The sequence below is a fragment of the Aquisalinus luteolus genome (assembly GCF_009712425.2).
Lineage (GTDB): Bacteria > Pseudomonadota > Alphaproteobacteria > Caulobacterales > Parvularculaceae > Aquisalinus > Aquisalinus luteolus.
The window spans coordinates 1-115,343 of sequence record NZ_VCJR02000005.1; the positions used below are offsets into that span (position 1 = coordinate 1).

Sequence of the window (115,343 nt, forward strand, 5' to 3'; positions counted from 1 at the left end):
TTCCAAAGAGCACGGGTAGGCTCTTGGTCGTGATCAATCGGCGATACGATTGGCTGGCGGGAAAGGGGGTCAACGCCCCTGCTCCGCCAAGGCCGGGAGGGTCCACGGGAGGCGCGCAGCGGGCCTCCCTGGCAAGATAGCCTGTACTACAGGCTACATCTTGCGATCTGCAGGAACCTGCATTTCGTACTACAGTCCACACCCATGGCTCACGCCGGGCACATCCGATCCACGGCCCTGCGCACGGTCGAGACAGACACGCCGTAGCCTCGCGCCACATCCTCAAATCCCAGCCCCTGAAACAGGATCGCCCGCCGAGCATTGATGCGCTGCGCGTCGTCCAGCAATGGAGGACGCCCCAGCCTGACGCCCCGCCGACGGGCAGCCTCCATGCCTTCGCGGGTGCGTTCGCTGATCAGGCCGCGCTCCAGTTCGGCCATAAGCCCGATAAACTGCCAGAAGGCCCGGCCCAGGGCGCTGGTGGTATCAATGGCTTCGGTGAGGCTGATGAACTCGATCCCGGTGTTTTTGAAGTGATCCAGCGTGTCGATCAGGTGCTTGGTGCTGCGGCAGAGCCGGTCGGTCTTCCACACGACCAGAACGCTCCCCGGATCGAGCGCCGCATACGCCTGCATGTAGCCAGGCCGCTCCGCCGGGTTCACACCGCCGCTGACACCCTCATCATGGAAGATCCGGTCACAGCCCGCCGCTTTCAGCGCATCGAGCTGCAGATCAAGCTTCTGATCCGGGGTGGAAATGCGGGCATAGCCGACCAGCCTGCGCCCGTCCTGCGCTGTTAAACCCGCCATCATCCGTGCCTCCCAGAGGTTTCAAAAACGATCCTTTTTGAAACGGGCGCATATCGGGCCTCTCCGGGCTGGTGTGGGCAAGCTAAGCGACTGAAATTACACATATCATAATAAAGCAGCAATGAATATATCTCACTCTTTCAAAAAGGATCGCTTTTGACAAGTAATGATATTGCGAATACGCGCAATAAACTTGCTTTTGTTGGAGCTTTCTGCTACTTTTCACGCAATATTATCGACGAATGTATTTTTGTGATGCGTGATTTTAGAAATTTCAGAACCGGATTGGCCGCCCCTGCAGCGGCATTTGCCCTGGCGGTAACGCCCATGGCGGCAGGTGGTGCGCAGGCTCAAGATGCGCAGCTATACCCCGTTGCCGCAGCCTCCCTTAGCCCTGCCGCACAGGAGTCGGTCAGCAGCGTTCAAATTCTCGAGGATGCGGATCACGCCGCTAATATGTGGGTGGTCGATAACCCAAGCCGGTTGGCAGTCTCGGTCGCCATCGGGCGCGACACGCTAGTTGCCGCAGATAAAGTTGAGGAGGTACTCCGTCGAGACTTCGCCCAACATGGCGTTACCAACATCAAATTCTTCTACGAAATGGGTGGTTCTGGTGACTCGACGGTCTTTTATCACATCGACGGGAATGCATGGGGGCCATATTCACTCGCTCGTGCGCGAGATTTTGTATCCGAATCCGCCAGCCAGTTTAAAATCAATTCACAGATGGCGATGTTACGCTAGCTAGCTTAGCTGAATGCATTGGCTCCCAACTCAACTGCACTTTGCGCGTCAGCATTTTGACGCTGCGCGTCAATTTTTTCTGATATTACATCATCTCGATAGCCACGAACGCCCAGTTGCTGATCCCCCACCTGTAACGCCGCAGGGTCAGTCGCGGATCGCAAATCGTTGAGTGCTTCATCCCGTTCCGCCCCAGGACGGCTCGTATCAGCGGCTATTTCCGCCTTCGATTCAATGTCACGCTGCTTGAAGCGGCTTAATGCCCATTTCGCATATTCCGATTTCTCAGGATCATCGGCGTATTCCGGCTTAATCTGCCCGGTCTCCTTATCAATCATCTTGTCGATAAGGGCTTCCTCTATGCGCTGCCTGTAGTCCTCAAGGCTTTCCCCGGGCTGACGTTCAGGATACTCGTCTTCACCCAGAACTTTGAGAGCGATAGTTTCCCGCCAAGCATCACCGTACATTGCTTCAAACTTGTCTTCATAACCATCTGCGATGCCGCCGTAGTAGTTTGCCAGGTTTTGCGCCCGCGATAACAATTCAGCCCGATCTAATGCCTCCTTATCACGCTTCTGACGGTCCGATGCGACTTCTTCCGCGAGGCGCGCCGCTCCCGCACCGCGAGCCTGACGTCCACGATCTGCGTCTGCAGAATTCATGCTGCGTGAATATTCGACATCTTCGCGCTCCTGGCGACTCTCAAAAGATTCTGTTTGCTTAGTTTGTTCCGGAGTTTGGAACGGATCGTAGATACCCTCAGACTGGCCCGCTTTGCGCTCAGCCTTACTGAAACCATCCCACGCGTGATCGCGCTGTAATGCTGCTATATGCCCCTTTATCATGGGTCCCACACCCTATTCTATATTTGCGATCTTGCGCCGCTTGTTATTAATCTAAATATAGTGTAAACAAAAACCGTAAATATTATGTAAATACATAAATATTTAACTAAATTTGAAACGCATTTTATCTATCTGAATGCGAATCACCTGTCAGGCAGGCTGAGCCAGGCTTGCAGCGTCCATTCGAACAAATGAAGGGGCACAGTTTCGGGTGGATTGTTTATCCAGGTCGAAATTTTTCCAGCATTTATATCAGTTGGCTGATCTTTTTTTACCGTTCTCAGGAGTTCACGTTGGTAGACGCCGGTACGATCACGCTCTCTGATTAAAGCGTCTCGATCCTCTGCCGTGAACGGTTTCCGCAAGGGTGGTGGCGCGCGCCCAGAATTGTCGATGGTGATATTGGCGTCTGGCAATGAAGCAAATGTATCCATCACGGCAGTCCAAATTTCCCGGCGAACGGTTTCATTGCGCCCTGAAGTCCAACGGCTAAGGGTGTTAGCCCTGAGCTGACGTGGTTTATCTTTCATATGTGCCAGCAATGACGTCCAGCCCACGCCTGTTCGGGCAGACTCGGATAGCAAGCGCTCTATATGGGTTTCGCTCAGCACGATATCAGGCGAGGCCTGCTGCCAGGTCGAGAGTACATATTCAAGGTGCTCGGGTTTCGCCGTCTCCGTGCCGCCGGAAATCCATCGTTGAATGATCGCGGAATTCAGGCCTGCGGGCACATCTTCGCGCTGCCGAAGGAGCCGCATCGGGCCTATGCCGGTTTCCTCCTTCATTTTCTTAAGCTTGGCTCGGTGCGCTTCCGTCAGAGTGATGCGGGTTTCTCGCCGAGTAGGTCGATCCTGTGTGACTTCGGTTGGCATGGCCGCGTAAGCAGCCAGTACAAAGTCTATGTGATCTTGCGATGCAGATTTTATCTTACCGCGCATCCAGTAATCGAGGAGCGAGGATGAAAAACCATCCGGCACGTTATCCGCATAGCGTAGGAGGAGTGTTGAGGCGATGCCGGTGCGTTCTTTCTCATCTTCAATCTTTTTCAGAATGGCGGGCGTAAGGCGCACCCGGCCCTCCGGCGTGGCGTGGCGTTTCCTGGTGCGCGTGCTTTCCGCATTGTCCGGCAGCGCGCGTATAGTTTGCAGAAACGCTTCGAATGTCTTTCGCTTCGCGCTGATCCGTCGTCCGCTCAGCCATGATCGTACTGTGGAATGGCTCGGCGTAGGCGGGCCGCCGTTCATGCGCTCCAGCATCTCGGAATAAGCCAGGCCGACTCGCTTGCGATGGTAGCGGATTTCGTCTCGATGATCTTCGGTAACGGCGACGAATACGGATGACTCATCCTTGGCTTCCCGTGCAGTACCATCTAGCCCTTCTGGCAACGGTCTCTCGGGATTCCGCAAGAGATCCATCGTGAAATGTAGATGGTCCACGCGGGCCGATTTTATTTTCCCGTTGGTCCACCCCTTGATGAGACCGGCGTTCAAGCCCTCGGGGCAATCTGGACGGCTCAGTATCGAAGCGATAATACCGCGCTGCGCCTTAGCTTGAGCCCGGTTCAATTCTTGCCGGATTTTCGTCGTGATCGGTATACGCTTCATCCCCCTATTGGGCAGAGGCAAGCGCCGGCATGTCAAAGATTATCCATCAGTTTTGCAAAGTATACTGAGGATGACTCTTACTATCGAGCTTCCGCTACCGCCGACAATCTTGTTGGCGAGTTTATCGCTCTATCTCTTTCGCACGCTTTCGAAATTTGCATCTCAGCGGGAAATGAAACCCGACATTTCATCCCATCGCCTGCAAGGGACACAGTCAACAGGATACATAGATCTAACAGCGTTGTATTGCTCTATTATTTTGTCACGCACAATATCCTCACGGTTCGTGAAGGCATAACAAGCATTAGCTAATGCCAGGGCTTCCAAATGGAGAAAACTATTTTTATTTTGAGAATAGATTGCGTCATTATCGATGAGCAACACAGCAGCCGTTGAACGCGCCAAACAAGATCTCCCATAGTCAGTGACTAAGTCGCCCGCCGTCTCGTCTGTGTTGCCAGTATTTTTTAGGATTAGATTGTAGCGCAGGAATGCAGAAGCGATATACAATTTTGCCAAATCCTCTATGTCATTCCTGTTTCTCACTTCTGAAAAGTAGTTGATATCGTCCGCAAAAAATATTGCCGTCTTGGACAGGCTATAATCCGAGCAACCTCCAAGTAGATGTCTTGAGCGAAATAAAAAATCCCCCATCCGCCGCCGCTCTGCCGTTTCAACTTGCAAAAACTCAAACTTAGACGAATGATCGCTCAAGTCTCGGCTACGAACCTTTGCGGTTATGGTGGATCGAGACAAATTCTCAGCCTTCAAAAGTAGACCTAATTCATATTCCCAAATATTATCCGAAAACTGTCGAGTATCTTCCCTACACTGAAAGGATTTTCGCTCTAACCAATAATCGCGCAAAGCCAGAACGTACGCTTCCTGCCGATCTAACCGATCTTGGACTTCCGCGAATGGTTGCGGATCAAATTCCGACCTCATACTCCCTAAAATCCCACCAGAGTTTAGTCCATTTAGCAGCGTTTGCGCCCGCTCCAAACGGACCCAATTTCCGCTTTCGGATGTTAGGTCAGAGACATTCTTTAGACGATAATCCGCAATTAAGAACGCTCCATATTCACCACCCCACTTTGATAACATTTCGCGAGCGTATCTATAAGCATCTCTTTCCTCAGGGCTTCCTATCTCGAACTCAGAGATTTCTTCTTTATACTCGGATAAGACTTCCTCCGCCACTTCTTCAAGCGAATACCTACATTTAAAATCTTCACGATCAAATTCACTTGCTACACAACTCCATTTTCGAGATATTACTTGAAAAGGCCAGCATTTCCCAGTTGTGCTGCAGTGGCTTTCGAAATATGAAGTAATGGCTTGATTTGTTTGTGGCGAACCGTATTTCCATTCTACTTCTTGATAGCGCTCAAGGAATCTTTCCTCATAGTATCGCTCCTCAAATTTAGCACCATATCGATCATACAGAATTCGCCCATACATAAGGGCTACTGCCCATTCTTTATTTACGTAACTATAATAAAAAACAGAGTATACGAGACGTGAGAATATTCGGTCTTCTAGCTCTCTAGAATTTTCGAGCAACTTCTCTGCAATTTCAAAAGCCTCATCCCTACGGTCGGGGGCATTGTTGAGTAAAAGCTCTACCTTCACGCTGCGAAACATATTGCTTTGAAAGTGATCTCCCTTGAGTTCGGCTTCCTCAATGAATGCGTGAAGTTGCGGCAAGAAGTCTTCAAGATCAATTGCCCCGCTTCCACGAATGGAGGATAGCTTACACCATGACGTAGCCAGTTTTGCCTGAAGACTAGAACAGTCCTGAGTATATTTCGTGAAACGTTCAGATAGGGAGTTATCGAGAGTTTCAAGATGAAATCTATCGCCCCAAGCTAGCATATATATTTCACGAGTATATTGATCTGGAATGAGTGTCAGCAGCCGCCAAAGCGTGTCGACGTTGGGCATATCATTCGTGGAGTACTCAAACTTGAGCACCCACTCATTCTCCAAGAGCTCCTTAATTCCATTCGATTCGGTTAAATTATCTAGCTCTCGCAATTTCGTGATTACCGACGAAGCTGCGACTAAATCATTCTCTGCGACGTGAACTATCAAAAGCCTGAATAAGGGCACGATTTGATCAGGAGAAGAAATAACAGCGGCTTCCGCATGTTCTTTTGCCTCTTCGATATCCCAAAATATATAGGCCAACCCCAACTGACTCAGAGCCAATCCTTTTAAATTATCACCTAAACTAGAGTCAGCTATTTTCGGTTGAATTATCGCTTGCTGGCTGGGTGGGATTGCGGGGGAAATGTCGACTAGAAATCGCCCAAACTCTTCCGCTGCAACGGCTCTTTGCAAACCATCAACGCGAGTACCCACGTGAAGCGATAGAGCTATGCCAACTAACAAGATCATGCTCGCTAGCGCTGCAATGCCAACCAAAGAAAATCGCTTCCAGCGACCTTCGAAGTCGATGAACACCGTTGATAAATCTGCAGTTGATGGGAATACCCTCACCGAGGGAAGTATGTTCACGACTTTGTCAACAATTGTATCGGCAAGGCTTGCCTCATCAACTTCGATTCCCGACTGTGGGATATAGCGGTGGCGCTGCCCGTCGCGCGAGTTATCGGAATCAAGCACAAGGTCGGCGAAATCTTGTTTCCAAGATTTCCACTGTTCGAACGAAGCTATATTCGACTGCGGATAATTACTGTCAGTTTGGTCGGACGAAGCCAAATGTTTTACGAGATCGTCGTATAATTCTTTGGCGAAACTTTCATGATAAAAGATTAGCCATGCCAGGAACACGGCTGTCCGTGTAACTCTCGCATCACCGCTACCATCAGACCTTACGCCACTTAATATGGTTCTCATGCCGGCTACGGGATTGCTGTGAAATGCCTTGCTCTTGAGAGTGGTGTGTAATTTACCATCAAATATTGCGGCAAAACTGTGTAGCTGACTCGGAACATGAGCGTAGAGATTACTCCGTCGCTTCTTATCTACTTTTGCAGCCTTATTAAGGAACTTCTTAAATTGTGGCGCAAAGTTCGATAGTACTATCACTTCGGCGACCGAAAGCACCTGGTTAAGCTGTTCTTCTTCCATCCTGCTTCTCCGTAGAAGTAGGAAAATCTTAGAACAAGAAGCTATTAAACGATAGAGGGGTCAGGACTGAGCGGCATTAACCTGCCTTCGAAACCTATAAACTCTTCATCATAAACTGTGCCATCAGAATCCCGGCAGATATGGGCAGGGCCATGGCGTCGTTCATTTTTGCCCATGCGGTAATACGTCTCCCAGACAACTACATTTGTCTGCAGGTCTATTTCGAAAGATGCAGGGCCGTATTTTTCATCGCGGTGTTGGACACCGTTCACCCAATACTGCTCTTGTCGAAACTGACCATCATATCCGTATATTATTGCAGGATCATCGGCAGTGCGGTGGAAATCACCTGCCTGATGCCAAGCTTGAAACAGGACATCTCCTGTCGTCAGATCTCTTCCAATTAATGATGGCCGATCAAAATAGCTATGAAGTTGTCCGTCCTCATCCAGGGTTTCCTCCCACTGGCATGGCCCGACGCCCATCATGGTAATATGTTCATCAGGATACTTCCCAGTACTCAACCTTGTCCTGTATTCAAAAACACCCTGTAACGATTTTTCAACTATACTCCCACTCATAAACTAAATTTATCATATTATGAGCTCTCACAGCAAAGATATTCCATAGACCTCTGTTATTAAAGCATATTTTGACGACAAAAAATTGCCAACACTACCAACAAATTGCCAACGGGACTTAACAAAACAGGTCGTGTCCACTGCTCTCGTCCACATTTGATCAACCGAGCAGACATGCTCTTAGAATCGAGAGAGCGATTATGAAATGCACTATCCCCGATAACACTGTCGTCCAGGCTGGGCGCTACCACGACCTTATGAGCCGTGAATTTCTCTTCTGGGTCGCATATAGACTTGCGCTCGATTGTGTAACTCGAACCGGCGGCATGGCGGCTTTTTCTTTCACGGTTTATCACCCGCACGTAACACTGCTGAATGAGTGGGGAAATCCGCTCTCAATTGCCGATGACTGGGTCGAGCGCGCGTTCGATTGGGATGGATCATGGCTCACCCATATCAAACGGTTTGTTTTTGACCCGCCCAAAGTGCCGCCATACCGAAAACTCTATGATCGACTTCTGATCATCGATCTCCACTACAAGATCATTGGATCTCCGATTGAACGGAGACCTATTCCGGAGCCTTTCAGGAGATAGCTTAAAATATCTCTATCGACAGCAAAAGTCTCCGGCGATTTTCGCCCTCTAGTTCAAACCTCGGAACGCCGCATCAATTCTGATGCGGCGTTTTAGCCATAGAGGAACGGCTCAATGACCAAACAAAAGTATGGAGCAGACCACGATCCCAATTTCACGCGTCAGCTTCGCAATCATTCTCAGGGCGAGGACGCAATAAACAATCACTTCGGAAATAAGTGGGATGCAAGACATGGCGATGACCTTACGCGAGCCGAAGAAGAAACGAAACAAGCTGACGCTGACCTTCGGGAAACTGAGCGTCAGCTAGCGAGAGCACAGAAAACACTTGAGGGGACGGACCGATATACGCGGAAAGGACACTCGCCTGAAGTCGCCGACGGTAGCGATACCGATACAGCTTTCAAGAATTGGTCGATATTCGACCGTATAATTGTGCTAGTTGCCCTGGTTGCAAGTATTATTCTGCTGGCATTGGGATCGACCAATGTAGCGACGGTTATTCTGGCTTCGGGAATTCCCGTATTCGTCGATCAGCCGATATTAGCGTGGCTGTTAGCAGGTCTTGTTCCAGCCGCAGCAATTGCGCTCAAGAGCGCATACCATCTCTTCGATCTTGATGGCAGCCGACGAGTCTTTTCGCTCGCAACTTTTGGGATCGCAGGAGTGATGGTCTTAATCTGGATTGTCCTGTTCTCTCTGAGCTTCGAAGGAGCAACGCCAGATATCGACTATTCAAACTTTGCTGCGGATAACGGCACTCACGACAACGGTATCACCGCGCTGCGCAACATAGTTCAGATCCTTGCCGAAGTCCTGATCGGTGCGGCTCTGTTCCTGGTGATCGACAAAATCATCGCGAGCTATCGTAGCAATTACCGCACTCCGAAGGAGGAATATCTAGAGGCGGAGCAGGCCGTTGTACTCTGGGAAGCGCGGCTCTCCGCTGCCCGTTCTGTTGCAAACGGGAAGAAGGGTGAATTCTCCCGTCTTAAAGCATCGCGAGCGGAATATGTGGGTGAGGCTCTTGCTGATTGGCTTTCCCAGCAATCCAGTAAGCGGTCTTGAACCATGAGGAGATTTTGTATGAATGTATTTAGGAATGCACTTGCTGCCACGGTTTCGATCCTAGCTTTCACGATCTGTCCCGCCAGAGCCGATAGTCTGGCGATAGGTCTGTCTTCAAGCGGATCCGAAGAACTGAAGAAATCGGAAGTTAGTGATACGATTCGACTACTTGCCGAGACAGTACGACCAGGTGAAACAGGCTTCGTCTACAACGCTACCACCGGCGAACTTCTCTGCACATTCGAAGTGCCTGACAATAAGGGCTATGCGGCACCCAAAGCCAAACTTAACAGGAATGCCGCCTGCGTGCGTTCGCTTCTTCTGTTTGCGGAGAACGCAATTGGTTCCCTAGATGCCGGAACAATCGACCTGCCCGAATTCTTGCGGCTCTTGGCACGAAACGCGAGCGGCGCCCCCGTTGAAACAATCGTAATTTTTGGTTCACCTATTTTCAGCGATCCTTTGTCGCCGAGCCTTTCGATGGCTGGCGGCCGCGTCCCGTCAGACGGTCATATCAGCACGCTTCGCCCAAACTCTTCTTATAGTCTCTCTGGATTTGGAAAGACTCTGGATGGTGTGGCTATTCATTTTTCGAGTGAGGGCTATTCCTGGATAGTCAATGATGAGCACGAATATCTTACCCGACGATTCTGGTCGCTCAGCGCCAACGCGCTCGGGGCCGAGTTGGTGACCTTCCACTCCGACCGTGATCAAGTTATCCAGCGGGTGGAAAGTAACGTTCGTCAACCAGCTGAACGATATGCGGTTTCCGATTCGGACAAGCTGGAAATGATCCAAGTTCGAATTGATAACGGTCCATACATACCGATCTATGATCGGGAATTGAGCCGTGAAAATCTATCCGCGACTGCCTTAGCGGATGCCAGAAAAGTAGAGTTGGGGATTAGGTGGGACTGCCCGTCGTGCGATATTGATCTTTACGCACGAGCCTTTGGTGGGGCCGATATTCTATTTTTCGGCCAAACGCGAACTCGCGAAGGCATCTTCCACAAAGACTTCGTTCAGGGCCGGGATTTGATGAACGGTCTAGAAACGATCAGCTTCAGTGCACCAATCGACCTAAATGATTTACTGATAGCGGCGAACTTCTACGCGGGTGATGCTCCGCAGGGAATCTCGGGAGAAATTCGACTTGCTGTAGATGGTCAGACGTATGCAGGAGAATTCGAAATTTTAGCCAAACAGGGAAACCGGGGCGCTGAATTAACTGAACTCCTGAAAGCCGGCCAGTCACCGAATGATGGTTGGGTGGTTATTGATCCGGTCACCATCGTTACCGAATAATAGATCGCCCAGCCAAAGGTTTAGCCCTGCCTGAATTGGCAGGGCTTTAAAAAAAAACCTCCAGCATCCGACACTTCGGCCTCCGACACTGATCAATACGGAAACAATGACGGGGTGAACGATGTCCAAGAAAGCCGATAAAACGAAAATCAGCGTACCCGCACAGATTCTAGGGCTCCCGCCTCTTTACTGGCTGACGAAGGAAACGGCCCCCCTGATCCATAGTGAAGACTGGTTCCTGGTCCCTTTGTTTGTCTGGTTTATGACAGCTGCATTGACGTTGGAGTTCACAGGAACGCTTTGTAAGTTCACTCCACGAATATTACGGCAACGCAACGCCAAACGGCCGCAAGGTCATAAAGGAACCGCTAGTTGGGCAACGCTGTCCGAAGTTCGCCGTGCATCCAATCGGAAGCGCGGCTTTTTTGCAGGCGCGATCGGTAACTTCGCCGCCTTTTTCGAAATTGAGACATCAGGGATGGTGTTGGCTCCCGCCGGCGGAGCGAAAACCATCGGCTTTGTAATCCCAGCGTTGCTTAATAACCCGATGAGCATGCTGGTCACGGATCTGAAGGGAAGCCTCGCCTGCGTGACGGCACGGCATCGTCGGAAAAAGCTCGGTCACAGAACCTATTTCCTTAATCCCGGCGGATTGTTCACTAATACTCTCGGACCAACCACTCGCTTCAATCCCTTGCATGTTTTGATCAAGGATTGGGCCAATCCAGAGCGTCACAAATTCCTAATGACGGATGTGCGCGGTTTAGCGAAACAGCTTCTTCCTGAACCACCAAATGCAGGCGAGAACACGTTCTTCAGAGATGGGTCGCGGGCGTTGCTGGAATTCACGATGGCCTACCTTGTAACGTCCTACGGCAAAGTGACTCTCAGCGAGATGCTCTCGCTTCTGAGAGATGTCGAACGGCTTGAGGGTGCTCTTCACACTGGTAGATTTAGCGACGCGCTTAGTGGCGATTTAGCGTCCTCTGCTGCGGATATTCTCGGTAAATTAGGTGACGGTGATCGGCGTCAATTCGAATCGTTCCGTGAGGGTGCACTTCAGGTGCTTCGACCGTTCTCCCCAAGCGGAGTTCTGGCGGCAGCCACTGAGGAAAGCGATTTTGATTTTGCTGAGATGAAAACCGGCAAAGTGACGGTTTATCTGATCTGTGATCCAACGCAGCAAGAAGTATTTGAAAGTTGGATTGGTCTTGTTTCCAAGGGTGCAATAACGGAGCTTATCAGGAGTGAAAGCCGCAATCCCGTGCTGCTTTTACTTGATGAGGCAACCAACTTCAAAATCGAATCTCTGCCTAAACTGCTCACATCTGTGCGCGAGTTCGGCATACGGGTCTTTGTGGTACTGCAGGAACTAGAACAATGGGCGCACGTTTATGGACGCGAGTCCCTGGAGACTTTGCTTTCGCAGACAGAACTGAAAATCATCCATGGTTCACGCTCCCAGAAAACCTGTGAACTTGTCTCCAAAATGCTCGGTAATAGGTCTGTGCGTGCGGAATCATTCAATACCGGCAAGCATATTTTCGACCAGGTAACCCGTTCGGTCTCGGAAATTGGCGTACCGCTGAAAACACCTGAACAAATTTCGCAAATGAAAGAAGCTATTGTTTTCTACAAAAATCTGCCGCCCATCTTAGTCGATAAAGTGGGATATCACGAAATTAGTCCGTGGCGTCGATGGGCCGATGCCAATCCGTATTTTGGGCAGAAGCGTTTCAGAGGGAAAGTTAGGCTACGGCTTTAGATCAGCCCCCCACAATCTGATGGCAGCAAAGTTTCATCATTTCAGCTTTTAGCAACTCCAATTCTCCGGTGCGGTGGCTGAGCTGATTGTAGCGTTCTAGAACGAGGAAACCGGTAGTGTCTTCGGTTTGCTCGATGCTCGCGCGATAGGCGGTATCCAAGATGATGGCAAAGAGTGCATCGATAAGTAATGCCTGGCTTGCCCCTTCGTCTTCAAGACGCTGGGTGAATTCGGTCAACGCTCTCGAAATATCCTCAGGGCTGAAGGTCTGGTCTGCGACCAGATTCAGAACTGAATTATCATTCTTTGCATGTCTAAATGGTACATCTTCACTCATTACACTGAGTATACCAGATATCTCCTCTCGTTCTCAAATTTATCAACTCAGCGGGAGCTAAACCAATGTCACTCAAGCGAGAATTGGAATCTATCGATCTGCCAGCATTTCGTTCAATCGCCGGCAACGCAAAGGCGTTCCGCTCGATTGCACATGTTGAGCTATGGGCAAAGAATGCTCGTCAGCAAGTTGCCGAACATATTCGCGATAATCGGGAAGCCTGGTTGAATCAAGAAAGGGAACGTATTGCGCTGGCACGCCACCAAGAAGCGCCACAGCTCAATCCGCCCAATATGGCACGTCCAACAATCGAGCAAGAGGCCCAGCGCGCTGTAAGTCTCAAAGCTGAAGGATATATGGCTGAAGTGGCACGTCTGCGCCAGGCCCAGATTGAAGAGATAACTCGCACTCCTAACTTTGATCCGCAACGCACGCCGGTCGATCGGTCGCAGGCTGATAGACAGAATCGAGAGCCGGCTCATCCTCTCAAGAAGGACACACACAGACTTATTGACCGGGGATGCAGGACGCTTGCGAAAGTAGAGCGTCATTTTGGCAAAATGCGTCAAACGTGGATCGAGCAGGCCCAGGCGCGTGGCTCTGAAGATGCGGTGGGCGATGTCTATCGCAATTACCGAGCGCGAAAAGACTTGGTGCGACAAGCCATGCACCGGATCAATGATCGAAGCTTCAAAGCGCACGGTATCGATCGCGCCGTCCCAGAAAACAATGTGAAAAGTGGGCCAGAAATGGCGTGATGATCTTAGGGGTTTCGCTGTGACGGCATGGCTCAAACATGACATCTAGGAATAAATTCCTTGATTATTCAGTCGTTATTCTGTATACAGATGTCTTTGATTGGCGGCTTCGCGCGAGATCGGATTTTCGGTTTCTGGGCGAGCCGCCTTTTTCGTTGGCACTGATACAAAGGAGAAAAGCCATGAGCAACAATACCACCCCAAGCAATCCACCCGTCGAGACGCTGCGCGACGGCAGTCTGAAAGCGACCATCTGGCGCAACGAAGGCGAGAGCGGGCCGTATTTTACGACTACCTTCGCCAAGACCTACGAGACGCAAAACGGTAAGCTGCGCGACACTACCGGCTTTACGGGGCCGGAATTGCTGCGCGTCGCGGAGCTGGCCAGAGCGGCCTATGCGCATACCATCACCCTGCGACGTGATCCCGAACCGCAGGGCGAACAATCTCGCGAGGAGCCGGAGCCACGCCGTAGCGGCGGCGGTACTTCGCAATATGCGCGGCGGCGGTCTCCTGACGGCCTGAGCGACCATTTTCCCAACTACGACTGATCGAAGAGAGAGAAAGCCATGCAGCCACCCGAACCCGCCGATTTCCTGTATCTGTTCGAGGATGACGAGGATATCACCGAGAAACAGGCACTTGATTATCTGCAGAGCCTGATGACGGTGCTGCAGGGCTTTGTCGATCTCGGTTTCAGTATCGATTCTGTCCACAATTGTTTGCCGCACAACATCCTCGAAAGTACCAGAAACCCTGCAAATGCAGTAAAATCGAAAGGTGCTCGAACACCGTTCGAGACTGCGGCGCTCGTTGCCGCAGAAAGCGAGGAATGATGCTGTCAGTTCAACAAAAATCGCATTCGCAGAAGGCGCTGATCTATTGCCGGGTCAGTCACGTGAAGCAGCGAACTCAAGGTCATGGCCTCGACAGTCAGGAACATCGTTGCCGTCTTTATGCGGAGCAACAAGGCTATGAAGTCGAGGCTGTCTTTCCTGATGATCGGTCAGGGGGTGGAGATTTCATGAACCGGCCTGGCATGGTCGCTCTGCTGCACCACCTTCAAACTCATCCGCAACATGATTATGTCGTCATTTTCGATGACCTGAAGCGCTTCGCGCGCGATACGATCTTCCATTTCATGCTGCGCCATCGGCTTGCCGAATTCGGCGCTACCGTGGAATGTCTGAATTTCAAATTCGAGGATACGCCAGAGGGCGAATTCGTCGAGACAGTCTTTGCCGCTCAGGGGCAATTGGAGCGCAAACAGAACCGTCGTCAAACCATTCAGAAAATGTCAGCTCGGGTTGAAAACGGCTATTGGGTCTTTCAACCGCCCGTCGGTTACCGGATGGCGACCAGGGTCGCCGGGCATGGCAAACTGCTCGTCCCCGATGAGCCCCTGGCCTCCGTCATCAGGGATGGCCTGAAAGGCTTTGCCAGCGGGCGCTTCGAGACTCAGGCCGAAGTCAAAAGGCATTTCGAAACCTTCGCAGGCTTTCCGCGCAACAAATACGGCACGGTCTCGAATCAGAGGGTTGCCGATATCCTGCGCCATCCCGTCTATGCCGGAATGGTCCAGGCGCAGACATGGAATATCTCCCTGCGCAAGGGCCACCATGAACCCCTGATCGACTATGAGACCTTCATGGCGATCCAGCGCCGCCTGAGCGAAGGCGCGAAGGTGCCGGCGCGTCGTGACCTCAATGAGGACTTTCCGCTGCGCGGCTTCGTCCTGTGCGACGATTGCAATAAACCGCTGACAGCCAACTGGTCGAAGAGCAAGACCGGCGACCGACATGCCTATTATCTTTGCTATAATAAGAATTGCGTCAGTAGCCGAAAGTCGATCCGTCGCGACAAGCTCGAAGGCGACTTCGAGACTATCCTTCACAGCCTGCTGCCGCGTCAGAAGCACGGCCTTGCCATCGGCACCATTTTCAAGACCATGTGGGAGTATCAGCTTCACCGCTCTGCTGAGGCCGTTGCGGCGATCAAGTCCGAGATTACCGGTCTGGAGCGCCAGATCGAGACGCTGGTGGACAGGATTGTCGAATGCTCCAGCGCGACAGCGGCGGCGGCCTATGAGAAACGGCTCGCCGCGATGGAGTCGCGCAAGGTCGAACTGGGCGATAAGGCGCGCAAAACAGGCCAGCCATCACGCCCCTACGAAGAGTTGTTCCAACTCGCTGTCAACTTCCTCTCAAACCCTTGGAAACTGTGGGATTCAGAGCGTTTGGCCGACAAGAGAATGGTCCTGAAACTGACGTTTTCGGAGCGCCTGGCATACCACCGGGAAAAAGGGTTTTCGAACCCAAAAACTTCTTTACCGTTCAAGGTGTTACAGGAGATTTGCATGCACGGGAAAGAAATGGCGCACCCGAGAGGATTCGAACCTCTGGCCTCTGCCTTCGGAGGGCAGCGCTCTATCCAGCTGAGCTACGGGTGCGGTCGGTCGCGCTCGGAACGGACCGTGGCTAGGCTATAGGGGAAACTGGCGGGCCGGGCAACATGCGTTTGCGCTTGCTTCGAGCAATAGAAAAGGCGGCACCTTTGGTACCACCTCACAGTATTCACTTCTTGAGATTAACGCCTATTCGTCGCCATTGGCCGGGTTGTTGACCGTTATGTTGACGATCTTGCCGGGGGTCTGCCTGTCTGCCTCGACGAGGACGCGGACAAATTCGGCGGTCGTCTCGAGGCTGGCCTGGTGGCTAGAGGCGCTGATGCCGGCAAGCTGTGCAGCACCTTCATCGGCGAAGACCTGTTGCAGGTTCAACCCGTTGGCAGACAGGTCGCCGAGATAGGATTTCTGGCTGACAGTGGTGGTTGCCGTGACCAGGCTCTCCTGCAGCATTTCTGCCTGCACGAGGAAGACACTGAGCGAGGTGACGAAATTGCCCCGCGGCATGCCGTAATCTGAAATCTCGTACCGGTTGATAAAGGCAGAGCCGCCCTCTTCGATACCGGCGCTGGTGAACGGATAGCGGTAGTTGAACGAGGTCACCGTGCGCTGGTCGATATCGCCGCCGAACACGGCTGTCATCGACACGCCGACACAGCCGGCGGCAACGCCGTTCTTGCACGCTGTCGGCATAAGCACGAAGGACATGCCGCTCGGCGCCTCTGCGATGATCACCTTCTGGCCCTGCGGCGCGGTGCGCCCCTGCCATTTCAGGCCGAGTTCCTGCAGGATCGGGACGATGTTCTCGACATCGTAATCATACATCAGCTTGCCCGCATCGCTGATGATCTCGGTCGCATCAGGCTTTGCTGCCAGGCTGTTGCCCTGCGCCGCTGCACCGCCGATACCGACGCCAGCCACCAGTGCGGCAATGGCAATTCCTGCGCTCAGTTTCTTCATGATAGACCCCTTCCCACGGATATCTATGCCAGCTTCGAACTGGCCAACTCAACTGCCGGAAGGCCCCGGCAACCCCATCTCTCAACGCTACTTCAAAAAGCCTAGCCGGTAAATGCGGGTCTGGCGAGTCCGCAAAGATGTGTTGCGACGAGCATGGGTGCGGCGAGATTTTCACTGACAAATAACCAATTCCGTGCTTATAGGCGCCCTACAGGCGCATGCTGATGGAGCTGCGCCGCACATTCAAACGCGAAGCACCTTGACCATGACAGACAATGACAAGCCCCGCCGGGGCAAACCCTCCCATTCATCTGGCCGCTCCTTTTCCGGTAAACCGGAAGGCCGTTCCTTCGATCGCAGGGATCGGGATGGGCGTCCTGACGACCGCAAAGGTCCGCCACGCAAGGGCCCTCCGAAAGGGCCGAGACCGCCGCGCCGCGAGGAGCGCCGTCCGGAGGAGACCGCCGAGGAAGGTGCCCGCCGCCTCGCCAGGGCGGCCGAAGAGAAATACGAATTCCTCGAAAGCAAGATGCCGGGCCTCGCCGCCCGCCGCGCCGCGCTCGATATTCTCGGCATCATGCGCCGTGGCCGCTCGCTGGACGAAGCGCTGGCGCAGGGCCGCTCCTTCAATGTATTGCAGGGACCGGACCGGGCGTTCGCGCGCAACATGATATCGACATACTGGCGCCGCCGTGGCTCGCTCGATGCGATCATCGGCGCCTATCTGGACTGGCCATTGCCGGGCAAGAGCGTCGAGGTGATGGATATCCTGCGCATCGCGGCAACACAGCTGGTGCTGCTCGATACGCCGGCCCATGCCGCCGTTGCCACCGCAACCGAGCTGGCAAACCAGAAGCAGGAAACGCGCGGCTATGCCAAGCTGGTCAACGCGATCTGTCGGCGCATCGCCGAAAAGGGCAAGGACCAGCTCAATGCCCTGCCGCTGCGCACCGACACACCGGGCTGGCTGTGGCGCGCGCTGGAGCGGGCTTATGGCCCGGCGCAGGTGACCGCGATTGCCGAGGCGCACCGCACAGAGGCACCGCTGGATATCAGCCTGAAACCGGATGCCGAGGCGACCGCGCTGACGGTGCTGGATGGCTCCATATCCCACCTGCCCAACCATGTCCGTCTGTCCGCTGCCCATGACGTCACCGCGCTGCCGGGCTTCGAGGCCGGCGACTGGTGGGTGCAGGATATTGCTGCCAGCCTGCCAGTGCGCCTGATGGGTGATGTAACGGGCAAACGTGTGCTTGACCTGTGCGCCGCGCCGGGCGGGAAAACGCTGCAGCTCGCCGCTGCCGGGGCGAGTGTCACGGCACTCGATATCTCAGGCAACCGGCTGAAACGGCTGATGGAAAACCTGGAACGGACCGACCTTGCTGCCGAAACGGTGAAAGCGGACATGCTGGCCTGGGAACCGACCGAAGAATCCGGCGGTGCGTTCGACGCCATCCTGCTCGATGCCCCCTGCACGGCGACCGGCACTGTGCGGCGCAACCCTGATGTCGCCTGGGCGAAGTCCGAGCAGGATGTGAAGGACCTGACCAACCTGCAGACCTTCATGATCGACAGGGCGCTTGGCTTCCTGAAACCCGGCGGCCTGCTCGTCTATTGTGTCTGCTCGCTGCTGCGGGCCGAGGGCGAGGACCAGGTCAAGGCCGCGCTGGCGCGCCATGACGGGCTTTCTGTCGAACCACTGGCGGCAGACGCCCTTCCCGGCCTGGAAAAGGCTATCGCTAAGGACGGCACCATTCGCACCCTGCCCTCGATGCTGGCGACCACCGGCGGCATGGATGGTTTTTATGCTGCCGCTTTGCGCAAGCCGGAATGACCTCCGGGCCGACATCACGCAATCTTAAGCAAGAATTAACCTTCAATCGGCTCAAGCGCCTGTAATCGATAGGTTTTTCCGATCACCACACCATCCGGTTTGTCTTGAAAAGCGCTTCGGGATTGACGATATTGATGGGGAAACTCTTGGAGAGGAAATATGAACGATTTCAATCAGTATTCCAGCACGACGCGGACCGGCGAGGGCCTTGCCGTCGATGAAGGCCTGCGCAGCTACATGCTCGGCGTCTACAATTATATGGGCCTCGGCCTTGCCGGCACAGCGCTGATCGCGATGCTGTTCGTGGCCAATCCGACTCTCAGCGAAGTCATTGGCGGATTGAGCTTCATCCCGTTCATCGCACTTATCGGTGTCGGTTGGTTCGGCAGCCGGATGATCTTCACCTCCGGCTCTCGCGCTGTCGCCCACGGTATCTACTGGCTGTATGTCGCACTGTGGGCCGTGCTGATTGGCCCGATGGTCGCTGCCTATGTCAGTGCGGGCCTTGCCGAGATGGTCTATCAGGCCTTCTTCATCACAGCAGCCATGTTCGGCGCGACAAGCCTTTTCGGCTATACTACCAAGCGTGACATGTCCGGCTGGGGCGGTGTTTTGATGATGATCGGTATCGGCCTGCTGATTGCCATCGTGATCAATTTCTTCTTTGCCTCGACGCTGATGAGCCTGCTGATCTCCTTCGCTGTTGTCATCTTCACGGCTGTCGTCACGGCGTTTGAGACGCAGATGATCAAGAACCTCTATCGTGAGGGTGCCGGCGAGGCCAATGCGCGCGCCTCGATCTTCGGTGCTTTCGCGCTTTACGGGTCTTTCGTGACCATGTTCATCCATATCCTGAACATTCTCGGGATCATGCGCGAATAGCAACAAGCGATTGATATTCCTTTGAAAAAGCCTCCTTCGGGAGGCTTTTTTGTTGCCACCAACATCGTCCCGGGAAAGATTTCCCTTGTGGATCGGCCCGCATAGCGGAAAAGTGAGGGCCTTACACGGGCTTGCGAGTTTCCGTGGGCCGGGCAGGGCATCTAGTGTTTCGCGTATGATATTTTTCGAGTCGTCTTTTCCCGCGATGACAGGCGGCGATGCAGGGGCATTGCCTGCCTATGATCATTATTGTGCGCAATTACTGGGCTATGGGCCAAAGCTGCGCGACCTGTTTGCTGCGGCCGATGCGGCGCCAGACTGCGCGCTGCTAAACGCCAACGCAGCCTGCCTGCACCTGGCCTTCGAAGGTCGGGAAGGCTGGGATCATGCGGCGCCCTATCTGGTCAAGGCGGGCAAGGCGCTTGTCCACGCGAGCGACCATGAACGCCGGTTCTGTGACGCCGTCGCCGCCTGGTCGCGGCGCGATTTCCCCGGGGCGCTGTCGCGGTTCGAGGCGCTGGCAATGGAATGGCCCGCCGATCTCGTCGCCATCAAATGGGGCCAGTACCACGCATTCAATCTGGGTGATCAGGCGGCGCTGTTGCGCCTTGGTCAGCTTGCGATAGAGCACCATGCCGGCAAGCCATATATTCACGGCCTGCTCGCCTTTGCGCTGGAGCAGTCTCACGATCTGCGCGGGGCAGAGCGCGAGGCCCGCCACGCCGTGGAAGTCGCCATCGACGATGCGTGGGCGCATCATGCCCTTGCCCATGTCATGGAAACGGAGGGGCGGGTACAGGACGGGGTAAAATGGATGGCCCATTGCGCCCATATCTGGGACGCAAAAGGCACCTTCATCCGCGAACACAATTGGTGGCATACGGCGCTTTTCCATCTGGCGCTTGGCAACGAGGCGCAGGTTTTCGAGATTTTCGATGACCACCTCTGGGGCGAATGGCCGGAATTTCCGCAAGAGCAGATTGGTGCGGCATCGATGCTGTGGCGGCTGGAGCTGCAGGGGTTTGATGCGGGTGAGCGCTGGCAGCCCGTGGCCGATCAGGCCCGCACGCGCAAGGGCGATCACCTGTTCCCCTTCCACGACCTGCATTACCTGTTCGCTCTGGCGCGCTGCGGCCGTGACGGGGAAATAGAGGAATTCATCCGTTCACTGGAAAATCGTGCTTCGCAGTGTTGCGAAAGTACGAGCGCGGCGTGGCAACGCGCTGCCCTGCCGGCGGCACAAGGCATTGTTGCCTTCGCCAGGGGAGACAAGGAACTCGCGGCAGAATATCTGGCAACGGCAATGCCCTATCTAGAGAAAATTGGCGGCAGCCATGCCCAGCGAGCGATATTCACGCAAACCCTCGAAGCTGCACGCAGTCGCACAGGCGCACTAAAAGGCAGCAATAGCGCCGGATGACAGGTTTTTCTTGAGGGTCTGTGCCTGATCAGGGCTGTTTTGATTGCGCCGGCGTGTGCAGGCGAACCACATTGCTCTGCCCACGTCCTTCTATCTGGTCGAGCGCCGATGCCAGATATTCCGATGACATCGGCATTTCAAGAAGATCATCGAGACTAAGGACCTCTTCGCGCTTGATGCGTTCGCGCGCAGCACCCAGCTCGCTTTCTTCTTCCATACCAATGAGGACCAGCGCGGAAATATCCAGCTTTTGCGTGTCGTTCAGACCATTGTAGACGCCATCCAGATCTGCACGGTCTACCCTGGTGCTATGCATTTCCAGATTGTCGTGGATATCGTCCGTATCGTTGGACCCATCATTCTGCGAAGTTGATGCCTCTACCGCATGCCATTTGCGCAGGTAAACGATGAGTTCACCGATGATATCGGGGCTGATTTCGAGACTAGCAGACATTCTTGCAACATTTCTTTTTCTATGTACCGGATACAGTCAGTCAACACGGCAAGAATGGGGAAGTTCGGTCACAGCGGCGTCATAATTTAAAGCCGGTTAAGTTTGCTGCCCTGAGTGATGTGTCTCAGTTGGCCAGTTTCAGCTTCTGGCGATCGAAGTAGCGCAATACCTGTTCCAGTTCGTGCCCGCGCTTGAGGATCTGGCCCGTCATCGAAATGATGGAATAGGCACCCTGTTTTCGAGCAAGCTTCGGTGTCTTTTCGATCCGGTAGAGCGGCGCTTCGGACGTTCGGCGGAAAATGGAAAAGACCGCCGCGTCGCGCAGGCTGTCGATGGCATAATCGCGCCAGTCTCCGGATGCGACGAAAAACCCGTAGACATTGAGGATCTTGCTGAGCTCGCCGCGATTGAAGGCAACCATGGCCGGTTGCCGGTGAGACTGCTGCTGCGCTGGTTCAAATGGCGTCATTGTGAAAAACGTATGACAGCTTTTCGCGGCTGACAAGCCTCGGCGACCATATGCCAATGAATACACCAAGGGCGCGAAATCGCCGCATTTTGCCCATTTCGATGCCCGAATGCGCAGCGATAACTGGTCGTCCAGGCGGGAGTGAGCGTCGCCGGAATACGCCCCCCAGCCCCTCCGCTGACGTATCGCGTCTTCCGCCTGGACCTTCCCCCTTCGCTCGCCCCTTCTGCATTATTGGCTGTGAGATCTGGCGAGCTGTGCTAGCCCTCAGCTCATGACCAGCCTGTTTGCCACCCTCATTCCGCTTTACGGCGTCATTGCTGCTGGCTGGCTGGCCGGTCGGCTGGGCGTAATGGGCCAGAACGCGGCGCAGGTGCTCTCACGCTTCGTGTTCCTGTTTGCCATGCCGGTTGCGGTGTTCGGATTCTTTGCCGCTGCCCCACCGCCGGATGCGCAGGTGCTGCCGATGATGGCAGCCTATTTCCTCGCTGCCGGGATCATGATGCTGGCGACGGGCCTTGCTGCGCGCAAGCGTTATGGCCTGACCGTGCCAGAGACCGGCGCCCACGCTTTCGTGTCCACCTGCGGTAATGCAATCTTCCTCGGGCTGCCGATCGCGCTCAGTATCGATGGGTGGGGCCAGCCCTTCCTGATGCTGATGCTGCTAGAGGGCACTTTCGTTTACGGCGCATCGGTGCTTCTTTTTCAGTGGCCGGAAAATGACGGATCCGGCACCAAAGTCAGCCGCTTGTTGTTTCAGGCCCTTGGCCGAACCATTCGCACACCGATCGTTCTGGCAACGCTGACCGGGCTTGCCATCTCGCTGATGCAAATCAGCCTGCCGTCAATGATCGCGGACTTTGCGCGCTTCTTCGGCGCGGCGGCCGCACCGACAGGCCTGTTCGTTGTCGGACTATACATCGCCGCCCTGCCCAAGGCGGAACTCGGCAAATATGTGGACATGATCGTGATGACCGGCACGGCGAAACTGATGCTGTTGCCGGGCCTGACCTTCCTGTTCGCGGGGCTGCTCACCGGCTGGAACATGACGCTGGTCGCGACGGCGACGTTTTTCACCAGCCTGCCGCCTGCCGTTTCCGCCGTCGTGCAGGCCAGTCACTTCGGCGTCTATGAGCGCCGCTGCGCCGCCGCTCTCGTCACGTTGACCCCGCTCAGCCTGGTCTCCGTCACGGTGCTGTTGCTGATCCTCGCCAGCTAGAACAGCTCAAGACCCAATTCACGGAACAGCGCCTCGTCGCGGCTTTCACCTGGATTATCCGTGGTCAGAAGGCGCTCGCCCACGAAGATCGAATTGGCCCCTGCTGCAAAGCACAGCGCCTGCGTCTCGTCGCTCATCGCCTCGCGCCCAGCCGACAGCCGCACCATGGAGGTCGGCATCATGATGCGGGCGACGGCGATGACGCGGGCGAACTCGATGCCGGATATCTGTTTCTCGCCGTCCAGCACTTCATCGCCCAGCGGCGTCCCGCGCACCGGCACCAGCGCGTTGATTGGCACGCTTTCCGGGTGCGGCGTCATGCGAGCAAGCGCTATCAGCAGACCGGCGCGGTCCTCAGCCTGCTCGCCCATGCCGATGATGCCGCCGCAGCAGACCTTCATGCCGGACTGGCGCACCCGCTCCAACGTCTCGATCCGATCCTCGAATGTCCGTGTGGAGATGACCCGGCCATAATCCTTCGGTGAGGTATCGATATTATGGTTGTAATAATCGAGCCCGGCATCGGACAGTGCCTGCGCCTGACCATCCGAGAGCATGCCGAGGGTCATGCAGGTCTCCAGCCCCATCGCCTTCACGCGGGAGACCATCTCGGTCAGCGCATCCATGTCGCGGTCCTTTGGCTCGCGCCATGCCGCGCCCATGCAGAAGCGCGACGCCCCACCCGCCTTGGCTGCCTCGGCCTCGGCGACAACTGCCTCGACCGCCATCAGCCTGGACGCGGTCAGGCCGGTCTTGAACTTGGCCGACTGGTTGCAATAGCCGCAATCCTCCGGACAGCCGCCGGTCTTGATCGAGCAGAGCTGCGAGGCCTGCACCGCGTTGGCGCGATGATACTGGCGATGGACCGTCTGTGCCCGGAACAGCAGTTCCGTGAACGGCAGGGCGAAAAGCGCGTCGACCTCCTCTCGCGTCCAGTCATGGCGGCTCGCATCCGTATGGGTCTCTGCAACGCTATCGAGCATTCATGTCTCCTTGCTGTTTCGGTCGGATGTGTCGGGGTCCCGGTCGAGGTCTCGCTCCCGTGACGGGGCGGTCTCGAACATGCGCAGGAAGCCGAACACCTGGTGTTTCGGTCTGGTCTCGAATGACTGTTTTTCGATTGTATCGTCAATGAAAAAGGCGGCAACCATGGCCGCCATGATCGCAATTGCGACGCACACCCAGACCAGTGCACGGAAGCTTTCGGCCATGGCGAACTTGTAGGTTTCCGCCTGCTCGCCATAGAGATAGTCACCAGCGCCATAGTCGATCACCTCGGCGATCATGCCGCCTGAGCGCTCATAGGCAAAGGAGGCAATGACGCCGAAACCGACGATGGCGAAAAGGGTTGCTGCTCGGGCCAGCGCATTGTTGATGCCGGAGGCAGCACCATGGCTGTCTTCCGGCGTGGCATTGAAGATCGCCGTCGTCATGGCCGGGGCGACCAGCGCCATGCCGACGCCGAAGATCAGCATCGACATGAATGCCCCGAAAATGGAATCCGACCACGGAAAAACGCCCATCGAACAGAAGGCGAGCGCACAGGTCAGCGACCCGGCAGCCAGCATGAGGCGCACTCCGACGCGTTTCATCAGGTAACCGGAGATTGTGGTGATCGCGACCATGGGCACGGCGAAGCCGAGGAAGGCGATGCCGGACTGGTCGACGGAATAGCCCCAGGCATCGTTGAGCACGATGGGATAGAAGACGAAGATGCCGCCAAGGGCACCATAGATGAGCATGGTCACGACATTGACCGCGTTGAACATGTTGGATTCGAACAGCTGGGGCGGTGCCATTGGCGTCTTTGCATTGCGCTCGACACGGATCAACACACCGATGGCAATGATGCCGACGAGGATGGCAAGACCCCAGCCACTGGTCAGGAAGCCCATCGGCTCGACATTGCCGGTCTCCGACAGGGTGATGAGGCCGAAGGCGATACCGCCGCAACCGATGATCGCAAGCACTGCGCCGGTCCAGTCGATCCGATCCGGCTGGCGCGGCGGCGGGCGCGATGTCGTCAGAAACAGGGTGATGGCAAGCGCGGCAAGGCCGAAGGGGATGTTCATGAAGAATATCCAGCGCCACGACACCTGTTCGGCGAGGATGCCGCCGATGGGCGGGCCGAGGCCGGTCATCAGCGCTGACGCCGCCGACCAGATGCCGATGGCCGAGCCGCGATGTTCCCGGTCGAAGGCATTGGCGATGAGGGTCAGCGACATCGGCGTCAACAGGGCAGCGCCGATGCCCTGCGCCGCGCGCGCGGCGATAAGGATCTCCTCCGTCGGGGCAATACCACAGGCAAGTGAGCCGAGGGAAAAGACCCCAACGCCCCACGCAAAGACGGCGCGGCGACCATAGAAATCGCCCAGCGAACCACCAATCAGCATCAGCGAAGCCAGGAACATCATGTAGATCGAAGCGATCCAGAGCATGTCGCCGAGACTGGCCCCCAGCCCCTCCTGGATCGGGTCGAGCGCCAGCGTCACCGCCGTGCCGTTGATGAATGCCATGGAGGAGCCGAGGATCGACGCGGCGAGCACGGCCATGCGCTCGCGCGGCTGATAGTCCAGCCACGGCTGTTCCGGATTGGGGATGCCCTGCCCGCCCACGCTCTGCTCTGTGTCAGCCATACGAATACCTGCCGACACCCTAGCCTGTATCGGTACAATTGCGAGGACTAGCATTGCGTTGAATCACAAAAAAGCCCTGCATGAAGACCATCGGAGAGCCTGCGCAAGTATCGGCTACAACGCCCCTTCCGAACCTTTATCGGCTTTAAAGTGTCTGTAGCGCGATAGCGTAATCAACCGATGGAGTACCCGCATGTCCACTTTTGGCATTTACCTGATCGGCTATATCATTTTCGTCGCCGGTGTCGTCTGGGGCCTCAGCCTGCTCGGCGTGCCGCCCGTCTGGCTTGGCGTCGTTGGCATCACCCTTGCCGGGCTTGGCATCCTGACCGGCGTAGGCAAGACGCGGAAACGCGACACCAATACGGAATAGCGTAAAAACCGGACGTTTTTTTCAAAGGGCTGGCTTTCGTGCCAGCCCTTTGTTTTTTCTAAGTTTTTCCAACCTTAAAGAAATATCGAACGGTCATGCCATACTAAAAATGGCAACCGAGTACCTTGAAATCCAAGTTTACTTTATTTTATAAAGTACACGGGTTTTTGAAGCGCCGATGGGGCCACCCCAAAAAGGAGAAATCATATGTCAAAGTCACAATCACTCTTCACACGTCTCGCCTGCACCGCTGTGGCCGGTTTCTTGGCTCTGGGCGCTGCTGGTGCCGCAACCGCGGCCGATGTCTCGATCACCCTGACTGGCGTGAAGGAAGGCGGCACGCTGTATGTCGGGTTGCAGACAGAAGACCAGTTCATGAGCATGGAAACGGTCGGTGGCGAGAGCATGACCGTCAATGCCGATGGCGATGTCACCATTTCGCTGGCAGGCATCGAGCCCGGCACTTATGCCTTTTCGATCTGGCATGATATCAACGGCAACGGCGAGTTTGACATGGCTCCGCAAGGCTGGCCCGAAGATGGCTGGAGTGCATACAACGTCACCATGATCATGGGTGCACCAAGCTTTTCGCAAGTGTCCTTCAAGGTAGATGACGCCGGCTTCGAAACAACCGAGCCGATGATCTATCCGGAATTCTTCACGAATATGCCGTAGGCTAAGGGTCCTACCGCCCCCTCCGCCCCTTGCGGAGAACCTCCCCCGTTTTGACGGGGGAGGAATGACATCGCACCTAATCCGAAACACGCGCCCTTTCTTCTCCTGCAAGCGGGGCAAGTTCCCTCGCAGAAGGCGATAGGGGCACGACGATATCGCCGCGAGCAAATTGCCCGAAGCGTTGGGAAGATTGAGGGGGCCCGTGGAAGCGCTACCGGCTCCATAAGCAAAAGTATAAATGTAGGTAGCCTCACGCTCCGCCTTTTTGCCCAGGGGGCAGTGAACAGGCAGCTCAGCCACGATCCTCATCGCGACTTGTTTTCGATAATAAAACAACGAAACCATTCGGGGAAAAGGTTTCTGCCCTGATCACTTCCTGCGCACTCGGCCATATTGATCAAGTATCCTCACCCGCCGCCCGGGCATGCCGATATATTCATCGGTCTGACGCCGCCCGGCACGGTCCTCCACCGTGACACTGAACCGGTAACCTTTTCGATCCATATAAAATCTTGCCGATGCCTCAACGTACATCTCTGGAAGGGCATTGTGCTTTTTGCAAAGCCGGGCGAAGCCGTCCTTATACAAAGCGATCTGCTTTCTCAGCCTCGGCGACAATTTGGCACGATTAGCCCGACCCGTCAGAAAATCGACAGTTATCGCATGGCCCATCTGGCGCGGCAGCTCCCGATAAATGTCGATCATGTACGCTCCAACAAGAAGGCTGCAGCCGCATGACAGGGAGTCCGCCGCGTTATGCGCGATTGATCTGAGCACGCCGAACTTGGCGGGCTTTACCGGTTGCGTAACCCGGTCCCTAGATATCCAGGGCAGCCGAAAGCGCATTGTCCTGGATGAATTCGCGGCGCGGCTCGACAAGGTCACCCATCAGGCGGGAGAACACGCCATCGGCGATGTCACCATCCTCGATCTGGACCTGCAACAGCGTGCGGGCGTTGGAATCGAGTGTCGTCTCCCACAGCTGGTCAGGGTTCATCTCGCCGAGACCCTTGTAGCGCTGCATCTTGATGCCCTTCTGGCCTGCGGCGCGGATCGCTTCCAGCATCATGCCCGGCCCCCAGACAGGGCGTTGGTCATCGCCCTGGCGCCAGACGGACGGCCGGTCGAAGATTTCGCGGATCGATTCCGTCGCCTCGTTCAGACGGCGGGCATCGCCGCTCGACAGAAGCTCCGCATGCAACGTGTGAACCTCCATAACGCCGCGCAGCTCGCGCTCGACCGATAAGCCGCCGGAGCCATCGAGATGGGCGACCCAGCCCTGCTCCACCTCGTCGGAGACGATGTCGAGACGGGCAGCCACCTTGTCGGCGATCGCCTGGCCTTCCTCACCGTCGGGGATAGCCCTGCCCATGGCGCCGGCAAGCGCCGCCTGAACCAGCACCTCGCGCGAGAACCGCGCCGGGAAATTCGCCAGCTTGTCCATGAAGGAGCGTGCTTTGGCGATGGTATCGGCAAGGTCCGCGCCGATGATCTTTTCCCCGGAGGCCAGCTCAAGCTGGGCGCCGTCGATACCATCAGCATAGAGATAGTCTTCCAGCGCCTTTTCATCGAGGAGGTATTGTTCAGACTTGCCGCGCGAAACCTTGAACAGCGGCGGCTGGGCGATATAGAGATAGCCGCGTTTGACGATTTCCGGCATCTGACGGAAGAAGAAGGTCAACAAGAGCGTGCGGATATGGGCGCCGTCGACGTCGGCGTCGGTCATGATGATGATCTTGTGATAGCGCAGCTTGTCGATGTTGAAATCGTCCCGCCCGATGCCGGTACCGAGCGCGGTGATCAGCGTACCGATCTCCTGGCTGGACAGCATGCGGTCGAAGCGCGCGCGTTCCACGTTCAGGATCTTGCCGCGCAGGGGCAGGATCGCCTGGTTTTCCCGCGCCCTCGCCTGCTTGGCGGAGCCGCCGGCGGAGTCACCCTCCACGATGAACAGTTCGGCCAGCGCCGGATCGCGTTCCTGGCAGTCGGCAAGCTTGCCTGGCAGGGACGCCATGTCGAGCGCGCCCTTGCGGCGGGTCAGTTCGCGGGCCTTGCGCGCAGCCTCGCGGGCAGCAGCCGCCTCGACCACTTTCTGGACCAGCTTCTTGGCCTCTGCCGGGTGTTCCTCAAACCAGAAGCCAAGATTCTCGCCGACGACATTCTCCACCACAGGGCGCACTTCGGAGGAGACCAGCTTGTCTTTCGTCTGTGAACTGAACTTCGGGTCCGGCACCTTGACGGAGAGGACGCAGGTCAACCCCTCGCGCGCATCGTCACCGGTCAGCGAGACTTTCTCTTTCTTCAGCAGGCCGGAGCTTTGTGCGTAATTGTTGACGATGCGCGTCAATGCCGCTCGGAAACCGGCAAGGTGGGTGCCGCCATCGCGCTGAGGGATATTGTTGGTGAAGCACAGCACTTTCTCGTGGTAGCTGTCATTCCACCACAGCGCGACCTCGACAGAGATGCCGTCGCGGTCAGCCGAAAACGCGACCGGGTCGGAGACGAGCGCGGACTTGGACGAGTCCAGATAGCGGACATATTCGACGAGCCCGCCTTCATAGAGCATTTTCACTTCCTTGCCTTCGACATGGCGGTCATCCTTGATGATGATCGTCACGCCGGAGTTGAGGAAGGCCAGTTCGCGCAGGCGACGTTCCAGCGTCTCGAAATCGAATTCGGTGATCGCGAAAATCTCTGCAGACGGATGGAAGGTAACCTCCGTGCCGGTACGGCCAGCCGCCTCGCCGACGACTTTCAGGTCTTCCTGTGCGTCGCCGAAATTGAACATCATCTCGTGCAGCTTGCCGCCGCGCCGGATGCGCAGGCGCAGCCAGTCGGACAGCGCGTTGACGACGGAAACACCGACGCCGTGCAGGCCGCCGGAAACCTTGTAGGAATTCTGGTCGAACTTACCGCCTGCGTGCAGCTGGGTCATGATGACCTGCGCGGCGGACATGCCTTCTTCCTCGTGCCACTCAACCGGGATGCCGCGGCCGTTGTCGCGGACGGTACAGGAGCCATCCTCGTTGAGGATCACCTCGACCGTATCGCAATAGCCAGCGAGCGCCTCGTCGATCGCATTGTCGACAACCTCGTAGACCATGTGATGCAAGCCGGAGCCGTCATCGGTGTCGCCGATATACATGCCGGGGCGCTTGCGCACGGCGTCGAGCCCCTTGAGAACCTTGATCGATTCCGCACCATATTCGCTCTTCTCGGCGGCCAGTTCGCTGAGAGTTTCAGGCGCCGTTTCAGGGGTATTATCTGAAGTATTCCGGGCGGTGTTTTCTGTCGGCTCGTCGGCCATGAAAATCCTTGAAAATATGAGGTTTCTGAGTCGGTCCAAACTAGCGGATTTGGCCGCCCACGTCCAATCGCAAACACCTGTTTTTCAAAGGCTTTTTTTGCAGCTAGCCAGCTTCCGTCACCGTGCCGCCGCGGACCGTGAAAGACTGGGCACGAGTGCCCCATGCGGCGAACAGATCGGGGTCCGTTCCGGTCATGAAAACCTGCAGGCCGGTCTCCTCCAGAATGTCGAAAAGCGCGGCCCTTCGGTCAGGGTCGAGATGGGCGGCGATCTCGTCGAGCAGCAGGACGAGCGGGGCGCCAGCGGTGATGTCTGACGCCTCCTGCTGCAGCGATCTGGCATTGGCGAGGACCAGCCCGATCAGCAGCGCCTTCTGCTCGCCGGTCGAGCACAGCCGCGCCGCCTGACCCTTGGCCTTGTGGGTGACGAGAAGGTCCGTGCGGTGCGGCCCTACAAGGGCGCGCCCGGCATCGGCATCGCGCGGACGCATGGCGCGCAGTTTTGCCTCGAACGCCTCTTCGACCTCGCCGGCCTTTTGCGACTGCAATTGCTCCTCCAGCCGGCCATCGAGGGCGACACCGGCAGCGGGGAAGACAGCCTCATCGATCAGCCGCGCCCCGGCAGCGAGGCGGCGGGCCATGTCGAGACGGGCAGCTGCCATGGCGACACCGGCCTCGGCCATTTGGGTCTCCAGCACCCCGAGCAGGGTTTCATCGACCCGCGGCCAGTTCTCCAGCAGTTTCGTGCGCTGGCGCATGGCTTTCTCGTACGTTGCGGCGGCGCGGCCGTGAGACGGGTCGTGGGACATGGTCATGCGATCGAGGAACCGGCGGCGCTCGGACGCGCCTTCCATGAACAGCCGGTCCTGCGCCGGGGTCAGCCAGACGAAGCGCAGGTAGTCGAGCAGCGCCGTCGGCCCGCTGGCGGGAGCGCCGTCGATGCGGGTGATGCGCTTGTCGCTGTGAGCGGAGATGCCGGTGCCGAGCCGCGTCTCCTCCCCATAATGATCTTCGAGAACGGCGCTGACCGACCAGCCGCCACTTGCCGGATCATCAGGGGCGCCCTGCCGGGCCAGCTCGTCCATCTTCGCGCCACGCATGCCGCGCCCGGCAGAGACCATGGACAGGGCCTCCAGCAGGTTAGTTTTCCCGGCGCCATTGGGCCCGGTCAGCACGACGGGCCGGCCATCGAGTGCGAGGTCGAGTCCGGCATAGGAGCGGAAATCGGTCAGGGTTATCCGCCTGATGCGGAAGGTCATCTGGCCCGTCAGACCCGAAGCGGCATCAGCACGTAGAGCGCGTCGGTATCTTCCTCATCATGGATGATGGTCGGTGAGGACGGGTCGGCGAACTTGAACGTCACCGTCTCGCCATCGATCTGGTGGGAAACGTCAATGAGGTATTTCGCGTTGAACCCGATCTCCAGCCCCTCGGCGTCGAAATCGACATTGAGCTCTTCCAGGGCGCTGCCGGCCTCCGGATTGTTGACCATCAGCTTCAGCCGGTCTGACTCCAGCACCATCTTGACCGAGCGCGTCTTGTCGGCGGACACGGTGGAGACACGGTCGACGGCCTTGGCGAAATCCTTGTTGTCGAGTTTCAGGATGCGGTCATTGCCGGACGGGATGACGCGCTGATAGTCCGGGAACGTCCCGTCGATCAGCTTCGAGGTCAGCGTCAGCGTCGAGAACGTGAAGCGCACTTTGGATTCCGAGACCATGACCTGCACGGTATCCTCGGCATCATCAAGCAGGCGGCGCAGCTCGGTAACCGCCTTGCGGGGGATGATCACGCCCGGCATGGAGGCCGCGCCATCTGGCAGGTCGGCGTTGAGACGCGCGAGGCGGTGACCGTCGGTCGCGACCGCGCGCAGGCACGGGCCGTCATCATCCTCATGGGCGTGGAAATAGACACCGTTGAGGTAATAGCGCGTTTCTTCCTGCGACATGGCAAAACGCGTCTTGTCGATCAGGCGACGCAGGCTGGGCGCGGGCATGGTGAAGGTCGTGCCGTCCTGGGCCGCAGTCAGCATCGGGAAATCCTGGTCCGGCAGCACGGCGAGGGAAAACTCCGACTTGCCGGCGGACAGTTTCAGGCGGCCATTGTCGCCATCCGTATCGAGACGAACCTGCGCGCCTTCCGGCAGGCGGCGGACGATCTCGTACAGCGTCAGCGCGGAGGCGGTGATAGCGCCCTGCGTCTCGACATCTGCGGTGACCTGTTCTGCAATCTCGATATCGAGGTCGGTGGCAGTCAGCGACAGCATGGAGCCTTCGGCCTGCATCAGCACGTTGGAAAGGATCGGGATCGTATTGCGGCGTTCAACGACGCTTTGCACGTGGCCAAGGGCCTTCAGGAATACGGACCGTTCGATGGTGACCTTCATTGAGCGTGCCTTTTCGTCAGCAATATCAGCGGATACGCGAAAACCGGGACCCGAACCAATCAGCGGATTCGGCCCGTCCTCACAAGTCAGGGGAGCCGACTATAAGCGAAAGGCCGGGGCCATGACCAGCCCCGGCCCTGATTTTCATGGCAATATACGTGCGTTTCAGTCGCCGAACTCATCCATCAGGCGGGAGATGCGCTCGCCGAATTCCGGGCTGGTCTCGGCCAGCACCTCGCCCCGGTCGAGCGAGGACAGGACGGTGGTGTGGTCGCGGTTGAGGCAGGCACCGATTTCCTTCAGCGGGGCGTCGGTCAGCTTGCGGGCCAGCAGGCAGAAGGCGTGGCGGCCCTTGACGATGGTCTGCGGGCGGCGGCGGCTCTTCAGGTCGGCGACCGACAGGCCGAAAGCGTCGGCAACGGCGCTCATCAGGTCGTCGAGGGTGAACTCCTTCTTGCGGAAGCGCTGCATCTCCTGCAGCACCGACAGCACATAGGCGTCGCTCATCGGTTCCGCGTCGGACGAGCGCTGGCAGGTTTCGGCTCGCAGTCGGATGGAGCGATAGGCCCCTTCGATCTCGCGGATCGAGGCATCGCAGCGGCGCGCGATCATCTGCAGGTAACGCTCCTCGACGCAGACACGGTTGTTCGTGCAGTCATAATCGGCCATCTGGCGCAGGATCTTCAGGCGCAAGCCGAAATCGGGTTTGTCCATCTGCACGGCGAGGCCGCCGCCGAGACGATCCGTCAGGCGATGGTTGAGGCCGGTTTCGGCGAGAGCCGACGGCGCCATGGAACCGGCGACGATGACCGTGCCGCCCTTGGCGACGAGGCGGTCGATCAGGGTCAGCAGCTCTTCCTGGGTGGCCTTCCGCCCACGGAGCATGTGGACGTCATCGACCATCAAGAGATCGATCTGGTCGAGATAGGCGCGCAGCTCCGGCAGGTTTTTCGACATGACGGCGGTGACATAGCCGTTCAGCAGGTTGTCATAGGTAAGGTACAGCACCTTGTCGCCGGGACGACGGTTCAGCCATTCAAGGCCGATCGAGTTCAGGAGATGCGTTTTCCCGCGGCCCGGTCCGCCATGATAATAAACAACGCCCGTCGTCTCGTTTTCCAGAACGGAATTGGCAGCGGCCTGTGCAAGGCGGTTGCAGTCGCTGACGCAGAAACGCTCGAAGGACAGGGTGGCGTTGAGCGGCGCCGCGATGTTGAGGCCGGGATCGGCTTCCGGTGCCTGTTGCGGTGCCGCTTCTTCCTTCTGGACCGCACGCAATTGGGCGACCGGGCGACGCGCGTCATTGGCGGCAGCCATCTCGCGCGCTGCAATGCCCTTGTTGGCAACGAGCTTCATGCCGCCTGACGGCTTGCGGCGCACCGGCACGGACGCAACGATGCCACCATTGCCACCACGGACCTGGAAGGACTGGACCGGCCCGCACTTCTCCCGCCAGATATCGACCATATCCTCGGAGAAGCGCTCGCAGATCTGCTTCGCGGTGAACTGCGACGGCGCGGAAATGATGACGCGCTCCTCTTCATAGTCATCCAGCACCAGCATCTTGAACCAGCTTTCATAGGTCGCGACGCCATAACGGCCACGCAGCGCCTGCTTGTAATCCTCGAATTTCCGTTCACAGGACTGGCGATCATGAAATTTACGGTCTGGCGTATCGTTCAACATGGTTCAGCCTTTCGCGCGCATCTTCTCTGTACGGACGACAAAGCCGATCCGTCACGCGCTTGTTTTCGCGTTAATGGTTAAATGGTTAAATCAGATTGGAAGAGAGATAGAGTCGCTATAAGCCGGAGGACAGGCAACGAACTGGCAGGTAGCTCGTCTTGAGACCGGAAACCGTAATGCCATTGGCTGAAGAGGTTTTTCCGTTGCGTATCCCAAGAGTCGTTCTCATTATCCTACCCGCTTCTCTTAAATAAATCCCACACAGACCGAGTACGGATTATACACCGCTTCGATCGCCCCGCGCGAACTCTCTACCGAATTTTTGGCCGAAATTGGCCCGACTTCTGGCTCCTGCTTCGCCGCCGAGAGCACCACCCTGAAGGGAATTCACTCGTCCGCATTCGCCATAATGTCTGGCAATAAAAGCGCATTGACCGCGCATGATCAAGCCCGGATTTCACGCATTTGGTGTCATTTTATGACAAAAAAGTTGCGGCTGCTTATTGACTCATTGAATCTAAAAAACTTTTTCAGACGAAAAAATTTCAATGAATTTTTTTGCAGTACCGGCCTTGCATATTTTGAGCAAATGGCTGGCTTTGAGCAAATAACATGGCATCCAGTGCGTCTTGCACTGCGTGCGCCAGATCATACCACGAGCACAGGGTTGATTTAAAATGAAAAAACCTGCCGCCTCGAAAAAGGCGACAGGTTCTGTGTACTGATCGTTGCTGCGTTGGCGAACGGATTCTTACGCAGACAGGGCCTTGATGCGGCCGGACAGGCGAGAGATTTTTCTCGCTGCCATGTTCTTGTGGAAGATGCCTTTGGTCACGGCGCGCTGCAGTTCCGGCTGGGCGGCCTGCAGGGCTTCGTTAGCCTTGGCCTGATCACCGGAAGCAATCGCCTCTTCAACGCGACGCAGGAAGGTGCGCACGCGCGAACGGCGCGACTTCTGCACAGCCGTGCGACGGGCGATCTTGCGGACCATTTTCTTGGCAGATGAGGTATTTGCCATTTTCGTCAATCTCTTGGTCAAAAGTGAATTAGAACGCGGCTTATAGAAGGCCGGGGATGGCCAGTCAACACAATAAAATCGTAAAATTCAAGCGCCCCAAAAGCCCCATGGGTCAAGGCTGTCCCTCACCTCTGACAGGCCCCGCAATAGAAAGTCGAGCGGCCGGACTGGACCAGCCGCCTGATGTCCCCGCCACAGGCGCTGCAGGGCTGCCCCTCGCGATCATAGACCCGGAATGTATGCTGGAAATAGCCCAGCGCGCCGTCAGGCCCGGCATGATCGCGCAGGGAGGAGCCGCCCGCCTCTATCGCTTCCGTCAGGACCTGCCTGATCTCGCCCGCCAGGCGCTCGGCCCGCTGACCTGCGACCGTGCCCGCCTTGCGCCGGGGCGATATGCCGGCCCGGTACAGCGCCTCGCAGACATAGATATTGCCTAGCCCCGCCACCACGCGCTGGTCGAGCAGCGCCTGCTTGATCGGGGCAGCCTTGCCTTTCAGCCTTTCAGCCAGAACCGGCCCGGAAAATTCATTGCCCAGCGGCTCAGGCCCCATGCCGGCAAAATGGCGGGAGGTCTCTATCTCGTCGCCCGGGATCAGGTCCATGAAACCAAACCGGCGGGCGTCATTATAGGTCACCCGGTAAGGGCCCGCCGGGCCCGCCAGCTGGAAGACGACGTGGTCGTGTTCCTCCAGCGCGGGCAGCTGGTGATGAAAGCGCCCGGGATCGACGGTCTCGTCGCCGCCCTCGATCCGGAACCGGCCCGACATGCCCAGATGCATGACCAGCGTCTCGCCGCTCGTGAGATGCGCCAGCAGGTATTTTGCCCGCCGGTCGAGGCTTGCCACCCGCCAGCCGGTCAGGCGGCGGGAGAAACGGTCAGGAAAGGCAAAGCGCAGGTCGGCCCGCCGGTTGGTGGCCGCGACAATCGTCGCCCCTTCCATGACCGGGGAAAGGCCGCGCCGGACGGTTTCGACTTCTGGCAGTTCGGGCATCGCTTCGCCGTGCTTGCTGATTGCTGTGTGATGGACATTCAGGGCCAGGTGATGGCCATCTGCACGGATACGCTGCGCAGGACGAAACGCTATGCCATCCTTTCGCCGAAAGCGAGTCTCCACGTCAGGTCAGGCAATCGCATCAATCTGGATAGATTTTCAGTAGCGTTCCAGCAGAGGACCGGGCCGGGCGGAAGGGTTGAGCCCCGCCGTGCGTTCGGCGCTGAAGGTGAATGTCCCGGTCAGGCGGCATTTCACGCCAGCCTTGCGGCTGTTGGGGATCATGCCGGAGATGGCCTTCACTTCAGCCTCGACACCGACCGGCACCTCGCCGTCATAGATGATGACGGCCTGACCGCAATCGCTGACCTCACCCTTGGTGCGCAGCGGCTCTATGCTGACGGTCTCCGGATCAAGCACATAGCCATAAGGCGCCGTCAGCGCCATGACGCGCGAACAGCTGGAGCGCTTGCCGGTCATAGAGGTCATTTCGGTGCGGCATTCACGGACATCGGAAAGAGTGGTCGCCTCGACAGGCTCTGCCGCATAGGCAGGCGTGGCCAGCACCGCGACAAACAGCCCGGCTGGCACGACTGACAGCATGTTTCTGGTCAGGGACATGGTGTTTTCTCTACTCCAAACTCTTTTGCAGCCCTCTTTCACGCCGAGAGCAAGCGTAACCCGCTTAATACTATTTATTTAGTTAAATATCAGCAACGAACGGTCGGAAAAATGCGACGAACGGCAAGGGCCTTTGGCCGGCCCGTGCGCCCGAAGCAGCCTTGGGACGGGGTCGGACAGGGCCGCCGAACAGTCTGGCCAATGACAAAAAACCCCGGCCCAAGGCCGGGGTTTCTGTTTTCTTGTCAGGAAGGCCCCGACTTACTGGCCGTCTTTTTCCTTCAGGGCAGCGCCCAGGATGTCGCCAAGGGAGGCACCGGAGTCGGCAGAACCGAACTGCTCGACGGCCTCTTTCTCTTCGGCCATTTCGCGGGCCTTGATCGACAGCGTCAGGCGGCGCGACTTCATGTCGACAGCGATGATGCGGGCATCAACCTTGTCGCCGACAGCGAAGCGTTCCGGACGCTGATCGTTGCGATCGCGGGACAGGTCGGATTTGCGGATGAACGATTTCGGACCGTTCTCGCCGCCAACCTGGACCTCGATACCGCCATTCTCGATCGCGGTAACCTCGCAGGTCACGTCGGCACCCTTGCGCAGGTCGCCAACGCTTTCCATCGGATCGCCATCAAGCTGCTTGATGCCGAGCGCGATGCGCTCCTTGTCCGGATCGACGTCGAGGATCTTGGCCTTGACCACGTCACCCTTCTTGTACTCCTTGATGGCGTCGTCGCCGGAGCGGTTCCAGTCGAGATCCGACAGGTGGACCATGCCGTCCATGTCTTCCTCGATACCGATGAACAGACCGAACTCGGTGATGTTCTTGATCTCGCCTTCGACGACGGAGCCGATCGGGTGCTTCTCGGCGAAGTTTTCCCACGGATTGTCGGCGCACTGTTTCAGGCCGAGCGAGATACGACGCTTGTCTTCGTCGACTTCCAGCACCATGACCTCGACCTCCTGGGTGGTCGACACGATCTTGTTCGGGTGGACGTTCTTCTTGACCCAGGACATTTCGGAAACGTGGACAAGGCCCTCGATACCGTCTTCCAGCTCGACGAAAGCACCATAGTCGGTGATGTTCGTGACCTTGCCGGTGAACTTGGCACCCAGCGGGTATTTCGCGGCAACGCCTTCCCATGGATCGGGCGCCAGCTGCTTCATGCCGAGCGAGATGCGGTGGCTTTCCGGGTTGATCTTGATGATCTTGACCTGGATCGTGTCGTTGACGTTGATCACCTCGGACGGGTGGTTGACGCGCGACCAGCTCATGTCGGTGACGTGCAGCAGGCCATCGACGCCCGGTGCCAGCTCGACGAACGCACCGTAATCGGTGATGTTCTTGACGATACCTTCGCGGACATCGCCTTCGTCCAGTTCCTTGACGACTTCTTCGCGATGTTCTGCACGATCCTCTTCGAGGATGGCACGGCGGGACACGACGATGTTGCCGCGGCGCTTGTCCATCTTCAGGATACGGAAGGGCTGGGTGATGTTCATCAGCGGGGAGGCATCGCGCACGGGGCGGATGTCGACCTGCGAACCCGGCAGGAAGGCTACGGCGCCGCCGAGGTCGACGGTGAAGCCGCCCTTAACGCGGTTGAAGATGACGCCATCGACGCGCTCTTCATCCTCGAAGCTCTTCTCGAGGTTCGTCCAGGCTTCTTCGCGGCGGGCTTTCTCGCGCGAGATGACAGCTTCGCCATTGGCGTTCTCGACGCGCTCGACGAATACTTCGACCTTGTCACCAACCTTGATGGTGTTGGTCTTGCCGGGAACGGAAAATTCTCTCAGGGGGACGCGGCCTTCGGTTTTCAGGCCCACATCGACGATGGCCATGTCTTTTTCGATGGCCGTGACAGTGCCGGTTACGACAGTGTCTTCAAAGTTCTGCCGATCGACGATCGACGCTTCGAACATTTCCGCGAAATCATCCACGGACGGGTTAAGTGTTTCAGACAAGTTGTCTACTCCAGTTTCAATAGCTTTCCTGCCAACCGGTTTTGTCCGGCGGTCTTCCCGTTTTACCTGGCCTTTTGGGGAGTCAGGGCGGGCGTCTTAGAAGCTTTTCAAGGTGACGGCACGAGCGGACCAACCCAAACACAAAGAAGCATCAGAAGGTTTTGAGGGTCAGCTTACTGAAAAGTTGCCGTCACGCGCCTCCTGTTGCCCGGTCGATCACGCGGCGCACCGCCGCGAATGCGCCGTCTATATCCAAATCAGTGGTATCAATCAAGTGTGCATCCTGTGCGGCTTTCATCGGTGCAGCCTCGCGCGAGGCATCGCGCCGATCGCGCCGCTTGATGTCGTCGAGCACGCTTTCAAGCACGATTGACGGGTCCTGAAGGCTGAGTTCCTTCCAGCGGCGCTTTGCCCTTTCCTCTGCCGAGGCATCGATGAATAGCTTCACCGTCGCATCGGGACAGATGACCGTGCCGATATCGCGCCCGTCCAGCACCGTGCCGGCACGCCCCGCCGGCGGGTTGAAGGCGAAATCGCGCTGGAACTGCAACAGCGCCGCGCGCACCGCCGGGACAGACGCCACATGGGACGCGGCGCGGCCAACCTCCGGCGTGCGGATATCCGCGCCATCGATCAGGTCAAGCGTGAAGATCTCCGCGACTTTCGCCGCCTCCTCCGCATTGCGCGGATCGAGCCCGCGGGCAAGCACAAGCCAGCCGACCCCGCGATAGAGCCGGCCGGTGTCGAGATATTCAAGGTCATAGAAATGCGCGATGCGGCGCGACACTGTGCCCTTGCCCGACGCGGCGGGCCCGTCGACAGCAATCACTATCGGCTTCTTGACTATCTCTTCGGGCGTTGCGTCCATCATGGGTCAAAATCTTTAGGCACAACTGGCGAGGGGGTAAAGAGGCAGGACGGCAATCCTCCCCGCCTCTTTCATCGGCTCTGCCCCTAGTCGCTGAAACAGCGCTGGCGGGTGCCGTATTGGGTTTCCTCGACATCGTAGCAGCGCAATTCGGATTGCTTTTGATATTCCGGCTGCCAGTTCATCAGCTCGTCATAGGCAGCGTCGATCTCCGCGCGGCGGGCGGCTTCGCGGCGATTGGCCTCGTCCCACTCGGCCTGCTGGCGGGCCTTCTCGCGCATGACCTGGTTGTAGTTGCGCTCCCACGTCTTGCGGGCCAGCGGCAGCACTTCTGGGGGGATTGCCGCGCACAGGGCCTGATCGGGCGCGCCCCAGCGGTCGAAGACGCGGGCAAGGCCGACGAAGTCCGATTCAGGCTGGGTGAAGCTGTTCCAGTCATGGGCGATATTGCGCGAATACCAGATCGCCGCCTGGCAATTGCCGCCCTGGACGTAAGCCTCGGAGAAGGTCTGGTTGCGCCACATCCACCGCTCGACGAAGGCGACCCAGTCATTCTGGTTCCAGATATTGGGCTGGGTGTTGCGGAACTCTTCCTCGGCGCCATAGGCCTCGAACAGTTTCGGGTCCTGCTTGGCGATCCAGTCGCCCAGCTCCTGCGGCATGGGCGGGCATTCCTGTCCGGCTGCCTGTGTCTTCTCGAATTTCAGCGCCCAGCTGATGCCGGCATCCGGCACGGGATCGACGATGAAGCTCAACCGGTCGCGGTTGATGCCGCCGAAAACATAGGAATAGGCGATCTGGCAGCCATCGAGCGTGCCGAAACGCTGATAGTCATTGCGAGCCAGCAGCCGCTCGCGCTTGGACTTGCGCAGATATTCGGTCTCGCGGGCCTGCTTCTCGGCGGCGGCTTGCGCCGCAGCGGCAGCCTCGGCTTCCCGTGCAGCGATCTGCACCGGGTCTTCTAGGGCGGCATAATTGTTGTCGTCATAGAACTGCATGAAAGACGGGATCAGCTCGGCCGGCGCGACACCGCATCGCGTCGCCCCTTCATCGGGTTTGTTGCGCACCTGATTGATCAGGTAGTAGGCGAGCATGCCCCATTCGCGGTATCTGGCGATCTGGGCGTCGGTCATCGGCGGCGCTTCGCTGCGGTAATTTTCTCCGCGGTAAAACATCGTCTGTCCGGCGCGAAAACAGATATCGATCGGCAGGTCCGTTTCGGTCAGACCAAGCTCATCGAGATAGACACCCTCACCGGCAGAGCCAAAGCAATCGCCAACGACCGCCATGGCGTTGCGTACGGCGCTCGCGGGCGGCGGGTTCCTGAAATAGGCCGTGGAGACGCCATTTTCCGGCACGTCGAACTGGCTGAGCTCATTCGCGATGTCATAATTCAGCGGCAGTCCGCATTCACGCTCACCATTGAAGCACGCAGCAAAACTATCGCGGGACACGTATTCCATTTCGTTCAGGAACTGGTCGCCGGTGACGTGCCACTTCAGGATCATCGTCGCCATCGAATTATCGGGGATGAACCAGTATTTCGTGCCATCACTTCGATACGTCAGATTGTAAAAGTTCTCGGAGATCATGCATTGCTTGTTCTGCTCATAGGGCGTCCAGTCGCGCTGGACGGTTTGCGCATGGGCGCCCGGAGCGTGCATGCTGGCAAACAGAATGATCAGGCTGAAAATGGATAGATAAATACGCGACATGATTAATTCCCCCTTGAAGGGGTCCTGATCTACCCGTTTCGCCGACGCTTGCCTACCCCGTAACGGCACTACCAGACAGTGGCAGGAAAATTGCAATCAGGGTAGCGCACGCCCCAAAGGCGGGCATTTGCTGATTGATCAACGCCTTTCGGGAGAAACAGGCCGTGCGCAGCGCCAAGGATCGTGTGTTCTTTCTGGATTCCACGCGCAGCGTGCTGATGATGATGGTCGTCATCGTCCATTCCGGTGCTGTCTTTGATGTCGAGGGCTACTGGCTCGTCACGGCCGACAATCCCCGCGTCTGGATCACCACGCTGATCGAGTTCATCGCCCTGTTCGATGTGGAAGGGTTCTTCGTTGTCTCCGGCATCTTCACCGTGATGACAGCACGCCGCCATGGCACGGAAGCCCTTGCAGAAAGACGGCTGAAGCGGCTGGTCGTGCCGCTCGTCACCACCGCGATCGTGCTGAACGTGCCTTTCTCGCTGTTCATGCGACAGCAGGGGCTGTGCGACGAACCGGTGATATCCCTTACCTATCTGACCGGCGGATGGGTGCTTCACCTGTGGTTCCTGGTCAATCTCGTTTTCTACACGATGATCATGCGGGCGAGCCTTCCGGTGCTTCTGCCGCTCGCCGAGAAGCTGGAGCCATGGCTGCGCCTGACCCAGATGAAGACCCCGAAAGGCACGCGCCTCATCATCCTGCTCAGCGCGGTCAGCCTGGCACAGCTCGCCCTTGTCGGGATCAGCCATTTCACGCCGGTGATGTATGCGGAGCTTTTTTTCGGCAGCAGCCCTTACAGCTTCCTGCATCACTTCATGTTCTTCCTTCTAGGCGTGACGCTCGGCAGCTTTCCGTCTCTTTGGAAGAGTTTCACACGGGCGAGCGCGCCGCTCTATGCGACTGCCATTGTGCTTGTCTGCCTCGATGTCGTGATCACCGCACCATTCTATCTCGATATCCTGGTGGAGAACCTGATGGTGGTATTCGTCACCTTCAGCCTGATCCAGTGCCTTTTCGCCATGTTCAACAAGTTCCTCGACCGGCCATCGCCCGTCTGGCAACACCTGTCGGGCGCATCCTATTCGATCTACCTGCTGCATCACCCGCTCGTGGTGCTGCTCGCCTTCGTGATTTTCCGGACGAGCTGGCCGGCGGAGGTTGAATTCGCCTTTGTTCTGGGCGGCGCTTTTACCATCTCGTGGCTGGTTCACGTGTTGCTGATCAGCCGTTCGCCTCTACTGTCTTTCCTGTTCAACGGGAAATCGATGAAACGGGGCGATGGCTCAAAGACTGTAGCGGGCACTCAGGACAAACCCGCCTAGCCGCGCCATTCCCTGAAATGCTTGGACAGTTTCAGGCCCTGTCCCTGATAGTTGGAGCCGAGGTCGGCCCCGTAGACTTTCTGCGGCGTACCGGCGAGGCGTTCATACACGAGGCGCGCGACGAGCTGGCCGTCCTCCAGCACAAAGGGCGCATCATGCCCGCGCACTTCCAGAACGCCGCGGGACGGCACGGCGCAGCCAAAGCCCGGATCGAAGAAGCCTGCATAATGCACGCGAAACTCGCCCAGCAACGGGTCGATGGCGACCATTTCGGCGGCGAGGTCCGGCGGCACGCTGAGGGCTTCCTTGGAAGCCAGGATATAGAATTCGTCCGGATCGAGAATGATGCTGCCGGAGCGGTGCGCGGTGATCGGCGACCAGAATTCCGCCGGGTCGAGCGTGCCCGGCCTGTCGACATCGATCAGCCCGGCATGGCGGCGGGCGCGATAGCCGATGATCTCGCCTTCCTTGCCCGACAGCTGCACGGTCAGGTTCAGCCCGCCTGAAACGACCGCGCCGCCGTCAGCGAGCGGGTTCTCCTCGTGGCGCTGCTTCAACGCGGCATCGTCGAGCCATGCCTCGCCCCGCTTCAGGCGCAACTGGTTGAGGGTAGAGCCGGTGCGCACGACGATAGAGAATGTCCGTGGGCTGATTTCGGCATAAAGCGGCCCATCATAACCGGGGGGCACCGTCTCGAATGCCGTGCCGCCATCGGTGACGAGGCGCACGAACACGTCGATCCGGCCGGTCGAGCTTTTTGGGTTGGCGGCGGCGGCGACATCCTCCGGCAGCGACAAGCGCTCGCGCAGGGGCACGAGATAGACGCAGCCGCGCTCCAGCACCGCGCCATCGCCCAGCGGCAGCTCATGCATCCTCAGATCGCCCTTAAGGCGCTCCTCCACCGTACGGCCCTTGCCAGGCAGGAAGGAGGCGCGGATGCGATAGGCGGTCTCGCCCAGCGTCAGGTCGATGGAGGAAGGCTGGACCTGTTTCTCGCCTGCGGCACCGGCGAGGCGGATGGCGCCATCTTGTATCGCCTGCTCGATCGCCTCCGCCGTGAATACGCCCTGATCCTTACCCATCCTGATCCTCTGCCATCCCCATTGACTTCTATCCGCCGCCCGCCTATCCGCCTGTCATCGACGCAGGGTTTGGGCCGGCCGGCTTGCGGCTGCATCGATGACCGGTGACCGCACCGGTGCCGAACTGCTAAAAGGCCGGAGTCGGGTGGCTTTCACAACATATAAAGCTCCCCTTCGACAGGAGTCGACCATGAGTAACGACAAGAAACCTTCCACCAGCAACGCAAACTGGCGCCCGCGCACGCAGGCGATCCGCTCCGGCATTAACCGGGCCTTTCAGGAAACGAGCGAAGGCCTGTTCCTGACCTCCTCCTTTTCCTACGATTCAGCAGAGCAAGCGCAGGCGCGCTTTGCGGGCGAGGACAAGGGCTTCATCTATTCGCGCTATTCCAACCCGACGACGGAAGCGTTCGAGACGCGTCTTGCGACGCTGGAAGGTGCCAGCTGGTGCCGCGGCACGGCTTCCGGCATGGCGGCGGTGACCTCGACTATGCTGGGGCTGCTCTCGGCTGGCGATCACATCGTTTCCTCGCGGGCGCTGTTCGGCTCCTGCCGCTATGTCGTCGGCGAGCTCGCGCCCAAGCTCGGCATCGAGACGACTTTCGTTGACGGCGCCGATCTCGATGCGTGGGAGAAAGCAGCAAAGCCGGAAACGAAAATCTTCTTTCTGGAGAGCCCATCCAACCCGGGGCTACAGGTCGTCGATATCGAGGCCGTTGCGAAGATCGCCCACGCCAAAGGCGCAATCCTCGTCGTCGACAATGTCTTCGCCTCGCCGGTCTTCCAGAAGCCGCTGGCGCTCGGGGCTGACATCGTCGTCTATTCCGCGACCAAGCATATGGACGGTCAGGGCCGCGTGCTCGGCGGCGCGATCCTCGGCAACGATGAAGCATTGCTGACCGAAAGCCTGCAGCCCTTCCTGCGCAATACCGGCCCGGCGATCAGCCCGTTCAATGCCTGGGTGCTGCTGAAGTCGCTGGAGACGCTCGACCTGCGCGTCAACGCCGCCGCCGACAGCGCACTGGAACTGGCAACGCGGCTGGAGGGCCTTGAAGGCTCGCCGCTCGCGCGGGTCTATTACCCCTTCCTCGACAGCCATCCGGGCTGCGAGATCGCCCGGCGCCAGATGAAAAAGGGCGGCACACTGATCACCATGGAGTTCGAGGGCAGTGCCGATGTTGCTCAGGCCAAGGCCTTCGCCTTCCTCAACGCACTGAAGCTGGTCGACGTGTCTAACAATCTGGGCGATGCGAAATCCATCGCCACCCATCCGCGCACGACGACCCATCACCGGATCGGCGAGGAAGCACGACTGGAACAGGGCGTCACGCCCGGCCTCGTGCGCATTTCCGTTGGTCTCGAGGATGTGGAGGATCTGTGGGAGGATTTCACACAGGCGTTCGATAGTATATAGTACCGCATTGATGTGACCGGCCCGCCTTCAGGATTGATGGGGAATTCTGGCGGGCACGGCACCCTTTGCGTTTTAAGGGTTTGAAAATGTACGAAAAAACCACACGGGGCATTCGGGTTGTGGTGGAACCTGATTTTCTGGCTGAACAGTCGGAGCCCTATGATGATCATTATGTCTGGGCCTATACCGTCCGGATCGACAATAATTCCGACGAGGTCGTGCGCCTGAAGAACCGCCGCTGGCGGATTACGGATTCGCGCGGCCGTACCGAAGTCGTCTCCGGCGAGGGCGTTGTTGGCGAGCAGCCCGTGCTGCAGCCGGGCGAAGGCTTTGAATATACTTCCGGCGCGCCGCTGACGACGCCGTCGGGCCTGATGGTCGGTGAGTATTCCATGGAAACCGCCGAAGGCGTGATGTTCGACGTGGCGATCCCGGCCTTCTCCCTCGACAGCCCCCACGAAATTATCCAGCTCAATTAAGCGCTTGCAGCCCGGCAGAGCATTACCGGCCCTTGACCGGTCCTGCCGGGCAGGCCAAGCATTTCCGCCATGATCAATTTCAGGCCCGTCATTCTGGTCATCGGCGCGCTGACCGCCGCCCTTGGCGGGCTGATGCTCCTGCCATTGCTGGCGGACCTGACGGCGAGCGATCCTTATCTGCGCCAAGACTGGAGCGCGTTTGCCGCCTCCTCCCTCCTGTGCATGTTCTTCGGTCTCGGCCTCTATGCCACCGCGAGCGGCGGCTCTTTCGAGACGATGACCGTGCGCCAGGGCTTTCTGATCACCACGCTGAGCTGGGTCGTGCTGGTGCTGTTCGCTTCAGTGCCGTTCATGCTCGGCCTCTACAAGATGAGCTTCACCGATGCTTTCTTCGAGGCTATGTCCGGCCTGACGACGACTGGCGCCACGGTGATCATCGGGCTGGACGACGCGCCGCCGGGGCTTTTGCTATGGCGGTCAATGCTGCAATGGCTGGGCGGCATCGGGATCGTCATCATGGCCATCGCCATCCTGCCGATGCTGTCGGTCGGCGGGATGCAGCTGTTCCGGCTGGAATCCTCCGACAAGAATTCAGACAAGATCCTGCCCGGCGCCTCGCAGATCGCAACGGCGATTACCGGGCTTTATGTGTTCTTCACCGCGCTTTGCGCGATGCTCTACTGGTCCATGGGCATGACCGCCTTCGATGCGCTCAACCATGCGATGACGACCATCGCTACCGGCGGGTTCTCAACCAAGGACGCCTCCTTCGGCTATTTCCTCGATTCCGGCGATTTCGGCCCGGTCGATATCGTCGCTGCGGTGTTCATGATCGTCGGCTCCCTGCCCTTCGGCATCTATCTCCTCGCGCTGCGCGGGCGCATGGATGCGCTGTTTACGGACTCTCAGGTGCGCTTCTTCCTGATGGTCGCCTCGGCCTGCATTGTCGTGATCCTCTTACGGCTGTTCTATCTCTACGAGATCGACCTGTTCACCGCCTTTCGCCTGTCGGCCTTCAACGTCATCTCGATCATGACCGGCACCGGCTATGCCTCGACAGATTACGGGCTATGGGGCGCTTTTGCATACGGGTTCTTTTTCTGCATCATGTTCGTCGGCGGCTGCGCCGGGTCGACCAGTTGCGGGCTGAAGATCTTCCGTCTGCAGGTCGCGCTCGCGGCGCTCACCATCTATGGCAAGCGCCTTGTCTTCCCCAATGGCGTCTTCATCGCGCACTATAATGGCCGGCCGCTGACAGATGATGTGTTCATTTCCGTCCTGTCGTTTTTCTTTGTCTATTTCGCCGGGTTCGCGACGGTGGCTGTGATCCTGTCGCTGTTCGGGCTCGACCCGGTCACGGCGCTGTCGGCCGCGGGCTCGGCCATCGCCAATGTCGGGCCGGGCCTCGGTGATATTGTCGGCCCGTCAGGCAATTTCGAGAGCCTGCCGACCGGGGCGAAATGGGTGCTTTCCGCCGGGATGCTGCTCGGCCGGCTGGAATTCTTTACTGTCTTGGTGCTGTTCGCGCCGAGCTTCTGGCGGAGGTAGATGGGAGTTGGGAGTTTTTAGTTAGTAGTTTTCAGTAAGATTAATCACCCTACAAACTAATAACTACTAACTCCTGACTAAGCGGCGAAGCCGGAACCAGTCTCCCGCTTCTCGAAGCAATAGAGCCGCGACGTCTCCACCGCCGCCTGACGATGAAAGACGATCGCCTGATAGGCCGGGTCTTTCACCATCTCGATGAAGGCGTCCTTTGAAGGATATTCGGCGATGAAGCCCGCATGCCATGTCTCGTCCGCCGGGCCAATCAGCGGGACTTGCGGCTTGCCGTTCCAGATGATCTGGCCGCCGACCCGGGTGAAGATCGGCTCCGACTCTCGCCCATAGGCCTTGTAGGCCTCGACGCCGGTTGCCTCGCGACCATCTTCATAGTCAGCCCTGGCGCGGAAACGCAGCAGGTTCAGCATCTGCACCGGTCCGGCAATGTCCATTTTAGCAAACTGGCGGAATGCGTCGCGGTCAGGGTCGATGTAACGGGTCATGGCGGCCTCCTTTTCCAAAGAGGCTAGCGAACACTAAGTGGTGAGCAAAGCATTACGCACAGTAACCGCTAGAGGGCTTACTCCTCGTTCTCGCGTTCGCGATACTGGTGAACCGCAAGCCAGACAACGTAGGAAATCCAACAGACAAGAGTAGGCAGAAGGAGAAATGCCCATCCGGTCAGCACTGCCAACGCTATCAAGAGGAATAAACAGGGCACGAACACCCGATTAGCCCATTTGACGTATGGTTTTTGCAACCACTCGTCCTGCAACTCTGTGATGGACTTTCTTCGTCTGGCCACTGATCTTCCCGGTCTCTGAAACCAAGGAAAACCGAAGGCTAGTCGCCTTCGGCCTCCTCCACCTCGAACACATATTCCTCGCGGCAGAAGTCGCAATTGACGACGATCTTGCCGTCCTCGACCATGTCTTCGAGGTCAGCGCGGTCATAGCGCGACAGCACATTCTCGACCTTCTCGCGCGAGCAGCCGCATTCGAAATGCACGGATGACCCATCAAAGACGCGCACGCCGTTTTCGTGATAGAGCCGGAACAACAGTTCCTCGGCCTGCAGGGTCGGGTCGAGCAATTCGTCCGCATTCGTCGTGTTGAGCAGTGCCTCGGCGTTGTCCCAGTCTTCCTGGTCATCCTCGCGCATCAGCTCTGCCGCGCCACGATCGCGCCCGCCGCCTTCGCCCGGCATGAACTGCACCATGATGCCGCCGGCGCGCCATTGGGGCTTTTTCCCCGGCACCTCGATACGCCCGACGGCGAGCTTGATCGCGGTCGGGATCTGTTCGGACTGCTTGAAATAGTTGATCGTCGCCGTCGCGATATCCGGCCCCTCCAGCGGGGTGACGCCCTGATAGCGCTCCATGTCCGGGCCCTGGTCGATGGTCATGACCATGTGGCCCTTGGCGAGCAGGTAATGCAGCTCTGCCCCCCGGGCCTTCGCAACCACGTCTTCCTTGCCCTCGGCGATCTTCGCCGTGGCACGCAGGGCACCGCCAGCGCTGTAATCGGCAACGAGCATGGAGACGGGGCCATCGCCCTGCATCTGCAGGATCAGCTTGCCCTCGAATTTCAGCGAGGAGCCGACCATGGCGACGAGCGCTGCGGCCTGACCCGTCAGCTGCGACAGTGGCTCGGGATAATCATGGCGCGAGAGGATCTCGTCGACACTGGCGCCGAGGCGCACGAGCTTGCCGCGCACGGAGGTCTCGCCCACCTGGAACGGCAAGATAAAGTCATCGGCGGCATGCGCCGTGGTTTCCTGGAATTCGGTCATGTCTATGATTTCAGTTTGTAGCCTGACTTGAAGAGCAGGTAGGTAAGCACGCAGGTCGCGACATTCAACACCATGACAACGATCGCACCGGTGACGGGGGAGGCGTCCGACACGCCGATGAAGCCATAGCGGAAGCCGTCGATCAGGTAGAACACCGGGTTGACGTGGGAAAATGCCAAGAGCCAGTCGGGCAGCCAGGGCGAGCGCATGGAATAGAACGTGCCCGACAGGAAGGTCAGCGGCGTGATCACGAAGTTCTGGATCAGGGCGAGCTGGTCGAATTTCTCCGCCCACATGCCGCCAATGGCGCCGAGCGCGCCAAGGAAGATCGCTGCCTGCACCGAGAAATAGAGGATCGGCCAGATGTTCACGACCTGCATCGGCTCGCCCAGCAGGGAGAAACCGAAGACCGTCAGCGCCGTGACGAAGCCCACAAGAAGACCGCGTGTCGCCGCGCCCGCCACGAAGGCGACCGTCAGCTCGGCGGCCGACAGGGGCGGCATCAGCACATCGACGAGCGAGCCCTGCACCTTGGCAATGATCAGCGAGGACGACGAATTCTGGAACGCGTTCGACAGGATCGCCATCATGATCAGGCCCGGCGGCAGGAACTGGGTGACGGCAAGCGTCACGCCCTCCATCTCGATGCCGTTGCCGCGCGCGCCCCATGCGCCCATGAACACCAGCAGGAACAGGAGCGTCGAAATGATCGGCGCGAAGACGGTCTGGAACGCGACCTTGATGAAACGGTGCACTTCCTTCTTGTAGAGCGTCCACAGGCCGAGCCAGTTCACATGGCCGAAGCGGCGCTCGCCAAAGGCGCTTTTCTGGACCGTTTGCGCGTCGACAATCGTTTCGGAATCTACTGCCATGATCGGGATTTTCCTCTTGCGTGGGAATGAAACTGGTGTGGCCCCTGCCGCAGCCAAGGTCAAGCCGGGCAGTTTCTCCCCAACTGGGGAAAAAATTGCCCGAATCAGGATGTTGTGGTTAAAACTTTCTTAACCCTGCATATTGTAATTTTTTCTCGTCCAGATACTATATCTATGCGCTTCTACGGAGCGGGTTACCGGCCAACACTATATATGGTGTGCGTTCAGGGCCGGATGTTAACGAATTCATTTATAGGCGGATGGAGCATCAATATGGCTTGGACAGACGAACGCGTAGACCTCCTGAAGAAATTGTGGGCAGAGGGGCTGTCAGCCAGTCAGATTGCCTCGAAGATGGGTGGCGTGACCCGCAACGCCGTGATCGGCAAGGTACACAGGCTCGGCCTGTCGGGCCGCGCAACGCCGGCAAAGCCGCAACGTGGCCGCATCAACGAGGGTACACGCGCCGCAGCGCCGCGTAGCTTTGCCGCGCCCAAGAAGACATTCGAGGCAGACGAGAACGAGCCGGAATTCCTCGAGCCGCTGGTGCTCGATGGCGGCGACATGGCGACGGTCTCGACCCTGAACAAAAACATGTGCAAATGGCCGGTCGGCGATCCGACCAGCGAGGAATTCCATTTTTGTGGCCAGTCTGCCCAGTCCGGAAAACCCTATTGCGCCTACCACGCCCACATGGCGTTCCAGCCGTCGCACACGACCCGCAAGGAACGCCCGCGTCCGCAACAGCGCATTCTCGCCCAACGCAAGGTTGGGTGAGGCCCAGACCGGATGAAGGCAAGACCGGATGAAGGCACGGCCGGGTAAAGCCTGCCTGACGTCAAGACAGACAGATCTGAGAACCGCTCCGCCATCGGAGCGGTTTTTTTATGGATATGCGGTGCCTGACGGATAGCGCAGGCTTGCCGGGATACCGGTAACATGCAATGCTTTGCGCAATCAGATAAAATCAAGCGAGGACACGTCATGGCCCACAGTCGAACCCTAAAAACGTCAATCAGGGCAATATTTGTGGCCCTGCCCTTGCTGCTCATTTCACCGTTTCCCACCGCGAACGCCATGGAGGAGGCATCAGCCATAATCTCCAAGGGTTTCATTTACGATGACGCGCCCTATCCGGAGGCTCATGCCTCTACCATTGTCGAGACAGCGGACGGCACCATTGCCGCGTCATGGTTCGGCGGCACGAAGGAGCGCAACCCCGATGTGGCGATCTGGTTCGCGACGCATGAAGATGGCGCCTGGCAGACACCGGTGAAAGTCGCTGACGGTGAGCAGGCTGACGGCACATTCGTGCCTACCTGGAACCCGGTGCTGTTCCAGCCCGCCGATGGTCCGCTGACCCTCTATTACAAGGCCGGCCCCACCCCGCGTGACTGGTGGGGCATGCAGACAGTCTCCCATGATGGCGGACAGACGTGGGAAACCCCGGTGCGCCTGCCGGACGGGATTCTCGGCCCGATCAAGAACAAGCCGGTACAGCTTGGCGATGGCACGATCATCTCTCCCTCCAGCGTCGAAAATGCCACCTATGAAGGCTGGTTCATGCATTTCGAGCGCAGCGGAGACAATGGCGATACGTGGACAAGTACCGGCCCGATAGAAAGCCCCGAAGGGATCGACGCCATCCAGCCGAGCATTCTGGTTCATCCGGACGAGACATTGCAGGCACTCGGCCGCACCCGGCAGGGCGTTGTCGCATGAGCTGGTCAAGGGACGCCGGCAAGACATGGTCCCCCGTCGCGGCGACCACACTGCCCAACCCGAATTCGGGCACCGATGCGGTGACGCTGCAGGATGGCCGACATCTCATCGTCTATAATCCGACGGCGCATAATCCGGATACGCCGGGCAAGGGCTATCGCTATCCGCTGGCTGTTGCGGTGTCCAATGACGGACTATCCTGGGCCCGGGTCCTGACGCTGGAAACAGAACCGCTGCCAAGCGGATACGCCTATCCAGCGGTCATTCAGGCCACGGATGGACTGGTGCATGTCACCTATACCCATGACAGGAAGCGGATCACCCATGTGGTGATAGACCCGGAAGAGCTGGAATAAGCCTCGCGAGCCTAGTTCACATGCTCCAGCGCATAGCCGGCCGAACGTACAGTGCGGATCGGGTTGGCATGGCCGTGGCGCGACAGCGCCTTGCGCAGGCGGCCGATATGAACGTCGACCGTGCGTGCCTCGACAAAGACGTCAGAGCCCCAGACTGCATTCAGTAATTGCTCGCGTGAAAAGACGCGTCCGGGGTGCTGCATCAGGTGGTCCAGCAGGCGGAATTCCGTCGGCCCCAGATGGATCTCCTGCTCACCGCGGCTGACCCGGTGGGCAGAGCGGTCGATGACGATATCGCCGAAGGTCAGCGCTTCTTCCACAAGGCCCGGGCGGATTCGGCGCAGGATGGCGCGGATGCGGGCGACCAGCTCGTTCATCGAGAACGGCTTGGTCATGTAATCATCGGCGCCGGTATCGAGCCCGCGAATGCGGTCGGCCTCTTCGGCGCGGGCTGTCAGCATCAGGATCGGGATATTGCGCGTCTCGTTGCGCGAGCGCAGGCGGCGGCAGACCTCGATCCCGGAAATCTTCGGCAGCATCCAGTCGAGGATGATGATGTCGGGCGCGCGTTCCTCGACCTTCAGCAGCGCTTCCTCGCCGTCACCGGCTAGGGTCGTGTCGAAACCTTCCTTGCCCAGATTGTAGTCGAGCAGGGTGGCGAGGGCTTCTTCGTCTTCGACGATCAGGACACTGGTATTGGCCATGGCTCAGTTTCCTTTCGAGGCCGCCGCTATTCGGGCTTGGCCATTTCCTTCGGCACGGAGGTCACGCTGGTCACGTCGCGCTTGGGGCGGACGGTTTTCAGCTGTTCGCCGGTCTGGTCATAGAATACGCACTCGGCGACATTTGTAGCATGATCGCCGATGCGTTCGAAATTCTTCGCGACGAAGACAATATGGGTGCAGGCGTTCACGAGGGTCGGATCGCGCATCATCACTGTCAGGATTTCGCGGAAGATGGAATTGTAGAGCTCGTCAAGCTCGCCATCGCCGCCCCAGACGGCAATCGCGCCTTCCGGGTTCTTCTCCATGATGGAGTTCAGGACGTCCGTGACCTGACGCAGGGCGATGCGGCCCATGCGCACCACCGTGCCGACGGAGGACGCTGCGTCTTCCTGACTGACGACCTTGGTGCGTTTGGAAACGTTCTTGGCGAGATCGCCGATCCGCTCCAGCTCGTTGGAAATCTTCAGCGCTGTCATCACCTGACGCAGGTCGCGCCCGGCAAGGCGGCGGCCTTCGAGGATTTCCTGTACCAGAGCCTCGATCGCAGCTTCGCGTTCATCGACCTGACGGTCGATGTCGATGACCTGGTCGGCCAGCGACAGGTCGCGCTTTTCGAAGGCGGTGATGGCATCGGACAACTGCTGCTCGACCATGCCGCCCATGGCGGTCACGCTGAGAGACAGTTTTTCGAGCTGGTTGCCCCCGGATCTGATCAGGCTCAAGGCCATTGCGGCACTCCATTACGAGAAGCGCTGTATGAACGAGTTTTGTGACAGAATTTTATAAGCAGACACATTAATTTAGCCTGCTTTGATAGCATTTGTCGCTTGCGGCGCGCAAGCGCTGTCACAAAACTGTTATATTTTAAAATAGATAAATAATATCAGGAGCTTGACTCCATAACGGCAATTTTACGGGCCGGCCTGAAAAAACAGGTGAAAGAGGAGCCATGGCCGATGCTGGATTCGATCTGGAGCCCGCCATTGTGGCGATTGACGATGTGCTTGACGATCGCAAGCCCGAGCCCGGTGCCGCCTCGAGAACGACTTTCCTCGACATCGACGCGATAAAATCGCTCGGTCAGTCGCGGCAGGTCGGACCGGTCGATGCCGCGGCCATCGTCGCGCACCTGGATGTAGATGAGGTCGGCCACCTTCAACCCGGCCCGTGCGCTGATCTGGGCTGCCGTGTCGCCGGTGCGGATCGCATCCGGGCCCGGCGCTTCCGGCTCGCCGCGCCCCACGCGGATCGTCACCGTCGGATTGCGGCCTGCATATTTCAGCGCATTGTCCGTCAGGTTCTGGATGATCTGGACCAGTTCATCGCGGTCGCCCTTGATAGCCCGGCCATCGCCATCAAGATCGGTCTCGACCCGGACACGGCCTTCATACTCGCTGGCAACCGGTGCCAGGCTCGCCTTCACATCTTCGGCGATGGCCACCGGATCGATGGTGTCACGGGGGGGCATGTGCTCGTTCAGCTCGATCGTGGACAGGCTCATCAGATCGCGCACCAGACGCAGCATGCGTTCCGCCTGGGCCTGCATGATGCCGAGGAAGCGCTCCCTTGCCTCCGGATCGTCCTTGGCATGGCCGCGCAATGTCTCGATAAAGCCGAGCATGGACGCCAGCGGGGTGCGCAGTTCATGACTGGCATTGGCAATGAAGTCCGTGCGCATCTTTTGCAGGCGCCGTTCGGTCGACAGATCGGAGATGAAGACGAGAAGCCCATCTTCGCTCGCCTGATTGCCGCTTCCAGGCTGCTGGCGCGCGGCCAGCGGGGTCACGAACAGCCGGCAATGGCGCTCGACCGAGCCACCGATCGTGAAATCGGCGATCTGCGGCTGGCCGGAATTCATCGCCGCTTCCAGCGAATTGCCGACGACCGGCGCGCGAAAAATCTCGGTCAGGAACTTGCCCTCCGGCTCGGTCTTGAAGAATTCCTTCGTGGCGGGGTTGGCGAGCTCGATCTTGCCCTCGGCCTGCAGCAGGATCACAGGCTCGGGCAGCGCATTCAGCACGGTGCGCAAGCGCTGGAACAGGATCAACTGCTCCTGCACCATGCGGCGAGCAGGCTTCGACCAGTTGATGCGGGCAAGAAAATAGCGCGCGGCCAGACCGGCGATGATGACGATCCAGATCAGCGCTGCCTGAAAGAACGGCGTATCGGTAATCGCCGCGAAAATTCCGCAGGCACCGCCGGACAGCCCCGCCGCCCAGAAAAAGTCCGTCAGGCGCACACGGCGGGCAATCTGCCTGATTTCTTCGTCGAGACCGGTTGTCATTGTCGCCCAGTTGTCATTGTGGCCCTGTTGTTATTGTGGCAGTGCCCGCTTCATAATAGTGTCACGAGGAAATCCCTCATACTCCCTTGCCGGTTTCCCCTAGATTATCTACACCCATGCTGCAAGGCGAACGCTAACACGATCAGCCATTTATCCCATCACGGAGCGTTTTAATGACAGGCTACAAGCAGACCAAACGATGCAAGATCCTCGCAACACTCGGCCCCGCCAGTGACGCGCCGGAACGCATCCGCTCTCTCGCGCTGACAGGCGTCGATGCCTTCCGCCTCAACTTTTCCCATGGCGAGCATGAAGAGCACCTGCAGCGCCTGAAGAATGTTCGCGCCGCAGAAGAGGCGACGGGCAAGTACCTGACCGTCGTCGCCGACATGCAGGGCCCTAAAATCCGCGTCGGCAAGCTGAACGGTGGCGAGCAAGACCTGAAATACGGCAAGGAATTCAAGCTGGTCTGCGATCGCGAAGTCGATGAGGACGGCGTGATCCCGATCCCGCACCCGGAGCTGTTCGAGGCGCTGCAGAAGGGCGACGCGATCATGCTCGACGATGGCCTCCTGCGCCTGACGATTACCGAGATCGACGGCCTGGAAGGCAAGGCCAAGGTCGATGTGCCGGGCAAGCTGACCAATCGCAAGGGCATCAACATTCCCGGCCGGTACCTGCCTATCGATGCGCTGACCGAAAAAGACAAAAAGGACCTCGCCTTCGCCCTGGAAGTCGGTGTCGACTACATCGCGCTGTCTTTCGTGCAGAAAGCCAAGGACGTGATCGAGGCGCGCAAGCTGATCGGTGACAAGGCCGGCATCATCTCCAAGATCGAGAAACCCGCCGCGCTGGAAGAACTGGAAGAGATCATCGAGCACTCTGACGCTGTCATGGTCGCCCGCGGTGACCTCGGCGTCGAACTGCCGCTGGAACAGGTGCCGGTCGCCCAGCGCCGCATCATCAACCTCGCGCGCAAGGCAGGCAAGCCGGTCATCGTCGCGACGCAGATGCTGCAATCCATGGTAGACTCGCCGATGCCGACCCGCGCCGAAGCATCCGACACGGCATCCGCCGTCTATCTGGGTGCAGACGCAGTCATGCTGTCGGCGGAAAGCGCCGTCGGCCGCCACCCGGAAACGGTTGTTGCGATCATGTCGCGCATCATCCAGGCGGTCGAAGGCGACGAGACCTATTGGGAAGACATCAACCTGAAGACGGCTTCTGCCGCGCCTGAATCCGCCAATGCCATCGCAACGTCGATCCGTCACACGGTCGGCCTGCTCGGGTCAAAGGCCGTGCTCGCCGGCACATCGGTGGGCTCGACCGCCTTTGCCGTTGCCCGCGAGCGCCCGCGCACGCACATTCTCGGCATCACTCCCTTCGCTGAAACTGCGCGTCGGATCAGCCTCGCCTGGGGTATCCAGGCCGTGGTGACACCGGACTACAAGACCTTCGAAGAGTTCGACGAGGCGGCAGCCCGGATCTCGAAAGAGATGGGCATTGCCGACAAGGGTGATACGATCCTGCTGACTGCCGGCATCCCGATGGGCCGCCATGGCGGCACAAACACGATGAAGGTCATCGCGATAGATTAGGACGACATTACATGCGCCGGTCCCGTTTGCTTCGCAGCTTTCTGTTTCCAGTACTCGGAGCTATCACCGCGACCGGTGCCTTGATGCCTGTCATTGCAGCGACGTTGTCAGTCTCCGATGACGGTCGTTACCTCGTCACGCCGGACGGGGAGCCTTTCTTCTGGCTCGGCGACACGGCGTGGGAGCTGTTCCACCGCCTCACCCATGACGAAGCGATCGCCTATCTCGACGACCGGGCCGCGCGGGGCTTCACCATTATCCAGGCTGTAGCGCTGGCCGAAAAGGACGGGCTGAACGCGCCGACGCCGGCTGGCTACCTGCCACTGGAAAATAATGATCCGGCCACGCCGCTCATCGTCGATGGCCCGGACAATGATTACTGGGACCATGTCGACCGCGTCATCGATGCTGCCAATGAGCGTGGATTGATCGTCGCCCTGTTGCCGACATGGGGTGACAAGTGGAACCTGGCATGGGGCCCCGGCCCTGTCGTCTTCACACCGGAGAATGCGCGGATCTATGGCGAATGGATCGGCACCCGGTATCGCGACAAGGAAGTTATCTGGGTCCTCGGCGGCGACCGCAATCCGGAAACGGAGGAGCATCTGGCGATCACCGATGCCATGGCTGACGGCATTGAGGCGGCGGCCGGCAAGGATGCGCTGATCACCTTTCACCCACAGGGCGGCACAGGCTCGGCGCAGTGGTTTCATGACCGCGACTGGCTCGATTTCAACATGCGCCAAAACGGTCACCAGACGGATTATCGCCACTATACCGGCACGATCGCCGACCGGAACCGCGAACCGGCCAAGCCGCTGGTCGAGGGCGAACCGCTCTATGAGGGCATCCCGATCCAGTTCGATGCAGAGGCCAATGGCTATGCCATGGCCCTCGATGTGCGCCGCCCGCTATACTGGAACCTGTTCAATGGCGCTGCAGGGCATACCTATGGCCACAATTCGATCTGGCAGATGTTTGACGAGCGCTACCCGCCAACCCTCGATCCACTGATGAGCTGGCGCGAGGCGCTGGAAGCGACCGGCGGCGACGACATGCGCCACGCCAAGTCACTGCTGACCTCCCGCCCCGGCTGGGAAAAGCGTGTTGCCGCGCCGGAAATCCTGATCGAGCGCAATGGCGGCAAGTCGGTGCCCGGTGGCGCTGCCCAGCGCATCGTCGCGACCCGTGCTGCGGACGGGTCATGGGCCATGGTCTATGTGGCGGTCAGTCGGCCTGTCTCTATCATCGCCGATGCCGTGGGAGGCGACACCATGAATGCGTGGCTGTTCGATCCACGCACCGGCGCGGCCCAAAGCCTCGGCCAGCTGGCAACCAGTGAGGAATTCCTTTTCACGCCACCCAATGGCGGCGAGCAGGTGGACTGGGTGCTTGTGCTGGATACAGCCGGGGCGGCTTTCCCTGCCCCCGGCCAAGACAGATAATCGAAAAGACTAGGCGCTGTTCAGCGCGTCCCAGAAGCGGGTCATGAAACCACGCTTTTGCGACGGCGCAGGCGTTTCGGCATCGAAGCTGGCCGATGAAGCAACAGCTGAGGCTGCAGTCGCGGGCGCTTCACCGCCACCGGCTTGACGCACCAGGTAATGCTGCAGCGAGGTCAGGGCCTGTGCTTCTTCAAGGGTGAAATCCGGCCCCAGCAACCGCTTGCAGCTTTCCTGCAGAACCGCGAAAGACGCCTTGATATCTTCCGGCGAAGCGTCGCCCTCGTTTATCTTCGCGCCGTTGTCGCCGACGGACAGCCATTGCTGGACCATCTGGGCCAGTTCGCGATCGCTGATATTGTCGACCTCGACATCATGCGATGCGGCCAGTACGCGGCGCATATGCCCGCAGAAACTTTCCAGCACGGCCATATTGGCGAAAATCTTCGACCGCAGTGTCCGTACTGCCTTGATTTCAAGTGACTTCATGATGCCATACCCCTGTAGCAACACCCCAACTTCGAGGTAGTCTGCAACAAAGAAAAGCCTGTGACAAATGGAACGTTGCGGTGCGGGCCAATAGACATGGCAGAAGGGTTGGGATAAGCAGTCCATCTCATGAAAATGCTAGCGTTCCTTGCCAATCCCGACCGCTTCCGGCGGCTGACCGGACCGGCCCTGCCCGTTACCGGGCTGCTGGCGACCGGGCTGGTACTTGTCGGCGCGGTCTGGGCGCTGGGCTTCTCGCCGGACGATCAGGTGCAGGGCGAGGCGGTGAAGATCATGTATGTGCATGTGCCCGCCGCATGGATGGCGATGGCCGCCTATGCCTTCATCGCGGTCGCGAGCCTGATCGGTTATGTCTGGCGTCATTCTCTCGCCGATGTCGCCGCGCGGGAGGCCGCCCTGCCGGGCTTTGTCTTTACCCTGCTGGCACTCGTCACCGGATCGATCTGGGGACGAATCACCTGGGGCGTCTGGTGGGACTGGGATGCGCGCATGACGTCGATGCTTGCGCTCCTGTTCATCTATGCCGGTTACATGGCGCTTTGGCGGGCGATCGAGAATGAGGGCCAGGCCGCCCGTGCCGCGGCGCTGCTCGCCATGGTCGGGGCGATCAACCTGCCGATCATCAAGTTCTCCGTCGATTTCTGGGAGACGCTGCACCAGAAGGCGAGCGTGATCCGCGCCGATGGCCCGTCCATGCCAGCGAGCATGCTCTGGCCTCTGGCAATCATGGCGCTCGGTTATACCGCCTTTTTCGCCTTTCACGTGATGCTCCGCATGCATACGGTCATCCTCGAGAAACGCCGCGAGGCCCGGGCGAGACCGGCGCGGGCAGCGAGCACGGCGACGATCTCCCATCCAGCATCGGATGGAAGCCCCTCAGGGGAGCACGCCTGATGGACGGATCGCTGATGGGAGAGGACTTCACGCTGGCGATAACTGCCTGCTGGGTGATCTCCGCCCTGTGTCTCGGCGCTATCGCCGCATGGGCCGTCGCCCGCTATCGCAAGGTTTCGGGGAACGACCATGACTGAAGAACAACCGAAAAAGCGCATGCCGCGTCGTCGCCGCCAGCAGCGGCTGATGCTGGCCGCACTGATCGTACCGGCCCTGACCGGTGCCATCGGCCTTGCCGTCATCGCCATCGGCCAGAGCCAGGTCTATTTCTATCCACCGCGCGACCTGCCTTCCCCGTCAGAGCTGGACGGTCGCACCGTGCGCCTCGGCGGCATGGTCGTCGAAGGCTCCATCGAACAGGGGCTGGAAACCGACACCAGCTTCCGGGTCACCGATTATGTCGAGACCGTCACCGTCGTGACCAATGACATGCTGCCTGGCCTGTTCGGCGACAATCAGGGCGTCGTCGTGCAGGGCACGCTGGCCGCGGACGGCACCTTCATCGCCGCGCGCGTCATGGCCAAGCATGACGAGAACTATATGCCGGCTGAAGTCGCCGATGCCCTTGAAGAAAGCGGCAGGCTGGAAGAGTATAAGAAAAAAGGACTGGTCGAGCAGGACCGGTAGAGGGGTTTCGAGTACCACCCATGTTCAGTGATTATTTCAAGGCGTGGTCCAACGCCGTCCTGGCCACGCAGGTCGTTACCGCCCGCCTGCCGATCCTCTATATGCTGGCCGTCGATCCGACACCGAGTCGGCAGAAAGAAGCGCAGCTGATGTTCGCGGAAAAGCAGGAGGCTCTGTTCGAGGGCCTTGTTGCGGCGCAACATATCGCTTGCCAAAACATGGCGGACATGATGTTTAGCCGCCAGCCGGGGCCTTCCGCCTTTACCGACTACATGAACGCCCTGACGAGCCCGGCCGAGCGCATCCTGAAGGCGAATGCAAAACGGCTCGGCAAATAGATCTGCCCTCTCGCTTGCCTGATCGCGACCGGACGGACCACTCCTTCGATCCATTCCATCAGGCCGCTCCGGACCCGTCCGGGGACCAATCCGAGGACACATATTGTGAGCGCCGAGCCCCACACCACATTTTCCGGCGGTGATGCCAGTACCGGCAACGGTACGACACCGCGCGCCGGTTTCCGCGAATTCGTCGTCTCCATGGCCTTCCTCATTTCGCTGATCGCGATGGGTATCGATGCGATGCTGCCGGCACTCGGGCTGATTTCAGAAGACCTGTCCATCATGGGCGAGAACCATGCCCAGTTCGTCGTTGCCATCCTCTTTGCCGGCATGGCGTTCGGCCAGATCCTGTTCGGCCCGCTGTCGGAGAGCACGGGCCGGAAATATGCCGTCTATATCGGCCTTGCCGTTTTCGTCACCGGCAGCCTGATCGCCATGGTGACCCCGAATTTCACCGTGCTGCTCATCGCTCGCTTCATGCAGGGCTTTGGCGGCGCAGCGGGCCAGATCATCGCGATGGCAATGGTGCGCGACCGCTATAATGGCCGCGACATGGCGCGCGTCCTGTCCCTCGTGATGGGCGTGTTCATCCTTGTGCCTGCCGTCGCGCCGACCATCGGGCAATCCATCCTGTTTATCGGCGACTGGCGTGCCATCTTCTTCTTTCTCGCGCTTCAGGGCCTCGCCTGCCTCGCCCTGCTTCACTTCCGCATCGAAGAGACGCTGCCCGTGGAGCGTCGCAAGCCCTATCGCGTCTCCATGGTCCTCAGTGGGCTGAAGGCGGTCGTTACAACGCCGGTCACCATCGGCTACACGATCTGCGCGGGCTGCATTTTTGGCGGCATTATCGCCTACGTCTCATCAGCCCATCAGATTTTCCAGGAAATGTATGATACGGGCACGCTTTTCCCGCTGTTTTTCGGCATGATCGCCCTGTCTATCGGCGTTGCCTCCTTCACCAATTCCACGCTGGTCCGAAAGTTTGGCATGCGGCGGCTGGTGGCGACAGGCATCAGCGGCATCTTCACGCTGACGGGTCTTTTCCTGATGTGGCAGCTGTTTGTCGACGCGACACCGCCGCTGGCGCTGTTCGTTGTCTTCGCCATGTCGACTTTCTTCTGCTTCGGCATGCTGTTCGGCAATCTCAACGCCATGGCGATGGAGCCGATGGGCCATATCGCGGGCATTGCCGCCGCAGCAATGAGCTGCATCTCGACCACCATGTCGGTGACCATCGGCACGCTGATCGGCCAGTCCTTCAACGGCACGGTGCTGCCGCTGACGGCGGGGCTGTTCGGGCTGTCAATCCTCGCCGCCTGCGTGATGTTCACCACGGAAAAACTGCGTGGGCCGGAACCCGTCCCCCAGCCTGGAGAATAAGGGCCGCAAGTCGGTGAATAAGAACTACCGCTTGGCTATGCCGCCATCGACGAAATACTCAGACCCCGTCACATAGGATGCATCATCGGATAAGAGGAAGCAGCAGACAGCGGCGACTTCCTCTGCCGTACCGAAACGGCCGAGCGGGACCTGTTTCTTGATCTGCTCGGCGAATTGTTCCTGTTCCTCTTCCGACATGCCTGTATTGGCAACGAAATTGGTATCGATCGGACCCGGCGCCACCGAATTCACGCGAATGCCGCGTTCCGACAGTTCCGCCGCCCATGACCGCGCGATTGCTGCAAGAGATGCCTTTGCCGCGGCATAGACAGCCCCGCCCGGCTGGCCGAGATAAGCGGCGACTGACGAGGTGAGCAGCACTGCGCCCTTGTCGCTGATCATCGGCTTCAGCTGCGCCATCTGCAGCACGGGGCCGCGCACATTGGTATTGTGTAATTTGTCGTAAAATTCTTGGTCGACTTCTTCGGCGGGACGGAATTTTCCGTACCCGGCATTCAGGAAGGCCCCATCGATGCCGCCAATCTGGTCCTGGATCTTCTTGGCCAGGTCGACCGCGGCCTGCGGGTCGGTCGCGTCGTTTTTCAGGACGAGAGACCCGGAGGGCAGTTTTTCACCTGCGTCCTTCAGGTGGTCGTCGCTGTGGCCGGTAACGGCAACCTCGCCTCCCTCTTCGACGATGCGCAAGGCGGTCGCGAGACCGATGCCGCTGGTGCCGCCGGTGATGAGGATTTTCTTGCCGTCAAAACGTGCCATGGGGTTACTCCTTGCTGTTGGCTTATAGGGCGGGCGCTACCGCCCCGGGTCGACTAGCCAACAAGGGCAGGCCGCCAGCGTTCAGCGCCTCGGTCCGCTTTCTCGTCATGACTGTTCAAATCCGCGTGTCTTTGGCATGCTGAAGAAAACAACGAGGAGGAAGACCAATGAAATATCTGATGACCGGCGCCGCCAGCGCCCTGATCCTGACCACTGCGGCAATCGCCCCGGCCCATGCCGATCATCATGGGGACAAGATGGAAGAAGGCTTCGTCGCCCTGTTCGACGGCACGAGCCTCGACGGCTGGACATCGTCGCTCGACAACCCTGCTGCCTTCAGCATCGAGGACGGCGTCCTCGTCGTGAAGGGCGACCGCGCGCACCTGTTCTATTCCGGTGAGATCGAGGACCACGACTTCACAGATTTCGAACTGCGCCTGAAGGTGCGGACTACGGAAGGGTCGAATTCCGGCGTCTATTTCCACACGGTCTATCAGGAAGAGGGCTGGCCGGAGATCGGCCATGAGGCCCAGGTCAACTCAACACAGAGCGACCCACGCAAGACCGGCAGTCTTTACTCTGTCGCAGACATCTATGTCTCCGGCGATGAGAACGAGCCCGCCCTGCGCGTCGAAGGCGACAACAGTTTCGCCGCCCGCGACAAGGCTCCCTCCACCGACGGCGAATGGTTCGACTACACGATCCGCGTCGAGGGCAAAACGGTGACCATCAAGGTCGATGGCGAGACTACCGTGAAATGGACCGAGCCGGACGATTGGGACCGCGAAGGCCGCAAGCTCGCTAGCGGCACCTTCGCGCTGCAGGCCCACGACCCTGACAGCGAGGTCCACTACAAGGATATCCGCGTAAAGGTGCTGGACGCCGAAATGGGTGACGAATAACCATTATCACCCGATGAGCTTGTCAGAAGCCGGCCCTGAGAGGCCGGCTTTTTGCTGCGCAGCCCGCTTGTTGCCCAAGGCTTTATGCCTTCTGCGCCCCTGTTCGAAACGGCCTCGATTAATAGCTCACCATTCAGAGGCCACGCGTTCGAGGCCACGCGTTCGAGGCCTCCACGTTTGCAGGGCCCAGCTGGTACCGATCTTGGCCAGGACCTATCTGGGACCAAAAATGTGAGTAATCATTCACTCATTACTCTTGACGACACCCCCGACAAGGAGTATCTATCCTTTGTGAGTGATCACTCACTCATATGAGGCCGATGGAATGATGCTTGGAAGCCCGGTCACATCTGGTGTATCGAGTGATCACTCACTCATTTTGCTGCCGAGGCAGCGAAACACTGCGCACGGCGCAGCATGTAAGGACGAGGAGAAGTACAATGGCCGTTACCGCAAGAGAAAGAGCCCTGTCAGGCGAGGATGAAGCCGTTCGCGGCGTCACCGCCCTCGACGGCACCACGAAAGCGAAGATCGAACGCGCGGCGCTGGCCGTCTTTGCCCGTGGCGAGATGGACAAGGCGACGACCCGCGCCATCGCGGCTGAGGCCGGCATTTCCGAGGGCGCGCTCTACCGCCACTACAAGTCGAAGAATGACATCTTTACCGACCTGTTCTTTTCCATTCATGGTGAGCTTGGCCGCCTGATCGAGAAGGCTTCGGAGGAGAACGAGAGCGTGTCCGACCGGGCCGCTGCCCTGGTGCGCGCCTATTGCCGGACCGCCGACAATGACTGGCAGCTGTTCGCCTTTCACCTGCTCTCGATGCACCGCTTCCTGCCCGGCCCTCAGGGGGAGCCGGACCCGGTTGCGGCTGCCGAGGCGATCACCCGGGATGCGATGGGCAAGGGGGAGATCGCCCCGGGTGATCCAATTCTTGTCACCGGCATGGCGCTGGGGGCCGTTTTGCAGCCGGCCCTGCACATGGCCTATGGCCGCCTGACCGGGCCGCTGTCAGCCCATGAGGAAGACCTCGTGCGCGCTGTCATTGCCGTACTCGATCCTGTCGCGTAAGGGAGAATTGTCATGAGATCGATCCTGTTCCAGCTCGCCTACTGGCTGACCTCCATTTTTTTCGCGATCCTGTCGGTGCCGCTGTTGCTGATCCCGCATCGCGGCCCGCTGATGCTGTGGATATTACTCTATACACGGACCATGTGTTTCTGGATGGAGCATGTCGCCGGTATCCGTATCGAGGTGACGGGGCGCGACCGCCTGCCGGATGGCCCGTGCATCATCGCCGCCAAGCACCAGAGCTGGGGTGATGGCTTCATCATGTTCTCGCAATTCCACGACCTTGCCTTTGTAACCGGCGACCACCTGGAGAAGTTTCCGCTGGTCGGCGGCATCCTGAAGAAGATGGGTGCGATCGTCGTCAACAATTGCGGCGGACCAGCCGAACGCGGCCGCCTGCTCGATACGGCGATGAAGAAGGCGCGCGAGGATGGCCGTCGGATCCTGATCTATCCGGAGGGACACCTGTCGAAAATCGGCGAGCGCCACCGTTATCGCAAGGGTGTCTATCACATGTATCGCGATTACGATGTACCCGTCGTGCCGGTCGCCACCAATCTCGGCCTGTGCTGGCCGCAGCAGAGCGGCAAGGTCACCCCCGGCACGGCGAAGGTCGAGTTCCTCGAGCCGATCGCGCCCGGCATGCCGAAGGATGACTTCATGCTGCTGCTTGAGAACCGGATCGAGACGCGGTCCATGGAAATGCTGCCGCCGGAACATCGACCGCTGATCACCGCCGCGCCTGTCGATTGAAGGCTTCCCGCGAATGACCTCCCCCTCCCCTGAGACCACCGGCTTGACCGGCCCGTTCTTTTTCCAGCGGCGTTTCCTGCCGATGTGGGTCGCCTTCGTGCTCGGCGCGTTCACCGACAACATGCTGAAACAGGCGCTGCTGATCGGGCTGACCTTCCAGGCGCTGATCACACTGCCAGGCATTGCCGATGGCGCCAGCATAGTGCCCGTGGCGGGAGCCCTGTTCCCGCTCGCCATGCTGGTCTTCTCGCCTATTGCGGGGCAGGTCGCGGATAAATACGAGACGCGCAAACTCTTTCGGCTGACGAAGTTCGTCGAGTTCCTGCTGATGGTGCTGGCGGCTGCCGGCTTCCTGATGCTCGGCACGCCGCTCGCGCCTGTTGCAGGGCCGGTACTGGTGCTTGCCCTGTTCCTGATGGGTGTGCAATCGGCCTTTTTCAGCCCGGTGCGCATTTCCGCCATGCCGAAATATCTGACGAGCCAGGAGCTGATCCGCGCCAACGCCTTCTGCAATGGCGGGCTTTATACATCGATCCTGCTGGGTCTGTTACTCGGGGGTATGCTGATCATCATGGATGGCGGTCCGCTGATCGTCTCCATCGTCCTTGCCATCGCCGCCCTTGCCGGGTGGCTGGCGATACGCGCCACGCCTGAGGCCTCACCGGATGATCCCGGTCTCACGATCGAGTATAACCCGTTGAGGCTGATCCAACGGCAGATCGGCTATGTCTCCAGGGAGCCGCCGGTCATCCGCCCGCTGATCGGTATCGGGCTTTTCTTCTTCATCTCCACCGCTGTCACTATCGCGGTGCCGGTCTATGCCGACGAGACACTGAATGCCGATGGCAGTGTCGCCACCGCGATCATGGGCCTGTTTGCCATCGGCGCCCTGATCGGCGCGGTCATCTCCGCGCTGCTCTCGCGCGGCCGCTCCGGCCTCGGCTTTGCGACCAGCGCCATGACCGTGGCAAGCGTGGCAAGTGTCGCCCTCTATATCGCCAGCGCCCTGTTCGAGCATGATGGCGACCGCCTGAACGCAATGGAATTCCTGTCGCGCCCGGATGGTTGGTTGCTCGCTGGGCTTTTCATGATCTGCTCGGCGGCGATGGGCGTTTTCACCGTACCGCTTCAGGCTGCCGTTCAGCGCCGGGCCAGGCCTCAGCACCGGGCCCGCATCATGGCATCCGGCAACATGCTGAACGCGCTGACCGCCGGCATCGGCTCACTGTCGGTACTGTTCGTCACCGGCACGGCGATGACGCCCCATGCAGCCTTTTTGGGGATTGCCGCCCTGCAGGCGACCATCACCCTTTACATGGTCTTCCGCCGGCGGTCGGTGCCGGAAGGCCTTTATGACGAGGTGCTGGATGACCATGAGCAGACCCCGCCTGTGACACTGGAAACGGCACCACTTCTCGATGCCGAGCCTGACAAAATACAGCCTCCACGGGTCTGACGGCACTGATTTTGCAACCTCATCAGTGTTGAAAACTTTTGTTTCACCGGATAACAATGCCCCCAGGACAGGGGTGGGGTCGAGAAGCGATGTTCCTTTACAGGGCTATACTGGACATTGCGGCTGATACCCTTCCGGGGAGAGGGACGATCAGCATATGACATATCTTGTCGCATGCCTGTGCTTGATGATCATTGCCGGGGTGGCTGTATGGGCCAGGCGGCCTGACGCCTTTTCCGGCGAAGCGTCCGACAACCCTGACAGCAATCCCGATTTCACCTTGCGCCGCGCCGTACTTCTCTTTGGCCCGCAGATGAACGATCCCCGGTGCAGCGCGCAACGCACCGAACTGAAACGCATCCTCGGCCCCCTGCTGGAAGGCGGTTACCGTATCGTCGAGGTCTATGGCACCAACGCCCCTACCCAGAACGGCGAGGTCTATGACTGGCTCGACAACCAGCTGCTGCGCGATACGCTGAATGCCAGATCCGGCTTTCACCTGATCTTCGTCGACGACGCAGGGCAGATGCTGTTCCACGCTGCCCAGTCGGTCACTGCCGAGGCACTGCTGCATATCTTCGATCTCTGGCATCACATCGAAGGCGCGGCCGGCGAGGCCCTGGCGGAGACCATGGCAGAGGCACTGGCTGAAACCGGCACCCGGGAAAACGAAGCCAGCGCCGAAACAGTGCCACTTACTGCCGAGCCTGAAAGGACCAGGCCGGAGACCGTACCATCCTTTGCGACACGGGCTGCCATGGCTCAGGCCCGGAAGACATCACTGCGTCCGGCAACGGTAACTTTCACCGGTCCCGGCCTTGCCAGCCAGCTGCGCACGCTGGAGATGATCGCGGCGGAGAACAACCGCAAAGGCGTGCCTGATGCAGCCAACGAGCCGCGTGATCAGGGTCGCCCCGAGCCATCTGCCGCAACCGCGCAGAAACAGCGCCCGAGGGCACCATCCCACATCAAGGAAATGCTGAAACGCCGCCGCGCTTAGGCGCCGGGGTGTTTTTTTGCTTGCGGTGCACAATAAGCACTCTGTCGGCCTTGTCACGCCTGCCCCCCCTGCCTAAACAGGATCTTCGAGACATAACGGGGGTATCAATGACCGCAACTGCCATGATGGATGGGATGATCGACCTTGCGCTGCGCGCCGGGGAAAAAATCTGCTCGATCTACGACACGGACTTCGACAAGGAGATCAAGGGCGACGGGTCTCCGGTGACGGAAGCCGACCAGCTTGCCGAGGACATTATCCTGGCCGGGCTGAAAGAGATCGCGCCGGATATCCCGGTACTGGCCGAGGAATCCGCTGCGGCGGGCAAGATCCCCGAATTGGGCGATAAATTCTTTCTCGTCGATCCGCTCGACGGCACAAAGGAATTCATCAACAAGACCGGCGAGTTCACCGTCAACATCGCGCTGATAGAGAACGGCCGGCCGGTTGCGGGCGTCGTCTATGCCCCGGCAGCCGAGAAGCTGTATTTCGGGACCGTGGGCGAGGGTGCCTTCATCCAGAAAATCGCGCCGGGCGCAGACCGCGCCGATGCCCTGCGCGCTGCACCGATCAATGTGCGCAAGCGCAAGGAAGGCGCGCTGATCGCCGTTGCCAGCCGCTCCCACCGCTCGGCCGAGACCGAAACGCTGCTGGAAAAGCTGGGCGCGACGGACTTCACGCCTGCGGGCTCATCCCTGAAATTCTGCCTCGTCGCCGAGGGCCTCGCCGATGTCTATCCGCGCCTTGGACGGACGATGGAATGGGACACCGGCGCCGGTCAGGCCGTGCTGGAAGCTGCCGGCGGCAGCGTCAACGCCTATGAAGGCGAGGAGGAGACCGGCCCCCTCGGCTATGGCAAGAAAGAGCGCGGGTTCGACAACCCCTATTTCATCGCCTGGGGTGGTCAGTAAGCCTCAACCATTGTGTGAAATCGCCCCGCGCTGTATTGGCGGGGCGTGACAACCAGCCAGCATATCAGGGAAGAGATCCGCGCCCGCGCCCTTGAAGAAGGGTTCGATGTCGCTGGCTTTACCACCGCCCGCCTGCCGGACAGCGCGGGCGAGGGCCTCGCCGCTTTTCTTGCCAATGGCCATCACGGCGATATGGACTGGCTGGAGACCCGGCGCGAACAACGGGCCTCGCCCGATGCGCTGTGGCCGGAGGCTCGCAGCGTCATCGCCCTCGGCCTGAACTATGGCCCAGACGAGGACCCGATGGAGAAGCTTGCGCGGCGCCTTGAGGGCAATATCTCCGTCTATGCCGGCAACAAGGATTATCACGACGTCATCAAGAAGCGGTTGAAGCGCATAGGCCGGTGGGTGTGCGAGGCCCATGACTGCTCGGTCAAGGTCTTTGTTGATACAGCCCCGGTGATGGAAAAGCCGCTTGGCCAGCAGGCGGGCATAGGCTGGCAGGGCAAGCACACCAACCTCGTCTCGCGCGAGTTCGGCTCATGGCTGTTCCTGGGGGCAATCTACATGACGCTGGACCTGCCGCCAGACGATCCGGAGGCGGATCATTGTGGTTCCTGCCGGGCCTGCCTCGACATATGCCCGACCAAGGCCTTTCCCGCCCCATACCAGATCGATGCGCGACGCTGCATCTCCTATCTGACGATCGAGAACAAGGGGCATATCCCGCTGGAGTTCCGCGCCGCCATGGGCAATCGCATCTATGGTTGCGATGATTGCACCGCCGTGTGCCCGTGGAACAAGTTTGCCACGCGAACGGAGGAAGTCGCCTTTCACACGCGCGAGGCCCTGCGCGGGCCCTTGCTGGCGGAACTGTCAGCGCTGGACGACAACGCTTTTCGGGAAATGTTCCGTGCTTCGCCGGTCAAGCGCATCGGCCGCGACCGCTTCGTGCGCAATGTGCTGATTGCCATTGGAAATTCGGGAGAACAGGCACTGGCCGCAAACGCGCAAGCGTTGCTGGCCGATCCTTCACCGCTGGTCAGGTCGATGGCGATATGGGCCCTGAGCAAGCTTGACAGGGCCGCTGCAGGGCGTGCCAGAGAACAATACGCGACGATGGAAACGGACGACGCCGTCAAAGCCGAATGGCAGCGTATTGCTCAGCCTGCTGATCAGTAACGGTCACGATCTCTATCCCTGCCCCGGTCACGACCCCTGCCACGGTCGCGATCATAGTCATCGTAATCGTCGTCATAGCGATCGCGGTACTTGCCGTCACGCGGCCCCTTGTAGGGACCGTCGAGCGACCGGTCACGTTCCCAGCAGCTGCAGCTGTTGTCCCAGACAAAGCCCTCGCCCCGTCCGTTCACCCGGGAATATTGCGACGAATACGAGCCATCTGAAGTATCACCCCACATGTCGGCATAACCATCGCCATTGGAATCGCAGGTATAGAAAGTGCCCGTGTTGCGGCACTGATAGGCGCCGACCCAGCTGCCATAGCTGTAGTTCGGTACCGGCCAGTATCCTGTACCGAAATTGTTCGGGCGATAGAGGCTGTAGGGGGAGGGTGTATAACCGGTACCGTAGCCTGCGCCATACCCGCTATAGCCATTATAACCATAGGAGGATTCGTAACTCGCCTGGGCCAGCCCCTCGCTGAAGGCCTGCATGGTTTCGGCGTCGCACGCACTCAAGCCTAAAGCGGCGGTCACGGATAATATAACGCTGCGCATCATGGGGTCTCTCTCCATCTCTCTGGGTGGAGATTACGCGGCGGCGTGGTTAACGGTCAAGCAGATCTGACAGGCACGAAAGCAAGCGCTCGCTTACCGTTCGGCCCGGATATCTGCTCCCAGCCCCTTCATCAGGGTAAGGAATTCCGGGAAGGATGTCGCGATCATGTCCGTTGAATCGACCCCGACAGGGTCGGCGGAAACGAGCCCCATGATCAGGAAGCTCATCGCGATACGATGGTCCATATGTGTACTGACCATATCGCCACCTTTCAGCAGCGCGCCCCCGGAACCGGTGACCTGAAGCCAGTCCGCCCCCTCGACGATCTCCACACCATTGCCGGCGAGCCCGGCTGCGACAGCGGAAAGCCGGTCGGATTCCTTGACCCGCAACTCTTCCAGACCCTCCATGCGCGTCGCGCCCGTGGCGCAGGCAGCCGCGACGGAAAGGATAGGATATTCATCGATCATGGACGGCGCACGATCGGCCGGCACATCGACGCCTTTCAGCGCGCTGTGGCGAGCGGTTATATCCGCAAGGGTCTCACCGGCCAGCGTGCGCTCATTGGCGAAGGTCAGGTCGGCACCCATCTCGATCAGGGTCTTGTAAAGCCCCGTACGCTGAGGGTTCATCAAAACGCCCTCCACGGTCACCTCAGAGCCCGGCACGATCAGGGCGGCAACCAGCGGGAAGGCCGCCGATGACGGGTCGGCCGGCACGGTGATGTCGCAGGCTTTCAGCGCCTGGCCGCCTTTCAGGTGGATCGTCCGGCCGCTGGTCTCTTCCGCCCCTTCCAGCGGCCCGAAGGAAATCTCCGCCCCGAAGGCTGACAACATCCGTTCGGTATGGTCACGGCTCAGCACCGGTTCCTCGATCACCGTCTCGCCTTCCGCGCCAAGGGCCGCAAGCAGGATCGCCGACTTGATCTGCGCCGATGGTTTCGGCAGGCGATAGCGCATGGCGGTGAGCTGGCCGCCGGAAATCCTGACCGGCAGACGACCCTCGTCACTGTCGGACGAGCCGCCCATCTGGGCCAGCGGTTCCAGGATGCGGCCCATCGGGCGCTTGCGCAGGGAGGCATCGCCATCGAACGCCGCTTCCACGCCCTGCCCGGCGACCGCGCCCATCAACAGGCGCACGCCCGTGCCGCTGTTACCGGCATAGAGAATGCGCTCCGGTGCCTGCCATGGCGCGCCCTCGATGGTCCAGACCGGTCCGTCGGGGGTCATGTCGCGCTCGATCGAGACGCCGAGCGCGCGCAGCGCCGCGGCGGTGTGCAGCACGTCTTCTGCTTCCAGCAGGCCGAGCACATGCGTCACGCCTTCAGCCAGGGCGCCGAAGATCAGCGAACGATGGGAAATCGACTTGTCGCCGGGCACCTGCACCCGACCGTTCAGGGACGCACCGCGGTGCGCGAATGTACTCATGTTAAGGCCCGCCTTGAGAATTTGCGTTTTCCTTTTGACAGCGCCGGGGTTGCATGGCAACACCCGTGCTTTAGCTGCTTTACATTCAAGACAAAGGTAAGCCCGTGGCGAATGAAGAACTAGGCCAGAAGCGCGATTGCCCCGAATGCGGCGCCCGTTTCTATGACCTGAACAAGGAACCGGCCCATTGCCCCAAATGCGGCAATGAATTCGTGCCCGAAGCCATCCTGAAGCCGCGCAAGACGCGCAAGGAAGACGATACGGCCGAGGACAAGGATGACGAGGCCGATGAGGACGAGGATCTGGATGACGAGTCCGAGGACGATACGTCCCCGGACGAGGAAACCAGCCTCGAGGAAGCCGACGAGGAGGAAGCCGCTTCCGCCAAGTCGCGCAAATCCTCAGCCAAGGTCGACGAAGAAGATGACGATGACGACGATGATGACGAGCTGTCGGACATCGAGGATATCGACATCGACACTGATGATGACGACACCCTGCTCGACGACGATGACGAAGACGATGAGGACTTCGACGACATTGTCGGCGGTGCCGGCGACGACGACGACGATCGTTGATCGCTTGTTGATTTCACGCTGATTTTTTAGCGAAATTACACTTGCAAAGCCGGGAAACTGACACTAGTTTCCCGGTCTTCCCGGCGCCGCCAGCGCACTTTCAATGGCGGCACCGATTTCCGAATGGAACGGGGCTATAGCTCAGCTGGGAGAGCGCTTGCATGGCATGCAAGAGGTCAGCGGTTCGATCCCGCTTAGCTCCACCATTCGAACCCGATTGGCCGCCAGGCCAGGCAAACGATCCAGTGAATCGTTTGCAGGGTAAGAATGCTCCGGCAGGAGCCAATCAGAAACTCTTGTTTCAAGTCGATCTGCCGAAGGCAGAAAAATTTGATCCAGTGAATCAAGTTTGGACGGAGAATGCCCTGGCAGGGGGCCACACCGATCAATCACCCTTATCCATCTTGTCGCACCGCAAGCCAATCCGGCTTGTGCGGCGCCATCCCCGCTGCTATCGGCAGGACCATGAGGGATTTCCGTATCTGGCTGTTGCGCATGATGCTGCTCGCCTTCGCCGTCCAGGCGGGGTTTGGCGGCGCTGCCATGGCGCGCCTGGCAGAGCACAGCTATTCGATCTGTTCCCCGTCCGGCACCGGCCTGACAGCCGAGGCCAAGGCTGCGGCGCGCGAATTCGCGGCGCTGACGACCCGCAAGGATATTCCCCGCAACAGTGCCCATGAAGACCAGTGTTTCCTTTGCCATCTTGCTGCATCCCCCGCTTTAACGGGCGAGCCAATGGTGGTCGATGCACCGGCCCGCTCGCGCGAGGCTCTGCGCCCGCTTGAGAATGCGGCGATTGCCGCCCTGCCCCAGGGGCCACCGCTTGGCGGCCGGGCCCCGCCCGCCGTCTGATGATCCATGCCGTGCTGACCGCCGGGCGATGACGCCTGCGCAGCAGCAAACAATATCATCAGACGAAAGACCTTTTACATGACCAGACTGTTGTTGGCAGGCGCAAGTGCCCTGCCGTTTTTCATCCTGCCTGCCCTTTCCGCTACCGCGCATGCAGAAACCGTCACTGCCGGAGCCATGGAGAGTGACGAGACCATCGTCATCACCGGCGAACGCCGCGATGCCCTGAGCGACGCCCTTGCCGAGAAGGCCCGCCGCCCGGGCAATGTGGATGTTGTACCGGCTGAGGAGTTTCAGGACCGCTACACCACCACCTTCCGCGATGCCCTCGCGCTGACCCCCGGGGTCATCATGCAGCCGAGTGCCGGGGAAGATGGCCGCCTGTCGATCCGCGGCTCCGGCCTTGCCCAGAACGTGCACCTGCGCGGGGTGGAGGTATTGCTCGGCGGCGTGCCGATGAACGCTGCCGATGGCTTTGGCGACCTGCAGGAATTCGACCTGCTGTTTGCCTCGCATGTCGATGTGCTGAAGGGCGGCAATGCCTATCGCGTCGGCTCAGCCACGCTGGGGGGCGCCATCTCTGTGGAGACACTGACAGCGAAAAGCGTGGCAACGCCGCATGCCATCCGGGCCGAGGCAGGCTCGTTCGGCACATCCCGGCTGCATGCCCGCGCCTCGCGCGATTTCGGTCGCTTCGACATTCTCGTTGCCGGGACATGGCAGCGACAGGACGGCTTCCGCGATCATGCGCAACAGAACAATGAGCGTGCCTATATCAATCTTGGCTATCAATGGTCTGATGCGGCCGAGACCCGCGTCGGCATCTTCTACAATGATGTCGACCAGGAACTGGTCGGCTCTGTCAGCCTGGAGACAGCTTTGGAGCAGCCTGCAATGGGCAACTACGGCGCGATCAGCCAGGACTGGCAGCGAGATATCGATTCGCTTCGTGCCTATACAACGACGACGATCGAGCTTGGCACCGGAAAGCTGACCTTTGGCGGGACGGCAGCTCAGCGCGACCTTTACCATCCTGTGCCGGTCTTCCTTATTCAGGAGGCGGAGGATTATTCCGGCTTCCTGCGCTATGACGGTGACGGCTCCATTGCAGGCAGACCGGCAGAATGGTCGATTGGCACGCGCCTGCGCGACACGACGAACAACGCCGATGTCTACCTCAATTTCTCGGGTGCCATCGGGCCGCAGATCACAGATTCCGTGCAGAAGTCAGCCTCAGCTGAACTCTATGGCGAGGGGCGTATCGAACTAACGCCTGGCCTCTGGGCAATCGCCGCAGCGAGCTGGCTCGACACGCGCCGGGATTTCGAGAACAGCAATGATGCAAGCCTGAATGCGGAAACATCCTTCTCCCATCTCAGCCCCAAGGTCGGCTTGCTCTATGAGGCGAGCGAGACAATCCAGCTCTTCGCCAACGCCTCTGCCTCCTATGAGCCACCGACATTCCTCGACCTGACCCAGGGCGGTGTTGCCGGCTTCCAGCCGATCGAGGCGCAGGATGCGGTATCGTATGAAGCGGGTGCCCGCGGCAGCATCGGCGATGTCAGCTTCGAGGCCGCGCTCTACCGCCAGCAGATCGAGGGTGAATTCGTTGCCTTCACCACGACGCCGGGCATACCGGCAGCGATCTTCAACGCCGGTGACACGATCCATCAGGGGGCGGAGATTTTTGCCTCATGGAAGGCTGTAGGCACGGATGGCGGGCTGTCGGTCACACCGCAAGTGTCTTGGACATGGAACGACTTCTCTTTCGATGGGGACGCAATATATAGCAACAATCGTCTTGCGGGCATGCCGGAGCATTTTGGCAGGCTGCAGGTCGTCTTCGAGCGGGACAGGTTTCGCGTGACACCGAATATCACCGTGCAGGCCGGGGACAACTTCCTCGACTACGCCAATACAAGCGATGTGCCTGGCTATGAGCTTTATGGCGTCGAGGCATCATGGGATGTGTCCCCCGACATCACGCTCTTCGTCGAAGGCCGTAACCTGACCGATGAAGGCTATGCACTGAACTATTCGACCCTGGCCGATGCCAGCGATCCGGCCGCGAACCTGGATGTGTTCGTGCCCGGCGAGGGGCGCGCTGTCTATGGCGGCATAAGGCTTGGTTTCGGCGGTAGCCGGTAGCACTATAATCCGGCTGCACCGTCGCGGGCAGCCGGCGCATCAGAGGATCTTTGTCATGTCCAATACACAATCAAAACCATCGCGCCGCTATCACGCCGCCGTCTGGCGCTGGCATTTCTATGCCGGCCTTGTCGTGATGCCCTTTTTCGTCATGGCCGCCCTGACGGGGATGATCATGGTGCTCAAGACACCGTTTACGGAGCTGGCGCATCGCGACCGGCTGAATGTCGAGATCGGCGGCGAAATGCTGCGTCCGTCTCAACAGGTCGCGGCAGTCCTGGAGCAATGGCAAGGGGCGGAGTTGAAGGCCTATCTGCCACCGACCGCGCCCGACCGGTCCGCCATCATCCATGTCGCCCACGGCCACGGCAATGGCAACGGCAACGGAGAGCAAAACGAGCATTCCAGCCATGATGGCCGCGATATGCTGACCTACGCCGTCAATGTAAATCCGTATACGGGCGACATCACCGGTTTCGGACCACTTGGCATGTCGCCCGCTGACTTTGCCGAAAGCCTGCATGGCACGCTGCTGATGGGCGATGTCGGCGATGTCATCATTGAGGCGGTTGCCGGGTTCGGCATCCTGATGATCTTCACCGGGCTTTATCTTTACTGGCCGACAGGCAAACGCCAGCGGGCAAAGTCTGGCAGGCCATTCTGGCGGCGCATCCACGGACTGACGGGGATGGGTGTCTCTGTCGTTTTATTGTTCTTCCTCGTCTCGGGTCTCGCCTGGACACCGATATGGGGCGGAAAGCTGACCCAGGCCTGGCAGGGTTTCCCGGCGGAGCGCTTCAGTGCTCCGGTCGGCGAAGCGCGTCACGAGGCGTTGAACGCCCCCGGTGCCCGCATCGTCTCATGGGCCCTGGAAAAGACCCCCTTGCCGGTATCGTCTTATACCGGCGAAACACCGGTGACCGGTCTCGACAGTGTGGTCGAGTACGCCCGCAGGGAAGGCTTCACGACCTTCCGTGTCCTGCCACCACGCGGGGCTGGCGGCACATGGACGGTTTCAGCGACGACGATGGCAGCAGATATCACCGACCCCACTATGGATCGCACCATGCATATCGACCCGGCCATAGGCACCGTCCTCGCAGACGCACCGTTTGCGGACTATTCTGTCATGGGCAAGGCCATGGCGGCCGGAATCTCTATCCACATGGGTAATGCCGGTGCACTGAACCTGATCCTCAATCTCCTGTTTTGCATCGCGATCCTGGCAATGGCCGTGTCAGGCTTCGTCATGTGGTGGATCAGGCGACCGAAGACGGGCGGCACACTCGCAGCGCCAGTCACCGATGTCACGCGCCGCTGGACAGTTGCCGGGATAATGCTGGTCGCTGCCCTCCTGTTTCCCGTAACGGCGATCGTGATGGCCGTCATCTATGCCGGTGAAGCTGTCGCCGGAATAATTTCAGGAAGGGGTCGGCCCGCAGGGTGAGTTCCCACTATCGGATTTGCTAGGCGCCTTCGGACTTCTTCAGCTTGCGCATGACATAGGTCGCGGTCACGCCGTGACCCAGGATGGACAGCAGAACCACAAAGGCAACGAGCGACCAGAGCTCTTCATCATACGCAAAGTCAACTTCCGTCAGGGCAAAGGCCAGGTAGAAGAAGGACCCGATCCCGCGAATGCCGAAGAAACCGATCGCCAGCTTTTCCTTCAGGGAGATGTTCTTGCCGGCCATGCCGAGATAGCCGGACAGGGGCCGGATCACGAGCAGGAAGACCAGCGCCGTCAGGACGGCGGGCCAGGTCAGGCTGCCCAATATGCCATCGACGAGGCTGCCGCCAAACAGGATAAGCATCACGGCGAGCAGGATGTGTTCTATCTGTCCGATGAACTCATGCAGCTTCTCGTGATATTCATGCTCCATCTCCTTGTTCCGTATGGTGATGGCCGTGACGAAGACGGCGATGAAGCCATATCCGTGCAACAGCTCCGTGACGCCATACACAAAGAGGGTCGCCGACAGGGCGACCAGCCCCTGTTGCACATGAACGAGATCATGCGTGTCCGGCAGGTGGAAGAACAGGTAGCTGACAAGCCGTCCTGCCAGGTATCCGCACACAATGCCGGCAGCGATCTTGTAGACGACGCTGTAAGCGCCCCATTCCAGCAGGGAGAAATCTTCCCCCGCAGCGGACAGGGCAAGGCCGATGGCCAGCCAGACGAAGGGAAAGGCAAGGCCATCGTTGATCCCTGCTTCGCCCGTAAGGGCGAATTTGACGATTGGCGTATCCTTGCTGTTCGGCGGGCCGACCTGTACATCGCCCGCCAGCACCGGGTCCGTCGGAGCCAGCACGGCGCCGAGCAGCACCGCGGTCGCCAGCCCCCAGCCAAGCCCCCAGTACCCAAGCGCTGTCAGTGCCGCGATGGAAAGCACCATGGTAATCAGGACGAGCCGGAACGGCGCACCCCAGTTTTTCAGACTGAACGGAATATCGATCCGCAACCCCGTGCCCATAATGGCGACGATCACCATCAGTTCCGTGAGGTGCATAGTCAGCGTCTGGCTGCGATAGGGAGATGCCCATGGCAGTTCATCCACCACGAGATAGAGTACGATCCCCAGAATCAGGAAGACGATCGGGTAGGAGATATTGATCAGGCTGGTGACATGCTTGACCCATGAAATCGACAGGGCAACGAAGCCGACCAGGGCGACACAGATGATATAAGGATCCATCCTGCAGGATTTAGCACCGCATTTCCGCTTGTCATCTGAGTCGGTGATTATTTCCGGCGGGGATTCCCCGGGTTATCCCTTACAACGGCCTGATCCTGATATTGCGGAACCAGACCCGGTCGCCATGATCCTGCAAGCCGATATGGCCTGATCCCGTCCTTGCGAAATGCGGCATGTCGGCGAACTTGCTGTCGGCGACCATCGCGCCCCACTCGCCGGTTCGATAGGGCGCCTCGACCAGCTTGCGGCCATTGAGCCAATGTTCGACCCGACCATCGGTCACGATGATCCGGGTGCGGTTCCATTCGCCGATGGGCCGCGCGTTCGACCAGGCCGGCACGACCATGTCGTATAGGGCGCCGGATCGGTGGGAGGGTATGCGCCCGTCTGGATGGGCATCATCGTCGAGCAGCTGGTATTCCGCCGCCGTCTCGAATGACCACACGCCCTGTTCAGTCTCCGTGACATGATAGAAGACGCCGGAATTGCCGCCCTCGGCGATCCGCCAGTCGAGTAGGAGTTCAAAATCCTCGAACGTCTCGCGGGTGATCAGGTCGCCGGTGCCGGTCTGCGCCATCGTGATGGCGCCGTTCTCGACCCGCCATCCACCCGGCACAGCCTCGCGGCCATAGCCGCGCCAGCCGTCAAGGCTCTCGCCATCGAACAGGATCTGCCAGTCGTTGGCATCGGCCTGCCCACTGATAGTGTCGACATTCCCGCCCGACGCTGCCAGCCCGTCCGGGAACGCCCGGTCAGTCGGCACGGCATTGACCGTACAGAATGCTTCGGGCGACCAGATCTCCCGGCCGCTCTCACCCGCCGGTGGGCGTGACAGGTTGAGGTGTACCACATGGCCTGCCTCGATACCCGGGACGGTGAGATAGGCGCGTTGGCGATCCCCGCTCAGCCGGACAGACGCCACAGCCAGCTCACGCTCGTCGAGCTTCGGCCCGCCATAATTGACCGTTGGTTCGTAGCGCCACTGGGTGACCGTCACATCCTCAGCGGTCAGCGGCGTGCCTGCGGCCAGGGGTTCGGTAAAGACGATCTCCAGCCCCTCATTCATCGTCCGTACAGACAGCATTTCGAAGGCCGGCGTGCCGTTATAGCGCATCTTCTGCAGGCCGTAGGTCAACAGGCCGGGCACGCCCCAATTGCCACCAACGCCGAGCTGGCCGGCATAGATCGCACCGTCAGGACCTTTCACCAGTCGGTGGGACGCGGACTCCAGCCCTTGCGCAAAACGGAACACACAGCCTTGCGCGACACCGCCGACCTCGTCCATCGCCGTGCGCTTGTACCCGCCATGGTGAATGTCGCCATGGAGCAATTGCCCGGCATAGGGGCCGTCCTCCAGAACCACCATCTGCGTCGGGGAATTGCCGATCTCGAAATGCGGCAACCAGATCAGCGGCGGGTCTTCCTTCAGGTCCTTGTCAGCCTCCCAGTCTATGCTGCGATAGCCGTAAAAGCCCCCTTCCTCGACCCGCACGATCTTGCTCGCCGGCAGCCAGTTGCCTTCATTGTCGGACACATAAAGCGCGCCATCCGGGCCTTCGCCAACGCCATTGGGCGCGCGGAAACCGTGGGCATAGCGACGGGCCTCGCCTGTCTCCGGGTCGATCTCGATGACAGAGCCGCGTCCTTCGCCCTGGTTTTCGGCAATACTGCCACCGGCCATCACGGCGGCGGCGAGGGTCGCGTAGAACTTGCCATCGCGATGAACGAGGCCGAAGCCGAACTCATGGAAATTGTCCGTCACCGCCCAGTCATTGCTGACAGTAACATAATCATCGATGATCTCGTCGCCATCGACATCGACCAGCTTCGTCAACTCCTGCTTCTGCATGACGTAAATCTCGTCATCGACCACCTTGAGCCCGAGCGGTTCGGCAAGGCCGAATGCAATCTGCCTTACACTGATCGCTTCCGGATCATCGCCGGTTACGCCGTCAAGGATATAGACCCCGCCCTCTCCGTCCCATGCGGAGACGACAAGACGGCCGTCCGACAGGAAGTCCATTGCCCCGATGCGCTTGTCGAAACTGTCCGGTCGCGCCTGGGACAGATCATAGGCCGGATGCATGGCGGTGAGCTTGATACCGTCGCCCGGCACCGTGGCCGGTGGCATGACCGTGAAGGGCTGAACGCCCTGCGCCGTTGCCTTTTCTTCCGCACCTATGGGGGCAACGACATATCGGCCGTGCAGGAAGTCCATCTGCTCAAGCCCCGGGCCGGACGCACTGATCAGCGCCTGGCTTTCCCCGGCACCATAATAGAGCACCTCGACCTCGATCGGGTGCCAGCCTGCTGTCAGCGTAATCTCGCCGCCATGTGAACTCGACCGGTCCGTGTCGACCAGCACCGTTCCGGCAACGCGCATCTGTCCCGTACCGTTGCGTGGTGACATGCGGAAGTAATAAGTGCCGTTTTCGGGAATATGGATCTGGCCACTCAACCGCGCGACAAAATTGGTCGCCTCGATGTATTTCCCGCCCGCCATGTCACGCTGGCTTTCCAGATTGACCGTCCACGGATCAAGGGCGAAGCTAGGATGGGTAACCCTGACCACATCATTCGGGCGTGCATCCGCGTCAAGCACGGGCAATTGCTCCAGCCTTTCGCCGACCTCGTAGAACTCCACCAGAAAGCCCTGGGCATAGCCCTCAGGCGGCGGGGCAACCGGCGTGAAATCTTCCTCCGTTGCTTGTGCAACCTCGGGCTCCGCTTCATCCGGCAGGTCGGCGATCTGCAGGATATAGGCCATCATGCTTTCGGCGTCCTGCTGCGATAATTGCGGGTGGGCGGTCATCGGCACCTCGCCCCAGACACCCGCGCCGCCGGAAATGATCTTGCCCGCAAGCTGGCTGACATTCTGGCGCGTCGCCTCATAGCGTTCGCGCACATCGGCATAGGACGGACCGATGATCTTCGTGTCCTCGGCGTGGCAGGAATAGCATCCGGTTGACTGCATCAGGCTCTGGGCCTGTGCAAAACGCTCATCGGCCGCCGGGGCGGCAACGTTGCTTTCGCTCACGGTACTGACTTTCGGTTCGCCGAAACTGGCCGAGAGAGAGGTAATGCCATCCTTTCGAAGCAGAAGATCACCCGTCACGGTGTAACCGGTATCGAGCCTTCGCACCTGCCGGTCGACCCACTCAGCATTGGTGGCCAGCGAATCCTGTTCCTTCAGCGACTGCAGGGTCACGGCGAGAACGGGCGTCAGCTGCCCCTCGTTTGTGGTAATCTCGAAGCGGCGTTCCAGCGTTGCGCTTTCACCCGCTCCGCCTGCCTCCGGATGCTCCAGTATATCGACAAAGGCGCCCGATGGCGCTGTCAGGCGATAATTCAGGGCGATGCGGCCATCACGCACCTTGTGTCCCAGATAGCGCACCTGCGCAGGCACGGATTCGCTCCCCTCCATCAGGCGCCAGCTGTCATCATCCGTTGTCAGAACATAGCGTGCCTCAGGGGCATGAGGCTGCGGCCCATGGGCACCGTCATACACCGCCCCTTCATAGATAGCTGGTGCTGACCAGGCCGAGCGCAAGGTGGCATCTTCGGTGCTGTAGGCGATCCACAAATTGTCTGACAATGCGAGGGTAAGCATGCGTGGCTCGCCATCGAGGACCGAGCGCGCAATCCACGGCTCGTGTCCCCGTTCCGGCACCGCGCCATCGGCGAAGAGGGACGTCTCTGCCCTTTCCCCGCAAGCCGCCAACGCGCCGAGCGCTGCGCCCGCAAGCATGAGTTTCCTGTACATAGACCATCCCTCCCTTGCCGGATTTTTCCGGCAGCCTTTGCGGCTTTCTTAAACCGTCTTTATTTAATCGTATGAAAAAGCGGGATAGCTGTCGAGGAGACTCTGGCAGATTGTCCGTGTGCAATCGATAGTTCGCGCGGATGATACCGCTATCACTCTAGATGCCCTTCCCGACAAGGCTTTCCAGCGCCTTGAGATAGTCGGCAAAGGCCTTGCGGCCCTCTTTCGTCAGGCGTACCTGCGTGCGGGACTTCCGCCCGAGGAAGGACTTCTCGATCGTGACATAGCCGGCATCCTCCAGCTTGCGCAACTGGACCGACAGGTTTCCCTGCGTCACCTCCAGCACCGACTTCAGCTCGGTGAAGTCGGCGACCTCTGCATCGGCAAGATAGGTCATCACCCCCAGCCGCAGGCGGGAATGGATAAGGTCGTCAATCTTGCCGATATCGAATCTGCTCACGCTGGGCATTTAATCCTGATTTTTCGAAAGGCGCACCATAACAATGCCGGGCACGGTCATGAAAAGGAACAGCGCACCGCCAGCCACAAGAAGATAGGCCAGATTGCCGATCAGCAAGCCCAGCGCCACAGCCGAAACCATCCAGCCCAGCGCCACACCTAGAAGCCAGAGACGGCGCCGCAACTGGTAGGCTGTCAGCCATGCAGCCCCCTGCAGGGCGAAGACGACCGCCGGATAGAACAGCCAGATGGTGAAATCATTACGGCCAATCGCAGTCGGCGCGAAAATCAGGATCAGGGCGAGGTTGGTAAAGCCTGCCGCCTGAAACGCCGCGGTGATGGCGCGGGAGGTCGCGTTACCGGTATTGCTCGCGCCGTATCGCACTCCCTGCCAGACGCAATAGGCGAGGAAAATGACTGTCGGCAGGCTGTGCAGCGTGATCCAGACAATGCCGGGAAGGTCCAGCGCCAGGATGACCAGCAACCAGTTGGCAAAACACTGGAAGGCATAGAGCCCGCCACCGACGGCAAAGGCGTGACCGGTGAGGTATTGCGTCCGGTTGCCGCCGCCCTCGACCAGCCCTCGCAGGAAGTCCAGATCAGGCTCCAGCGTGTTCTTGCCATCCATCATGTTCATGCTCCCGCCCCGTCGGCCTGTGGCAGGCCTTGCTCGTCGTTATGGCGCTTACTTTGACGCTGTTTCTTCCTGCCGTTCAACAGCGAGCCGATGAAGCTGTAGCGTACCAGAACATGATAGGTACCGAGAAGGATCGCCATTGCCACCCCAAGCACGATGGCAAATTTCGCCAGCGCGGGCAGGGCCATGTCGCTGACCACGACCTGCAGGGCCATGACGAGCGGCAAGTGCATCAGGTAAACCCAGTAGGAGGAGTCCGCCAGATAGCGGATCACCGGACTGTGCCGGTCGAGGAAGGCAAGTGCCGCTCCGGTCAGGCCAAAGATCCAGAACCACATGGCAAGGCCATAACCGCCGGCATAGGCAAGCGAGAGCATGCCCTGCGGTGCCGGGGTGGCGTCAGGCAGGTCACGGGACAGGACCAGGCAACCGAAGGTCAGGGCAACAGCCAGAACCAGGTTCACCAGCCAGCGCCCACGCCAGATCGCGAACAGGTCAATCCGTCGGTTCATCAGCCAACCGAAGACGAAGGCGAGGCCATAGGCGGTTGCTGCCTGCAGGTTCGGGATCAGCGAGTTGTCCGGCGTCGGCACACCGCCCAGCACATACCAGCCCTCATTCGCCCACAGGGCAAGGGCGACCGGGACAGCCAGCAGGATGGGAGCCAGGTGGCTTTTCGTCAGGAAGGCAATCACCTTGTCGCCAAAGCCACGCAAATGGCCGCCCCGGTCGATCAGGGCAATCGGGGCACGGAGGATCATCGTCCCGAGATAGAACCAGAGAAGGACATACAGGAACCACAGATGCGTCAGCGGGAAAGGCAGTGGCACATCGGCCTGTGGCGGGGGCTGGGTGAATTCCTGCGGGATCGGCCAGCCATGGGCTTTCGCGAGTGCCCAGGTCGCCACGACGATGATCAGGAACATTGTGATCGGCCAGAAGATCACGAGAGGCAGCGCGATACGCTTGCCACGGCTCAGCGCAAACCGACGGGCACCCATGCGATGAAAAACCATCCGCCCGAAGAAACCGGCGAGAAAGAAGAAGGTCGCCATGCGGAAGATGTGAATGACATAGAAAGTCAGGAACAGCCCCTGGCTGCGCTCTGCATCGGCAACGATCCAGATCTGTTCGCCAGGCCAGAACGACATGGTCGCGTGCAGGACCACGCCCAATAACAGGGCAAAGCCCCGGACTGCATCGAGCGCATGCAACCGCTCGGTCGATATATCGGACATGGCGTCCCCCTTTCAGTAGCGGATCGTTCCGCCACACTCATATAGGTACATAAGTTTATTTTGTAAACTGGTTTATTTTGGGCCGAATTCGTCCTTAACCCGATTTTTATCATGTTGCCCCACTCTCCGGTGATGAGGGGAGCATTTGCGATGTTTATGGGGCGGTGGCTGTTGCTGGCCGGAAAAGCGATGCTGAAGTTTATTACTGGCCTGCCGGGCCAGCTCTGTCTTCTGGTCATGGGGCTGATGTCAGCCCTGACTTTCGTACTCGCTGGCTATAATGCCTATATCGATTCAAAGGCCGAGGCGCAGCGTATCTACAATGTCGCTGTCGAAGACGCAGACTTCCTCGCCCGCAACATCGAATCCCTGCTGCGCAATTCCGACCTGAGAACGATCGACCAGGCACTGATGACGGTACGTACCCGTCGTACGGTCCACGACATCTATGTGCTCGATGCTGGCCTGAACTATCTGATCGATGGTACCGGTGAGCAATCCGCCACCTATCGCTTCTCTGGCGAGCCCACTGCCGACGAACAGGCCATCTTCAAGGGCGCCAATCGCACTATTCACGAAGAAGGCTCGATGCTGACCGTATACGAGCCCCTGCTTTGGAACGATCAGACGCTAGGCGTTCTCTCGCTCAGCATCCGGCGCGACAGCCTGATGACGCTTGCAAGCGACAATTTGTGGCGCAATGTCGTCGGCGGCATGCCGATGATGATGATCGCCTTCGCCCTCGTCCTGCTGATCGCACACCAGATCACCCGGCCGGTACGTGACCTGGCGGCTGCAGCACAGAAGATTTCCCACGGTGATCGCAGTATCGATATTCCCGTTCGCGGCACGCATGAGACGCGCCACCTCGGCAACACGATGCGCCAGATGGTCGCCGACCTGACACGCAGTGCGGCCCGTGCAAAGAATCTCGCAGCCGAGGCAAGCGAAGCTGCCCAGAAGGCCAATGCAGCTTCCACAGCCAAGTCCAATTTCCTTGCAAACATGAGCCACGAGATCCGTACGCCGATGAACGGTGTGATCGGCATTTCGGAAATCTTGCTCAAGACGGACCTCGACCCCAAACAGCGGGAGCTGGCAGAAATCATCCTGTCATCCGGCTCCAGCCTTGTGACGATCATCAATGACATCCTCGACTTCTCCAAGATCGAGGCGGGCAAGATGCGCCTGATGCCGGAACCGTTCAACCTGCGCACCTCGATAGAGGACATCATGTCCCTGCTGTCGAGCCGGGCCCGCGAAAAGGATCTGGAGCTGCTCGTCGATTTCGACCACAACTTGCCGGAGGGCTATATCGGCGATCCGGGCCGCATTCGCCAGATCATCACCAACCTTGCCGGCAACGCAGTGAAGTTCACCGAGCGCGGCCATGTCATCGTCAAGGTCAGGGGCGTCGAGACCGACACCCATGCCACCATCAATATTGCCATCGAAGACACAGGCATCGGTATCGATGAAGACAAGCTGGAAAGCATCTTCGACCAGTTCGAACAAGCCGACACCACCAGCACGCGCAAATACCAGGGTACTGGCCTTGGCCTTGCCATCACCAAGCACCTTATCGGCCTGATGGGCGGCAAGGTCAGCGTTGACAGTGAGCCGGGCAAGGGTTCGACCTTCCGTGTACAGCTTGTACTGCCTGTCGACGAGACAGTTTCAGCCGGGCGCTATGCCGATGCACCCGCAGTTGACGGGCTCGAAGTCCTGATCATCGATGACAACGAAAACAACCGCCGCATCCTGACCGACCAGGTCCGTGACTGGGGCCTTGAGCCCACTATCGCCACATCCGCTGACGAGGCACTGGCCATACTGGACAAGGGTTGCCGTTTTGACCTGATCATCACGGACTATCATATGCCGGACAAGGACGGCGTCATGTTGGCGCGCGAGATCAAGGCGGTACCATATTCCTATACCGGCCCGATCATCATGCTGTCGTCGATCAACGAACGTTCGGATGCCAGCAAGGAGAATGTCGACCTCTTCGACATCTGGCTGACAAAACCGGTCCGCGCTTCCCGCCTCCTCGACGCAATCTCGACCGTTGTCTATAACCGGCAGATCGTCAGCCTGCGCCAGACCGCGCAGAAAATGGCAGAGCCCGAAACGGTCTCTCACGAGCCTGTAGAGAAGATCGATATCCTCGTCGCCGAAGACAATGTGGTGAACCAGATGGTCATCAAGACCATGCTCGACGCTTTCAATGCCGATGTCCGGCTCGCCGAGAATGGCAGGGAAGCTGTCGACATGTTCGCCGAGCAAAAGCCTGCCCTGATCGTCATGGATGTCTCCATGCCAGGCATGGACGGGCTGGAAGCGACACGCCGTATTCGCGCGCGCGAACTGTCAGAGGGCATGCCACGCACGCCGATCATCGCTGCGACGGCCCATGTGCTTGAAGAGGATCGCCAGCGCTGCCTAGATGCCGGTATGGATGACGTGATCACCAAGCCGGTCCAGCAGAAGAAACTGCACGAGACCCTGAGCGCCTGGCTCAGCCATGCCGGCCGCCAGCCGCTTCGTCGCACGGCCTGAGCCCCCCTCACCTGAAGTGGGCATCCAGAAACTGAAGGAAGGCCGGCCAGTCTTCCTCGGTAATGCCATGGGTCCCGGGCCGGATGAAAACTGATATGTCCGCTTGCGGATCGAATGACCTCAGCGTCTCCTGCTCAAGGCCTTCGCTGCCCAACAGCTCCCATGCCGGATCAGCGCCCTGTGCCGCCAGGAATGTCCCCGCCGGATCGGACCAGACGTCCCTGCGGGCATTGCCGAGAAAAACCGGCCGTGGAGCGATCAACGCCAGCAGGTGATGCTGGTCGATGGGCAACCCGCCCTCCCGGCCTGCATAAGCGGCATAGCTGTCAGAAAACCAGTGCGGATAACCGTCGGTAATCTGACCAACCGACTCGCCCACCTTTTCCTTGCTGAGGGCAGCACCGCCCGTGCCGGACTGGTGGGCAATGACGCCGTCTATGCGATCGTCCCATGCCGCGCCAACCAACGCTGCCTTGCCATAGCGCGAATGCCCCCAGCTGATCATGGCGCTGTCCGCAAGGCGCTCATCCGCCTCCAGAACATCCACAGCGCGTGAGAACAGCCAGCCCCAAGCAGCGATAGCCCCCGGGCGTTCACCGTCGCCAGTCATGGGCGCAGCCATGTCGTTCAGGGCAGCTTGCCCGGCGGCCGCTTCATCCGGCACGACATCGCCGGGATGGAATGCCGCGATGGCATAGCCGTTACGAGCGATCTCTTCCAGGGGCGGCGTCGCGATATACCGGCCAAAGACATAGCTCATGACATCGTTCATGATGCCGTCGCCATCGCACATGCTGTCACCCTCGGGCCGCCAGACATCCGTACCCGGAAAGGTATTATGGTTGCGGCAGAAGGTTTCCATAAGGATCACAGGCGCATTTGCCTTCGCAGCGGGGATCATCACCGCCATATGAAGGAGGGCCGGCTCGGCCTGCTTGCCGCCATAGATCGCCGTGACGGCGATATCCCAGTCCTCCAGCACGGCAAGACCGCCCAGATAATTGTCATCGATGACCCGGCGCTCGACCAGCCGGGCCTCGCCCCCTGTAGGGAAGGTGCCATAGACGTTCTCTTCCAGCGCCTGTCGGATGGCAGGCCGCTGTGCCTGCCATTCGCCAGCGCTGGCCACCGTGCCACCGCCATCCAGCATCTCCAGCACCGGCGGGGATGCCTCCGCGCGTTCTGACGGGTCAAGATCGGCCCAGGCCATGGTCAGCCGTACGCAGCCGCTGGTGGCCAGCAGGATCAGGAGGGCCAGTATCGGTCGTGTCACGGGATCAGCCCCTCTTGCTTCGGTGATGGATGCATTCACCACAAGATAAGCGTTCAGGCGGCCCGGAAAAGAGCCTTTTGCATTTCAGCGTTGAGGAAGGTGCTGTTGAGGGGTCAGGCGAGGAGGCGGGTAGCGATCCACCAGACTGCGAGCCAGAAACCGCCGCAGGTGGCAGCGACGAACAAGACGGTGCTGCGCGGCGACCAGCGCGAGGCGGAAATTTCGCTGTCTGCGTGGAATTCATCGCCGAGATAGTTCTGCAGGCGGCGCGCGGGAGAATCGAGACCGTCCCGCACATTCAGCGGAGCGGCGTCAGCGGACCTGGCATCACCAAGATCCTCTTTCGTCTCGTACTCAGTCTCTATCGCGCGCTTTGGCATAGGTCACCTCTGGCCGCAGGCTAGCGTGAGTTCCGTAAACAGGGCCTTAACGGGATAACAACAATTGCGGTGATCCGCAGGTTCCCGCAACCATCCCGCCTTTACCTGTATCTGGAGCATGTTAACCGCTCCTTACAGCTATTGATATATACGCCTTGGTCATGATGACCAGCCAAAGGCAGCGTGAATGGCCCGCAAGCATCTGAAAACACCAATGAAAATCGCAATGTCCAGCCTTTTTGCCGGGGCCGGCGTCATGGCATTTTTCGGCTTCTATGCGGAGATGCAGGCCGCAGCCATGGGTCCCGAGGCAGCTACAAGCCTGTCCGCTGCTGTCTCCACCCCCGCGTCCGTGCGCGGATATGAGGCGCTGGCAGAGGCTGCGCTGGCCCGCCAGCCGCTGGAGCCGGCCGATCTCGACCTCGCCCGCACCGCCAGCCTGAAGACCCTGTCGCTCGATCCTGACAATGTCAGCGCGTGGAACCGGCTTGCCTATATCGACCTTGCCGATGATGGCCGCCTGTCGCGTGACGGCATGGCCGCGATTTACAAGAGCTATGAGGTCAGCCCCTATGGCAATCCGCAGGTAATGACGTGGCGGGTCGATTTCGCGACGCGGGCCTGGAGTTCCCTGCCCGACGATATCCGCCGGGCAACGCTGGACCAGCTGCCGGTGATCGGTGGGATCTACGTCACCTGGGACTGGCGGGTGGAAACCTGCCGGGAAAATCCGTATCCGGAAATCTGGCAACCGATCTGCGAAGCAACGCCGGGTATCGACCGCCCCGCCAGCCGTCAAGCTATTGCAGGCTAGGTTCTCTCAGCGCTGCTGCCGGCGGCAATCCCGGCCCCCAGGCCAAGCACCAGCGCGAACCACCACATGAAGCCCGGTATCTCCACGGCATAATCGACCATGGAATGCAGGCTGACGAACAGGGCGATCATCAGCACACCGCGCAGGTAAAGCTTGTGACGACGCCGCGTGACCAGACCCTGCCAGATCTTCCAGTAGATGACCGCGACCGTGCCGAACATCGCAAGTGCGCCGAGCCAGCCCTTTTGCAACAGCCATTGCAGGAAGACATTATGCGCCGCCCCCTGCCCGGCCAGCAACGCAGCATTGTCGGCTGACATGACACGGGCATTGACCTTAGAGAAGCTGTCGAAACCGCTGCCGAGCAGCGGATGGGCCATGCTTGCCTCCCAATAGGTCGCGAACATCACCGCGCGCATATTGCTGTCTTGCCCCAGTTCCCCATACCTCTCCGCCGCCATGTCGCCTGACATCGCAAAGACGGTGATCGCGGCAAACACGATGAACGCCATCCCGCCAGCGATCAGCCAGCTCAGGCTACCACTAGTCTCTCCCGTGGCGCGAGCCTGCGAGCGGCGCAGGGCCGCGAGCTGCCAGACGACGAGGATGACCAAGCAGACGAGCGCAAAGGCAATCCCGGCACGCGAGGCAGTCAGCACAAGGCAGACCGCACAGAACAGGAAGCTGACAAGGCTGAGCGTGCCATGACGGAACAGCCCCTCGACCAGATCGATAGGCCGGAACGTGCCGGTGCGCTGGACGGCCTTCAACAGCCCGGTCATCGCCACCAGCATGCCGGTGCCGAACAGCGTCGCCGCCGTGTTCGCCGACAGGAAGGCTGCCGACAGGCGCCCGAGGTGATAGGGGCGCGGCCGGTCATGGATCGTATCCGGGTTGATGACGAAGTCGAAGAACGCCCAGCCGGCCAGTAGCAGGAAGGCAAACATGAGCCAGCTCCATGCTGGCGCGACATTGTCGGAGTTCAGCGCAATCGTTCGGGCGGTAAGGAACACCGCCGCCGCCGCCGCGAGACCGGCATAACCCGGCAAGCCGCCGATGATCGTACCCGTAACAATATCGAGAACGAGAAACCCGATGAGCAATGCCGCGGCAATCATCATCGGCGGCGTGACGGTGGAGCGCGGCGACAACGTCACCGTGGCAGCACCGATCACCATCAGCACACCGGAAAAAAAATACACGGCCAGCGGCGTGTCAGCCCCGAAGAACAGGCTCGCCCCGATCAGCACGAGGAGTATCAGCCCGAACGGAAAGACAAGATGGGTCGACAGCTTCATGACGCTTTGGCCTCGAGTGCCCTCGCCGGGACCGGAATCTGTCCGGCAGAGAGCCAAATTTTAAGCATTATCTGTGTAGGATCGACCGTCGCATAATTTGCTTGATGAGCTGTTAACCCTGTTTTCCCGCCAATAACGGGCATGAGAAGGGTACCGCACTCCGTGTACGGGAAATGGCACGCCGCTTGCACAGTATGGGGCAAAGCGAACGGGACGGATGTTGCGTAATGACCAAGATCAAGACTTTCGACGGTAGCGTTTTCGATATCGCCGACGACCGGGTGGAATTTGCCTTTACCGGTATTGATGGCTTCGCCAAGCGTGCCTTTGACTATACGACCTCCCTCAGCCTGATCCTGTTTACCCTGCCTTTACTGCTCGCCATTGCCGTTATCATCAAGCTGCAGGACGGCGGACCGATCATGTTCAGCCACAAGCGCTGCGGTCAGGGCGGCCGGCTTTTTCCGTGCCTTAAGTTCCGCACCATGCGGACCAATGCCGACAAGGCGCTGGAAGAATTGCTCGCCCGCGACCCGGCTGCCCGGGAAGAATGGCACCGCACCCGCAAGCTGAAGAACGATCCGCGCATCACGCCGATTGGCCGCTTCCTGCGCAAGTCGAGCCTCGATGAACTGCCGCAGCTGTTCAACATCCTGCGCGGCGACATGTCGCTGATCGGCCCGCGCCCGGTAACGACGCAGGAACTCGACCGCTACGGTGCTCTTCTCGCCTATTATTACGCCGCGCGCCCGGGTATCACCGGCATGTGGCAGGTCAATGGCCGCAACCGCCTGACCTATGAAGAACGCGTCATCTATGATGCGGAATATGTCCGCGACTGGACCTTCGCCCGTGATGTGAAAATCCTGGTAAAGACGGTTCCGGCGGTACTCAGCTTCGATGGTGCCTGCTAGGCTCAGGAAGTCTGTTTACCGGCGTCGGCGTATAGAGCTTCTTCGCGGACCTTGAACAGGGTCGAGACGACACCGGCATGGAACGTGCCGCGCAGCGCCCAGAAATTTCTCTTTTCTTCCGACCAGAAGCAAAGTCCTGCAACGGCATAACACAAGACGGTCTTGACCGCCGACCCGGCGATCATGGCCCGCCTGCCGCCATCCTCGCGGGCGTGATAGCCATAGCTCTGGCCAGCTCTGAACTTGCGTTTCGACAACCATTCATAGCTAAGCCGTGACGGCTCGACGGGCTCGAACACCATCGCTGCCGGGGCGATACCCATGGACGCGCCGGCGCGCCAGGCACGGAAAAAATAGTCCGTATCTTCCCCGCCGGAAAGGCCCTTGGCGATATCGAACTTTAGGCTTTCAAAGGCAGGCGCACCCCGCCTGATCAGCGCATTGCTGGTGTGCCCGGTCTCGACGACGCCGTCACGGGCGAGCGGAATATTCGAATGATAGTCCCGCGCCACGATCCATGCAGGGTCTTCAGGCTTGTAGCGGGCGATGGACGGGCCGAAGACCGCATCGAAGGGCCCATGCCGGGCCACTCGCAGCAACTGCCCGAGCCAGTCCGGCGCGGCCGTCTCGTCATCATCAATGAAAGCGACAAAATCGCCTGTCGCAGCCTCGAGGCAGGCATTGCGCGCGACGGAGATATTCCGCGCCGGGGCGTGGACATAGATGATCGGCGTCTCGATCCGTGCGGATAGGGCGATGGCGAGCGGCTCTGCGCTCGGCTTCTCGTCATTGTCGGCGATGATGATACGCAGGCTGACTTCAGGGTCGATTTCCTGTGCCGCAACAGAGAGAACCGTTTTTTCAAGGCTGGGCCGCCGGAAGGTAGGGATACAGATATCGATGGCGGTCATGATGCGGCCTTCACCTCACTTGCAGAGAGCGCAGCGTCAAGCATCCGGTCCATCATGTCCACCGGCTCGACAAAAATATCATCTGGCAGGGCCAACACCGTGCGCTTGGCCTCGGCCAGTGCTGCACGATCATTGTCCAGCCTTTCCAAAAGGGCGGGCACGGACATTTCCACAGGGTCATCAACGGCAAAGCCGGTGCAATGCCGCGCCAGCCAGCGGGCGGTTTCCGTCCCCTCCGGCGCAATGGCGGGCACACCGAAATAGCCGCCTTCATAGACACGGTTTGGCAACAGCGCCTTTGAATTGAAATCGGCCTGATAGAAATCACCGGCCCAGACGAGGTCGACGCTGCCATAGAGGCCGGGCAGATCATCCGGCCCGCGATAGGCACCGGTGAAACGGATATTGCCGATCCCTTCCAGCGCCTTTTCGAACCCGTCGATGACAGGCTTGCCCGCAATATGGATTTTCACCTGCGGCATGTCCCGCGCGATCTTCACCATCATGGCAAGGGACCGGCGGCAGCGCAGCACGCCGAACCAGCCCAGTATCAAGCGTTCACCACCGCCCGGCAAACCTTCAGGACGCGGCGGCAGACTGCCCGCGGCGATGCGATTTTCCAGCAAAAACGGCGTATACGCACCGCCATGGTGCCGGGCGAAATAATCGCGCTCGAAGGCAGGTGAAGAAATGACCAGCAGGCTCGACTGGCGCAGCAGCGAGCGTTCCATCCTCCGCAGCATTGGCGCCGCCGGCCCGGACGCGGTCAGCATGTGATGCACATCGAGACACTCATAGACCAGCGGTGCCTGCGCCCCGGCACGCCGCGTGGCGAGGCTGGCGCAGATCATCATGTCGAGATTGCGGGCGATGATCACATCCGCATCACGCAGCACCTGACCATGGCTGGCAGCAATCTCAGCCCCCTTCCAGATCGAGCGCAGGCGCTGCACATAGGCCGCATCATGGGTGCGCCCGAGATCGACATTTTCCCATGGCACGTCATTGACGTCGCCTCGGCGCATCATCAGCCCTGTGACCTCATGGCCGGCCGCCGTCAGCGAGCGCACCCGCCGGGTAATCGCGGCATCGTAAGTATCATGGCCGAAATAGGCGATCCGCATGTCAGAGGTCTCCGTTGCGATAGGCATGGAAAACCTGGCGCAGGAAGCCGAGCCCCCATGCGGTGTGCATCACGCCCAGAACCGGCCCGCACCACAGGCCGCAGAGAGATTTCTTGAGAACCGGCATGACAAGCGATGTCCCGGTAAGCAGCGTCAGATAGGCTGACGGCCAGACGAGGCCGAGCCATGTAAACGGCAGGATCAGCACGGACAGCGCTAGCAGGATAATATTCAAGACCGGGATCATCTGGCGCAAGCGCGGTCGTTCCCTGTTCTTCAAGACATTACGGGCGCGGCCCCGGCCATAGCCGGAATATTGCCGCCACAGACCGACGATGGTATCGCGCGGGAAATACCGGATACGGATTGTCGCGTCGAGCCAGATCGTGCCGCCACTTTTGCGCAGGCGGGCATCAAACTCGGCGTCTTCGTTATGGCTGAAACTCTCGTCATAGCCGCCGAGCGACAGGAACCGGTCCAGCCGCATGGCGGCGTGGTGGCCATGGTCAACATAGCCTGACTGGGTACCGCCGCGATGGGCCGACCCGCCGGAGCCGAGCGGCGTATCCACGATCCACGCATTGGCCGCCTGGAAACAACCCTGCCCCACCGCATCCATCGGCACGACCAGGCTGTCCGAACCCCTTTTCTCCATCGCCTCCGCGACGGTGATGACGTAGCCTTGCGGATAGTCAGCATGGGCATCGCAGCGCACGAGGATGTCGCGGCCCTCCCCGGCGGTGCGAGCAACGGCATTCACACCGGCAGACTGCAACCGGCCCGGATTGTCGATCAGGCTGATATTGGGAAACTCTTCTGCCAGCCTCTTCACGATCTCCTGCGTCCCGTCGGTGCTGCCGCCATCTGCGACGACCAGCGCAACATTTGCCAGCGCGTCCTCGCCTTCCAGCAGGGATCGCAGGCACGCCTCGATCGCCCGCGCCTCGTTCAGCACGGGCACGGCAACGACGATGCGGCGGGCGAGCGCCGCGCGCGGCTTTTCATCGGTCAGTATCGCGGATCCATCCATGGCGGGAAATCTAGCAGCACTGTCTTGCCGCCACGTTAAACCGGCAAAAGAGCAAAAGCGGTAAACCATCCCTTAACGCGGGCTTGGCACACTGTGATCTGACCTTTCGCAAAGACGAGCTGCATGCCCTTGCCGACCACGCCCAATACGATCCGCAACATGGCCCTGATGCCGGGGCAGCGGCTTCTGTCCTCCCGTCTTCAGGCCGGGCGTGGGTCGATGATCGACGAGGCGCTTGCCATCGCTATCTTTCTCGCCATCCCGGTTGAATTCACAGAGCTTGCCTTCCTGCGCTTGCCGCTACTGGCGCTGGTCCTTGGCCTTGCCGTTCTCGCCTGGCGCGACCTCGTGCCTGTCCTGCGCCGCGGCTGGGTGTTCTTTCTCATCCCGGCGTTCTGCCTCATCTCGGTATTGTGGAGCGCGTTTACCTTCGAGACGATCCGCTTTTCGATCTTCACCGCCCTCGCCCTCGTTACCGCCGCGCTGATGGCGGTGCGTCTCGACCATCGCCAGATCGTCGTGGCACTGATGCTGGCGAAGCTGCTGATCGCCATCGCCAGCCTCCTCTTCATGGAACAGACCTATGTCGGTGGCCTGAATGGCGGCTGGGCGATTCTCGGGCTTTATCCGCACAAGAACGTTCTCGGCGGGCACATGGTGGCGATGATGATCGCCGCCGTCGTCATCCTGCTCGATCACCGCTATGAGAAAATCTGGCGGCTTGCCGCCCTGCCGACGCTCGGTCTCGGGGCTTTCTTCGTGTTCAACGCCCAGTCGGCGACAGCCATCGTGCTGATGGCACTTGGCTGCGCAGGCGCTGCGACAATCGGGGGTGTCTGGCGCCCGGCTGCTGCCGTGCGCGGCCTGCGCACCATGTTTGTTGCCGGTGGCATCTTCGTTGCTGCCGCAGGCGTGCTCGCCCTGTCGACTTTCAGCCAGGTCGATCCGTGGACATACGCGCTGGAAAAGCTGGGCAAGGATTCATCGCTGACCGGCCGCACCGCGATCTGGGACCGGGCGGAGGTCATCATAGATGAGCATCCTGTCCTAGGTGTCGGCGCAGACGCCTTCTGGCGACCGGGTGTCGGCCAGGCCCGCCAGATCGTCGGCATGTTCGGCGACAGCCCGGACAACCACTTCAACTTCCACAATGTCTATTATGAAGTCACGGTGCACACCGGCTATGTCGGGCTGACGCTGTACCTCACCGTGATGGCCATCGCCCTCTACACGCTGGTCATCCACTGGTGGCGCAATCAGCGGGCCGTCGACGGGTTCTTCATCGCCATGCTGGCGGTGATCCTCGCCCGGTCGCAGACGGAGTCGGAGATGTTCCTGTTCCTGTCGCTGTCCATGGTCACATTATGGACAGGCGTGTTCCTCGCCATCCGCGACCAGGTCGAACGCGGCGGCAAAGCCGTTTGACGGCTACCAACTTAATCAGTCGTGATAGTATTTCTGGTGGGTGGCGTAATAGCCATAGCTGCCATCATAGCCATAGGCGCCCTGCGCCTTGGTATCGACCTGCGTCAGGATCGCCCCCAGCAGTGGGGTCTTCAGCTTGGTCAGCACCTTCATCGCGGCTTTCGATGCGCGCACCGGCGTCTTGCGCCAGCGCACGACCAGCATGGCAATGTCCGCGGTATCGATCACCGTGCGCGTGTCGGCAACGGCGTTGACCGGTGCGGTATCGAGGATGATCAGGTCATATTTGGTCTTCAGCATGTTGATCATCGAGCGGAAGGCATTGGTGTTGAACACGTCTTCCTTTCCGGGCTCCTCGCCGGAAACAGGCAGGACATGCATGTTGACGCGCGGGTCCTTCTGGATCGCGTCGCGCAGTTTCGCCTTGCCGGTCAGCACTTCCATCAGGCCGGCATCGGTCTCGCTGACATTACCGGACAGTATATGACGGCGTACGTCGCAATCGATGACCAGCACCTTGTCGCCCGAAATCGCGCAGATGCGGCCAAGGCACATGGCAGACACCGTCTTGCCCTCGCCCGACACGGCGGATGACAGCGCAACGACGCGCGGACGGCCATAATCGCGGTTGATCAGGATGTTGGAGCGGATCGTGCGATAAGCCTCGGCAAAGGCGGACATGGGCCGCTCGACAAGATAGTCTTCGGGCTTCATCCCCGCGGCCTTGGCAGCAAAGATACCACTGCTGATCGACGGGACCGTGGTGATCATCTGGGTACCGAGAACCCGCTCGATATCCTCACCCGTGCGGATGCCATTGTCGAACACCTCGGCTAGCACGATGAGGAACAGGCCGAAGGCGCCGCCCATCACGAGACCCAGCATCATGTTCAGCGATTTGTTGGGATAGGCCGGTGCACGCGGGATCGTGGCGAGAGAGGCGATCGAGGCATCGGCCTCGGTCAGGGCTTCCTGCTCGCTGACCTGCTTGGTGCGCGAGAGGATCTGTTCGTAGAATTCGCGTGTCGCCTCGGCTTCGCGCTCCAGTTCGCGCAACTCGACGAGCGCCTTGTTGTTGGTCGCCAGTTCGCCGCGCATGCCGGACAGGGAGCCTTCCAGCGCCGCGACGCGCTGGCGGGCGATCTCGACCTCGTTCTGGATCGACGCGACGATGCGGGTGATTTCCTGATCGATCTGGCTCTGCAGGTCGGCTTCCTCGCGCTCGATCTTCTGCATTTCCGGCCATTCCGGGCCGTAGCGGGTGGCGAGTTCCGACTTGCGGCGCGACAGGCTCGCCATCTCCGCGCGCAACTGGCTGATGACTTGCGAGCCCAGCACCTCCGTGATCGTATCGGCACCGCGGCCATTGTCGATCTCGTTGCGAACGGCGTTGAGCCTTGCGCGGGCTTCGGCAAGATCAGCCCGCTGATCGATCAGCTGGGCGTTGAGATCGGAAATCTGCTGCTCTGTCAGGCTGGCACCTTCGGATTCGAACAGGCCGTTCTCCTCACGATACGCCTCCACTTTCGCCTCGGCGGCGCGCACTTCGTCCTGATACTGGGCACGTTTCTCGTTCAGCGTATCGCGGTTGCGCTGGATGAAATCGAACTTTGCTTCGAGCTGGTGGACAAGATACTGGTCGGCAAAGGCATTGGCGATTTCAGCGGCCTTGGCCGGATCGGTACTGACATAGCCGATATCGATCATGTAGGTCAGGCCGGAGCGCGACGCCGATAGCTTGCCCATGACGGCGTTGACCGTGCCTTCGCGTTCAAGACGCTCTGCGATCACCGGATCGACGGCTTCCTTCTCGACCTGTCCCGGCATCAGCCCCTTGATGAAGGCCTTGATGCCACCGCTTGACTGGCCAGCCTCGGCACCTGCAGCAGGGTTGAATTCAGGATCGTTATAGAGCTCCAGCTTTTCCGTCACGCGCTCGGCGATAGCGCGCGACTTGATCAGCTGCACTTCGGTATCGACCGAGGCGGAATCCGCCGGCAGGCCGGAAATCATCGCCGAATAATCCAGCACCTGTTTCTGGCGCGGATCGATGACGACCGTCGCATGAGCAGCATATTTCGGGGTGATCTGCCAGGTGAAGATCATGACGAGGGCAAGAACCGTAATCGCCCCGCCCAGGAACAGGCCGAGGCGGCGGCGGAAGATCGCCCATAAGAGCGGCAGGTCGATCAGCGCGTTGTCCGATGGCTGCTGGAAATTTTGCTGGTAGGCCGGATACGGAGCATATGCCGGCTGCTGTGGTGGCGCGTCCTGCCGTGTGGATTGCCAGCTCTGCGGTTGCTCGTTGCGGCCAGTATCCTGTCTGGCAGTGTCCTGGGGAATATCGCGGCGGATACGGCCCGGTGCTGTTTCACCGTCGAAATCGACACCGCCTGTGCGGGCTTCCTGAAAATCGTGAACGACGCGACGAGAATCCATGTCTTTTCCTGTTTCCGTACGCGGGGCGTTCCATGCCCCACCGGGGGAGGTGTATGCCGGCGGGCGCGATCGGGCGTCCCGCCGGTGCTGTTTCAGTCCACCGACCGGCAGCCCTTAGCGCTGGGCCGTCAGGGTCAGGAGGATTTCGTTGGTTTCGTAGTCACGCAGGAAGAAGGACGGTGCCGCGGCGGCATTGTCGACTTCCTGTTGCTCGTAGGTGTATTCCAGCTTGGTACTGAGATAGCGATTGATCAGGTACTGACCGGCGAGGTTGATGCCATAGCGCTCCTCGGTACGGTCGATATCCTGATAGTCGCTCTCGCCATAGCCTGCCGTCGCCGACAGGATGATGTTTCGGCGCAACTCGTAATCGAGGCCTGCAGTGATGTCGCTGGCTATATAGCCACCGGTTTCCTGAAGGGCCGAGGCGCGAACGGCGCGCGAAGCCTGCAGGCGGGCGGTCAGGGTTTCGGTCGGGAACCACTCGACCGCGCCATCGATACTCAGGCCGTCAATCGTCTCCAGCGCTGCATCGTCAAACTCTTCCTGCAGATAGCCGACGGCGACAGAGCCACGGGCAAGGCGGGTGATGTCGAAATCGACACCGGCAGAGATGGTGTAACCTTGCGAGTCACGGTTAAGGCCGGCTGGCGTCAGGGTGTCGTAACTACGCTCCGTATACGTACCGCGCAGGAAGACCGAAGAGTCGCGGGTCACGGCATAGCCAGCCTGCAGGAGAACCGATGTCTCCTCACGGTCACGGAAATCCTGGTCGAGTTCGGCACCGGTGACGAAGTCCTCGGCGTCCTTGAAATCGAAATTGCGATAATTCAGGCGGCCGCGATAGCGGATGCGGCCAAGCTCGTGCTCGATCCCGCCATAGACGGACGAGCGCTCATACTCGACCGGGTCGACGGACAGGAAGGCAGTGTTGGTCGCCTTGCGGCCTTCATGGAGCAGGTCATAGCTGCCGCCGGCAACGAGGGCCATCTGGCGACGAACGTCAAGGCGGCCATCGGCGAAGACGCCGTAATTGACGACATTGTTCTCGTCGAACCTGTCATGCTTCCAGGCTTCGACATAGGTACCACCTGACAACGAGTGGCGGTTCCAGTCACTGGCGACGCGCGCGCTCGGGCGCAGGATGAAATAGTAATCGTCGCGATCGCCGAATTCCGGGCTGACATCCTCGCTGACGGCGAAGACGTTGTCGGAGTAACCGGCCATCAGGTCGACCTTAGGCTTGATGATGAAGCTGCCGGCACGGATGCCCGGCGCGTCATATTCAGGCCGTTCGCGTTGCAGGACGCTGACATTGCGGTCGCGGGTGAACAGGGACTCGGCCATCGCGCTATCAGTCGCCACCATGGCACCAAGAACGACAAGGCCGGTCAGTAAATGTTTCGCACTGGACATACTCTTTACCCCTCCGGGTCATTTTGCAGGCAATCCGTCCGGCCATCCTTGGCCATTTTGGCACAATCCGGATCATCGATACCGGTAGACGTGCAAACGGGATGCCTGATGACATCTATTAGGCGAAATCACTCTAGTCGCTGAGGATATAACGATCTGTTAATCACGAAAGAATTCATGAAATCAGATCGTTACAATGCACTGTATGGTTTCGGTGGCCGTTTTGCCGTCAGGATCAGAAGATACGCTCGCCGATCCTGATCGTATCGCCCGGATTGACCTGGGTGGTCGAGCTCAGCGGATAGCGCTGTTCCTCACCTTCGCCGGCGCGGCGGATATAGACGTTGCGCTGGTTGGCGCGATAGGTGAAGCCCTCTGCCGTGGCGACGGCGTTCAGCACCGTCAGCCCGGAAATATATGGATAGGTCCCCGGGCGGTTGACCTCGCCGAGGATATAGTAAGGGCGGAAATCCAGCACTTCGGCACTGACGCGCGGGTCGCGCAGATAGGCGCCACGAAGCGAATCCTCCACGGCTACCTCGAACTGGCGCACGGTCTGTCCAGCGGCACGTATTTCGCCGACCAGCGGCATGGAGACGAGACCGGAGCCATCGACCTGGAATTCGCCGGAAAGCCCCTCTTCTTCGAAAACGATGACACGCAGCTTGTCGCCGGAGCCGAGCCTGTAATCGTCAAGCGAGCCATGGTCCGATGCGCCGATGTCCTGTGCTGCTACTGCTGGCTGTGCCGTGGCAGGGCCTTGTGCGGGCGGAACCGGTGAAGACTGGCAGGCGGCAAGCATGAACATGGCGATGAAGACGGAAATCAGGGCTCGCATGGATCATTCTCCTTTATTCAGGACAGGTTAAGCCGGACACGCTAAACAAAGGCTTAAATGGTTACCGGCTAAGGTCTCGCTGTCTGGTCATCCAGCCACGCAAGAAGCCTGCCAGCGCCATAATGATGCCATCGGGGATCGCGAGGGTGCCGGCTCCCGCCTGAAGCAGTCCAACAACAAGATAAAAGCCAAAAAGTAGAATGCGCCCATGCCCATCCTTCAGCTGATCATCCTCGCCATCATCCAGGGCCTGACGGAATTCATCCCTGTCTCCTCCTCGGCCCATCTCGTCCTGGCACATTACCTCGTGCCCGGCTGGCAGGACCAGGGGCCGCTGATCGACATCGCGGCCCATGTCGGCACACTCGGCGCGGTGATGATCTATTTCCGCAAGGAGACCGGCCAGCTGGTGACCGGTGGCATAGACACGCTGCGCTTTCGCGACAGCCAGGAGCGTACGCTGTTCCTGCTGCTGGCGCTCGCCACGATCCCCCTCGTCATCGCTGGCGGTCTGTTGTTCGTGCTGGATGCGACATGGCTGCTGCGCGACCCGCTGATTATCGGCATGGCCTTTATCGGTTTCGGCATCCTGTTGTGGATTGCGGACAGGCCCAAGCCGGAACCCGCCGACAACACGCTGTCGATCCGCAAGGTGGTGCTGATTGGCCTTGCCCAAGCACTCGCCGTCATTCCCGGCGCCAGCCGGTCCGGCGTGACCATCACCGCTGCCCGTTTCCTCGGCATGTCACGTCCTGAAGCTGCCCGCTTCTCCATGCTCCTGTCGATACCGGCGATCCTGATTTCCGGCGCAGTCGTTTTTCTCGACATTCTCGGTGGCGAGGCGACAGCCACCGCGACGGATGCCGTCATCGTGGTCATCCTGTCCTTCCTTGCCGGATATGCGGCGATCTACCTGTTCATGAAGATGACAGAGCGGATGAGCTTTACGCCTTTCGTCATCTATAGGCTGATAGTCGGGGCGATTCTCATTGCGGTTGCACTGATCTAGAACAGCACACTTGCAATGTTATATAGTTACACTATATTGACCATATAGACGTTGCGTCCGCCTCCAGGCATCACAGTGATCCTGACCAGCCTTTACGGTTTGCTAGAAATTCTCTGGTACAGTCTCTGCAACAGTCGTTGGGCCTTTACAAGAAGTCAGTCACTGAACTGTGAGGAGCGCACTCGCATCGTTGCGGCGTTCCCGACTGTTTATGTCGTATGCGCCGGGGTGAAAGGAGCTTGTGAGATGAGAACCGATAAGAACACCGATGATATGCGTGACATGAGCCATCAGGCCTTTGCCGAGTTCGGCTCCAGCAACCTTGTCTACGTCAAGCCGGTCATTGCCCGCGACGTCATGGATGACCTGTCCGACGAGGAAGATCAGCAGATCACCGCCCAGATTACCGACGAGACCGTGCTTTATGCCCTGCACGCGGCGGATGGCGTGCGCCTCGCCCTTGCCGGTGACCGTGATCTGGCTTTCGCTGCGGCCCGCCAGAACGAGATGACACCGGTCAGTGTACACTGACCGGCAATAGCTACTCGACAAATCAGAAGAGTTCCAGGAAACCCCGCGTCATGCAGCGCGGGGTTTTTCCTGTTCGATAACGATCGCAAACAGCGCATCGTCGGACGAGGCGCCGCGCATGGCGGCACGAACTTCGTCGCTGCGCATCAGGCGCGCGACCTTGGACAGGCTTTTCAGGTGCATGGCGTTGGCGCTTTCCGGTGCCAGCAGCATGAACAGGAGGTCGACAGGCTGGTCATCAACCGCATCGAAATCGACAGGCTTGGCCAGCCTGGCGACAATGCCGACCATGTCCTCGAGATCGGCGAATTTGCCATGAGGAATCGCGACGCCACCGCCGACACCGGTCGAGCCCAGCTTTTCGCGGGCGATCAGTGTGTCGAGGATGGTTTCAGCGGAAATGCCTGTCAGCTTGCTGGCTTTCTGGGCCAGCAGCGTCAGTGCCTCGCGTTTGCAGTTGGCATGAAGATCGACCATGACATGGTCAGGCGCCAGCATACACTTGATTTCACTCATTCTTACTCAAACCTCCAAGCAGGGTAGATCCACTGCCTGATGCGTTATCCTGCCTTCGATGCCAGAACTGTGCCGATGGAAAAAAAATTCCAGCGGCACGTTGGCTCAAATCATTTTGTATTGCTCACTATCGGCATGAGGGTGGGGCGTTTACGCCTCATCCCTGCCTGTGTCAATCCACCCGATATTGCTGTCCGCGCGGCGATACACCACGCTGATACGACCGTTGGCGGCATTCTTGAACACAATGACCGGCTGGTCGGCCAGATCGAGCTGCAAGACCGCCGTACCGACAGTCATTGTGCGCAGTTTGGTGGTGCTTTCGGCGATAATGACCGGGTGCGGGTCTTCGCCGTTCAGGCCATTATCCTCTTCCTCATCTGCCTCGAGCGGCTGCAGGATATAGGAAGGGGTCGATTCCGCCGGCAACGGGTCCTTGCCATTGGCATGATGGTCCTTCAGGCGGCGCTTGTAGCGGCGAACGCGTTTTTCCAGCTTCTCCAGCGCGTCGTCAAAGGCACCATAAGCGTCGTGGGCATCGCCCTGGGCGTTCAGAAACACGCCGGAGGCCAGGTGAGCCGTCGTCTCGCAGCGGATCGACGAGCCGTCGCGCGCGAAGGTGACCTGCGCCTCTGCCGGACGCTCGAAATATTTATGCACACCGCTGGATATCCGGTCCTGTACATGGGTCTGCAACGCTTCGCCGAGTTCAATGCCCTTGCCGGTGATCTGTACGTCCATGGGAGTGCTCCTTCTGTTTATAAGTATAATATATTTCAAGGACCTGCCATCGCAAAACATTCGAGGCAGTCGCGTAGTTCACCCTGTATATATAGGAACCTAGATCGCCTGTTTCTTGATTCGGCGGCGCTGAACTGATGACGGGATGTGCATCGCCTCGCGATATTTTGCCACGGTACGGCGGGCAATATCGATGTTTTCGATCTTCAGCAGCTCCACGATGCGGTCATCGGACAGGATCGCGTCCGGCTCCTCGGCATCGATCAGCTCCTTGATGCGATAGCGTACGGCCTCGGCAGAGTATGTCACCTCGCCTGTCGCCGCCGCGATCGAGGCCGTGAAGAAATATTTCAGCTCGAATATGCCGCGGGGCGTCTCGATATACTTGTTTGCCGTGACACGGGACACGGTCGATTCATGCATCGAGATTGCCTCGGCCACCGCCTTCAGGTTGAGCGGTCTCAGATACCGCACCCCCTGCACGAGGAAAGCATCCTGCTTGCGGATAATTTCGGAGGAGACCTTGAGGATCGTCCGGGCACGCTGGTCGAGACTTTTTACCAGCCAGTTGGCACTCGCCATCTGTTCGGACAGATAGGTCTTGTCGTTTTCCTGCAGCTTCCGGTCCGTGCTCAACCTGGCAAAATACTGCCGGTTAGCGAGGACCTTCGGCAAGGTCTCCGTGTTCAGTTCAACCCGCCAGCCGCCATCATCGCCCTCGGTGACGATCACGTCAGGAATGACCACCTGCATTTCGTCGCGGCCAAAGGCGTAGCCTGGCTTCGGTGTCAGCGAGCGGACTTCGGTAATCAGCTGGTTGATGCGCGGCTCACCCAGACCGGTCGCCCGGTGCAAGCCGATGCGGTCAGCAGCGCCCAGCAGGTGCAGGTTCTCCAGGAACCTTGCCATCTCGCCATCGAACCGGCCGCGGTCGATCAACTGCAATTTCAGGCATTCCTGCAAGTTGCGGGCACCAACACCGGCAGGCTCGAAGCCCTGAATATAGGTCAGCACCCGGCGCACATCCTGATGGGAGATGCCAAGCCGATCCGCCACTTCCTGGATATCGGCACGCAGATAGCCGCCTTCGTCGATCATGTCGATCAGATGCGCTCCGATCAACCGCTCTACTTCATCACGCGTCGCCAGCATCAGCTGGTCGGTCAGGTGATCATGCAGGCTCTTTTCACGGGAGATGTTTGCGGCGCTGTCGAGATCGGAGAAATCGCCAGTCTGGCGCTGGCCGGCGCTGGACCAGTCGGTCAGGCTTGAATCGGCACGCTGGGTTTCCAGCTTTTCGGCGCGGGAGGCATCCGGGTCGACACTGTCATAGTCGCTGTCAATGGACTGGTCGGCCTGGCTGGAATGGCCGTTATCGAAGGAAAGCTCGCTATCGGCGGACTTGCCGTCGCCCTCGTCACGAGTGACAGAGCCATCGCCGCGTTCGGGCTTGCTGGCCCGCTCATCGCGTTCGAGGAACGGATTCTCAAGCAGCTGGGTCTCGACGAACTCCTGCAGCTCCAGATTGGTCAGTTGCAACAGCTTGATCGCCTGCTGCAGCTGGGGTGTCATCACCAGCTGCTGGCCCTGCCGCATCTCCAGTTTGGGTGAAAGCGCCACGTGTCCCCGTTATTCCATCCATGCAAGGCCGCGATTGGCCCGACTTCAGGAGACACTCTACATGGCGAAGGTTTCTCCAAGATAAACGCGGCGCACATCTTCATTGACGATAATTTCGTCAGGCGTGCCCTCGGCCAGCACCTCACCCTGGTGGATGATATAGGCGCGGTCGATGATCTCCAGCGTCTCGCGGACATTGTGGTCAGTGATCAGCACGCCGATGCCGCGATTCTTCAGCTCGGCCACCAGTTCGCGGATATCGGCGATGGCGAGCGGGTCGATACCGGCGAACGGCTCGTCGAGCAGCATGAATTCAGGGCCTGTCGCCAGGGCGCGGGCAATTTCCAGACGCCGCCGCTCACCCCCGGACAGCGCCAGGGCAGGAGACTTGCGCAGATGCTCGATCTTGAATTCCTGAAGCAGGCGCGTGATCAGCTGGTCGCGCTCCTTGCCGTCCTTGAAGACCAGCTCGACGACGGCGCGCAGGTTCTGCTCAACCGTCATGCCGCGAAAGATCGACGCTTCCTGAGGCAGATACCCGATGCCGAGCCGGGCCCGCTGATACATGGGCAGCTTGGTGACATCGAAGCCGTCGATATAGATCTTGCCGCGATCGACCGGCGCAAGGCCGGTCATCATGTAGAAACAGGTGGTCTTGCCGGCACCGTTCGGGCCGAGCAGGCCAACGACTTCGCCGCGCTGGACGGTCAGGTTGACCCCATGGACGACGGCACGGCGGCGATAGGATTTCTGCAGGTTCGTTGCAACCAGGCCCTTTTCGGTCCCGGTTTCGGTCTCGCTCGCTGTTTCGGTATCGCTCATGGCACCATCCGGCATTGTGCAGTCAACCTGTCTTATTATTATGGGGTGATGCGGTGATAAGGCAGTCAGCCCTCAGTTGCTAGCCCTCAGTTGCCGGCCCCGAGTTTGAAGGGGCATTGTCTTCGGTAAAGAAGACACCGCGCACGCGGGCCTTGGTCTCCTTGTTGAAGACAATCTTGCCTGTGTCGAGATAATAGGTCATCTGCTGACCGGTCATGACCTGACGGCCCTGAACCACAACGACATTGCCAGTGACGACGATAGTCTCGTTTTCCTTGCGATAGACAGCCCTGTCACCGGAGATGGCCTCGAGACCATTGGTATAGCGGATGCCGCCCGTTGCATCGACGCGGTTGAAACGGCCACCACCGATGCCATAGATCTTAAGCTGGGGCGCGGTCAGGATAACCTCGCCCTGCACCACCTGAACGTCACCGGTCCAGAGGGCATAATCCTCATTCTGGAAGGCCTCGAACTGTGCGCCCGTGATGTCGATCGGCGCATTGGAGTTCTGCGAGAACTGCGCCGCAGCCGTGCCCATCATCAGGGCCGGTATCAGCGCGGAAACGAGACCGAGACGGCCTGCTGCCCTGAAACGTGAAAACATGTGCTTATTCCCCTCTCTCAAACAGCGAGTAGCCGTCATCATTCTGAATCCCCGTCATCCGAAGGGACATTGCCGGTATCGTCATTCTCTTCCGGGCTGTCAGTCTCTTCAGTTTCTTCGCTTACATTATACCGCATATGCGCATTACGGAAGACAACCTTGTCTTCATCGCGATAGGCCGTCATGCCCTCCGCCGAAATCGTGCCCTGCGAGCTTTTGCCGAAGACCTGCACATCGGAAGAGAAGGTGCGGTCTTCCAGGGCGATCTTGCCCGTCTCGGTCGTCAGCTCGAAATCATCTGAGCCGATACCCTGGTGGATCTGGACATTGTTGCGCAGGTCGACAGTCTTGTTCTCGGCACTGTAAAGGCCTTCCAGCGCCTTGATATATTCGCGGCCCTGGTCGCCCAGATCCTTGAAGGCTTCCGGATTGTCGAGTGCAACCAGATCAGGCGCATCCGGGCTCTGCTTGGCCGCCGCTGCCAGCAACTCGAAGGTCCGGCCGGCAGCGTCCTCGCCGACGAAGCGCGGCTTGTCGAGGCGCATGTCCTCGGTCGCCATATCGAGATTTTCGAACTGGTTGGCGAAAGTGCGATCCACGGTCTGCGGTGTCGCCATCACGACGTAGGTCGAGGCGATGCCCACGATAAAGACCGGCAGCACGAGGCGGGCAGTGCGTACGAGCGCACTATGGCGGCGCGCCTGCCGCCTGGAGCAGCGGCGCTCGGGGAGATCGGTTTTTTTCAAGGACGGGCCCATAGGTTCCTGATCCACACTCAATTCGCACCTAAATCATTGTGCAGTGCATAACAAACTAAAGCACACATTTATACGCACTGGGCAGCATTTTCATCATAACTGACCATAATTTAAGGCAGAATTCGGCCCATAGGGTTACGAATGCGCAAAGATATCGCTTTCAGCCCATCCAGCCAGATCGAGCGCTGCCCGTGTCGGCAGGAAATCGAAACAGGCCTTCGCCAGGGGCGTGCGACCTTCCCGGGTCAGCATGTCTTCCAGCCGCGCTTTCACCTCATGCAGGTAAAGAACGTCTGACGCGGCATAATCCTTCTGTGCATCGGACAAGGTCGTTGCGCCCCAGTCGGAGGATTGCTGCTGCTTGGACAGCTCGATACCGGCAAGCTCGCGGGTCACGTCCTTCAGGCCATGACGGTCGGTATAGGTGCGTACCAGCTTGGAGGCGATCTTGGTGCAGAAGATCGGTGTCGTCTTCACCCCCAGGTAATGACGGAAAACCGCGACATCGAACCGGGCGAAGTGGAAGATCTTCTCAATGGCCGGGTCGGCGAGCAGCGTCTTAAGGTTCGGCGCGTCATACGTCTCACGGTCGAGCTGGACGAGATGGGCGTCGCCGTCGCCTGCCGATACCTGCACCAGGCAAAGCTTGTCGCGCAGCGGATTGAGGCCCAGCGTTTCTGAATCGACCGCGACAGAGCCGGAAAAAGTCACATCAGCAGGCAGGTCGCCCTTGTGCAGGTGGATGGTCACGGCGCGTCGCTCCTCATATCGTTTCGACTTGCTGTGCTAGTGCGCGGGCGGACGATGGTCAATGTCTTTGGGCAAACTCACCCGGCAGAAACGGCCGGACCCTTGGGGTCCGGCCACTGTGGCTAGAGATCCTCGACTGCCTTGTGCTTGATCGACGGCCACATCTTCTCGGCGTCGCGCAGGATCTTGGCCTTGTTCTTCTTGTACTTCTCGAAGACATCGGCATTGACGAACAGATAGAGCTTGCCGTCCTCGATATCGGCAAAATACGGATCGCCGTCGAGTTTCTTGCCCAGCGCCACGGCATAGGCACAGAACCCGCCATATTGCGGTATGTACTTGCCCGGATTGGCCTTGAACAGGCGGGCTGTTTCCTCGGAGGCAAAGTAATAGGCGACACCGTCCTCCACGACCGTGTGGCGGGCATTACCCTCGGCAACAGCGTTATAGGTCGACAGGGCGACGGTATCGACACCATGCACGCCGAGGGGCTTGCCCTCCAGCGTAGCGCCGGTGGAGACGTTGTATTCGTCTTCGGCAATAGCCTGCGTCGTGACGGTGCACAGGGCGATGGCAATCGCTGCAATGCTGATCGTGTTCTTGTTCATGTCGGTATTCCTTTCAGGTTGAGCCAATAGTGGCGGGGTAAAAACTCTGTACGGATCGTCTGGAATTGACCCCGGCAGGCATTCGTGGTGGGGCCTGCCGGGACCAGGGCAGCAGCCATCCATGGGCGGGGCAGGATGGCCGAACGGTGATCGGGTCAGCCGCGCCACGCGTGGCGGATCGCCTTTACCGTGTTGGCGGTGTTGTCGACGGCGCTGGCGATCATGCGGAAATTCGTCAGCGAGGCCTGATAACCGTCATAATGCTCGGTGATGGCGCCGGCTATCGCATCGGTGACGACCATGACATCGAAACCCTGCTCGACCAGCTCGCGCATATGGGATTCCGTACACAGATTGGATGACATGCCTGCGAGAATGACTTTCGAGATTCCGGCCTTGCGCAATTGCAGGACAAGGTCATTCGTCTCCGGACCATAGGCCTTGTGCGGACTGGTGACGACCGTGCGGCCATTGTTGATGAAGGGCTTGTAGCGCTCCAGCCAGTCGGCGCCGGAACCCTCGAAGCCTTCCAGCGACAACGCATGGGGCCGGTCGAACATGCCGATCGCATGCATCAGCGTTTCCAGCGTGCCTTCGAACTGCCAGCGATGATCGTGGGTGAAGTAGTAATGCGGCGACACGAACAGCGGCATGCCGGTGTCGTCGGCGACGGCAAACAGCGCCTCGAGATTTTCGACCGTGCCGTTGTCGGTCACGTTCTTGCCGACGACAGCCCAGGTCACGCCGTCGGGCGAGAGGAAGTCGTTTTGCGGATCGGTGATGACAATCGCCGTATCGGCGCGGGTTATGTCGAAGCCCGGCATCGGCAGGCCGTCATTGACGGGCGGCGATTTTGCCGTGACGGCACGGGACATTTCGCTCTCGGCTGAAACCTGGATGAAGGCGGCCGCGAGAACGGCGCTCGACGCCAGCACGGCGGTTCTGATGGTTGGCATGGTGGTCATGGTCTCGTTGCTCCTTGGTTGCTTCCAACGAGACCCACGCTAGTCGACGGGGACCCCAACCGTATTGACCGGCGGTGCCAGAGTTTTGACGCAGGGCGCCAAAGCTGCAATCTTGCCTCCAGGGCACGAATATTCGGGATGGCAAAGGGGGAGAGAACTTGCCGCAGATATCGAGTTTTTTTGTCAGAAAGAATATCGAGCAGGCGCAGGGCCTCGCAGACGCCGCCGAGCTTTACGCGCTGGTCGGGCTGGAGCCGGGCTGTTCAGATCCGTCCGCCACGATCGACAGTTCGGATTATTTTGCCTTGCTGGAAGCGCTGGCCGCGCGGGAAGCCCCTGATGTGGGCTTTCACATGCGCACCTCCGCCTCGATGCGCTGCGAGGAATATGGCGCCGTCGGCCTTGCCTGGAAATCCGCACCGACCTTGCGTCATTCATTCTCGCGCATGGACCGATACTCCCGTCAGTACAACAAGATCGCCGCTTTCCTGCAGGAAGAGGACGGCGAGCTGATCCGCTGGACCCATGTGGCCGCAACGCCACCACGGCTCGGCTCTCGCTTGTCGACAGAGGCGGCGCTCGGCACCTTCATCAGCCTGTGCCGTGAAGCGACGAGCCCGGATTTTGCGCCCGAGGGCGTAGAATTTCGCCACCAGCCCATCGGCACGACCGGGGCGGTCGAGGCCTATTTCGGCTGTCCCGTCCGCTATGGCGCGGAGCGCGACGCGCTCGTATTCACTGCCAGCCAGTTCGATGCGCCCAACACCATCGGCGATGAAAGCATCTGGCGGTTCTTCTCCAGCCACCTGCAGGAGATTTTCCCCGACAGGCAGGACACGGATTTTGTCGACCGCCAGGTCGTCGTCGAGATCGCCAACGTGCTCAGCAACGGCGTGCCGACCCTGCAGCAGATCGCCGACCGGCTGAATATCGGCAGCCGCACCCTTCAACGGCGCCTGTCCGAACGCGGCCTGACCTTTCAGGACCTGATCGACGAAGCACGCCGGCGGCTCACCCGCAAGCTGCTTGCCAATACGCGCTATTCGCTGGCGGAGATCGCCTATCTCGCCGGCTTTTCAGACCAGAGCGCCTTCACCCGCGCCTTCAAGCGCTGTTTCGGCCAGACGCCCCGCGCCTATCGCGAGGAAGTGCTGGCGGGCGCAAGCGTCATACCCCGCGAGATGGCCAATATGCAGGAAACAAGGGCGGAGTAGGCAGCGGATGAAGATGCGTCACGGGCGCTGCTGGTCGGTCGGACGAATGAAATCGTGAGAGGAACTGGCCGCTGCCGCGGCATCATTTTCCTCCAAAAGCGTCACTGGCGCTTTTGGTCTGCCGGAGGCAGACCGGAAAATGATGGTGCCCAGGAGAAGACTCGAACTTCCACATCCTTACGGATACCAGCACCTGAAGCTGGCGCGTCTACCAATTCCGCCACCTGGGCCCTTTCGGAGACGCGCTTATTAGGCATCCACTGCGACGATGTCAAATATAATTGAGTGGCCGCCAGCGAAATTTTACCGTGCGGAACGCAGCACCCCTGCGGCATGTTCCTGCATTGATTGGCGCGGGCTTTTGGGCTAACCCGCTCGCAGCAGAAACATCAGGGATTTGAGGCACATGGCAAGCAAGCTGGCAGTCGTATTCGGTGGGTCGGGGTTTCTCGGGCGCAATGTCGTACGCGAGCTGGCGGCAAGGGGCTGGCGGGTGCGTGTCGCCGTGCGCCGTCCGCACCACGCCAACTTCCTGCGGCCGATGGGCGCCGTCGGCCAGATCCAGCTGTTCCAGGGCAATGTGCGCTATCGCCCCTCGATCGCCGAGGCGCTGAAGGACGCTGACGCCGTCGTCAACCTCGTCGGCATCCTGTCCAAGGCCGGCAAGCAGAATTTCGACTCGGTTCAGGCACAGGGTGCGCGCAACATTGCCGAGCTGGCCGCGAAAGAAGGCATCAACAATGTCGTGCATGTCTCCGCCATCGGTGCCGACCCTGACAGCGATAGCGACTATGCCCGCACCAAGGCAGAGGGAGAGGCCGCGATGCGCGAGGCGCTGCCGTCCGCGACCATCCTGCGCCCGTCGATCATCTTCGGTGCCAAGGACGAGTTCTTCAACCGCTTTGCCGAGATGACCCGCTTCTCCCCCGCCCTGCCCTTGATCGGCGGCGGCAAGACGAAGTTCCAGCCCATCTATGTCGATGATGTCGCCGATGCCGTCTGCGCCGCGCTGGAAAGCGACGCCACCGATGGCCGCACCTATGAGCTGGGCGGACCGGACGTTAAGACGTTCAAGGAACTGATGGAAATGATGCTGAAGATCATCGGCCGCAAGCGCGCGCTGGTGCCGGTACCGTTCCCGATCGCCGGGATGATGGGCGCGGCGGGCGACACGGCGAGCATCCTGCCCTTCGTCAGTGCACCGATCACTGCCGATCAGGTCAAGCTGCTAAAACGCGACAATGTCGTGGGGCAGAGTGGCGAGGAAAATATCGGCACGATCCAGGATCTCGGCATCGAGCCGGAGACGCTGCTGTCGATCCTGCCGACATACTTGGTGCGCTATCGCAAGTATGGCCAGTTCTCGCCTGAGACTGTTTAGCCAGCCAAACCCGCGCCGATTTCGGCGACCATTAGCTGTCCTTCCCTGTAAAACGCTTTAAAGTGAAAGCGTTTAAGCAGAGGAGAGACAGAAATGATCGATCAACTCATCCAGCAGGTATCCGCGAAACTCGGTATCGATGTCGGCATGGCCAAGCAGGCCGTGGGCGTCGTGCTTGGTTTGCTGCAAAAGGAAGGCGACGGCGATGCCGTATCAGCCCTGTTCTCGCAGATCCCGGGCGCGGCGGACCTTGCCGGTGAATTCAAGGGCGTCGGCGGCGGCAACAGTGCGCTTGGCGGCCTGATGGGGCGCATGGGCGGCATGCTCGGCGGCGGGGCCGGTGATGCCATATCGGCAATGGCCGCGTTCAAGTCGACCGGCCTGTCCATGGATCAGGCAAAGGACATGATGCCGGTGATGAAGAATTTCCTGATGGAAAATGCAGGCGAGGATGTGATGAAACAGGCGCTGGGTTCAGTCCCCGCGCTGAAAGGTTTCGCGAACTAGACAATCTGCCTACCGATCAATAATGATCACCGCAGATGCCGCACCGGATTGCGTCTGTCAAGGACGGCCCGAAGGGCCGCCGCCTCCGGCGGGCATGCTCCTTGACAGACACAATCCGGCACGACAATGGGCAGCCATGCCTGTAAGGCAGACTCTGCCTTACAGGCACTTGGCGAGACTTTATCTGCACCAAGATCGCCGCATAAAATAAGCTATAGACAGCAAGAGGATATATCCGTCAGCTTAGGATGGCAGACTACCCTAAGGCGTCCAGCCCTCGTCGTCGCCTTCTTCCTCGGCCTCAATAGCAGCTTCTTCCGCCGCTTCCTCGCCGCGGGTGGTCTTGATGACTTCCAGCAGCTTGCCGAGCAGCTTGTCGATGTTCTTCGTCGTGGCGCCTGAGATGACCCAGACGTCCTTGCCGCTCGCTTTAGCCAGCGCAGCGCGCTTTTCTTCCAGCTCTTCCTCGCTGACGATATCGGCCTTGTTCAGCGCCAGGATTTCTTCCCGTTCGGCAAGGCCGTGACCATAGGACTCCATCTCGGTGCGGACGGTTTGCCAGCTGGCGACGACATCGTCGACGCTCGCGTCGACCAGGTGCAACAGCACCGCGCAGCGCTCGACATGGCCGAGGAACCGGTCGCCTATCCCCGCGCCCTCATGGGCGCCCTCGATCAGGCCCGGAATATCGGCGAGCACGAAGGAGTTCGCCGGGCCGACGCGCACGACGCCCAGATTGGGGTGAAGCGTCGTGAACGGATAATCGGCAATTTTCGGCTTGGCGGCGGAGACGGCGGCAAGGAAGGTCGACTTGCCGGCATTGGGCAGGCCGACAAGGCCGGCATCGGCGATCAGCTTCAGGCGCAGCCAGATCGTTCGCTCCTCACCCGCCTGGCCGGGGTTGGCGCGGCGCGGTGCCTGGTTGGTCGAGGTCTTGAAGCGGGCATTGCCCCAGCCGCCATTGCCGCCTTTGGCGAGCAGCACGCGCTCACCCACCGTGTCGAGATCGGCAATCAGCGTCTCTTCATCTTCCTCGAAGATCTGTGTGCCGACGGGCACATAGATGGTGATATCCTCGCCCGCCGCGCCGGTGCGGTTGCGGCCCATGCCGTGGATGCCGGTATCCGCCTTGAAGTGCTGCTGGTAGCGGTAATCGATCAGCGTGTTGAGATTGTCCACGGCCTCGGCAAACACGTGCCCGCCTCGCCCGCCATCGCCGCCATCGGGCCCGCCGAACTCGACGAATTTCTCACGCCGGAATGACAGGCAGCCTGCACCGCCTGTACCGCTTCTGATATAGATCTTGGCTCGGTCGAGAAACTTCATCTTCCATACCTTTCGCGCGTCAACGCATATTTCGTGCCGGGGTCGGCGCGGCCGCGCGCTTCTGACCACACGGGCGGATCATAGCCCATACACTCGAACCCGGCTTTCTGCAAAACCCGGCCCGACGCAGGATTGTCGAGATAATGGTCGGCGGTGATGGTGTTCAGCCCCATCACGGCAAAGCCGTGGCGGCAGACGGCGGTGACCGCTTCTGTCATCAGGCCTTGTCCGGAGACCGACATGCCGATCATGTAGCCGAGCTTGCCTGTCCCCTCTTCATTCGCGTGCAGCCCTATAAGCCCGATGCACTCGCCCTGAAACAGGATCGAAAAGAGGGTGTCCTTCATTGCATCCCATGCCGCCGCCCTGACGAAACGCGCGCGGGCGAAATCCTCGGTGAAGCTTGAGGGCCAGCGCGCTGTCATCCGCGTCACATTGAAATCGTTGCAATGGCGCGTGAACGCCGTCGCATCCCGGGCGACGGGCTGGCGCAACAGCAATCTCTCTGTACGAATCGTATGCGGCATCGCTTCAAACCGGTCGGCCCCAATAAAAAAGGAGGGCCGGACAGGCCCTCCTTCGTCAAAATCCTCGAAAGGGATATCCGTTATTCTGCAGCCTGGGCCGGCTCGACGCTGACGACGGACTTGTCATCGCGGGTCTTGCGGAAGGAAACGCTGCCTTCGACGAGAGCGAAGATGGTGTGGTCCTTGCCGATGCCGACATTGTCGCCCGGGTGGTACTTGGTGCCACGCTGGCGGATGATGATGTTACCCGGCACGACCGACTGACCGCCGAATTTCTTTACGCCAAGGCGGCGACCAGCTGAGTCGCGACCGTTACGGGATGAACCGCCTGCTTTTTTATGTGCCATTGTCCATTACTCCTTGTCAGCTGCTCGTTGATCGACTTTCGCGCGCGGCGGCTTGCCGGCAACGAGTTCCTGTGCCTGCTCGACCCACTCGTCGCGTGTCGGGCGGCCGCCGAGGGACAGTTCTTCGTCCATCTTGGCGACAGCGGCGTCATCCATCTCGGCGATCTGCTTCAGCGAGGTGATGCCGTAGCCGGTGAGCTTTTCTTTCAGTTTCGGGCCGACGCCACCGATCAGGGCGATATCGTCCTTGAAGTCAGCCGCTTCGGTTGCGACTGCCGGTGTCTCGGCGACGTCCTTCGGCGTGTTGTCCGCTTTAGGGGCCGCTTTCTTTGCTGCCGGTTTGGAGGCAGCTTTTTTAGCCGGCTTGGCGCCATCGGTCAGGATGTCGGTGATGCGCAGGACCGTCAGGTGCTGGCGGTGACCGGCCTTGCGGCGATAGTTCTGGCGGCGGCGTTTCTTGAAGACGGTGATCTTCTTGGAACGCGCCTGCTCCAGGATTTCAGCGGCGACGGAA

General features: G+C 59.5%; 106 protein-coding genes, 3 tRNA genes and 2 pseudogenes (1 of these 111 running past the window's edge). 49 read left to right on the forward strand and 62 right to left on the reverse strand.

The features are described from left to right. Positions 1-209: 209 nt before the first annotated feature. Complete coding sequence (locus tag FF098_RS15895; protein ID WP_205967540.1) at positions 210-812, reverse strand: recombinase family protein; 603 nt, start codon at positions 810-812, stop codon at positions 210-212. Positions 813-965: 153 nt separating this feature from the next. On the opposite strand from FF098_RS15895, the gene FF098_RS15900 reads away from it, so the two are divergent. Then, positions 966-1,553 (forward strand): hypothetical protein, encoded by a 588-nt coding sequence (locus FF098_RS15900; protein ID WP_155142401.1) that lies wholly within the window; start codon positions 966-968, stop codon positions 1,551-1,553. A gap of 5 nt (positions 1,554-1,558) precedes the next feature. On the opposite strand, the gene FF098_RS15905 is transcribed toward FF098_RS15900, so the two are convergent. The 4 genes from FF098_RS15905 to FF098_RS15920 form a co-directional block, all read right to left on the reverse strand. Beyond that, the gene (locus tag FF098_RS15905) at positions 1,559-2,398 is read right to left on the reverse strand and encodes a hypothetical protein (RefSeq protein WP_155142403.1); all 840 of its coding nucleotides are present in this window, start codon (positions 2,396-2,398) and stop codon (positions 1,559-1,561) included. A 143-nt stretch (positions 2,399-2,541) separates the two neighbouring features. Then, complete coding sequence (locus FF098_RS15910) at positions 2,542-4,002, reverse strand: hypothetical protein (protein WP_155142405.1); 1,461 nt, start codon at positions 4,000-4,002, stop codon at positions 2,542-2,544. Positions 4,003-4,164: 162 nt separating this feature from the next. Next, the gene (locus FF098_RS15915; RefSeq protein ID WP_155142407.1) at positions 4,165-7,098 is read right to left on the reverse strand and encodes a hypothetical protein; all 2,934 of its coding nucleotides are present in this window, start codon (positions 7,096-7,098) and stop codon (positions 4,165-4,167) included. Between the two features lie 44 nt (positions 7,099-7,142). Beyond that, a complete protein-coding gene (locus FF098_RS15920; protein ID WP_155142408.1) occupies positions 7,143-7,679 on the reverse strand; it encodes a hypothetical protein in 537 nt (178 codons plus the stop codon). A gap of 200 nt (positions 7,680-7,879) precedes the next feature. Between FF098_RS15920 and FF098_RS15925 the strand changes: the two genes are divergently transcribed. From FF098_RS15925 to FF098_RS15940, 4 genes are all read left to right on the forward strand, one after another. Next, positions 7,880-8,275 (forward strand): hypothetical protein, encoded by a 396-nt coding sequence (locus FF098_RS15925; RefSeq protein WP_155142410.1) that lies wholly within the window; start codon positions 7,880-7,882, stop codon positions 8,273-8,275. Positions 8,276-8,389: 114 nt separating this feature from the next. Further along, on the forward strand, positions 8,390-9,343 hold the full coding sequence (locus FF098_RS15930; protein WP_155142412.1) for a hypothetical protein: 954 nt from the start codon (positions 8,390-8,392) through the stop codon (positions 9,341-9,343). An 18-nt stretch (positions 9,344-9,361) separates the two neighbouring features. After that, entirely contained in the window at positions 9,362-10,648 is a 1,287-nt protein-coding gene (locus FF098_RS15935; protein ID WP_155142415.1) for a hypothetical protein, read from the forward strand. Positions 10,649-10,769: 121 nt separating this feature from the next. After that, a complete protein-coding gene (locus tag FF098_RS15940; RefSeq protein WP_155142417.1) occupies positions 10,770-12,413 on the forward strand; it encodes a type IV secretory system conjugative DNA transfer family protein in 1,644 nt (547 codons plus the stop codon). Position 12,414: 1 nt separating this feature from the next. On the opposite strand, the gene FF098_RS15945 is transcribed toward FF098_RS15940, so the two are convergent. Beyond that, positions 12,415-12,750: a hypothetical protein gene (locus FF098_RS15945; RefSeq protein WP_155142419.1), complete on the reverse strand. Its 336-nt coding sequence runs from the start codon at positions 12,748-12,750 to the stop codon at positions 12,415-12,417. A 65-nt stretch (positions 12,751-12,815) separates the two neighbouring features. On the opposite strand from FF098_RS15945, the gene FF098_RS15950 reads away from it, so the two are divergent. The 4 genes and pseudogenes from FF098_RS15950 to FF098_RS18060 form a co-directional block, all read left to right on the forward strand. Further along, positions 12,816-13,508, forward strand: a complete 693-nt coding sequence (locus FF098_RS15950; protein WP_155142421.1) for a hypothetical protein — start codon at positions 12,816-12,818, stop codon at positions 13,506-13,508. Positions 13,509-13,690: 182 nt separating this feature from the next. Further along, positions 13,691-14,059 (forward strand): hypothetical protein, encoded by a 369-nt coding sequence (locus FF098_RS15955; protein WP_155142423.1) that lies wholly within the window; start codon positions 13,691-13,693, stop codon positions 14,057-14,059. Between the two features lie 18 nt (positions 14,060-14,077). Then, positions 14,078-14,344, forward strand: a complete 267-nt coding sequence (locus FF098_RS15960) for a hypothetical protein (RefSeq protein ID WP_155142425.1) — start codon at positions 14,078-14,080, stop codon at positions 14,342-14,344. Further along, positions 14,344-15,327: pseudogene (locus FF098_RS18060) on the forward strand (recombinase family protein); the annotation flags it as partial. The gene FF098_RS15960 and the pseudogene FF098_RS18060, both read left to right, overlap by 1 nt. A gap of 553 nt (positions 15,328-15,880) precedes the next feature. Here the strand turns inward: FF098_RS18060 and FF098_RS15975 are convergent. Next, positions 15,881-15,957: transfer RNA gene (locus FF098_RS15975), tRNA-Arg, on the reverse strand. Between the two features lie 144 nt (positions 15,958-16,101). After that, positions 16,102-16,872 (reverse strand): type III secretion system chaperone family protein, encoded by a 771-nt coding sequence (locus FF098_RS15980; RefSeq protein WP_155142427.1) that lies wholly within the window; start codon positions 16,870-16,872, stop codon positions 16,102-16,104. A 265-nt stretch (positions 16,873-17,137) separates the two neighbouring features. On the opposite strand from FF098_RS15980, the gene FF098_RS15985 reads away from it, so the two are divergent. The 3 genes from FF098_RS15985 to FF098_RS15995 all read left to right on the forward strand — a co-directional run bounded on the left by FF098_RS15985 (position 17,138) and on the right by FF098_RS15995 (position 21,008). Continuing rightward, positions 17,138-18,706: an RsmB/NOP family class I SAM-dependent RNA methyltransferase gene (locus tag FF098_RS15985; protein ID WP_155142429.1), complete on the forward strand. Its 1,569-nt coding sequence runs from the start codon at positions 17,138-17,140 to the stop codon at positions 18,704-18,706. Between the two features lie 159 nt (positions 18,707-18,865). Continuing rightward, positions 18,866-19,588, forward strand: a complete 723-nt coding sequence (locus tag FF098_RS15990; RefSeq protein WP_155142431.1) for a Bax inhibitor-1/YccA family protein — start codon at positions 18,866-18,868, stop codon at positions 19,586-19,588. A gap of 175 nt (positions 19,589-19,763) precedes the next feature. After that, complete coding sequence (locus FF098_RS15995) at positions 19,764-21,008, forward strand: tetratricopeptide repeat protein (RefSeq protein WP_155142433.1); 1,245 nt, start codon at positions 19,764-19,766, stop codon at positions 21,006-21,008. Positions 21,009-21,036: 28 nt separating this feature from the next. Here the strand turns inward: FF098_RS15995 and FF098_RS16000 are convergent, their stop codons facing one another. Both FF098_RS16000 and FF098_RS16005 read right to left on the reverse strand, forming a co-directional pair. Then, a complete protein-coding gene (locus tag FF098_RS16000) occupies positions 21,037-21,462 on the reverse strand; it encodes a DUF3775 domain-containing protein (RefSeq protein ID WP_155142435.1) in 426 nt (141 codons plus the stop codon). A gap of 124 nt (positions 21,463-21,586) precedes the next feature. Continuing rightward, positions 21,587-21,931, reverse strand: a complete 345-nt coding sequence (locus FF098_RS16005) for a DUF2794 domain-containing protein (RefSeq protein WP_155142437.1) — start codon at positions 21,929-21,931, stop codon at positions 21,587-21,589. A 274-nt stretch (positions 21,932-22,205) separates the two neighbouring features. Here FF098_RS16005 and FF098_RS16010 point away from each other — a divergent pair, with 274 nt between their 5' ends. After that, positions 22,206-23,150 (forward strand): AEC family transporter, encoded by a 945-nt coding sequence (locus FF098_RS16010; protein ID WP_155142439.1) that lies wholly within the window; start codon positions 22,206-22,208, stop codon positions 23,148-23,150. Here FF098_RS16010 and bioB read toward each other — a convergent pair. Both bioB and FF098_RS16020 read right to left on the reverse strand, forming a co-directional pair. Then, complete coding sequence (gene bioB, locus FF098_RS16015) at positions 23,147-24,133, reverse strand: biotin synthase BioB (protein WP_155142441.1); 987 nt, start codon at positions 24,131-24,133, stop codon at positions 23,147-23,149. The two genes, FF098_RS16010 and bioB, sit on opposite strands and share 4 nt — an antisense overlap. Continuing rightward, positions 24,134-25,786 (reverse strand): MFS transporter, encoded by a 1,653-nt coding sequence (locus FF098_RS16020; RefSeq protein WP_166426592.1) that lies wholly within the window; start codon positions 25,784-25,786, stop codon positions 24,134-24,136. 193 nt (positions 25,787-25,979) lie between these two features. Here FF098_RS16020 and FF098_RS16025 point away from each other — a divergent pair, with 193 nt between their 5' ends. Continuing rightward, positions 25,980-26,159, forward strand: a complete 180-nt coding sequence (locus FF098_RS16025) for a hypothetical protein (RefSeq protein ID WP_155142445.1) — start codon at positions 25,980-25,982, stop codon at positions 26,157-26,159. A gap of 207 nt (positions 26,160-26,366) precedes the next feature. After that, entirely contained in the window at positions 26,367-26,834 is a 468-nt protein-coding gene (locus FF098_RS16030) for a DUF2141 domain-containing protein (RefSeq protein WP_155142447.1), read from the forward strand. Between the two features lie 369 nt (positions 26,835-27,203). On the opposite strand, the gene FF098_RS16035 is transcribed toward FF098_RS16030, so the two are convergent. From FF098_RS16035 to FF098_RS16085, 11 genes are all read right to left on the reverse strand, one after another. Continuing rightward, the gene (locus FF098_RS16035; RefSeq protein WP_155142449.1) at positions 27,204-27,539 is read right to left on the reverse strand and encodes a hypothetical protein; all 336 of its coding nucleotides are present in this window, start codon (positions 27,537-27,539) and stop codon (positions 27,204-27,206) included. A 112-nt stretch (positions 27,540-27,651) separates the two neighbouring features. Continuing rightward, positions 27,652-30,141, reverse strand: coding sequence for a DNA topoisomerase (ATP-hydrolyzing) subunit B (gene gyrB, locus FF098_RS16040; RefSeq protein ID WP_155142451.1), 2,490 nt, complete (start codon positions 30,139-30,141; stop codon positions 27,652-27,654). Positions 30,142-30,244: 103 nt separating this feature from the next. Continuing rightward, positions 30,245-31,399 carry a DNA replication/repair protein RecF gene (recF, locus tag FF098_RS16045; protein WP_155142453.1) on the reverse strand — a complete coding sequence of 385 codons (1,155 nt, stop codon included), beginning with the start codon at positions 31,397-31,399 and terminating at the stop codon, positions 30,245-30,247. Positions 31,400-31,407: 8 nt separating this feature from the next. Further along, entirely contained in the window at positions 31,408-32,526 is a 1,119-nt protein-coding gene (dnaN, locus tag FF098_RS16050; RefSeq protein ID WP_155142455.1) for a DNA polymerase III subunit beta, read from the reverse strand. 165 nt (positions 32,527-32,691) lie between these two features. Next, entirely contained in the window at positions 32,692-34,212 is a 1,521-nt protein-coding gene (locus tag FF098_RS16055) for a DnaA ATPase domain-containing protein (protein ID WP_155142457.1), read from the reverse strand. Positions 34,213-34,963: 751 nt separating this feature from the next. Further along, complete coding sequence (gene rpsT / locus FF098_RS16060; protein WP_155142459.1) at positions 34,964-35,230, reverse strand: 30S ribosomal protein S20; 267 nt, start codon at positions 35,228-35,230, stop codon at positions 34,964-34,966. Between the two features lie 125 nt (positions 35,231-35,355). Then, positions 35,356-36,222, reverse strand: a complete 867-nt coding sequence (mutM, locus tag FF098_RS16065; protein ID WP_155142461.1) for a bifunctional DNA-formamidopyrimidine glycosylase/DNA-(apurinic or apyrimidinic site) lyase — start codon at positions 36,220-36,222, stop codon at positions 35,356-35,358. Between the two features lie 159 nt (positions 36,223-36,381). Next, complete coding sequence (locus FF098_RS16070; protein WP_155142463.1) at positions 36,382-36,843, reverse strand: hypothetical protein; 462 nt, start codon at positions 36,841-36,843, stop codon at positions 36,382-36,384. A 261-nt stretch (positions 36,844-37,104) separates the two neighbouring features. After that, on the reverse strand, positions 37,105-38,805 hold the full coding sequence (gene rpsA / locus FF098_RS16075; protein WP_155142465.1) for a 30S ribosomal protein S1: 1,701 nt from the start codon (positions 38,803-38,805) through the stop codon (positions 37,105-37,107). A gap of 190 nt (positions 38,806-38,995) precedes the next feature. Beyond that, positions 38,996-39,676: a (d)CMP kinase gene (cmk, locus tag FF098_RS16080; protein WP_229714614.1), complete on the reverse strand. Its 681-nt coding sequence runs from the start codon at positions 39,674-39,676 to the stop codon at positions 38,996-38,998. Between the two features lie 83 nt (positions 39,677-39,759). Continuing rightward, positions 39,760-41,388 carry a hypothetical protein gene (locus FF098_RS16085; RefSeq protein ID WP_155142467.1) on the reverse strand — a complete coding sequence of 543 codons (1,629 nt, stop codon included), beginning with the start codon at positions 41,386-41,388 and terminating at the stop codon, positions 39,760-39,762. 134 nt (positions 41,389-41,522) lie between these two features. On the opposite strand from FF098_RS16085, the gene FF098_RS16090 reads away from it, so the two are divergent. Continuing rightward, on the forward strand, positions 41,523-42,716 hold the full coding sequence (locus FF098_RS16090) for an acyltransferase family protein (RefSeq protein WP_155142469.1): 1,194 nt from the start codon (positions 41,523-41,525) through the stop codon (positions 42,714-42,716). Here the strand turns inward: FF098_RS16090 and FF098_RS16095 are convergent. Then, positions 42,713-43,798: a 2'-deoxycytidine 5'-triphosphate deaminase gene (locus FF098_RS16095; protein WP_155142471.1), complete on the reverse strand. Its 1,086-nt coding sequence runs from the start codon at positions 43,796-43,798 to the stop codon at positions 42,713-42,715. The genes FF098_RS16090 and FF098_RS16095 overlap by 4 nt on opposite strands. Before the next feature lie 190 nt (positions 43,799-43,988). Here FF098_RS16095 and metZ point away from each other — a divergent pair, with 190 nt between their 5' ends. The 3 genes from metZ (at position 43,989) to FF098_RS16110 (ending at position 47,239) form a co-directional block, all read left to right on the forward strand. Then, positions 43,989-45,212, forward strand: a complete 1,224-nt coding sequence (metZ, locus tag FF098_RS16100) for an O-succinylhomoserine sulfhydrylase (RefSeq protein ID WP_155142473.1) — start codon at positions 43,989-43,991, stop codon at positions 45,210-45,212. An 86-nt stretch (positions 45,213-45,298) separates the two neighbouring features. Further along, positions 45,299-45,691 carry a Co2+/Mg2+ efflux protein ApaG gene (apaG, locus tag FF098_RS16105; RefSeq protein WP_155142475.1) on the forward strand — a complete coding sequence of 131 codons (393 nt, stop codon included), beginning with the start codon at positions 45,299-45,301 and terminating at the stop codon, positions 45,689-45,691. 69 nt (positions 45,692-45,760) lie between these two features. Next, positions 45,761-47,239 carry a TrkH family potassium uptake protein gene (locus FF098_RS16110; RefSeq protein ID WP_155142477.1) on the forward strand — a complete coding sequence of 493 codons (1,479 nt, stop codon included), beginning with the start codon at positions 45,761-45,763 and terminating at the stop codon, positions 47,237-47,239. A 77-nt stretch (positions 47,240-47,316) separates the two neighbouring features. Here the strand turns inward: FF098_RS16110 and FF098_RS16115 are convergent, their stop codons facing one another. From FF098_RS16115 to FF098_RS16125, 3 genes are all read right to left on the reverse strand, one after another. Next, the gene (locus tag FF098_RS16115) at positions 47,317-47,736 is read right to left on the reverse strand and encodes a DUF1330 domain-containing protein (RefSeq protein WP_155142479.1); all 420 of its coding nucleotides are present in this window, start codon (positions 47,734-47,736) and stop codon (positions 47,317-47,319) included. A gap of 340 nt (positions 47,737-48,076) precedes the next feature. Beyond that, positions 48,077-49,024: an Hsp33 family molecular chaperone gene (locus tag FF098_RS16120; protein WP_155142481.1), complete on the reverse strand. Its 948-nt coding sequence runs from the start codon at positions 49,022-49,024 to the stop codon at positions 48,077-48,079. A 2-nt stretch (positions 49,025-49,026) separates the two neighbouring features. Next, complete coding sequence (locus tag FF098_RS16125) at positions 49,027-49,896, reverse strand: ABC transporter permease (RefSeq protein WP_155142483.1); 870 nt, start codon at positions 49,894-49,896, stop codon at positions 49,027-49,029. Between the two features lie 273 nt (positions 49,897-50,169). Here FF098_RS16125 and FF098_RS16130 point away from each other — a divergent pair, with 273 nt between their 5' ends. Further along, entirely contained in the window at positions 50,170-50,673 is a 504-nt protein-coding gene (locus tag FF098_RS16130; RefSeq protein WP_155142486.1) for a GcrA family cell cycle regulator, read from the forward strand. A gap of 300 nt (positions 50,674-50,973) precedes the next feature. Further along, positions 50,974-51,974 (forward strand): annotated as a pseudogene (locus FF098_RS18065) (sialidase family protein). Positions 51,975-51,985: 11 nt separating this feature from the next. On the opposite strand, the gene phoB reads toward FF098_RS18065, so the two are convergent. The 3 genes from phoB to FF098_RS16150 all read right to left on the reverse strand — a co-directional run bounded on the left by phoB (position 51,986) and on the right by FF098_RS16150 (position 54,983). Next, on the reverse strand, positions 51,986-52,678 hold the full coding sequence (phoB, locus tag FF098_RS16140) for a phosphate regulon transcriptional regulator PhoB (protein WP_155142488.1): 693 nt from the start codon (positions 52,676-52,678) through the stop codon (positions 51,986-51,988). Positions 52,679-52,704: 26 nt separating this feature from the next. Beyond that, positions 52,705-53,427: a phosphate signaling complex protein PhoU gene (gene phoU, locus FF098_RS16145; protein WP_155142490.1), complete on the reverse strand. Its 723-nt coding sequence runs from the start codon at positions 53,425-53,427 to the stop codon at positions 52,705-52,707. A gap of 155 nt (positions 53,428-53,582) precedes the next feature. Next, the gene (locus tag FF098_RS16150) at positions 53,583-54,983 is read right to left on the reverse strand and encodes an ATP-binding protein (RefSeq protein ID WP_155142492.1); all 1,401 of its coding nucleotides are present in this window, start codon (positions 54,981-54,983) and stop codon (positions 53,583-53,585) included. A 173-nt stretch (positions 54,984-55,156) separates the two neighbouring features. Here FF098_RS16150 and pyk point away from each other — a divergent pair, with 173 nt between their 5' ends. Both pyk and FF098_RS16160 read left to right on the forward strand, forming a co-directional pair. Beyond that, positions 55,157-56,581 carry a pyruvate kinase gene (gene pyk / locus FF098_RS16155; protein ID WP_155142494.1) on the forward strand — a complete coding sequence of 475 codons (1,425 nt, stop codon included), beginning with the start codon at positions 55,157-55,159 and terminating at the stop codon, positions 56,579-56,581. Between the two features lie 11 nt (positions 56,582-56,592). Further along, complete coding sequence (locus FF098_RS16160) at positions 56,593-58,026, forward strand: apiosidase-like domain-containing protein (protein ID WP_155142496.1); 1,434 nt, start codon at positions 56,593-56,595, stop codon at positions 58,024-58,026. Between the two features lie 9 nt (positions 58,027-58,035). Here FF098_RS16160 and FF098_RS16165 read toward each other — a convergent pair whose 3' ends face one another. Next, complete coding sequence (locus tag FF098_RS16165) at positions 58,036-58,512, reverse strand: hypothetical protein (protein WP_155142498.1); 477 nt, start codon at positions 58,510-58,512, stop codon at positions 58,036-58,038. A gap of 135 nt (positions 58,513-58,647) precedes the next feature. On the opposite strand from FF098_RS16165, the gene ccmC reads away from it, so the two are divergent. From ccmC to FF098_RS16190, 5 genes are all read left to right on the forward strand, one after another. Next, positions 58,648-59,427 (forward strand): heme ABC transporter permease CcmC, encoded by a 780-nt coding sequence (gene ccmC / locus FF098_RS16170; protein WP_155142628.1) that lies wholly within the window; start codon positions 58,648-58,650, stop codon positions 59,425-59,427. Continuing rightward, positions 59,427-59,564 (forward strand): hypothetical protein, encoded by a 138-nt coding sequence (locus tag FF098_RS16175; RefSeq protein ID WP_155142500.1) that lies wholly within the window; start codon positions 59,427-59,429, stop codon positions 59,562-59,564. The genes ccmC and FF098_RS16175 overlap by 1 nt, the downstream gene beginning before the upstream one ends. Continuing rightward, a complete protein-coding gene (locus tag FF098_RS16180; RefSeq protein ID WP_155142503.1) occupies positions 59,557-60,054 on the forward strand; it encodes a cytochrome c maturation protein CcmE in 498 nt (165 codons plus the stop codon). The genes FF098_RS16175 and FF098_RS16180 overlap by 8 nt, the downstream gene beginning before the upstream one ends. Before the next feature lie 20 nt (positions 60,055-60,074). Next, positions 60,075-60,392, forward strand: a complete 318-nt coding sequence (locus FF098_RS16185; RefSeq protein ID WP_155142505.1) for a hypothetical protein — start codon at positions 60,075-60,077, stop codon at positions 60,390-60,392. 105 nt (positions 60,393-60,497) lie between these two features. Then, complete coding sequence (locus FF098_RS16190) at positions 60,498-61,775, forward strand: multidrug effflux MFS transporter (RefSeq protein ID WP_155142507.1); 1,278 nt, start codon at positions 60,498-60,500, stop codon at positions 61,773-61,775. A gap of 24 nt (positions 61,776-61,799) precedes the next feature. On the opposite strand, the gene FF098_RS16195 is transcribed toward FF098_RS16190, so the two are convergent. Beyond that, positions 61,800-62,549 carry an SDR family oxidoreductase gene (locus FF098_RS16195; protein ID WP_155142509.1) on the reverse strand — a complete coding sequence of 250 codons (750 nt, stop codon included), beginning with the start codon at positions 62,547-62,549 and terminating at the stop codon, positions 61,800-61,802. A gap of 167 nt (positions 62,550-62,716) precedes the next feature. Here FF098_RS16195 and FF098_RS16200 point away from each other — a divergent pair, with 167 nt between their 5' ends. The 7 genes from FF098_RS16200 to queG all read left to right on the forward strand — a co-directional run bounded on the left by FF098_RS16200 (position 62,717) and on the right by queG (position 69,823). Next, a complete protein-coding gene (locus FF098_RS16200) occupies positions 62,717-63,451 on the forward strand; it encodes a 3-keto-disaccharide hydrolase (protein ID WP_155142511.1) in 735 nt (244 codons plus the stop codon). A gap of 440 nt (positions 63,452-63,891) precedes the next feature. Next, positions 63,892-64,521 carry a TetR/AcrR family transcriptional regulator gene (locus tag FF098_RS16205; protein WP_155142513.1) on the forward strand — a complete coding sequence of 210 codons (630 nt, stop codon included), beginning with the start codon at positions 63,892-63,894 and terminating at the stop codon, positions 64,519-64,521. Positions 64,522-64,533: 12 nt separating this feature from the next. Beyond that, on the forward strand, positions 64,534-65,274 hold the full coding sequence (locus FF098_RS16210; protein ID WP_155142515.1) for a lysophospholipid acyltransferase family protein: 741 nt from the start codon (positions 64,534-64,536) through the stop codon (positions 65,272-65,274). Positions 65,275-65,287: 13 nt separating this feature from the next. Beyond that, positions 65,288-66,730 carry an MFS transporter gene (locus FF098_RS16215; protein ID WP_155142517.1) on the forward strand — a complete coding sequence of 481 codons (1,443 nt, stop codon included), beginning with the start codon at positions 65,288-65,290 and terminating at the stop codon, positions 66,728-66,730. 157 nt (positions 66,731-66,887) lie between these two features. Further along, entirely contained in the window at positions 66,888-67,730 is an 843-nt protein-coding gene (locus FF098_RS16220) for a hypothetical protein (protein WP_155142519.1), read from the forward strand. Positions 67,731-67,837: 107 nt separating this feature from the next. Next, positions 67,838-68,641 (forward strand): 3'(2'),5'-bisphosphate nucleotidase CysQ, encoded by an 804-nt coding sequence (cysQ, locus tag FF098_RS16225; RefSeq protein ID WP_205967543.1) that lies wholly within the window; start codon positions 67,838-67,840, stop codon positions 68,639-68,641. A 45-nt stretch (positions 68,642-68,686) separates the two neighbouring features. Then, positions 68,687-69,823 (forward strand): tRNA epoxyqueuosine(34) reductase QueG, encoded by a 1,137-nt coding sequence (queG, locus tag FF098_RS16230; RefSeq protein WP_229714613.1) that lies wholly within the window; start codon positions 68,687-68,689, stop codon positions 69,821-69,823. On the opposite strand, the gene FF098_RS16235 is transcribed toward queG, so the two are convergent. Both FF098_RS16235 and aroA read right to left on the reverse strand, forming a co-directional pair. Continuing rightward, the gene (locus tag FF098_RS16235) at positions 69,817-70,383 is read right to left on the reverse strand and encodes a hypothetical protein (RefSeq protein WP_155142523.1); all 567 of its coding nucleotides are present in this window, start codon (positions 70,381-70,383) and stop codon (positions 69,817-69,819) included. The genes queG and FF098_RS16235 overlap by 7 nt on opposite strands. A 90-nt stretch (positions 70,384-70,473) precedes the next feature. Further along, positions 70,474-71,808 (reverse strand): 3-phosphoshikimate 1-carboxyvinyltransferase, encoded by a 1,335-nt coding sequence (gene aroA, locus FF098_RS16240; RefSeq protein WP_155142525.1) that lies wholly within the window; start codon positions 71,806-71,808, stop codon positions 70,474-70,476. Between the two features lie 104 nt (positions 71,809-71,912). Here aroA and FF098_RS16245 point away from each other — a divergent pair, with 104 nt between their 5' ends. From FF098_RS16245 to FF098_RS16265, 5 genes are all read left to right on the forward strand, one after another. Further along, on the forward strand, positions 71,913-72,386 hold the full coding sequence (locus FF098_RS16245) for a TIGR02300 family protein (RefSeq protein ID WP_166426593.1): 474 nt from the start codon (positions 71,913-71,915) through the stop codon (positions 72,384-72,386). A gap of 130 nt (positions 72,387-72,516) precedes the next feature. Then, a tRNA-Ala gene (locus FF098_RS16250) sits at positions 72,517-72,592 on the forward strand. 259 nt (positions 72,593-72,851) lie between these two features. Then, positions 72,852-73,238, forward strand: a complete 387-nt coding sequence (locus tag FF098_RS16255; protein ID WP_155142529.1) for a DUF2946 family protein — start codon at positions 72,852-72,854, stop codon at positions 73,236-73,238. A 78-nt stretch (positions 73,239-73,316) separates the two neighbouring features. Beyond that, entirely contained in the window at positions 73,317-75,386 is a 2,070-nt protein-coding gene (locus FF098_RS16260) for a TonB-dependent receptor family protein (protein ID WP_155142531.1), read from the forward strand. 55 nt (positions 75,387-75,441) lie between these two features. Continuing rightward, positions 75,442-76,833, forward strand: coding sequence for a PepSY-associated TM helix domain-containing protein (locus tag FF098_RS16265; RefSeq protein WP_155142533.1), 1,392 nt, complete (start codon positions 75,442-75,444; stop codon positions 76,831-76,833). Between the two features lie 19 nt (positions 76,834-76,852). Here the strand turns inward: FF098_RS16265 and FF098_RS16270 are convergent, their stop codons facing one another. The 5 genes from FF098_RS16270 to FF098_RS16290 form a co-directional block, all read right to left on the reverse strand. Then, entirely contained in the window at positions 76,853-78,082 is a 1,230-nt protein-coding gene (locus tag FF098_RS16270; RefSeq protein WP_155142536.1) for a cation:proton antiporter, read from the reverse strand. A gap of 79 nt (positions 78,083-78,161) precedes the next feature. Then, a complete protein-coding gene (locus tag FF098_RS16275) occupies positions 78,162-81,845 on the reverse strand; it encodes a family 16 glycoside hydrolase (protein WP_155142538.1) in 3,684 nt (1,227 codons plus the stop codon). Between the two features lie 157 nt (positions 81,846-82,002). Continuing rightward, on the reverse strand, positions 82,003-82,305 hold the full coding sequence (locus FF098_RS16280; RefSeq protein WP_205967544.1) for a winged helix-turn-helix domain-containing protein: 303 nt from the start codon (positions 82,303-82,305) through the stop codon (positions 82,003-82,005). A 9-nt stretch (positions 82,306-82,314) separates the two neighbouring features. After that, a complete protein-coding gene (locus tag FF098_RS16285; protein WP_166426594.1) occupies positions 82,315-82,935 on the reverse strand; it encodes a hypothetical protein in 621 nt (206 codons plus the stop codon). A 2-nt stretch (positions 82,936-82,937) separates the two neighbouring features. Further along, positions 82,938-84,179 carry an acyltransferase family protein gene (locus FF098_RS16290; RefSeq protein WP_155142543.1) on the reverse strand — a complete coding sequence of 414 codons (1,242 nt, stop codon included), beginning with the start codon at positions 84,177-84,179 and terminating at the stop codon, positions 82,938-82,940. 189 nt (positions 84,180-84,368) lie between these two features. On the opposite strand from FF098_RS16290, the gene FF098_RS16295 reads away from it, so the two are divergent. Beyond that, positions 84,369-86,738, forward strand: a complete 2,370-nt coding sequence (locus FF098_RS16295) for a hybrid sensor histidine kinase/response regulator (protein WP_166426595.1) — start codon at positions 84,369-84,371, stop codon at positions 86,736-86,738. Between the two features lie 7 nt (positions 86,739-86,745). On the opposite strand, the gene FF098_RS16300 is transcribed toward FF098_RS16295, so the two are convergent. Then, positions 86,746-88,011, reverse strand: coding sequence for a glucuronyl esterase domain-containing protein (locus tag FF098_RS16300; protein ID WP_155142547.1), 1,266 nt, complete (start codon positions 88,009-88,011; stop codon positions 86,746-86,748). Positions 88,012-88,124: 113 nt separating this feature from the next. Beyond that, positions 88,125-88,391 carry a hypothetical protein gene (locus tag FF098_RS16305; protein WP_155142548.1) on the reverse strand — a complete coding sequence of 89 codons (267 nt, stop codon included), beginning with the start codon at positions 88,389-88,391 and terminating at the stop codon, positions 88,125-88,127. 214 nt (positions 88,392-88,605) lie between these two features. Here FF098_RS16305 and FF098_RS16310 point away from each other — a divergent pair, with 214 nt between their 5' ends. Then, positions 88,606-89,205, forward strand: coding sequence for a hypothetical protein (locus FF098_RS16310; RefSeq protein WP_155142551.1), 600 nt, complete (start codon positions 88,606-88,608; stop codon positions 89,203-89,205). Here the strand turns inward: FF098_RS16310 and FF098_RS16315 are convergent. Beyond that, positions 89,202-90,503 (reverse strand): O-antigen ligase family protein, encoded by a 1,302-nt coding sequence (locus tag FF098_RS16315; protein ID WP_155142553.1) that lies wholly within the window; start codon positions 90,501-90,503, stop codon positions 89,202-89,204. The two genes, FF098_RS16310 and FF098_RS16315, sit on opposite strands and share 4 nt — an antisense overlap. A gap of 227 nt (positions 90,504-90,730) precedes the next feature. Between FF098_RS16315 and FF098_RS16320 the strand changes: the two genes are divergently transcribed. After that, on the forward strand, positions 90,731-91,417 hold the full coding sequence (locus FF098_RS16320; protein ID WP_155142556.1) for a sugar transferase: 687 nt from the start codon (positions 90,731-90,733) through the stop codon (positions 91,415-91,417). Positions 91,418-91,419: 2 nt separating this feature from the next. On the opposite strand, the gene FF098_RS16325 is transcribed toward FF098_RS16320, so the two are convergent. The 3 genes from FF098_RS16325 to FF098_RS16335 are packed head-to-tail and all read right to left on the reverse strand — an operon-like array spanning position 91,420 to position 94,482. After that, positions 91,420-92,328 (reverse strand): glycosyltransferase family 2 protein, encoded by a 909-nt coding sequence (locus tag FF098_RS16325; RefSeq protein WP_155142558.1) that lies wholly within the window; start codon positions 92,326-92,328, stop codon positions 91,420-91,422. Continuing rightward, positions 92,325-93,479: a glycosyltransferase gene (locus FF098_RS16330; protein ID WP_155142560.1), complete on the reverse strand. Its 1,155-nt coding sequence runs from the start codon at positions 93,477-93,479 to the stop codon at positions 92,325-92,327. The genes FF098_RS16325 and FF098_RS16330 overlap by 4 nt, the downstream gene beginning before the upstream one ends. After that, complete coding sequence (locus tag FF098_RS16335) at positions 93,454-94,482, reverse strand: glycosyltransferase family 2 protein (RefSeq protein ID WP_155142562.1); 1,029 nt, start codon at positions 94,480-94,482, stop codon at positions 93,454-93,456. Before FF098_RS16335 ends, FF098_RS16330 begins: the two co-directional genes overlap by 26 nt. 123 nt (positions 94,483-94,605) lie before the next feature. On the opposite strand from FF098_RS16335, the gene FF098_RS16340 reads away from it, so the two are divergent. Beyond that, entirely contained in the window at positions 94,606-95,907 is a 1,302-nt protein-coding gene (locus tag FF098_RS16340) for an O-antigen ligase family protein (protein ID WP_155142564.1), read from the forward strand. A gap of 15 nt (positions 95,908-95,922) precedes the next feature. Here the strand turns inward: FF098_RS16340 and FF098_RS16345 are convergent, their stop codons facing one another. From FF098_RS16345 to FF098_RS16355, 3 genes are all read right to left on the reverse strand, one after another. Beyond that, positions 95,923-98,346 (reverse strand): GumC family protein, encoded by a 2,424-nt coding sequence (locus FF098_RS16345; RefSeq protein ID WP_155142566.1) that lies wholly within the window; start codon positions 98,344-98,346, stop codon positions 95,923-95,925. Positions 98,347-98,460: 114 nt separating this feature from the next. Next, entirely contained in the window at positions 98,461-99,762 is a 1,302-nt protein-coding gene (locus FF098_RS16350) for an outer membrane beta-barrel protein (protein WP_155142568.1), read from the reverse strand. A gap of 235 nt (positions 99,763-99,997) precedes the next feature. Next, positions 99,998-100,600, reverse strand: a complete 603-nt coding sequence (locus FF098_RS16355) for a polysaccharide biosynthesis/export family protein (RefSeq protein ID WP_155142570.1) — start codon at positions 100,598-100,600, stop codon at positions 99,998-100,000. A 208-nt stretch (positions 100,601-100,808) separates the two neighbouring features. Between FF098_RS16355 and FF098_RS16360 the strand changes: the two genes are divergently transcribed. Both FF098_RS16360 and FF098_RS16365 read left to right on the forward strand, forming a co-directional pair. Further along, positions 100,809-101,609 carry an undecaprenyl-diphosphate phosphatase gene (locus FF098_RS16360; protein WP_155142572.1) on the forward strand — a complete coding sequence of 267 codons (801 nt, stop codon included), beginning with the start codon at positions 100,809-100,811 and terminating at the stop codon, positions 101,607-101,609. A gap of 246 nt (positions 101,610-101,855) precedes the next feature. Beyond that, complete coding sequence (locus FF098_RS16365) at positions 101,856-102,140, forward strand: DUF1150 family protein (RefSeq protein WP_205967545.1); 285 nt, start codon at positions 101,856-101,858, stop codon at positions 102,138-102,140. 48 nt (positions 102,141-102,188) lie between these two features. On the opposite strand, the gene ptsN is transcribed toward FF098_RS16365, so the two are convergent. The 9 genes from ptsN to FF098_RS16410 form a co-directional block, all read right to left on the reverse strand. Then, positions 102,189-102,656: a PTS IIA-like nitrogen regulatory protein PtsN gene (ptsN, locus tag FF098_RS16370; protein WP_155142574.1), complete on the reverse strand. Its 468-nt coding sequence runs from the start codon at positions 102,654-102,656 to the stop codon at positions 102,189-102,191. A gap of 150 nt (positions 102,657-102,806) precedes the next feature. Continuing rightward, positions 102,807-103,397, reverse strand: a complete 591-nt coding sequence (gene hpf, locus FF098_RS16375) for a ribosome hibernation-promoting factor, HPF/YfiA family (protein ID WP_155142575.1) — start codon at positions 103,395-103,397, stop codon at positions 102,807-102,809. A 99-nt stretch (positions 103,398-103,496) separates the two neighbouring features. Further along, a complete protein-coding gene (gene rpoN / locus FF098_RS16380) occupies positions 103,497-105,017 on the reverse strand; it encodes an RNA polymerase factor sigma-54 (RefSeq protein WP_166426597.1) in 1,521 nt (506 codons plus the stop codon). 57 nt (positions 105,018-105,074) lie between these two features. Then, positions 105,075-105,839 carry an LPS export ABC transporter ATP-binding protein gene (gene lptB / locus FF098_RS16385; RefSeq protein ID WP_155142577.1) on the reverse strand — a complete coding sequence of 255 codons (765 nt, stop codon included), beginning with the start codon at positions 105,837-105,839 and terminating at the stop codon, positions 105,075-105,077. A gap of 79 nt (positions 105,840-105,918) precedes the next feature. Then, positions 105,919-106,446: an LptA/OstA family protein gene (locus tag FF098_RS16390; RefSeq protein WP_166426598.1), complete on the reverse strand. Its 528-nt coding sequence runs from the start codon at positions 106,444-106,446 to the stop codon at positions 105,919-105,921. 38 nt (positions 106,447-106,484) lie between these two features. Then, positions 106,485-107,192 (reverse strand): LPS export ABC transporter periplasmic protein LptC, encoded by a 708-nt coding sequence (gene lptC / locus FF098_RS16395; RefSeq protein ID WP_166426599.1) that lies wholly within the window; start codon positions 107,190-107,192, stop codon positions 106,485-106,487. A gap of 147 nt (positions 107,193-107,339) precedes the next feature. Continuing rightward, positions 107,340-107,954 carry a ribonuclease D gene (locus FF098_RS16400; RefSeq protein ID WP_166426600.1) on the reverse strand — a complete coding sequence of 205 codons (615 nt, stop codon included), beginning with the start codon at positions 107,952-107,954 and terminating at the stop codon, positions 107,340-107,342. Between the two features lie 122 nt (positions 107,955-108,076). After that, positions 108,077-108,562 carry a YHS domain-containing (seleno)protein gene (locus FF098_RS16405; protein WP_205967547.1) on the reverse strand — a complete coding sequence of 162 codons (486 nt, stop codon included), beginning with the start codon at positions 108,560-108,562 and terminating at the stop codon, positions 108,077-108,079. A gap of 155 nt (positions 108,563-108,717) precedes the next feature. Then, positions 108,718-109,437 carry an isochorismatase family protein gene (locus FF098_RS16410; protein ID WP_373291501.1) on the reverse strand — a complete coding sequence of 240 codons (720 nt, stop codon included), beginning with the start codon at positions 109,435-109,437 and terminating at the stop codon, positions 108,718-108,720. A gap of 248 nt (positions 109,438-109,685) precedes the next feature. Between FF098_RS16410 and FF098_RS16415 the strand changes: the two genes are divergently transcribed. Further along, positions 109,686-110,741, forward strand: a complete 1,056-nt coding sequence (locus FF098_RS16415) for an AraC family transcriptional regulator (protein WP_155142583.1) — start codon at positions 109,686-109,688, stop codon at positions 110,739-110,741. A 143-nt stretch (positions 110,742-110,884) separates the two neighbouring features. On the opposite strand, the gene FF098_RS16420 is transcribed toward FF098_RS16415, so the two are convergent. After that, positions 110,885-110,971: transfer RNA gene (locus FF098_RS16420), tRNA-Leu, on the reverse strand. A gap of 176 nt (positions 110,972-111,147) precedes the next feature. Here FF098_RS16420 and FF098_RS16425 point away from each other — a divergent pair. Continuing rightward, on the forward strand, positions 111,148-112,122 hold the full coding sequence (locus FF098_RS16425) for a complex I NDUFA9 subunit family protein (protein WP_155142585.1): 975 nt from the start codon (positions 111,148-111,150) through the stop codon (positions 112,120-112,122). A gap of 93 nt (positions 112,123-112,215) precedes the next feature. Beyond that, positions 112,216-112,629: a DUF2780 domain-containing protein gene (locus FF098_RS16430; protein ID WP_155142586.1), complete on the forward strand. Its 414-nt coding sequence runs from the start codon at positions 112,216-112,218 to the stop codon at positions 112,627-112,629. A gap of 261 nt (positions 112,630-112,890) precedes the next feature. Here the strand turns inward: FF098_RS16430 and obgE are convergent, their stop codons facing one another. The 4 genes from obgE to FF098_RS16450 all read right to left on the reverse strand — a co-directional run. Continuing rightward, positions 112,891-113,955: a GTPase ObgE gene (gene obgE / locus FF098_RS16435; RefSeq protein WP_155142588.1), complete on the reverse strand. Its 1,065-nt coding sequence runs from the start codon at positions 113,953-113,955 to the stop codon at positions 112,891-112,893. Next, positions 113,952-114,482, reverse strand: a complete 531-nt coding sequence (locus FF098_RS16440) for a GNAT family N-acetyltransferase (protein WP_155142590.1) — start codon at positions 114,480-114,482, stop codon at positions 113,952-113,954. Before FF098_RS16440 ends, obgE begins: the two co-directional genes overlap by 4 nt. An 80-nt stretch (positions 114,483-114,562) precedes the next feature. Continuing rightward, complete coding sequence (gene rpmA / locus FF098_RS16445) at positions 114,563-114,829, reverse strand: 50S ribosomal protein L27 (RefSeq protein ID WP_155142592.1); 267 nt, start codon at positions 114,827-114,829, stop codon at positions 114,563-114,565. A 6-nt stretch (positions 114,830-114,835) separates the two neighbouring features. Next, positions 114,836-115,343, reverse strand: the 3' portion of a protein-coding gene (locus FF098_RS16450) for a 50S ribosomal protein L21 (protein WP_155142594.1). It continues 170 nt past the right edge of the window; the window shows 508 of its 678 coding nt (coding positions 171-678); the start codon falls outside the window, past its right edge; it ends in the stop codon at positions 114,836-114,838.

Bases quoted from the DNA above. Each gene is read 5' to 3' on its own strand.
- FF098_RS16055 (WP_155142457.1), bottom strand. From the start codon at position 34,212: ATGTTGAACGATACGCCAGACCGTAAATTTCATGATCGCCAGTCCTGT.
- FF098_RS15990 (WP_155142431.1), top strand. From the start codon at position 18,866: ATGAACGATTTCAATCAGTATTCCAGCACGACGCGGACCGGCGAGGGC.
- ptsN (WP_155142574.1), bottom strand. From the start codon at position 102,656: ATGAGTGAAATCAAGTGTATGCTGGCGCCTGACCATGTCATGGTCGAT.
- FF098_RS16130 (WP_155142486.1), top strand. From the start codon at position 50,170: ATGGCTTGGACAGACGAACGCGTAGACCTCCTGAAGAAATTGTGGGCA.
- phoU (WP_155142490.1), bottom strand. From the start codon at position 53,427: ATGGCCTTGAGCCTGATCAGATCCGGGGGCAACCAGCTCGAAAAACTG.
- FF098_RS16115 (WP_155142479.1), bottom strand. From the start codon at position 47,736: ATGACCCGTTACATCGACCCTGACCGCGACGCATTCCGCCAGTTTGCT.
- FF098_RS16120 (WP_155142481.1), bottom strand. From the start codon at position 49,024: ATGACCGAATTCCAGGAAACCACGGCGCATGCCGCCGATGACTTTATC.
- obgE (WP_155142588.1), bottom strand. From the start codon at position 113,955: ATGAAGTTTCTCGACCGAGCCAAGATCTATATCAGAAGCGGTACAGGC.
- FF098_RS16285 (WP_166426594.1), bottom strand. From the start codon at position 82,935: ATGATGGATGGCAAGAACACGCTGGAGCCTGATCTGGACTTCCTGCGA.
- recF (WP_155142453.1), bottom strand. From the start codon at position 31,399: ATGACCTTCCGCATCAGGCGGATAACCCTGACCGATTTCCGCTCCTAT.
- FF098_RS16315 (WP_155142553.1), bottom strand. From the start codon at position 90,503: ATGAAGCTGTCGACCCATCTTGTCTTTCCGTTCGGGCTGATACTCCTC.
- FF098_RS15925 (WP_155142410.1), top strand. From the start codon at position 7,880: ATGAAATGCACTATCCCCGATAACACTGTCGTCCAGGCTGGGCGCTAC.
- FF098_RS16095 (WP_155142471.1), bottom strand. From the start codon at position 43,798: ATGGGTAAGGATCAGGGCGTATTCACGGCGGAGGCGATCGAGCAGGCG.
- FF098_RS16210 (WP_155142515.1), top strand. From the start codon at position 64,534: ATGAGATCGATCCTGTTCCAGCTCGCCTACTGGCTGACCTCCATTTTT.
- FF098_RS15930 (WP_155142412.1), top strand. From the start codon at position 8,390: ATGACCAAACAAAAGTATGGAGCAGACCACGATCCCAATTTCACGCGT.
- FF098_RS16125 (WP_155142483.1), bottom strand. From the start codon at position 49,896: ATGGCAGTAGATTCCGAAACGATTGTCGACGCGCAAACGGTCCAGAAA.
- FF098_RS16290 (WP_155142543.1), bottom strand. From the start codon at position 84,179: ATGTCCGATATATCGACCGAGCGGTTGCATGCGCTCGATGCAGTCCGG.
- FF098_RS16405 (WP_205967547.1), bottom strand. From the start codon at position 108,562: ATGAACAAGAACACGATCAGCATTGCAGCGATTGCCATCGCCCTGTGC.
- FF098_RS16310 (WP_155142551.1), top strand. From the start codon at position 88,606: ATGAAAATCGCAATGTCCAGCCTTTTTGCCGGGGCCGGCGTCATGGCA.
- FF098_RS16160 (WP_155142496.1), top strand. From the start codon at position 56,593: ATGCGCCGGTCCCGTTTGCTTCGCAGCTTTCTGTTTCCAGTACTCGGA.
- FF098_RS15905 (WP_155142403.1), bottom strand. From the start codon at position 2,398: ATGATAAAGGGGCATATAGCAGCATTACAGCGCGATCACGCGTGGGAT.
- bioB (WP_155142441.1), bottom strand. From the start codon at position 24,133: ATGCTCGATAGCGTTGCAGAGACCCATACGGATGCGAGCCGCCATGAC.
- FF098_RS16350 (WP_155142568.1), bottom strand. From the start codon at position 99,762: ATGTCCAGTGCGAAACATTTACTGACCGGCCTTGTCGTTCTTGGTGCC.
- mutM (WP_155142461.1), bottom strand. From the start codon at position 36,222: ATGCCCGAACTGCCAGAAGTCGAAACCGTCCGGCGCGGCCTTTCCCCG.
- FF098_RS16340 (WP_155142564.1), top strand. From the start codon at position 94,606: ATGCCCTTGCCGACCACGCCCAATACGATCCGCAACATGGCCCTGATG.
- FF098_RS15910 (WP_155142405.1), bottom strand. From the start codon at position 4,002: ATGAAGCGTATACCGATCACGACGAAAATCCGGCAAGAATTGAACCGG.
- FF098_RS16430 (WP_155142586.1), top strand. From the start codon at position 112,216: ATGATCGATCAACTCATCCAGCAGGTATCCGCGAAACTCGGTATCGAT.
- FF098_RS15945 (WP_155142419.1), bottom strand. From the start codon at position 12,750: ATGAGTGAAGATGTACCATTTAGACATGCAAAGAATGATAATTCAGTT.
- FF098_RS16020 (WP_166426592.1), bottom strand. From the start codon at position 25,786: ATGGCTGACACAGAGCAGAGCGTGGGCGGGCAGGGCATCCCCAATCCG.
- FF098_RS15950 (WP_155142421.1), top strand. From the start codon at position 12,816: ATGTCACTCAAGCGAGAATTGGAATCTATCGATCTGCCAGCATTTCGT.
- rpsT (WP_155142459.1), bottom strand. From the start codon at position 35,230: ATGGCAAATACCTCATCTGCCAAGAAAATGGTCCGCAAGATCGCCCGT.
- FF098_RS16295 (WP_166426595.1), top strand. From the start codon at position 84,369: ATGCTGAAGTTTATTACTGGCCTGCCGGGCCAGCTCTGTCTTCTGGTC.
- FF098_RS16200 (WP_155142511.1), top strand. From the start codon at position 62,717: ATGAAATATCTGATGACCGGCGCCGCCAGCGCCCTGATCCTGACCACT.
- FF098_RS16150 (WP_155142492.1), bottom strand. From the start codon at position 54,983: ATGACAACCGGTCTCGACGAAGAAATCAGGCAGATTGCCCGCCGTGTG.
- FF098_RS16275 (WP_155142538.1), bottom strand. From the start codon at position 81,845: ATGTACAGGAAACTCATGCTTGCGGGCGCAGCGCTCGGCGCGTTGGCG.
- gyrB (WP_155142451.1), bottom strand. From the start codon at position 30,141: ATGGCCGACGAGCCGACAGAAAACACCGCCCGGAATACTTCAGATAAT.
- FF098_RS16110 (WP_155142477.1), top strand. From the start codon at position 45,761: ATGATCAATTTCAGGCCCGTCATTCTGGTCATCGGCGCGCTGACCGCC.
- FF098_RS16390 (WP_166426598.1), bottom strand. From the start codon at position 106,446: ATGTTTTCACGTTTCAGGGCAGCAGGCCGTCTCGGTCTCGTTTCCGCG.
- FF098_RS16260 (WP_155142531.1), top strand. From the start codon at position 73,317: ATGACCAGACTGTTGTTGGCAGGCGCAAGTGCCCTGCCGTTTTTCATC.
- FF098_RS16030 (WP_155142447.1), top strand. From the start codon at position 26,367: ATGTCAAAGTCACAATCACTCTTCACACGTCTCGCCTGCACCGCTGTG.
- pyk (WP_155142494.1), top strand. From the start codon at position 55,157: ATGACAGGCTACAAGCAGACCAAACGATGCAAGATCCTCGCAACACTC.
- FF098_RS15895 (WP_205967540.1), bottom strand. From the start codon at position 812: ATGATGGCGGGTTTAACAGCGCAGGACGGGCGCAGGCTGGTCGGCTAT.
- FF098_RS15940 (WP_155142417.1), top strand. From the start codon at position 10,770: ATGTCCAAGAAAGCCGATAAAACGAAAATCAGCGTACCCGCACAGATT.
- FF098_RS15985 (WP_155142429.1), top strand. From the start codon at position 17,138: ATGACAGACAATGACAAGCCCCGCCGGGGCAAACCCTCCCATTCATCT.
- rpmA (WP_155142592.1), bottom strand. From the start codon at position 114,829: ATGGCACATAAAAAAGCAGGCGGTTCATCCCGTAACGGTCGCGACTCA.
- FF098_RS16195 (WP_155142509.1), bottom strand. From the start codon at position 62,549: ATGGCACGTTTTGACGGCAAGAAAATCCTCATCACCGGCGGCACCAGC.
- FF098_RS16325 (WP_155142558.1), bottom strand. From the start codon at position 92,328: ATGACCGCCATCGATATCTGTATCCCTACCTTCCGGCGGCCCAGCCTT.
- FF098_RS16425 (WP_155142585.1), top strand. From the start codon at position 111,148: ATGGCAAGCAAGCTGGCAGTCGTATTCGGTGGGTCGGGGTTTCTCGGG.
- FF098_RS16175 (WP_155142500.1), top strand. From the start codon at position 59,427: ATGGACGGATCGCTGATGGGAGAGGACTTCACGCTGGCGATAACTGCC.
- FF098_RS16085 (WP_155142467.1), bottom strand. From the start codon at position 41,388: ATGTCGCGTATTTATCTATCCATTTTCAGCCTGATCATTCTGTTTGCC.
- FF098_RS16305 (WP_155142548.1), bottom strand. From the start codon at position 88,391: ATGCCAAAGCGCGCGATAGAGACTGAGTACGAGACGAAAGAGGATCTT.
- FF098_RS16355 (WP_155142570.1), bottom strand. From the start codon at position 100,600: ATGCGAGCCCTGATTTCCGTCTTCATCGCCATGTTCATGCTTGCCGCC.
- FF098_RS16205 (WP_155142513.1), top strand. From the start codon at position 63,892: ATGGCCGTTACCGCAAGAGAAAGAGCCCTGTCAGGCGAGGATGAAGCC.
- cmk (WP_229714614.1), bottom strand. From the start codon at position 39,676: ATGATGGACGCAACGCCCGAAGAGATAGTCAAGAAGCCGATAGTGATT.
- FF098_RS16330 (WP_155142560.1), bottom strand. From the start codon at position 93,479: ATGCCTATCGCAACGGAGACCTCTGACATGCGGATCGCCTATTTCGGC.
- phoB (WP_155142488.1), bottom strand. From the start codon at position 52,678: ATGGCCAATACCAGTGTCCTGATCGTCGAAGACGAAGAAGCCCTCGCC.
- FF098_RS16360 (WP_155142572.1), top strand. From the start codon at position 100,809: ATGCCCATCCTTCAGCTGATCATCCTCGCCATCATCCAGGGCCTGACG.
- FF098_RS16270 (WP_155142536.1), bottom strand. From the start codon at position 78,082: ATGGATCCTTATATCATCTGTGTCGCCCTGGTCGGCTTCGTTGCCCTG.
- FF098_RS16320 (WP_155142556.1), top strand. From the start codon at position 90,731: ATGACCAAGATCAAGACTTTCGACGGTAGCGTTTTCGATATCGCCGAC.
- FF098_RS16010 (WP_155142439.1), top strand. From the start codon at position 22,206: ATGACCAGCCTGTTTGCCACCCTCATTCCGCTTTACGGCGTCATTGCT.
- FF098_RS16005 (WP_155142437.1), bottom strand. From the start codon at position 21,931: ATGACGCCATTTGAACCAGCGCAGCAGCAGTCTCACCGGCAACCGGCC.
- FF098_RS15955 (WP_155142423.1), top strand. From the start codon at position 13,691: ATGAGCAACAATACCACCCCAAGCAATCCACCCGTCGAGACGCTGCGC.
- FF098_RS15920 (WP_155142408.1), bottom strand. From the start codon at position 7,679: ATGAGTGGGAGTATAGTTGAAAAATCGTTACAGGGTGTTTTTGAATAC.
- FF098_RS16265 (WP_155142533.1), top strand. From the start codon at position 75,442: ATGTCCAATACACAATCAAAACCATCGCGCCGCTATCACGCCGCCGTC.
- metZ (WP_155142473.1), top strand. From the start codon at position 43,989: ATGAGTAACGACAAGAAACCTTCCACCAGCAACGCAAACTGGCGCCCG.
- FF098_RS16025 (WP_155142445.1), top strand. From the start codon at position 25,980: ATGTCCACTTTTGGCATTTACCTGATCGGCTATATCATTTTCGTCGCC.
- FF098_RS15935 (WP_155142415.1), top strand. From the start codon at position 9,362: ATGAATGTATTTAGGAATGCACTTGCTGCCACGGTTTCGATCCTAGCT.
- FF098_RS16185 (WP_155142505.1), top strand. From the start codon at position 60,075: ATGTTCAGTGATTATTTCAAGGCGTGGTCCAACGCCGTCCTGGCCACG.
- FF098_RS16410 (WP_373291501.1), bottom strand. From the start codon at position 109,437: ATGTCCCGTGCCGTCACGGCAAAATCGCCGCCCGTCAATGACGGCCTG.
- FF098_RS16180 (WP_155142503.1), top strand. From the start codon at position 59,557: ATGACTGAAGAACAACCGAAAAAGCGCATGCCGCGTCGTCGCCGCCAG.
- FF098_RS16070 (WP_155142463.1), bottom strand. From the start codon at position 36,843: ATGTCCCTGACCAGAAACATGCTGTCAGTCGTGCCAGCCGGGCTGTTT.
- FF098_RS15980 (WP_155142427.1), bottom strand. From the start codon at position 16,872: ATGAAGAAACTGAGCGCAGGAATTGCCATTGCCGCACTGGTGGCTGGC.
- lptB (WP_155142577.1), bottom strand. From the start codon at position 105,839: ATGAGCGATACCGAAACAGCGAGCGAGACCGAAACCGGGACCGAAAAG.
- aroA (WP_155142525.1), bottom strand. From the start codon at position 71,808: ATGAGTACATTCGCGCACCGCGGTGCGTCCCTGAACGGTCGGGTGCAG.
- FF098_RS16335 (WP_155142562.1), bottom strand. From the start codon at position 94,482: ATGGATGGATCCGCGATACTGACCGATGAAAAGCCGCGCGCGGCGCTC.
- FF098_RS16035 (WP_155142449.1), bottom strand. From the start codon at position 27,539: ATGATCGACATTTATCGGGAGCTGCCGCGCCAGATGGGCCATGCGATA.
- FF098_RS15960 (WP_155142425.1), top strand. From the start codon at position 14,078: ATGCAGCCACCCGAACCCGCCGATTTCCTGTATCTGTTCGAGGATGAC.
- FF098_RS16000 (WP_155142435.1), bottom strand. From the start codon at position 21,462: ATGTCTGCTAGTCTCGAAATCAGCCCCGATATCATCGGTGAACTCATC.
- FF098_RS16440 (WP_155142590.1), bottom strand. From the start codon at position 114,482: ATGCCGCATACGATTCGTACAGAGAGATTGCTGTTGCGCCAGCCCGTC.
- FF098_RS16235 (WP_155142523.1), bottom strand. From the start codon at position 70,383: ATGATGCGCAGCGTTATATTATCCGTGACCGCCGCTTTAGGCTTGAGT.
- apaG (WP_155142475.1), top strand. From the start codon at position 45,299: ATGTACGAAAAAACCACACGGGGCATTCGGGTTGTGGTGGAACCTGAT.
- FF098_RS15995 (WP_155142433.1), top strand. From the start codon at position 19,764: ATGATATTTTTCGAGTCGTCTTTTCCCGCGATGACAGGCGGCGATGCA.
- ccmC (WP_155142628.1), top strand. From the start codon at position 58,648: ATGCTAGCGTTCCTTGCCAATCCCGACCGCTTCCGGCGGCTGACCGGA.
- hpf (WP_155142575.1), bottom strand. From the start codon at position 103,397: ATGGACGTACAGATCACCGGCAAGGGCATTGAACTCGGCGAAGCGTTG.
- FF098_RS16345 (WP_155142566.1), bottom strand. From the start codon at position 98,346: ATGGATTCTCGTCGCGTCGTTCACGATTTTCAGGAAGCCCGCACAGGC.
- FF098_RS16220 (WP_155142519.1), top strand. From the start codon at position 66,888: ATGACATATCTTGTCGCATGCCTGTGCTTGATGATCATTGCCGGGGTG.
- FF098_RS16215 (WP_155142517.1), top strand. From the start codon at position 65,288: ATGACCTCCCCCTCCCCTGAGACCACCGGCTTGACCGGCCCGTTCTTT.
- cysQ (WP_205967543.1), top strand. From the start codon at position 67,838: ATGACCGCAACTGCCATGATGGATGGGATGATCGACCTTGCGCTGCGC.
- FF098_RS16165 (WP_155142498.1), bottom strand. From the start codon at position 58,512: ATGAAGTCACTTGAAATCAAGGCAGTACGGACACTGCGGTCGAAGATT.
- FF098_RS16365 (WP_205967545.1), top strand. From the start codon at position 101,856: ATGAGAACCGATAAGAACACCGATGATATGCGTGACATGAGCCATCAG.
- dnaN (WP_155142455.1), bottom strand. From the start codon at position 32,526: ATGAAGGTCACCATCGAACGGTCCGTATTCCTGAAGGCCCTTGGCCAC.
- FF098_RS16255 (WP_155142529.1), top strand. From the start codon at position 72,852: ATGAGGGATTTCCGTATCTGGCTGTTGCGCATGATGCTGCTCGCCTTC.
- FF098_RS15915 (WP_155142407.1), bottom strand. From the start codon at position 7,098: ATGGAAGAAGAACAGCTTAACCAGGTGCTTTCGGTCGCCGAAGTGATA.